The 111,803-nt window shown below is 71.7% G+C and carries 103 protein-coding genes, 9 pseudogenes and 1 riboswitch (2 of these 113 cut by a window edge); of the genes and pseudogenes, 56 read left to right on the top strand and 56 right to left on the bottom strand.

What is annotated here, in order from left to right; genetic code table 11:
- The 6 genes in view from ACIBNA_RS07550 to ACIBNA_RS07525 are tightly spaced (at most 36 nt apart) and all read left to right on the top strand, a layout consistent with a single transcriptional unit that may run on beyond the window.
- Nucleotides 1-199: the 3' portion of an ABC transporter permease gene (locus ACIBNA_RS07550; protein ID WP_399164300.1), read on the top strand. 830 nt of this gene lie to the left of the window's left edge; the window shows 199 of its 1,029 coding nt (coding positions 831-1,029); its start codon lies beyond the left edge, outside the window; the stop codon is at nucleotides 197-199.
- Between the two features lie 36 nt (nucleotides 200-235).
- Complete coding sequence (locus tag ACIBNA_RS07545) at nucleotides 236-1,579, top strand: L-fuconate dehydratase (protein ID WP_399164299.1); 1,344 nt, start codon at nucleotides 236-238, stop codon at nucleotides 1,577-1,579.
- Nucleotides 1,576-2,331, top strand: a complete 756-nt coding sequence (locus ACIBNA_RS07540; RefSeq protein ID WP_399164298.1) for an SDR family NAD(P)-dependent oxidoreductase — start codon at nucleotides 1,576-1,578, stop codon at nucleotides 2,329-2,331. The genes ACIBNA_RS07545 and ACIBNA_RS07540 overlap by 4 nt, the downstream gene beginning before the upstream one ends.
- On the top strand, nucleotides 2,328-3,338 hold the full coding sequence (locus ACIBNA_RS07535; RefSeq protein ID WP_399164297.1) for an aldo/keto reductase: 1,011 nt from the start codon (nucleotides 2,328-2,330) through the stop codon (nucleotides 3,336-3,338). The genes ACIBNA_RS07540 and ACIBNA_RS07535 overlap by 4 nt, the downstream gene beginning before the upstream one ends.
- Nucleotides 3,335-3,652: an L-rhamnose mutarotase gene (locus tag ACIBNA_RS07530; RefSeq protein WP_274821309.1), complete on the top strand. Its 318-nt coding sequence runs from the start codon at nucleotides 3,335-3,337 to the stop codon at nucleotides 3,650-3,652. The genes ACIBNA_RS07535 and ACIBNA_RS07530 overlap by 4 nt, the downstream gene beginning before the upstream one ends.
- Nucleotides 3,649-4,476, top strand: a complete 828-nt coding sequence (locus ACIBNA_RS07525; protein WP_399164296.1) for an amidohydrolase family protein — start codon at nucleotides 3,649-3,651, stop codon at nucleotides 4,474-4,476. Before ACIBNA_RS07530 ends, ACIBNA_RS07525 begins: the two co-directional genes overlap by 4 nt.
- On the opposite strand, the gene ACIBNA_RS07520 is transcribed toward ACIBNA_RS07525, so the two are convergent.
- Nucleotides 4,464-5,885 (bottom strand): lipase maturation factor family protein, encoded by a 1,422-nt coding sequence (locus tag ACIBNA_RS07520; protein ID WP_399164295.1) that lies wholly within the window; start codon nucleotides 5,883-5,885, stop codon nucleotides 4,464-4,466. The two genes, ACIBNA_RS07525 and ACIBNA_RS07520, sit on opposite strands and share 13 nt — an antisense overlap.
- 141 nt (nucleotides 5,886-6,026) lie before the next feature.
- On the opposite strand from ACIBNA_RS07520, the gene ACIBNA_RS07515 reads away from it, so the two are divergent.
- The 3 genes from ACIBNA_RS07515 to ACIBNA_RS07505 all read left to right on the top strand — a co-directional run bounded on the left by ACIBNA_RS07515 (nucleotide 6,027) and on the right by ACIBNA_RS07505 (nucleotide 10,226).
- The gene (locus ACIBNA_RS07515; protein ID WP_399164294.1) at nucleotides 6,027-7,175 is read left to right on the top strand and encodes a DUF6777 domain-containing protein; all 1,149 of its coding nucleotides are present in this window, start codon (nucleotides 6,027-6,029) and stop codon (nucleotides 7,173-7,175) included.
- A gap of 77 nt (nucleotides 7,176-7,252) precedes the next feature.
- The gene (locus ACIBNA_RS07510) at nucleotides 7,253-9,340 is read left to right on the top strand and encodes a SpoIIE family protein phosphatase (RefSeq protein ID WP_399164293.1); all 2,088 of its coding nucleotides are present in this window, start codon (nucleotides 7,253-7,255) and stop codon (nucleotides 9,338-9,340) included.
- A gap of 22 nt (nucleotides 9,341-9,362) precedes the next feature.
- Nucleotides 9,363-10,226 carry an Fpg/Nei family DNA glycosylase gene (locus ACIBNA_RS07505; RefSeq protein WP_399164292.1) on the top strand — a complete coding sequence of 288 codons (864 nt, stop codon included), beginning with the start codon at nucleotides 9,363-9,365 and terminating at the stop codon, nucleotides 10,224-10,226.
- Between the two features lie 58 nt (nucleotides 10,227-10,284).
- On the opposite strand, the pseudogene ACIBNA_RS07500 reads toward ACIBNA_RS07505, so the two are convergent.
- From ACIBNA_RS07500 to ACIBNA_RS07485, 4 genes and pseudogenes are all read right to left on the bottom strand, one after another.
- A pseudogene (locus ACIBNA_RS07500) lies at nucleotides 10,285-11,069 on the bottom strand (winged helix-turn-helix transcriptional regulator); the annotation flags it as partial.
- Between the two features lie 222 nt (nucleotides 11,070-11,291).
- Nucleotides 11,292-11,945, bottom strand: coding sequence for a zf-HC2 domain-containing protein (locus ACIBNA_RS07495; protein WP_399164291.1), 654 nt, complete (start codon nucleotides 11,943-11,945; stop codon nucleotides 11,292-11,294).
- 151 nt (nucleotides 11,946-12,096) lie between these two features.
- Entirely contained in the window at nucleotides 12,097-12,606 is a 510-nt protein-coding gene (locus ACIBNA_RS07490) for a hypothetical protein (protein WP_399164290.1), read from the bottom strand.
- Nucleotides 12,607-12,757: 151 nt separating this feature from the next.
- The gene (locus tag ACIBNA_RS07485) at nucleotides 12,758-13,303 is read right to left on the bottom strand and encodes a sigma-70 family RNA polymerase sigma factor (RefSeq protein WP_399164289.1); all 546 of its coding nucleotides are present in this window, start codon (nucleotides 13,301-13,303) and stop codon (nucleotides 12,758-12,760) included.
- Nucleotides 13,304-13,514: 211 nt separating this feature from the next.
- On the opposite strand from ACIBNA_RS07485, the gene ACIBNA_RS07480 reads away from it, so the two are divergent.
- Nucleotides 13,515-14,669 carry a CapA family protein gene (locus ACIBNA_RS07480; protein WP_399164288.1) on the top strand — a complete coding sequence of 385 codons (1,155 nt, stop codon included), beginning with the start codon at nucleotides 13,515-13,517 and terminating at the stop codon, nucleotides 14,667-14,669.
- Nucleotides 14,670-14,680: 11 nt separating this feature from the next.
- On the opposite strand, the pseudogene ACIBNA_RS07475 reads toward ACIBNA_RS07480, so the two are convergent.
- Together ACIBNA_RS07475 and ACIBNA_RS07470 are read right to left on the bottom strand one after the other, a co-directional pair.
- Nucleotides 14,681-14,823: pseudogene (locus ACIBNA_RS07475) on the bottom strand (amino acid permease); the annotation flags it as partial.
- Nucleotides 14,824-14,863: 40 nt separating this feature from the next.
- On the bottom strand, nucleotides 14,864-15,271 hold the full coding sequence (locus ACIBNA_RS07470) for a universal stress protein (protein WP_399164287.1): 408 nt from the start codon (nucleotides 15,269-15,271) through the stop codon (nucleotides 14,864-14,866).
- 453 nt (nucleotides 15,272-15,724) lie between these two features.
- On the opposite strand from ACIBNA_RS07470, the gene ACIBNA_RS07465 reads away from it, so the two are divergent.
- A complete protein-coding gene (locus ACIBNA_RS07465; RefSeq protein WP_399164286.1) occupies nucleotides 15,725-16,558 on the top strand; it encodes a polysaccharide deacetylase family protein in 834 nt (277 codons plus the stop codon).
- A gap of 39 nt (nucleotides 16,559-16,597) precedes the next feature.
- On the opposite strand, the gene ACIBNA_RS07460 is transcribed toward ACIBNA_RS07465, so the two are convergent.
- Nucleotides 16,598-17,266, bottom strand: a complete 669-nt coding sequence (locus tag ACIBNA_RS07460) for a class F sortase (RefSeq protein ID WP_399164285.1) — start codon at nucleotides 17,264-17,266, stop codon at nucleotides 16,598-16,600.
- A gap of 371 nt (nucleotides 17,267-17,637) precedes the next feature.
- Between ACIBNA_RS07460 and ACIBNA_RS07455 the strand changes: the two genes are divergently transcribed.
- Complete coding sequence (locus tag ACIBNA_RS07455; RefSeq protein ID WP_399164284.1) at nucleotides 17,638-18,126, top strand: hypothetical protein; 489 nt, start codon at nucleotides 17,638-17,640, stop codon at nucleotides 18,124-18,126.
- A gap of 109 nt (nucleotides 18,127-18,235) precedes the next feature.
- On the opposite strand, the gene ACIBNA_RS07450 is transcribed toward ACIBNA_RS07455, so the two are convergent.
- Complete coding sequence (locus ACIBNA_RS07450; protein ID WP_399164283.1) at nucleotides 18,236-18,763, bottom strand: hypothetical protein; 528 nt, start codon at nucleotides 18,761-18,763, stop codon at nucleotides 18,236-18,238.
- 224 nt (nucleotides 18,764-18,987) lie between these two features.
- The gene (locus ACIBNA_RS07445; RefSeq protein ID WP_399164350.1) at nucleotides 18,988-19,752 is read right to left on the bottom strand and encodes a DUF4239 domain-containing protein; all 765 of its coding nucleotides are present in this window, start codon (nucleotides 19,750-19,752) and stop codon (nucleotides 18,988-18,990) included.
- Nucleotides 19,753-20,226: 474 nt separating this feature from the next.
- On the opposite strand from ACIBNA_RS07445, the gene ACIBNA_RS07440 reads away from it, so the two are divergent.
- From ACIBNA_RS07440 to ACIBNA_RS07425, 4 genes are all read left to right on the top strand, one after another.
- Nucleotides 20,227-20,412: a hypothetical protein gene (locus tag ACIBNA_RS07440; RefSeq protein WP_399164282.1), complete on the top strand. Its 186-nt coding sequence runs from the start codon at nucleotides 20,227-20,229 to the stop codon at nucleotides 20,410-20,412.
- A 291-nt stretch (nucleotides 20,413-20,703) separates the two neighbouring features.
- A complete protein-coding gene (locus ACIBNA_RS07435) occupies nucleotides 20,704-21,696 on the top strand; it encodes an SCO0930 family lipoprotein (RefSeq protein WP_399164281.1) in 993 nt (330 codons plus the stop codon).
- Between the two features lie 268 nt (nucleotides 21,697-21,964).
- Complete coding sequence (locus tag ACIBNA_RS07430) at nucleotides 21,965-22,777, top strand: SAM-dependent methyltransferase (protein WP_399164280.1); 813 nt, start codon at nucleotides 21,965-21,967, stop codon at nucleotides 22,775-22,777.
- The gene (locus tag ACIBNA_RS07425; protein ID WP_399164279.1) at nucleotides 22,774-24,918 is read left to right on the top strand and encodes a putative bifunctional diguanylate cyclase/phosphodiesterase; all 2,145 of its coding nucleotides are present in this window, start codon (nucleotides 22,774-22,776) and stop codon (nucleotides 24,916-24,918) included. Before ACIBNA_RS07430 ends, ACIBNA_RS07425 begins: the two co-directional genes overlap by 4 nt.
- Nucleotides 24,919-24,949: 31 nt before the next feature.
- On the opposite strand, the gene ACIBNA_RS07420 is transcribed toward ACIBNA_RS07425, so the two are convergent.
- Nucleotides 24,950-25,564 (bottom strand): TetR/AcrR family transcriptional regulator, encoded by a 615-nt coding sequence (locus ACIBNA_RS07420; protein ID WP_399164278.1) that lies wholly within the window; start codon nucleotides 25,562-25,564, stop codon nucleotides 24,950-24,952.
- Between the two features lie 99 nt (nucleotides 25,565-25,663).
- Here ACIBNA_RS07420 and ACIBNA_RS07415 point away from each other — a divergent pair, with 99 nt between their 5' ends.
- Nucleotides 25,664-26,269 (top strand): peroxiredoxin-like family protein, encoded by a 606-nt coding sequence (locus ACIBNA_RS07415; protein WP_399164277.1) that lies wholly within the window; start codon nucleotides 25,664-25,666, stop codon nucleotides 26,267-26,269.
- 50 nt (nucleotides 26,270-26,319) lie between these two features.
- Here ACIBNA_RS07415 and ACIBNA_RS07410 read toward each other — a convergent pair whose 3' ends face one another.
- The gene (locus ACIBNA_RS07410; protein WP_359203079.1) at nucleotides 26,320-27,204 is read right to left on the bottom strand and encodes a LysR substrate-binding domain-containing protein; all 885 of its coding nucleotides are present in this window, start codon (nucleotides 27,202-27,204) and stop codon (nucleotides 26,320-26,322) included.
- Between the two features lie 119 nt (nucleotides 27,205-27,323).
- Here ACIBNA_RS07410 and ACIBNA_RS07405 point away from each other — a divergent pair, with 119 nt between their 5' ends.
- The 5 genes from ACIBNA_RS07405 (at nucleotide 27,324) to ACIBNA_RS07385 (ending at nucleotide 32,442) form a co-directional block, all read left to right on the top strand.
- Nucleotides 27,324-27,992: a succinate dehydrogenase gene (locus ACIBNA_RS07405; protein WP_399164276.1), complete on the top strand. Its 669-nt coding sequence runs from the start codon at nucleotides 27,324-27,326 to the stop codon at nucleotides 27,990-27,992.
- A gap of 1 nt (nucleotide 27,993) precedes the next feature.
- Nucleotides 27,994-29,940 (top strand): fumarate reductase/succinate dehydrogenase flavoprotein subunit, encoded by a 1,947-nt coding sequence (locus ACIBNA_RS07400; RefSeq protein WP_399164275.1) that lies wholly within the window; start codon nucleotides 27,994-27,996, stop codon nucleotides 29,938-29,940.
- Nucleotides 29,937-30,686 (top strand): succinate dehydrogenase/fumarate reductase iron-sulfur subunit, encoded by a 750-nt coding sequence (locus ACIBNA_RS07395; protein WP_399164274.1) that lies wholly within the window; start codon nucleotides 29,937-29,939, stop codon nucleotides 30,684-30,686. Before ACIBNA_RS07400 ends, ACIBNA_RS07395 begins: the two co-directional genes overlap by 4 nt.
- A 176-nt stretch (nucleotides 30,687-30,862) precedes the next feature.
- A complete protein-coding gene (locus ACIBNA_RS07390) occupies nucleotides 30,863-31,630 on the top strand; it encodes a GNAT family N-acetyltransferase (RefSeq protein ID WP_399164273.1) in 768 nt (255 codons plus the stop codon).
- Nucleotides 31,630-32,442: a lysophospholipid acyltransferase family protein gene (locus ACIBNA_RS07385; RefSeq protein ID WP_399164272.1), complete on the top strand. Its 813-nt coding sequence runs from the start codon at nucleotides 31,630-31,632 to the stop codon at nucleotides 32,440-32,442. The genes ACIBNA_RS07390 and ACIBNA_RS07385 overlap by 1 nt, the downstream gene beginning before the upstream one ends.
- A 15-nt stretch (nucleotides 32,443-32,457) precedes the next feature.
- Here ACIBNA_RS07385 and ACIBNA_RS07380 read toward each other — a convergent pair whose 3' ends face one another.
- From ACIBNA_RS07380 to ACIBNA_RS07340, 9 genes are all read right to left on the bottom strand, one after another.
- A complete protein-coding gene (locus ACIBNA_RS07380) occupies nucleotides 32,458-34,806 on the bottom strand; it encodes an ATP-binding cassette domain-containing protein (protein ID WP_399164271.1) in 2,349 nt (782 codons plus the stop codon).
- Between the two features lie 11 nt (nucleotides 34,807-34,817).
- On the bottom strand, nucleotides 34,818-35,816 hold the full coding sequence (locus ACIBNA_RS07375) for an LLM class flavin-dependent oxidoreductase (RefSeq protein WP_399164270.1): 999 nt from the start codon (nucleotides 35,814-35,816) through the stop codon (nucleotides 34,818-34,820).
- 56 nt (nucleotides 35,817-35,872) lie between these two features.
- On the bottom strand, nucleotides 35,873-37,258 hold the full coding sequence (locus tag ACIBNA_RS07370) for an FAD-binding oxidoreductase (protein WP_399164269.1): 1,386 nt from the start codon (nucleotides 37,256-37,258) through the stop codon (nucleotides 35,873-35,875).
- Nucleotides 37,259-37,379: 121 nt separating this feature from the next.
- Nucleotides 37,380-39,041 carry a LuxR C-terminal-related transcriptional regulator gene (locus ACIBNA_RS07365; RefSeq protein WP_399164268.1) on the bottom strand — a complete coding sequence of 554 codons (1,662 nt, stop codon included), beginning with the start codon at nucleotides 39,039-39,041 and terminating at the stop codon, nucleotides 37,380-37,382.
- A 78-nt stretch (nucleotides 39,042-39,119) separates the two neighbouring features.
- A complete protein-coding gene (locus ACIBNA_RS07360; RefSeq protein WP_399164267.1) occupies nucleotides 39,120-40,298 on the bottom strand; it encodes a GTP-binding protein in 1,179 nt (392 codons plus the stop codon).
- Between the two features lie 4 nt (nucleotides 40,299-40,302).
- Entirely contained in the window at nucleotides 40,303-40,473 is a 171-nt protein-coding gene (gene rpmF / locus ACIBNA_RS07355) for a 50S ribosomal protein L32 (protein ID WP_095750490.1), read from the bottom strand.
- 106 nt (nucleotides 40,474-40,579) lie between these two features.
- Nucleotides 40,580-42,175, bottom strand: coding sequence for a cation acetate symporter (locus ACIBNA_RS07350; RefSeq protein ID WP_399164266.1), 1,596 nt, complete (start codon nucleotides 42,173-42,175; stop codon nucleotides 40,580-40,582).
- Nucleotides 42,169-42,615 (bottom strand): DUF485 domain-containing protein, encoded by a 447-nt coding sequence (locus ACIBNA_RS07345; protein ID WP_399164265.1) that lies wholly within the window; start codon nucleotides 42,613-42,615, stop codon nucleotides 42,169-42,171. The genes ACIBNA_RS07350 and ACIBNA_RS07345 overlap by 7 nt, the downstream gene beginning before the upstream one ends.
- 429 nt (nucleotides 42,616-43,044) lie before the next feature.
- A complete protein-coding gene (locus tag ACIBNA_RS07340; protein ID WP_399164264.1) occupies nucleotides 43,045-44,253 on the bottom strand; it encodes a right-handed parallel beta-helix repeat-containing protein in 1,209 nt (402 codons plus the stop codon).
- A gap of 817 nt (nucleotides 44,254-45,070) precedes the next feature.
- Here ACIBNA_RS07340 and ACIBNA_RS07335 point away from each other — a divergent pair.
- The gene (locus ACIBNA_RS07335) at nucleotides 45,071-45,565 is read left to right on the top strand and encodes a hypothetical protein (protein WP_193508448.1); all 495 of its coding nucleotides are present in this window, start codon (nucleotides 45,071-45,073) and stop codon (nucleotides 45,563-45,565) included.
- A gap of 104 nt (nucleotides 45,566-45,669) precedes the next feature.
- A complete protein-coding gene (locus ACIBNA_RS07330) occupies nucleotides 45,670-45,915 on the top strand; it encodes a hypothetical protein (RefSeq protein ID WP_399164263.1) in 246 nt (81 codons plus the stop codon).
- A gap of 25 nt (nucleotides 45,916-45,940) precedes the next feature.
- On the opposite strand, the gene ACIBNA_RS07325 is transcribed toward ACIBNA_RS07330, so the two are convergent.
- The 5 genes from ACIBNA_RS07325 to egtA form a co-directional block, all read right to left on the bottom strand.
- Nucleotides 45,941-46,156: a dodecin gene (locus ACIBNA_RS07325; RefSeq protein WP_399164262.1), complete on the bottom strand. Its 216-nt coding sequence runs from the start codon at nucleotides 46,154-46,156 to the stop codon at nucleotides 45,941-45,943.
- 115 nt (nucleotides 46,157-46,271) lie between these two features.
- On the bottom strand, nucleotides 46,272-47,234 hold the full coding sequence (gene egtD, locus ACIBNA_RS07320) for an L-histidine N(alpha)-methyltransferase (protein WP_399164261.1): 963 nt from the start codon (nucleotides 47,232-47,234) through the stop codon (nucleotides 46,272-46,274).
- Nucleotides 47,231-48,022, bottom strand: a complete 792-nt coding sequence (gene egtC, locus ACIBNA_RS07315; RefSeq protein ID WP_399164260.1) for an ergothioneine biosynthesis protein EgtC — start codon at nucleotides 48,020-48,022, stop codon at nucleotides 47,231-47,233. The genes egtD and egtC overlap by 4 nt, the downstream gene beginning before the upstream one ends.
- Nucleotides 48,022-49,359: an ergothioneine biosynthesis protein EgtB gene (gene egtB / locus ACIBNA_RS07310; RefSeq protein WP_399164259.1), complete on the bottom strand. Its 1,338-nt coding sequence runs from the start codon at nucleotides 49,357-49,359 to the stop codon at nucleotides 48,022-48,024. The genes egtC and egtB overlap by 1 nt, the downstream gene beginning before the upstream one ends.
- Complete coding sequence (egtA, locus tag ACIBNA_RS07305) at nucleotides 49,356-50,657, bottom strand: ergothioneine biosynthesis glutamate--cysteine ligase EgtA (protein WP_399164258.1); 1,302 nt, start codon at nucleotides 50,655-50,657, stop codon at nucleotides 49,356-49,358. The genes egtB and egtA overlap by 4 nt, the downstream gene beginning before the upstream one ends.
- Before the next feature lie 291 nt (nucleotides 50,658-50,948).
- On the opposite strand from egtA, the gene ACIBNA_RS07300 reads away from it, so the two are divergent.
- Nucleotides 50,949-51,785, top strand: coding sequence for a TIGR02452 family protein (locus ACIBNA_RS07300; RefSeq protein ID WP_399164257.1), 837 nt, complete (start codon nucleotides 50,949-50,951; stop codon nucleotides 51,783-51,785).
- Here the strand turns inward: ACIBNA_RS07300 and ACIBNA_RS07295 are convergent.
- Both ACIBNA_RS07295 and ACIBNA_RS07290 read right to left on the bottom strand, forming a co-directional pair.
- Nucleotides 51,748-52,194, bottom strand: coding sequence for a type II toxin-antitoxin system PemK/MazF family toxin (locus tag ACIBNA_RS07295; RefSeq protein WP_399164256.1), 447 nt, complete (start codon nucleotides 52,192-52,194; stop codon nucleotides 51,748-51,750). The genes ACIBNA_RS07300 and ACIBNA_RS07295 overlap by 38 nt on opposite strands.
- 71 nt (nucleotides 52,195-52,265) lie before the next feature.
- A complete protein-coding gene (locus tag ACIBNA_RS07290) occupies nucleotides 52,266-53,690 on the bottom strand; it encodes an amidase (protein ID WP_399164255.1) in 1,425 nt (474 codons plus the stop codon).
- Nucleotides 53,691-53,978: 288 nt separating this feature from the next.
- Here ACIBNA_RS07290 and ACIBNA_RS07285 point away from each other — a divergent pair, with 288 nt between their 5' ends.
- On the top strand, nucleotides 53,979-55,319 hold the full coding sequence (locus ACIBNA_RS07285) for a glycoside hydrolase family 43 protein (protein ID WP_399164349.1): 1,341 nt from the start codon (nucleotides 53,979-53,981) through the stop codon (nucleotides 55,317-55,319).
- Between the two features lie 405 nt (nucleotides 55,320-55,724).
- On the opposite strand, the gene ACIBNA_RS07280 is transcribed toward ACIBNA_RS07285, so the two are convergent.
- Nucleotides 55,725-55,961: a LysR substrate-binding domain-containing protein gene (locus ACIBNA_RS07280; RefSeq protein ID WP_399164348.1), complete on the bottom strand. Its 237-nt coding sequence runs from the start codon at nucleotides 55,959-55,961 to the stop codon at nucleotides 55,725-55,727.
- Between the two features lie 216 nt (nucleotides 55,962-56,177).
- Between ACIBNA_RS07280 and ACIBNA_RS07275 the strand changes: the two genes are divergently transcribed.
- The 5 genes and pseudogenes from ACIBNA_RS07275 to ACIBNA_RS07255 form a co-directional block, all read left to right on the top strand.
- Nucleotides 56,178-57,038: an alpha/beta fold hydrolase gene (locus ACIBNA_RS07275; RefSeq protein WP_399164347.1), complete on the top strand. Its 861-nt coding sequence runs from the start codon at nucleotides 56,178-56,180 to the stop codon at nucleotides 57,036-57,038.
- A 180-nt stretch (nucleotides 57,039-57,218) separates the two neighbouring features.
- Nucleotides 57,219-58,674, top strand: a pseudogene (locus tag ACIBNA_RS07270) (NF041680 family putative transposase).
- A 473-nt stretch (nucleotides 58,675-59,147) separates the two neighbouring features.
- Nucleotides 59,148-59,693, top strand: coding sequence for a hypothetical protein (locus tag ACIBNA_RS07265; protein ID WP_399164254.1), 546 nt, complete (start codon nucleotides 59,148-59,150; stop codon nucleotides 59,691-59,693).
- A gap of 107 nt (nucleotides 59,694-59,800) precedes the next feature.
- Nucleotides 59,801-60,016, top strand: coding sequence for a hypothetical protein (locus ACIBNA_RS07260; RefSeq protein ID WP_399164253.1), 216 nt, complete (start codon nucleotides 59,801-59,803; stop codon nucleotides 60,014-60,016).
- Between the two features lie 500 nt (nucleotides 60,017-60,516).
- Nucleotides 60,517-60,738: pseudogene (locus ACIBNA_RS07255) on the top strand (hypothetical protein); the annotation flags it as partial.
- Between the two features lie 56 nt (nucleotides 60,739-60,794).
- Here ACIBNA_RS07255 and ACIBNA_RS07250 read toward each other — a convergent pair.
- A pseudogene (locus tag ACIBNA_RS07250) lies at nucleotides 60,795-62,141 on the bottom strand (cellulase family glycosylhydrolase); the annotation flags it as partial.
- Between ACIBNA_RS07250 and ACIBNA_RS07245 the strand changes: the two are divergent.
- Nucleotides 62,133-62,387 (top strand): annotated as a pseudogene (locus ACIBNA_RS07245) (FCD domain-containing protein); the annotation flags it as partial. The pseudogenes ACIBNA_RS07250 and ACIBNA_RS07245 overlap by 9 nt on opposite strands.
- A gap of 115 nt (nucleotides 62,388-62,502) precedes the next feature.
- On the opposite strand, the gene ACIBNA_RS07240 reads toward ACIBNA_RS07245, so the two are convergent.
- From ACIBNA_RS07240 to icmF, 3 genes are read right to left on the bottom strand one after another with little or no spacing between them, the layout of a single operon-like run.
- Nucleotides 62,503-62,904 (bottom strand): HAMP domain-containing protein, encoded by a 402-nt coding sequence (locus ACIBNA_RS07240; protein WP_399164252.1) that lies wholly within the window; start codon nucleotides 62,902-62,904, stop codon nucleotides 62,503-62,505.
- A complete protein-coding gene (locus ACIBNA_RS07235) occupies nucleotides 62,895-63,026 on the bottom strand; it encodes a hypothetical protein (protein ID WP_399164251.1) in 132 nt (43 codons plus the stop codon). Before ACIBNA_RS07235 ends, ACIBNA_RS07240 begins: the two co-directional genes overlap by 10 nt.
- 29 nt (nucleotides 63,027-63,055) lie before the next feature.
- Complete coding sequence (gene icmF, locus ACIBNA_RS07230) at nucleotides 63,056-66,283, bottom strand: fused isobutyryl-CoA mutase/GTPase IcmF (protein ID WP_399164250.1); 3,228 nt, start codon at nucleotides 66,281-66,283, stop codon at nucleotides 63,056-63,058.
- Between the two features lie 73 nt (nucleotides 66,284-66,356).
- On the opposite strand from icmF, the gene ACIBNA_RS07225 reads away from it, so the two are divergent.
- Complete coding sequence (locus ACIBNA_RS07225) at nucleotides 66,357-66,575, top strand: hypothetical protein (RefSeq protein ID WP_399164249.1); 219 nt, start codon at nucleotides 66,357-66,359, stop codon at nucleotides 66,573-66,575.
- Between the two features lie 20 nt (nucleotides 66,576-66,595).
- Here ACIBNA_RS07225 and ACIBNA_RS07220 read toward each other — a convergent pair whose 3' ends face one another.
- Nucleotides 66,596-67,507 carry an alpha/beta fold hydrolase gene (locus ACIBNA_RS07220; protein WP_399164248.1) on the bottom strand — a complete coding sequence of 304 codons (912 nt, stop codon included), beginning with the start codon at nucleotides 67,505-67,507 and terminating at the stop codon, nucleotides 66,596-66,598.
- Between the two features lie 115 nt (nucleotides 67,508-67,622).
- On the opposite strand from ACIBNA_RS07220, the gene ACIBNA_RS07215 reads away from it, so the two are divergent.
- The 3 genes and pseudogenes from ACIBNA_RS07215 (at nucleotide 67,623) to ACIBNA_RS07205 (ending at nucleotide 69,920) form a co-directional block, all read left to right on the top strand.
- On the top strand, nucleotides 67,623-68,240 hold the full coding sequence (locus ACIBNA_RS07215) for a TetR/AcrR family transcriptional regulator (protein ID WP_399164247.1): 618 nt from the start codon (nucleotides 67,623-67,625) through the stop codon (nucleotides 68,238-68,240).
- A gap of 277 nt (nucleotides 68,241-68,517) precedes the next feature.
- Entirely contained in the window at nucleotides 68,518-69,054 is a 537-nt protein-coding gene (locus ACIBNA_RS07210; RefSeq protein WP_399164246.1) for a hypothetical protein, read from the top strand.
- Nucleotides 69,055-69,333: 279 nt separating this feature from the next.
- A pseudogene (locus tag ACIBNA_RS07205) lies at nucleotides 69,334-69,920 on the top strand (DinB family protein).
- Between the two features lie 52 nt (nucleotides 69,921-69,972).
- Here the strand turns inward: ACIBNA_RS07205 and ACIBNA_RS07200 are convergent.
- Nucleotides 69,973-70,470, bottom strand: coding sequence for a DUF6193 family natural product biosynthesis protein (locus tag ACIBNA_RS07200; protein ID WP_399164245.1), 498 nt, complete (start codon nucleotides 70,468-70,470; stop codon nucleotides 69,973-69,975).
- A 259-nt stretch (nucleotides 70,471-70,729) separates the two neighbouring features.
- Nucleotides 70,730-71,344, bottom strand: a complete 615-nt coding sequence (locus tag ACIBNA_RS07195) for a LysE/ArgO family amino acid transporter (protein WP_399164244.1) — start codon at nucleotides 71,342-71,344, stop codon at nucleotides 70,730-70,732.
- 360 nt (nucleotides 71,345-71,704) lie between these two features.
- Here ACIBNA_RS07195 and ACIBNA_RS07190 point away from each other — a divergent pair, with 360 nt between their 5' ends.
- On the top strand, nucleotides 71,705-72,283 hold the full coding sequence (locus ACIBNA_RS07190; protein ID WP_399164243.1) for a DM13 domain-containing protein: 579 nt from the start codon (nucleotides 71,705-71,707) through the stop codon (nucleotides 72,281-72,283).
- Nucleotides 72,284-72,303: 20 nt separating this feature from the next.
- Nucleotides 72,304-72,489, top strand: coding sequence for a phosphopantetheine-binding protein (locus tag ACIBNA_RS07185; protein ID WP_399164242.1), 186 nt, complete (start codon nucleotides 72,304-72,306; stop codon nucleotides 72,487-72,489).
- Between the two features lie 40 nt (nucleotides 72,490-72,529).
- Here ACIBNA_RS07185 and ACIBNA_RS07180 read toward each other — a convergent pair whose 3' ends face one another.
- On the bottom strand, nucleotides 72,530-74,344 hold the full coding sequence (locus tag ACIBNA_RS07180; RefSeq protein WP_399164241.1) for an ABC transporter ATP-binding protein: 1,815 nt from the start codon (nucleotides 74,342-74,344) through the stop codon (nucleotides 72,530-72,532).
- A gap of 387 nt (nucleotides 74,345-74,731) precedes the next feature.
- Here ACIBNA_RS07180 and ACIBNA_RS07175 point away from each other — a divergent pair, with 387 nt between their 5' ends.
- Complete coding sequence (locus tag ACIBNA_RS07175; protein WP_399164240.1) at nucleotides 74,732-75,400, top strand: hypothetical protein; 669 nt, start codon at nucleotides 74,732-74,734, stop codon at nucleotides 75,398-75,400.
- Between the two features lie 97 nt (nucleotides 75,401-75,497).
- Here ACIBNA_RS07175 and ACIBNA_RS07170 read toward each other — a convergent pair whose 3' ends face one another.
- A complete protein-coding gene (locus ACIBNA_RS07170) occupies nucleotides 75,498-76,154 on the bottom strand; it encodes a maleylpyruvate isomerase N-terminal domain-containing protein (protein ID WP_399164239.1) in 657 nt (218 codons plus the stop codon).
- Nucleotides 76,155-76,340: 186 nt separating this feature from the next.
- Between ACIBNA_RS07170 and ACIBNA_RS07165 the strand changes: the two genes are divergently transcribed.
- A complete protein-coding gene (locus ACIBNA_RS07165; protein WP_399164346.1) occupies nucleotides 76,341-77,468 on the top strand; it encodes an amidinotransferase in 1,128 nt (375 codons plus the stop codon).
- A 52-nt stretch (nucleotides 77,469-77,520) separates the two neighbouring features.
- On the opposite strand, the gene ACIBNA_RS07160 is transcribed toward ACIBNA_RS07165, so the two are convergent.
- On the bottom strand, nucleotides 77,521-78,078 hold the full coding sequence (locus tag ACIBNA_RS07160) for a TetR/AcrR family transcriptional regulator (RefSeq protein WP_399164238.1): 558 nt from the start codon (nucleotides 78,076-78,078) through the stop codon (nucleotides 77,521-77,523).
- Between the two features lie 88 nt (nucleotides 78,079-78,166).
- Here ACIBNA_RS07160 and ACIBNA_RS07155 point away from each other — a divergent pair, with 88 nt between their 5' ends.
- Nucleotides 78,167-79,324 carry an FAD-dependent monooxygenase gene (locus tag ACIBNA_RS07155; protein WP_399164237.1) on the top strand — a complete coding sequence of 386 codons (1,158 nt, stop codon included), beginning with the start codon at nucleotides 78,167-78,169 and terminating at the stop codon, nucleotides 79,322-79,324.
- A gap of 78 nt (nucleotides 79,325-79,402) precedes the next feature.
- Here the strand turns inward: ACIBNA_RS07155 and ACIBNA_RS07150 are convergent, their stop codons facing one another.
- The 10 genes from ACIBNA_RS07150 to ACIBNA_RS07105 form a co-directional block, all read right to left on the bottom strand.
- On the bottom strand, nucleotides 79,403-80,257 hold the full coding sequence (locus ACIBNA_RS07150) for an energy-coupling factor ABC transporter ATP-binding protein (protein ID WP_399164236.1): 855 nt from the start codon (nucleotides 80,255-80,257) through the stop codon (nucleotides 79,403-79,405).
- Entirely contained in the window at nucleotides 80,254-81,003 is a 750-nt protein-coding gene (gene cbiQ, locus ACIBNA_RS07145; protein ID WP_399164235.1) for a cobalt ECF transporter T component CbiQ, read from the bottom strand. The genes ACIBNA_RS07150 and cbiQ overlap by 4 nt, the downstream gene beginning before the upstream one ends.
- Before the next feature lie 5 nt (nucleotides 81,004-81,008).
- Nucleotides 81,009-81,377: an energy-coupling factor ABC transporter substrate-binding protein gene (locus ACIBNA_RS07140; protein ID WP_399164234.1), complete on the bottom strand. Its 369-nt coding sequence runs from the start codon at nucleotides 81,375-81,377 to the stop codon at nucleotides 81,009-81,011.
- On the bottom strand, nucleotides 81,374-82,075 hold the full coding sequence (locus tag ACIBNA_RS07135) for an energy-coupling factor ABC transporter permease (protein WP_399164233.1): 702 nt from the start codon (nucleotides 82,073-82,075) through the stop codon (nucleotides 81,374-81,376). The genes ACIBNA_RS07140 and ACIBNA_RS07135 overlap by 4 nt, the downstream gene beginning before the upstream one ends.
- A 29-nt stretch (nucleotides 82,076-82,104) precedes the next feature.
- Nucleotides 82,105-82,290: riboswitch (cobalamin riboswitch) on the bottom strand.
- A 90-nt stretch (nucleotides 82,291-82,380) separates the two neighbouring features.
- Nucleotides 82,381-83,763: a protein kinase gene (locus tag ACIBNA_RS07130; protein ID WP_399164232.1), complete on the bottom strand. Its 1,383-nt coding sequence runs from the start codon at nucleotides 83,761-83,763 to the stop codon at nucleotides 82,381-82,383.
- Nucleotides 83,764-83,981: 218 nt separating this feature from the next.
- Entirely contained in the window at nucleotides 83,982-85,310 is a 1,329-nt protein-coding gene (locus ACIBNA_RS07125; RefSeq protein ID WP_399164231.1) for an MFS transporter, read from the bottom strand.
- Complete coding sequence (locus ACIBNA_RS07120) at nucleotides 85,307-87,193, bottom strand: ABC transporter permease subunit (RefSeq protein WP_399164230.1); 1,887 nt, start codon at nucleotides 87,191-87,193, stop codon at nucleotides 85,307-85,309. Before ACIBNA_RS07120 ends, ACIBNA_RS07125 begins: the two co-directional genes overlap by 4 nt.
- A 29-nt stretch (nucleotides 87,194-87,222) precedes the next feature.
- Nucleotides 87,223-87,759 carry a GNAT family N-acetyltransferase gene (locus tag ACIBNA_RS07115; protein WP_399164229.1) on the bottom strand — a complete coding sequence of 179 codons (537 nt, stop codon included), beginning with the start codon at nucleotides 87,757-87,759 and terminating at the stop codon, nucleotides 87,223-87,225.
- A gap of 51 nt (nucleotides 87,760-87,810) precedes the next feature.
- Nucleotides 87,811-88,230 (bottom strand): nuclear transport factor 2 family protein, encoded by a 420-nt coding sequence (locus ACIBNA_RS07110; protein ID WP_399164228.1) that lies wholly within the window; start codon nucleotides 88,228-88,230, stop codon nucleotides 87,811-87,813.
- A 675-nt stretch (nucleotides 88,231-88,905) separates the two neighbouring features.
- A complete protein-coding gene (locus ACIBNA_RS07105) occupies nucleotides 88,906-89,703 on the bottom strand; it encodes a VOC family protein (RefSeq protein ID WP_399164227.1) in 798 nt (265 codons plus the stop codon).
- Nucleotides 89,704-89,894: 191 nt separating this feature from the next.
- On the opposite strand from ACIBNA_RS07105, the gene ACIBNA_RS07100 reads away from it, so the two are divergent.
- Entirely contained in the window at nucleotides 89,895-90,743 is an 849-nt protein-coding gene (locus ACIBNA_RS07100; protein ID WP_399164345.1) for a class I SAM-dependent methyltransferase, read from the top strand.
- Between the two features lie 22 nt (nucleotides 90,744-90,765).
- Here ACIBNA_RS07100 and ACIBNA_RS07095 read toward each other — a convergent pair whose 3' ends face one another.
- A complete protein-coding gene (locus ACIBNA_RS07095; protein WP_399164226.1) occupies nucleotides 90,766-91,563 on the bottom strand; it encodes an SDR family NAD(P)-dependent oxidoreductase in 798 nt (265 codons plus the stop codon).
- Between the two features lie 98 nt (nucleotides 91,564-91,661).
- On the opposite strand from ACIBNA_RS07095, the gene ACIBNA_RS07090 reads away from it, so the two are divergent.
- The 3 genes from ACIBNA_RS07090 (at nucleotide 91,662) to ACIBNA_RS07080 (ending at nucleotide 93,819) form a co-directional block, all read left to right on the top strand.
- Entirely contained in the window at nucleotides 91,662-92,138 is a 477-nt protein-coding gene (locus tag ACIBNA_RS07090; protein ID WP_399164344.1) for a DUF4396 domain-containing protein, read from the top strand.
- 120 nt (nucleotides 92,139-92,258) lie between these two features.
- Nucleotides 92,259-92,960 carry a hypothetical protein gene (locus tag ACIBNA_RS07085; RefSeq protein WP_399164225.1) on the top strand — a complete coding sequence of 234 codons (702 nt, stop codon included), beginning with the start codon at nucleotides 92,259-92,261 and terminating at the stop codon, nucleotides 92,958-92,960.
- A gap of 226 nt (nucleotides 92,961-93,186) precedes the next feature.
- Nucleotides 93,187-93,819, top strand: coding sequence for a sigma-70 family RNA polymerase sigma factor (locus ACIBNA_RS07080; protein WP_399164224.1), 633 nt, complete (start codon nucleotides 93,187-93,189; stop codon nucleotides 93,817-93,819).
- A gap of 60 nt (nucleotides 93,820-93,879) precedes the next feature.
- Here the strand turns inward: ACIBNA_RS07080 and ACIBNA_RS07075 are convergent.
- From ACIBNA_RS07075 to ACIBNA_RS07065, 3 genes and pseudogenes are all read right to left on the bottom strand, one after another.
- Nucleotides 93,880-94,653 (bottom strand): annotated as a pseudogene (locus tag ACIBNA_RS07075) (type III PLP-dependent enzyme); the annotation flags it as partial.
- Nucleotides 94,653-95,588 (bottom strand): annotated as a pseudogene (locus tag ACIBNA_RS07070) (IucA/IucC family protein); the annotation flags it as partial. The pseudogenes ACIBNA_RS07075 and ACIBNA_RS07070, both read right to left, overlap by 1 nt.
- On the bottom strand, nucleotides 95,585-96,757 hold the full coding sequence (locus tag ACIBNA_RS07065) for an acetyl-CoA carboxylase biotin carboxylase subunit family protein (RefSeq protein ID WP_399164223.1): 1,173 nt from the start codon (nucleotides 96,755-96,757) through the stop codon (nucleotides 95,585-95,587). The pseudogene ACIBNA_RS07070 and the gene ACIBNA_RS07065, both read right to left, overlap by 4 nt.
- Nucleotides 96,758-96,945: 188 nt before the next feature.
- Here ACIBNA_RS07065 and ACIBNA_RS07060 point away from each other — a divergent pair, with 188 nt between their 5' ends.
- Complete coding sequence (locus tag ACIBNA_RS07060) at nucleotides 96,946-97,785, top strand: (2Fe-2S)-binding protein (RefSeq protein WP_399164222.1); 840 nt, start codon at nucleotides 96,946-96,948, stop codon at nucleotides 97,783-97,785.
- 7 nt (nucleotides 97,786-97,792) lie between these two features.
- Here the strand turns inward: ACIBNA_RS07060 and ACIBNA_RS07055 are convergent, their stop codons facing one another.
- Nucleotides 97,793-98,602 carry an alpha/beta fold hydrolase gene (locus ACIBNA_RS07055; protein ID WP_399164221.1) on the bottom strand — a complete coding sequence of 270 codons (810 nt, stop codon included), beginning with the start codon at nucleotides 98,600-98,602 and terminating at the stop codon, nucleotides 97,793-97,795.
- Between the two features lie 229 nt (nucleotides 98,603-98,831).
- Between ACIBNA_RS07055 and ACIBNA_RS07050 the strand changes: the two genes are divergently transcribed.
- On the top strand, nucleotides 98,832-99,626 hold the full coding sequence (locus ACIBNA_RS07050) for an alpha/beta fold hydrolase (protein WP_399164220.1): 795 nt from the start codon (nucleotides 98,832-98,834) through the stop codon (nucleotides 99,624-99,626).
- Here ACIBNA_RS07050 and ACIBNA_RS07045 read toward each other — a convergent pair.
- Both ACIBNA_RS07045 and ACIBNA_RS07040 read right to left on the bottom strand, forming a co-directional pair.
- The gene (locus ACIBNA_RS07045; protein WP_399164219.1) at nucleotides 99,613-100,899 is read right to left on the bottom strand and encodes a cytochrome P450; all 1,287 of its coding nucleotides are present in this window, start codon (nucleotides 100,897-100,899) and stop codon (nucleotides 99,613-99,615) included. The genes ACIBNA_RS07050 and ACIBNA_RS07045 overlap by 14 nt on opposite strands.
- Nucleotides 100,900-100,928: 29 nt before the next feature.
- Nucleotides 100,929-102,278: a glutamine synthetase family protein gene (locus tag ACIBNA_RS07040; RefSeq protein WP_399164218.1), complete on the bottom strand. Its 1,350-nt coding sequence runs from the start codon at nucleotides 102,276-102,278 to the stop codon at nucleotides 100,929-100,931.
- 339 nt (nucleotides 102,279-102,617) lie between these two features.
- On the opposite strand from ACIBNA_RS07040, the gene ACIBNA_RS07035 reads away from it, so the two are divergent.
- From ACIBNA_RS07035 to ACIBNA_RS06995, 9 genes are all read left to right on the top strand, one after another.
- Nucleotides 102,618-102,806, top strand: a complete 189-nt coding sequence (locus ACIBNA_RS07035) for a ferredoxin (protein WP_059420853.1) — start codon at nucleotides 102,618-102,620, stop codon at nucleotides 102,804-102,806.
- A gap of 1 nt (nucleotide 102,807) precedes the next feature.
- Complete coding sequence (locus ACIBNA_RS07030; protein ID WP_399164217.1) at nucleotides 102,808-104,004, top strand: NAD(P)/FAD-dependent oxidoreductase; 1,197 nt, start codon at nucleotides 102,808-102,810, stop codon at nucleotides 104,002-104,004.
- A gap of 11 nt (nucleotides 104,005-104,015) precedes the next feature.
- A complete protein-coding gene (locus ACIBNA_RS07025; protein ID WP_399164216.1) occupies nucleotides 104,016-104,828 on the top strand; it encodes an acetoacetate decarboxylase family protein in 813 nt (270 codons plus the stop codon).
- A gap of 99 nt (nucleotides 104,829-104,927) precedes the next feature.
- The gene (locus ACIBNA_RS07020) at nucleotides 104,928-106,391 is read left to right on the top strand and encodes an aldehyde dehydrogenase (protein ID WP_399164215.1); all 1,464 of its coding nucleotides are present in this window, start codon (nucleotides 104,928-104,930) and stop codon (nucleotides 106,389-106,391) included.
- Entirely contained in the window at nucleotides 106,384-107,304 is a 921-nt protein-coding gene (locus tag ACIBNA_RS07015) for a 3,4-dihydroxyphenylacetate 2,3-dioxygenase (RefSeq protein ID WP_399164214.1), read from the top strand. Before ACIBNA_RS07020 ends, ACIBNA_RS07015 begins: the two co-directional genes overlap by 8 nt.
- Nucleotides 107,297-108,142 carry a fumarylacetoacetate hydrolase family protein gene (locus ACIBNA_RS07010; RefSeq protein WP_399164213.1) on the top strand — a complete coding sequence of 282 codons (846 nt, stop codon included), beginning with the start codon at nucleotides 107,297-107,299 and terminating at the stop codon, nucleotides 108,140-108,142. The genes ACIBNA_RS07015 and ACIBNA_RS07010 overlap by 8 nt, the downstream gene beginning before the upstream one ends.
- 55 nt (nucleotides 108,143-108,197) lie before the next feature.
- Entirely contained in the window at nucleotides 108,198-108,800 is a 603-nt protein-coding gene (locus ACIBNA_RS07005) for a TetR/AcrR family transcriptional regulator (RefSeq protein ID WP_274821504.1), read from the top strand.
- 126 nt (nucleotides 108,801-108,926) lie between these two features.
- A complete protein-coding gene (locus ACIBNA_RS07000; protein WP_399164212.1) occupies nucleotides 108,927-110,387 on the top strand; it encodes an APC family permease in 1,461 nt (486 codons plus the stop codon).
- 63 nt (nucleotides 110,388-110,450) lie between these two features.
- A protein-coding gene (locus ACIBNA_RS06995) for an aldehyde dehydrogenase (protein ID WP_399164211.1) crosses the window boundary here: on the top strand, nucleotides 110,451-111,803 show its 5' portion. 138 nt of this gene lie beyond the right edge of the window; 1,353 of the gene's 1,491 nt are visible here — the first part of the coding sequence; its start codon is at nucleotides 110,451-110,453; its stop codon lies beyond the right edge, outside the window.

The raw sequence follows: 111,803 nt of genomic DNA, 5'->3' as shown, positions 1-111,803 counted from the left end.
GGTGATCGGCGGCATCGCCCTCGACGGCGGCAAGGGCACCATGTTCGGCGCCCTGACCGGCGTACTCCTTCTGGGCGTCGTGCAGAACCTGCTCACCCTCGCCCAGGTGCCGTCGTTCTGGATCCAGGCCATCTACGGCGGGATCATCCTGGTCGCCCTCATGATCGCCCGGGTCACCACGGGCCGCGCCCAGGACTGACCCGCCCGCCTCCGCCACCGACCCGAAAGGCCCTCTGTGTCCCCGACGCCCGCCCGCATCATCGCGGTCGACACCCACGACGTCCGCTTCCCCACCTCGCGCGAGCTCGACGGCTCCGACGCGATGAACCCGGACCCCGACTACTCGGCGGCCTACGTCGTCCTGCGCACGGACGCGGCCGACGGGCACGAGGGGCACGGATTCGCCTTCACCATCGGGCGGGGCAACGAGGTGCAGGTCGCCGCGATCGACGCGCTGCGCGGACACCTGATCGACCGCTCCGTCGACGACCTGTGCGCCGACCCGTCCACGCTGAACCGCGAACTGATCGGCGACAGCCAACTGCGCTGGCTTGGGCCCGAGAAGGGCGTGATTCACATGGCGATCGGCGCGGTCGTCAACGCCGTGTGGGACCTCGCCGCCAAGCGCGCCGGCCTGCCGCTGTGGCGGCTGCTCGCCGAGGCCGAACCCGAATGGCTGGTCCGCCAGGTCGACTTCCGCTACCTCACCGACGCCCTCGCACCCGAGGAGGCCCTGACCCTCCTGCGCCGGGGCAGACAGGGCGCCGAGGAGCGCACGGCCCGGCTGCTGGAACGCGGCTACCCCGCCTACACCACCTCACCCGGCTGGCTCGGCTACGACGACGACAAGCTCACCCGGCTCGCGGACCGGGCCGTCGCCGACGGCTTCCGGCAGATCAAGATCAAGGTCGGCGCCGACCTCGACGACGACATCCGCCGCTGCCGCGTGGCCCGTTCCGTCATCGGCCCGGACATCCGCATGGCCGTCGACGCCAACCAGCGCTGGGACGTCGACGAGGCCATCCGCTGGACCAAGGCCCTCGCCGAGTTCGACCCGTACTGGATCGAGGAACCCACCAGCCCCGACGACATCCTCGGCCACGCCGCGATCCGCCGGGCCGTCGCCCCCGTGAAGGTCGCCACCGGCGAGCACGTGCACAACCGGATCGTCTTCAAACAGCTCCTCCAGGCCGGAGCGCTCGACGTCGTCCAGATCGACGCGGCCCGCGTCGGCGGCGTCCCCGAGAACCTCGCGATCCTGCTGCTCTCGGCCAAGTTCGGCGTCCCGGTCTGCCCGCACGCGGGCGGCGTCGGCCTGTGCGAACTGGTCCAGCACCTGTCGATGTTCGACTACGTGGCCCTGACCGGAACCACCGAGGACCGCGTCATCGAATACGTCGATCATCTGCACGACCACTTCCTCGACCCGGTGGTCATCCGCGAAGGTCATTACACGGCACCCACCACGCCGGGCTTCTCGGCCGCCATGCGGCCCGAGTCGCTGGCGCGGTACACCTACCCCGGCGGCGAGTTCTGGGCCGCCGACCTCGACGAGACGCAGAAGGGTCAGGCTGTATGAGGGACTTCGAGGGTCTGAGAGCCCTGGTGACGGGCGGCGCCTCCGGCATCGGCCGGGCCACCGCGGAACTGCTGGCCGAGCGCGGCGCCCAGGTCGCCGTCCTGGACCTGGACCCGGCATCGGTCGACAAGCCGCTGCTCGCCTACCGTGCGGACGTCACCGACGACGCGTCCGTGCGCGAGGCCGTGGCGGCGGCGGTCGCCGACCTCGGCGGGCTGGACGTCCTGGTCAACAACGCGGGCATCGGCGCCCAGGGCACCGTGGAGGACAACTCCGACGACGACTGGCACCGCGTCTACGACGTCAACGTCGTCGGCATGGTCCGCACCGCCCGCGCCTGCCTGCCCCACCTGCGCGCCTCCGCGCACGCGGCGATCGTCAACACCTGCTCCATCGCGGCCACCGCGGGCCTGCCGCAGCGCGCCCTGTACAGCGCCACCAAGGGCGCCGTGTACTCGCTGACCCTCGCCATGGCCGCCGACCACGTCCGCGAGGGCATCCGCGTCAACTGCGTCAACCCCGGCACGGTCGACACACCGTGGGTCGGCCGCCTCCTCGACGCCGCCCCGGACCCGGCCGCCGAACGCGCCGCCCTGGAGGCCCGCCAGCCCACCGGCCGCCTGGTCGGTGCCGGCGAGGTCGCGGGCGCCATCGCCTACCTGGCGAGCCCCCTGTCCGGCGCCACCACGGGCACCTCGCTCGCCGTCGACGGCGGCATGCAGGGCCTGCGGCTGCGCCCGGTGGCCCGGTGAACCGGCTCGGCGGCAGCGGCGTCGAGGTCAGCGCCCTGTCCTTCGGCGCGGCCGCGATCGGCAACCTGTACACCGAGGTCGGCGAGGAGCAGGCCCACGAGGCCGTCGAGGCCGCCTGGCAGCGGGGCATCCGCTACTTCGACACCGCCCCGCACTACGGCCTCGGCCTGTCCGAACGCCGCCTCGGCGCCGCCCTGCGCGGTCACCCCCGCGACCGGTACACCGTCTCCACCAAGGTGGGCCGCCGCCTGGAACCCTCGGACGGCAGCGGCGACGACCTGGCGGGCGGCTTCGCCGTGCCCGCCACCCACCGCCGCGTCTGGGACTTCAGCGCCGACGGCATCCGCCGCACCCTGGAGGCCAGCCTCGAACGGCTCGGCCTCGACCGGGTCGACATCGTCTACCTCCACGACCCGGACGAGCACGCCGAATGGGCCTTCCGCGAGGGCTACCCGGCGCTGGAAAAGCTCCGCTCGGAGGGTGTGGTCGGGGCGATCGGCGCCGGGATGAACCAGGCGGAGATGCTCACCCGCTTCGTCCGAGACACCGACGTCGACGTGGTGCTGTGCGCCGGCCGCTACACCCTGCTCGACCAGAGCGCCCTCACCGGCCTGCTGCCCGCCGCCCACGAACGCGGCACGTCCGTCGTCATCGGCGGCGCCTTCAACTCCGGCCTGCTGGCCAACCCGCAGCCCGGCGCGAAGTACAACTACACCGTCGCACCCTCCGACCTGGTCCAGCGGGCGCTGCGTCTGAAGTCCGTCGCCCACCGCCACGGCACCACGCTGCGGGCCGCCGCCCTGGCCTTCTGCGCCGCCCACCCGGCCGTCGCGAGCGTCCTCGTCGGAGCCCGCTCGGCACACGAAGTCCGCGACTGCGCCCACCAGTTCGCAGCCCGCGTGCCCGCCGCGTTCTGGCAGGAGCTGCGCGCCAAGAACCTGCTGCCCGCCGACGCCCCCGTCCCCGCCGAGGAGCCGTCCGAGGCGGCGGCCAAGGAGCCGTCATGAGAGTCGCCCTGCACACCAAGGTCCGCGCCGACCGCATCGCCGACTACGAGGCCGCCCACCGCGAGGTGCCCGGGGAACTCACCGACGCCATCCGCGCCGCCGGCGCCACCTCCTGGACGATCTGGCGCAGCGGCACCGACCTGTTCCACGTCCTGGAGTGCGAGGACTACGCCCGTCTCCTCGCCGAACTGGAGAAACTGCCGGTCAACGTCGCCTGGCAGGCCCGCATGGCCGAACTGCTGGACGTGGTGCACGACTACTCCGGCGAGGGCGCGGCCGCCGGCCTGCCCGTCGTCTGGGAGCTGCCGTCATGACCGTGGTCGACGCGCACCACCACGTCTGGGACCTGGCCGTCCGGGACCAGGACTGGATCGCGGAAGGCAGCCCGATCCGACGCGATTTCACGGTGGAGGATCTCGCATCGGAGGCCCGCGCGGCGGGCGTCGACCGCACCGTCCTCGTCCAGACCGTCACCGTGGCCAAGGAGACCCCGGAGTTCCTGGCCCTGGCCGCCGGGCACGAGCTGATCGCCGGGGTCGTCGGCTGGACCGACCTCACCCGCCCCGGCGTGGCCGACGAGCTGGCCCGGCTGCGTGAACTGCCCGGCGGACGGTACCTCAAGGGCATCCGGCACCAGGTTCAGGGCGAGCCGGACCCCGAGTGGCTGCTGCGTCCGGACGTACGCCGAGGCCTGACCGCCGTGGCCGACGCGGGGCTGGTGTACGACCTGGTCGTGCTGCCCCACCAGCTCCCGGCCTGCACCAATACGGCCGCAGATCTGCCGCAACTCACCTTCGTCCTGGACCACTTGGGCAAGCCGCCCATCGCCTCCGGCGCCCTCGAACCCTGGGTGTCCGACCTGCGCGCCCTCGCCGCCCTGCCCAACACCGTCTGCAAGCTCTCCGGCATGGTCACCGAGGCCGACCTCGCGTCCTGGACGATCGACGACCTGCGCCCGTACGCCGACACGGTGCTGGACGCGTTCGGCCCGGACCGCCTGATGTTCGGCTCGGACTGGCCGGTGTGCACCCTCGCGGCGACCTACGGCGACGTGCTCGACACCGCACGCCGGCTGACCGGCCCATCCGGCCACGCCCGGATCTTCGGGGCCACCGCCACCCGCGTCTACGACCTCTGAACGGTCTCCGCCAGCCGCGTCGGCGGCAGGTACTCCCGTACGTACGTCCGCTCCCAGCACGCGCCCGTCTCCCGCAGCTCCCGCCACGTCGTGTAGCGGTAGCGGAACAGGCGGGCGCGCACGTACCGCGGAGGCTCCTCCGGCGGGAACGGTGAGCGGCGCAGCAGCTTCAGCGTCTCGCGGTCGTTCTCCAGCAGCCGCTCCACCAGCGCGCCGAACCACGACCCGGCGTACGCGGGGGAGAGGGCCGCGAACCACATCAGCCAGTCGAGCCGCAGATGGTACGGCGCGAACTGGCGCGGCCAGTGCCGGGGATCACCGGGCTTGCCCTTGAACTCGTACTCCCGCCAGTGCGAGTCCTCACGCGGTACGTCGTCGGACGTGCCCTCGACGACCACCTCGTAGCGGACCCGGCTGACGCTGCCGAACGCGCCGTAGGTGTTGACCAGATGGAGCGGGTCGAAGGAGCGGTTCATGATCTGCCGGCGGGAGATCATGTTGCGGACCGGGTGGTAGCTGAGCCCCACCAGCAGCGCGGCGACCGCGAGGACCACGACCTCGTACCAGAGCGGTGCGCCCGGCACCGACGGCGGATCGGTCGGGAACTCCACCGCCGACAGGGCGAGCACGATCGCGATCCAGTTCAGCCAGGCGAAGTTGCCCGACAGCACCAGCCACAGCTGGGTGACGATCATCAGGGCGGCGGCGGCCGTCGCGACCGGCTGCGGGGTGAACAGCAGGAACGGCACCACGAGTTGCGTGAAGTGGTTCGCGGCCACCTCGACCCGGTGCAGGGGGCGGGGCAGATGGTGGAAGAACCAGCTCAGCGGGCCCGGCATCGGCTGCGTCTCGTGATGGTGGTCCAGGCACGTCAGCTTCCTCCAGCACTCGTCGCCGCGCATCTTGATCAGCCCCGCGCCGAACTCCACGCGGAACAGGATCCAGCGCAGCAGGAACAGCACGACGACGGGCGGTGCCACCTCGTCGTTGCCGAGGAACACGGCGAGGAAGCCCACCTCCAGCAGCAGCGACTCCCAGCCGAACGAGTACCAGGTCTGCCCGACGTTGACGATCGACAGGTACAGCACCCACGGCACCAGCCACAGCAGCATGCCGCCCCACAGGGGCAGAGCCGAGTCGAGCCCGGCCAGCAGCGCCGCCGACACAGCGCAGCCCGCCCACGCGCAGAGGGCGAAGAAGCGGTCCGAGTAGTGCAGCTGGAACAGGCTCGGCGCCCGCTTGAAAGGCACCTGCTCGACGAACTTCGGCACCGGCAGCATGCCGCGCTGCCCGATCAGCGCGCGGAACTGCAACGCCGCCGTCAGGAACGCGACGAGGTACAGGGCAGCCAGCGCCCGCTGGAAGACCAGCCGGCTCAGCCAGTAGTCGGATGCGGTGAACCAGTCCACGGCCGTGCGCTCCTCCCAGTGCGTCGCCGGACCCCGGAGTCACGCTCCGTGTGCCACCGCTCCGGTTGCGTGACCCGAGTGAGTGAAGCAAACAATAGTGATCAATTACCTCGTGTGTGACGAAATGGGCTGGAGGGCGAGGTGCGAAGACCGACCGGGACCTTCGTCACGGCCTGCGCGCTCTTCGCGGCGCTCCTCCTCTGCGGCTGCGGCTGCGGCGCGAACAGCGGCGGCGACGGCGACGCCGCGGGCGCCGGCGGGGCACTCTTCCTCCAATCGGCCGCGGCCCAGGGGCCGCACCCCTTCACGGCCTCCACGGCCACCACGACGGCTACCCCGTCCCCCCTCCCCCGAACGCCGGAGACGGCCGGCCCGGGCGATGCCGTCCGGGTCTCCGCCTCTCCCAGCGGCCTGCGCTCGCTCTCCGGCGGAACACCCGGCCTGTACGGCGGCATCGAGCGGACCGGCAGCTGCGACGTCGCCCGGCAGATCGGCCACCTGACCCGCGATCGGGCCAGGACGCGGGCCTTCGCCCAGGTTGCGGGCGTCTCCCCGGCGTCCGTCCCGGACCACCTGCGCGGACTGACCCCGGTCGTGCTGCGCGCCGACACCCGCGTCACCAACCACGGCTTCCGGTCCGGCCGGGCCGCCGGCCGCCAGGCCGTCCTCCAGGCGGGCACCGCCGTCCTGGTCGACGACCGGGGCATGCCGCGCGTCCGGTGCGCCTGCGGCAACCCGCTCCGCCCGCCCGTGGCGATGCGCGGCACGCCCCACGCCAAGGGCAACCCTTGGCCCGGCTACCGGCCCGGCCGGGTCGTCGTCGTGACCCCGGCCCCGCGGGCGATCACCGACTTCACGATCGTCGACGTCACCACCCGCACCTGGATCGAACGGCGCGCCGGTCACGACGTACGCCGCGACCGGGCCCTGCCGCCACCGGTCTGGGTGACGACGCCCCCGGCCTCGGCGCCGGAGCCGTCGGAGCCACCGCCCCCAGGCCCGCGCGAGCCCGACGTCTCCCCGAACCTGGACTTGGACAGCACGTCCCCGTGGGACCTGAGCCCCCCGAGTGACCCGAGCCCCCCGGCCACCGTCACGGACCCGCCGCCGGCCGACGACACCGGCCCGCTGCCAGGCGAGCCGTCCCCCGAAGACCCCGGCGGCCTCGACGAGGTCGGCCCCGACACCGTGCCGGACAGTCCCGATCCGCCCGACGGAGCCGGGCTGATTCCCGACGATCCGGCCGAAGACCGCATCCTCGGCAGCCCCACGGACGTCTTCGGTAACTGAGGGCCGGTACGGCGGAGCGGCCCGTAAACTCAGCACATCCGGTCGAAGAATCGGACGAATCCTGGCAAGGTGGGCCCATGGCTGATCGGGGAGCGAGCGCCCTGTCACTCCCGGACGACTGGCCCGCCCATCCGGACGCGATCCTCGCGCTCAACCGGATGGGCACCTTCGACTGGGATCTGGACACCGGCCTCATGCAGATGGACGCCCAGGCCCACGAGGTCTTCGACGTGCGCCCCGACGAGTACGACGACCACCCCGAGACCCTCTCCCAGCGCGTCCCGCCCGGCGAGGCCCGGCGCCTGGACACCGCGGTCACCCAGGCCCTCAAGGACGGCAGCGAGAACTACGGCTCCTACTTCCGCATCCGCCGCCGCGACGGTTCCCTGCGCTGGACCCACACCCAGGGCTACATCCGGCGCGACGACACCGGACGGCCCCGCCGCATCATCGGCATCGTCCGGGACGCCACCCAGGAACTCGCCGAGAGCGAGGCCCGCAGCGACCAGGCCGCCCAGGACGAGGCCCGCCGGCAGCAGACCAGCGTCGTCGAACTCACCACGGCCGCCCTCGCCCACGCCCGCACCGTCCAGGACGTCATCGACGTCCTCAAGGACACCCACGGCCTCACCCACCTGGGCGCCACCAGCCTCGTCATGGGCCTGGTCGAGGCCGGCCGCATCCGCCTGGTCGCCGAAGGACCCTCGGACAGCTTCGTGCCCGGCACCCGCATCACCCGGATCGACGAGCCCTACCCCATGAGCGAGGCCGTACGGACCCTCGCCCCCTGCTTCATCGAGTCGCCGGAAGATTTCGCCGAGCGCTACCCGATCCTCTGGCCGCACATCACCGACCTGAACATCACCTCCGCCGCCTATCTGCCGCTCATCGTCCAGGCACGGCCGATCGGCGCGATGGGCCTGCTCTACAGCGACCGGCGCGGCTTCACGCCCGAGGAGCGCAACATCCTCGTCGCCCTCGGCAGCAGCATCGCGCAGAGCCTCCAGCGGGCCATGTTCTACGAGCAGGAGATGGACCTCGCGCAGGGCCTCCAGCAGGCCATGCTGCCCCGGACCATCCCGAGCGTGCCCGGGGCCGACATCGCCGTCCGCTACCGCGCCGCCACCGTCGGCGGCTCCTTCGGCCGTGACATCGGCGGGGACTGGTACGACCTGATCCCGCTGCCCGGCGGCCGGGTCGGCGCCGTCATCGGCGACGTCCAGGGCCACGACACGCACGCGGCCGCCGTCATGGGCCAGTTGCGCATCGTGCTGCGCGCCTACGCCGCCGAGGGGCACACCCCGGCCACCGTGATGGCCCGGGCCTCCGTCTTCCTGCACGAACTCGACACCGACCGCTCCGCGACCTGCCTCTACGCGGAGGCCGACCTGTCCACCGGCGTGCTCCAGATGGTCCGGGCCGGCCACATCGATCCGCTCGTGCGGCAGACCGACGGCTCCTGCCGCCGCGTCACCGTCCCGGGCGGCCTGCCGCTCGGCCTGTCCGCCGAGTTCGGCCGCCTCGACTACCCCGTGGGCACCGTGGAGCTGGACCCGGGCGAGACCCTGCTGCTGTGCACCGACGGCCTGGTGGAGCAGCCCGGCGCCGACCTCGACGACGGTATGCGCACCCTCACCGCGCTCGTCGACACCGGCCCCGACGACGTACGCGACCTCGCCGACCGGCTCATCGACGTGGCCGCCGAACGCGGCGGCGACGACGACGTGGCGCTGCTCCTGCTGCGCCGGCGCGGCCCGGACGGCCCGCGGTCCGGCCGCCGGCTCCAGTGGCTTGTCGCCCCCGGCGATCCGGCGGCCCTGGCCGAGGCCCGGCACATGATCCGTACAGCGGTCGGCGCCTGGGGAGCCCGGGACCGCGCCGACGAGATCGAACTGGTCGCCGACGAGCTGATCACCAACGCCCTGATACACACAGAGGGCTCCGCGATCGTCACCCTGCGGGCCCTCACCGGCTCCGAGCGCCGGCTGCGCGTCGAGGTCGAGGACTCCTCCAGCGCCCTGCCGCGCCGCCGCGAGGCGGGCGAGTCGGGCGTCTCCGGGCGGGGCCTGCTGCTGGTCGAGCTGCTCACCGACGTGTGGGGCGTGGAGGCACGCGGCGGCGGCAAGGCCGTGTGGTGCGAGTTCGTGGTGCCCGACCCGGAGTGACCCCACGTGGCACTCTGGACCTATGCCGGAACTCCCCGAGGTCGAGGCGCTCAAGGACTTCCTCACCGAGCACCTCGTCGGCCACGAGATCGTACGGGTGCTGCCCGTCGCGATCAGCGTCCTGAAGACGTACCACCCGCCCCTGTCCGCGCTGGAGGGCCACGAGGTCGCCGGCGTGCGCCGGTACGGCAAGTTCCTCGACATCGGGACCGAGGGCGGCCCGCACTTCGTGACGCACCTGGCCCGCGCCGGCTGGCTGCACTGGAAGGACCGCCTGCCCGACGGCCCGCCCCGCCCCGGCAAGGGCCCCCTCGCGCTGCGCGTGGCCCTCGAGACCGGCGCCGGCTTCGACCTGACCGAGGCCGGCACCCAGAAGCGGCTCGCGGTGTACGTCGTGGCCGACCCGCAGGAGGTCCCGGGCGTCGCCCGGCTGGGCCCGGACCCCCTGGCCGACGACTTCGACGAGCGGCGCTTCACGGAACTGCTGGCCGGTGAACGGCGGCAGCTCAAGGGCGCGTTGCGCGACCAGGGCCTGATCGCGGGCGTCGGCAACGCCTACAGCGACGAGATCCTGCACGCGGCGAGGATGTCGCCCTTCAAACTGGCCGCGTCCCTGAGCGAGGAGGAGACCGGGCGGCTGTACGCGGCCCTGCGCGACACGCTCACCGAGGCGGTCGAGCGCTCCCGGGGCGTGGCGGCGGGCCGGCTGAAGGCCGAGAAGAAGAGCGGCCTGCGCGTGCACGGCCGCACCGGCGAGCCCTGCCCGGTGTGCGGCGACACCGTCCGCGAGGTGTCCTTCAGCGACTCCTCTCTGCAGTACTGCCCGACCTGCCAGACGGGCGGCAAACCGCTGGCGGACCGCAGGATGTCCCGGCTGCTGAAGTGAGCTGCCGCGGAAGACGGCGTTCTGGATCCATCGCGCCGGCCGGCGCCGTCGGACCCGGCTACAGAAGCGCCGGCGCGTGGAATTCGCCGCGACCGGAGGTCCCGTCCCGGTCCAGCCAGTAGCGGCGCGGTTCGGCCGGCATGACGTCGACGCCGACGGCGAGGATGCCGGGGATCCCGGACAGTTCGTCGTCGACGAAGAGCGCCGAGGCGGAGCGGTCGGTGACCAGGCCGGTGGCGAGGACGGACATGTCGCTGGCCACGTGGACGGCGAGCCGGGTCTGGGGGAGCTGGTCGATACGGTGCATGACGTCGGGGGTTTCGCCGGGGGCAACGCGCAGACGGAGCATGAAGGGGGTCTGGAAGCCGAGCCATTCCGACACGATCTCCAGGCGCGGTTTGACCCACCCCTCGTCGAGGACGCGGCGGACGACGCGGTGTGCGGTGGAGGTGGCCAGACCGGCGGCTCGGGCGATGCTCGCGGCGGATGCGCGGCCGTCCTGGATCAGCCGGGCGACGACCGTGCGTTCGGCCTCGGTGAGGAACCGGGGGTCCCAGGTGATGCCACGGCGCAGGGTGCTGAGGGCCGGCAGGGCGTTGACGCGGCGGACGCCGGGGATGGAGAACATCCGGTCGATCGCCTCACTCGTCGCGGCCTCGGAGGGGCGTGGACCACGACGTAGAGGGGGTAGCCGCCGGAGATCTGTGCCAGGAGCTGGAGGTGGGGCGGGTCACGGAGCCGGTGGAGGACGGCCAGCGGGGTTTCGCCGGTAATGTCCGGGAAAACGTGGACCGGCATCGTCGTGGAGTGCATGCCCCGGTCGGCCTGCCCGATCACGAGGAGCCCCAGGGCCCTTGTGCAGCGGGCCGCCGCGGTGGTCGGGTCCAGCGCCGCGGTCTGCGGAATCGGCGAGGAACTCCTCCAGGCGACCGTCGCCGGTCTCTGCCGTCGCCACCTCGTCTCTCCTCGCCGGGACCGCGGGCACCCGGGACCTCCCGGGTGCGTTCGTCCAGCAGTCTCACACCGGGGCGCGGGGAGTGCCCGGCGGCAGGGGCGCACGGATGGTCAGCGCGGCTGGAGTCTGACCAGGACCTCACCGGCCGCCGAGCGGATCTCGTAGCGGGCGATCTCCGCCGGATGCATGGACGAGCTGGCCATCATCGTGTTGGGCTGGGCGTCGTGGCCGGGCCCGTGCCAGCTGGTCGCGGTCTCCTCCGTGCCGTCGTGGCCGATGATCACCAGGTGGCAGGCGCGGGGGCCCGCAGCGTCCTTCACCTTCAGCTCGACCTGGCTGCCCGAGGCCTCGTCCTCCGTCGTGACCTGCGCCCACACCCCCGTCCGCGCATCGGTCGCCGCAACCGTCAGGGGCCCCTCGTCGCTGCCCTGCGCCATCATCGCGACCCCGGGCACCGACACGGCGAACACCACCGACGCCGCCAGGGCGAACAGCATGCGTCTGCGTCCGGCCCGGCGCCGCGTCGCCACCTCGGCCAGCAGCCGGTCCAGCATGCGCGGCCCGGGCTGCGCCATCGGGTGCACGACCCGTGGCGTCGCCCGCCGGTACAGCATCAACTGCCGTGTCGTCGGGCCAAATTCCGTCACCTCTGCGGCGCACCGAGGGCACTCCATGAGGTGGTCCTCGAAGCGGAAGGCTTCCGCCTCGTCCAGCACGCCGAGCGCGTAGGCGCCGACGTCGCGATGCCTTTCCAGGGACCTCATGCCGAATCCTCGTGCCGTTGGGTGTGGGTGGGGTTACTCCTTGCTCCCACCGGTACGGACCAGGCAGCGGAATCACTCAAGCCGGTGACACAATCGCAACCAAAGGATTCGGAGCGCTCCGGCCCGCGGATTGGTCCGGGGCCGCAGAAATCTAAAAAAGATGAATGGCGAGGTGTCCCAGCGGCAGTCCGAGCTGCCAGGCGGGCGTCCAGACCTTCGGCCCCTCGTCCTCCCCGACCACCGGAGCGCCGCCCGGCACCGCGTTCAGGTCGGGCGCGAGCAGCTCCGTCTCCTGGAGCCAGCGCCAGGCCTCCGCCGCCAGGTCCAGGTCCGGCGCGGGCCGGCCCGACCCGGCGGCCCCGGCGGCGAGCTCCGCCAGCCGCTCGCGCACCCACTCCTGCCACGGCTGGTCGTACGCCGTCAGTGACAGCCACGTCTCCAGCTGCGTGACGACCCGGATGCCGGACAGCTCCCCCTCGGTGTCGGAGAGGAAGATGGTCAGCGCCAGGGCGTCCCGCCCCGCGCGGAACTCGAAGGACGTCGGCGGCATCAGATCGCCGGTCCGCAGCAGTTCGTCGGCGATGTACTCGGCGTACAACCATGCCATGGGGACGGTCAGTTCGCCGCCGCCGTCCGTGCTCTCGTGACCTCTGTGCAGCATCCCTTCCTGCCTTCCTCCGGTACGTGCGCGTCGCCCGACACCGGGCCCCGGGGCGTTGACGGCCCCATCCGGAACACGGATGGGAACAGCCGATTACTCAACCGGGGTCCTCAGCAAGGCGCTTTACGGAGGTTTGACTCAGCCATGGGTTTCAGCGCAGGTCGGTGGCGTATCCCGGAAGCACCCGGCGCAGGGCGCGCAGCGCGTAGTACGCGCGGGATTTCACGGTACCGGGCGGGATGCCGAGGGTCTCCGCGGCTTCCGCCACACTCGCCCCCTGGAAGTACACGAGCACCAGGACTTCACGGTGTTCCGGAGTGAGTGTCTTCACAGCCTGGCGGACGTCGAGCATCGCCGCGGCCCGCTCGGCGTGGTCGGAGATGACCCGCGCGTTCTCCAGCACCGCGTCGCCGACCTCGGCCGGCCGGGCCTGCCGGGCTCGCCGGGCGTCGATCGCGAGCCGTCGCCCGACGGTCATCAGCCAGGGCCGTACGGACTCGAAGTCGTCGGCGCGCAGCGCCTCGGGGTGTTGCCAGGCACGCACCAGCGTCTCCTGGACCAGGTCCTCCGCGCGCTGCCGGTCACCGTCGCAGAGCCGGAGCAGGAGCGCGAAAAGGGGCCGGCCGTGCTCCCGCTGCAGTGCGGCGAGCTCGTGCTCGGCGGTCGTTCCGTTGGTGAGAGTGGATCCGGCCGTCATGGCCGTATGCCACCGCAGGGCCAAGCCAGGGGACAGGGCACGTATCCGCCTGTGCGACGGACGGTCGATCGCGTCGACGAACGGTTCGACGAACGGTCACGGCCGCCCGCCGGACGGGCTAATGAGCGTGTCGGAGCCGCGTTGGGCGCTGTGAGCCTTCTTTCCTGTTTGTGCGTAAATACGACCACAACGCCCACAGTGGGGTGAATGCATGATCGCGCGCAGTCGACAGGTGGCCCTGGCCCTGACCGTCGCCCTCGCCGCGGGTGCCGCCTGCCAGGCCCGCAGCCACGAACCGGCCGGCCCCGGACGCCCGGCACCGTCCGTGGCCGGAACCCGCGGCTTCACACTGGTCGCCTCGGGCGACGTCCTCCCGCACAGCTCGATCAACGACCGGGCCCGCTTCGACGCCGGCGGCACCGGCTATGACTTCCGGCCGATGCTCGCGGGGATCCGCTCCGTCGTCTCCCGCGCCGACGTGGCCCTGTGCCACATGGAGACCGTCTACGGCGCGGACGGCGACTACACCGGCTACCCCACCTTCAAGTCCCCGCCCGAGGTGGCCCGGGCCCTCGCCGCCACCGGCTACGACGGCTGCTCCACCGCCTCCAACCACACCCTGGACGACGGCGCCGCCGGCATCCGCCGCACCCTCGACGCCCTCGACCGCGCGGGCGTACGGCACGCCGGCTCGGCACGCGCCGAGGAGGAGGCCCGCACGGTGACGGTCCTCCAGGCGGGCCCGGCGAAGATCGCCCACCTCGCCTACACCTACGGCACCAACGGCATCCCTCTCCCGGACGGACAGCCCTGGGCCGTGAACCTCATCGACGAGGCCAGGATCCTCGCGGACGCCCGGGCCGCGCGCCGGGCCGGCGCCGACGTGGTCGTGGTCTCCACGCACTGGGGCACCGAGTGGCAGGACGCCCCCGACGAGCAGCAGCTGACCCTGGCCCGGAGCCTCACCGCCGCCCGCAGTCAGGGGCGCCCCGACATCGACCTCATCCTCGGCACCCACGCGCACGTCCCGCAGGCCTACGAGAAGGTCAACGGCACCTGGGTGATCTACGGCATGGGCGACCAGATCTCCGGCGAGATGACCAACCACCAGGGCGCCCGGGACCCGCGCGGCAACCAGTCCACCCTCGGCCGCTTCACCTTCGCCCCGCCCGCACGGCCGGGCGGCCGCTGGGAGGTGACGAAGGCCGAATTCGTCCCGCAGTTGTTCGACGTCGACGCCGGCCGGGCCGTCAACCTCAACCGGGCGATCGCCCAGGGCGCCGGCGTCCAGGCCGTCCGCGACCGCATCCGCGACGTCGTGCTCAGCCGGGGCGCGGCCGAGGACGGCCTGGTGATGGAGGAGTAGGCCTTTACGACGGAGCCGGCCTTCGGGATGAGCCCGGCGAACTCGGCGTAGGACAGGGCCGCCGCGGCACTCGCGACGCCCGCGACGAGGAGACGAGCACGGCCGGACCCGCCGTACCGTTGGCCACGGTTCCCGCGAGCGTGAAGATGCCCGCGTGCCCTTGCCGACTTCCGTCTCCTCGTTCTGCTAAAGGCCTACGGCACCACCGTCACCGGCCACCGCCCCGCCTTCACCAGCCGTACCGCCACCGATCCGACGATCCGGTGGCCCGCCTGTTCGGACGCGCCCACGACCACCGCGTCCGCCCTGAGTTCGTCCGCCGCCTTCACCAGGCCGTTGTACGGGTCGCCGCGGAACGTGTGGAACTCCCAGCGGACCTCGAATATCCCCTTGAGCCGCTCGGCCGCGTCCCGGATCTGCGCCACCAGGTCCTCGGCGATCTCGTCGGTCGTCTCGGCCACCGGCGCCCCGAGCGCCGCGCCCGCCGCCGGCATCGGCTGCACGTACACCACGGCGAGCAGTGCGTGCTGGCGCCGGGCCAGGCCGACGGCGTAGGCCGCGGCGCGCAGGGACGAGAACTGATGGGAGTGCTGTTCCTTCACGCTGCGAGGCCATCTTCCTGTTCGGCCCGTTCGGCGCGCTCGCCCCTGATGAACGCCGCCGGCACCCTGTTCCGCTCGCGGCGCTTGGAAGCCGCCCCGCACGACGATGAGGAGGCCCGCATCGAGGGCTTGGTCTCAACCGTCGATGCGCAAATCCTGGGGAAGCGGGCACTCGAAGGGCGGACAGCGGCCCGCCGCCACGGAAGGGCCGCCGTCACTGGCGGCGCTCGGCCTCGCCGGAGGGGACGGGACCGAGCCCGCCGACCCCCTCGCCGGCCTGTCATCGAGGTCAGGCAGGGCCAACAGGGGTGCCCGGACCTCCAGGTAGCGTGCCCTGCCGTTGCCTGTGATGCGCCGCCACCGACCCTTCTGCTTGGGCCGTTCGGGTGTAAACGTGCCGCCGCACCGGTGTTGCTCAGGTGCGTCGGCCTTCCGCCGGGCGACTGATGAGTCATGAAGAAGGATCAGTTGCTCACCAGGCGCCGGCTGTTGATCGCGGGCACCGGCGCCGTGGGAGCGGCCGCCACGGCCGGTGTGCTAACGGCGGTCACCGGAGACGGCCCCGCCGGGACCGTCCCGGTCGCGGGGCCCCAGGCCCGCCGCCCGCCCGGCTCCTCCGCGTACCGCCTCCAGCCCCTGACCGGATACGGCCCGCCGCAGGCCGCGCCCCGCCGGACCCTGGTACGCCGTGAACCGCTGCTGCGCGTCTCCGGCCGCGGCCGCACCATGGTGCTGACCTTCGACGACGGCCCCGACCCCCGCTACACCCCGGACATCCTCGACATCCTGGCCGAGTACGACGTGCGCGCCATGTTCTTCGTGTGCGGGGAGAAGGCCGTCGACAACAAGGAGTTGCTGGCCCGGATGGCCGACGAGGGCCATGTCGTCGGGAACCACACCTGGTCCCACCCGCTGCTCACTCGCCTCACCCGCCGGCAGATCCGCTCCCAGATGGAACGCACCAGCGACGTCATCGAGGAGGCCTGCGGCGAGCGCCCCGAGTGGTTCCGCGCCCCCTACGGCGCCTGGAACCGCGCCGCCTTCCAACTGGGCGCCGAACTCGGCATGGAACCCCTCGCCTGGACGCTCGACACCCTCGACTGGGCGACTCCCGGCACCCGGACCATCGTCAACCGGGTCGAGAACGGCGCCGCCCCCGGTGTCGTGGTGCTCGCACACGACGCCGGGGGCGACCGCTCGCAGAGCGTGCGGGCCCTGCGGCGCTATCTGCCCGAACTGCTGGACTCCGGCTACTACGTCACCGTGCCCCGGCGGCACTACGCGTGAGGCATGCCGTCGGGCCTTCGCCCGCCCGGCCGGGAGCGCTCAGCGCACCTCGACCAGGCGGGCGAAGGCGACGACGTTGCCCTCGTAGCCGTTCTGCTGGGAGAAACCGCCGCCGCAGGTGATGACCCGCAGTTCCGCCGAGCCCTTGGAGGCGTAGACCCGGTCGCCGGGGAAGTTGTCCTTCTCGAACACCTCGACGCCGTAGATCTCGAACACGCCGGTCTTTCCGTCCTGCCGGGCGACCTCGACGCGGTTTCCCTTCTTCAGGGCCCCGAGCCCGTAGAACACGGCGGGTCCCTGCTGGTTGTCGACATGGCCGACGACGACCGCGGTGCCCTTTTCGCCGGGGGTGACGGCACCGGTGAACCAGCCGGCCAGGTTCGGGTCCTCCGGAGGCGGCGCGCCGACCCAGCCGTCCGCGTCCAGGCCCACGGGAATCATCGGCGCGTCGACCTGGATCGCCGGGATCCTCACCCGGTCCGGGAGGGCGTAGGGGAGGGGCTTGACGACCCCGGCGAAGGTGTCGCCGGGCACGTGGCTGTCCGCCGCGGCCGCGGTCGCCGGCTGCGGCGGGCCTTCGTCGAATTCCCCCGAACCATTCCGGATGAGCGCGAGGCCGGTCAGCAGAACCAGCGCTATCACGCCCCACGGGGCGCGCTTCTTGCGTCGCGCCTCCTCTTCCGCCTCGGCCAGCTCGGACGCAGACATGGGCCATCCCCTCTCGAAGCGGCCGTCGCCGTGTCGTTCGCGCATATCAGAACGCTAAGTGCCGCGCGCGAAAGCGGCGACGGGGCAGGAGCGAACGGGTGGACACGGGGCTGTCCGGGGTGGCCAGGGCTGCCAGAGGTGGCCCGGGGGCATGAGGTGCGCCATCCGAGTTGCCGCCGCGAGGAAATTTCTGACCGTTCGTGACCTGCGGCGATATCCGATTGCGCGGTTTTCCCGCGGTGCCTGCTCTCACCAGGACGGACCATTCCCGAAGTGCGGGTCCGGGCTGGGCAACTGACTGTCTTTCTGGGAGGCGCTTTCTCGCCGATCGACCGGGGACGGGTCCCGGGGCGTCTTCCGCGGAGGTTCACATGCGTAACACTCGTGCCCTGGCGGTCGCCGGCGCCGCGGTCGCCGCCCTCGGTTTCTCCGCCCCCGCGGCCGTCGCGTGGGACACACCCAGCAACATCGTCGCCCTGCCCAGCACGATCGCCCGCGGCGGCCAGCTGACCATCACGGTCGACGGCTGCCCCAAGGGCGGCACGGCGACCTCCAACGCGTTCACGATGCCGGCGAGGCTCTCGCCCGTCTCCAGCCACAAGGAGACGGCGAGGGGCACCGCCACCATCAGGAACAACGCCAGCCCGGGGCCGTACGACATCACGGTCACCTGCGACGGCAAGAGTCTGACCAAGCCCCAGGCCTTCACCGTCATCGGCGGTGTCCGCGGCGGTATCGGCGGCAGCAGCACCATCGGTGCGACCCCGACCGACATGGCCATCGGCGGTGGGCTCGTGGCCGCCGCGGTCGTCGGCGGCGGGGTCTTCTGGATGCGCCGCCGCGCCGAGCGGCGCGTCTGACGCCTCGTTTCCCGCTCCTTCGACGAGCCGCCTCGCACGTGAACGGTCTTCGCCCCGGATCCCTCGACGGATCCGGGGCGAAGACTTCTCGTGCGACGCGCCGGGCCGGTCAGCCGGCGTCCTCGTCGGTGCGGCGGCGTGCGAAGTGGTACGCCGTGCCCAGCGCGCCGGCGATGAGCGCGGCGCCGAGGCCGATCTCCTCGAGGTCGAAACCGGCGAGGGTGCCGCCCTCTCCGGCGTGCACACCCTTCGACGGGTGGCGGTGGTGGTGTGCGGGGTGATGTGCAGGACGGCCGCCCGCGATGGTCAGGCGCGCGGTGCCGCTCGACTCGTCACAGACGAACTCCACGTCGTACACGGCGCCGCGCTTGGCGTCCCAGTCGACCCTGGCCGTCGCCGACGACTTCTCCGGCGGGATGACGACCACGTCGAAGACCGGTGAGAAGACCGCGGCCTCCCCCTTGCACGCTTCGTTGCGCTCCACCCGCAGCGTGACCTGGCCGCCCGCCGCGACGGTGGAGGGCTCGACGCTGAAGCCGAAGTCGGTCCGGATGGCCGCGCCGGCCGGTACACAGGAGGTGAGGGCGCCGGCGCCCAGCAGTACGGCCGAGGCCGAAGCGACGCATATCGCGCGCATGGTGAATCCTCCGGGTCCCCGAGGAGCAGCCGCGGACCTGTTCCGCTCACGTCACAAATGCACCTCGATGCCCGAAACGCTAAGAACGCACGTCCGGCGGCGCGATCGCAGTAGCGCGAATGGGGCACACGTGTGGGCCACCAGAGGGAACCCCGTTGACGCGAACGGGGGACGGCGACGGTGTGTCGCTCGCCCCCCGGCCCGGTTCCGTGGTGCGGGTGCCGTCAGTCCCCAGCACCCGGGAAGAGGTTCAGGAACGGGTCCGCCGACGCGGTCACGCCCCTGCTGTAGGGCGAGTCGAAGTCCCAGATCAGGAACAGCAGGAAGGCGATCAGCGCCGAGAACAGCCCGGCGAGGACCAGTTCACGCGTCGTTCTGCGGATCTGGAGGGCGAAGATCATCCCGATGGTGACGACGGCTCCGGTGATCAGCCCGAACCACACCACGCCCGGCATGGTCTCCCCGGTCGACTCCGCCCGGGCGATCCGGGCCTGGCTGGCCGCGGTCACCTGGTCGATGAGCGGCTGGTAGGCCTGGGCCTCGAAGTCCGTCTTCGGCTGGTAGTCGGTGACGTCCTGGCGGACGCGTGCGAAGAGCTCGCCGCCGCGCTCGGTGACCTGGCCCTTGTCGGCCATGGTGTCCCACTCGGTGGTGACGACGTGGCTCACATACGCATGGATGTCGTCCCGGATGCGGTCGCGTACGTCGTCCGGGTAGACCCGGACCCGCTCCGAGATCTCGTGCAGCGCGGTGGCCTCCGCCTGGACGTGGTCCTGGGCGGCGCTGCGCGCCTCCCACACACCGGCGATCGCCAGACCCAGGACGATCGCGTACACCACGCCGATCCACATCGTCATGTACTCGATGACGTCCGGTGTCTCGCTGGGGTCCTCGTCGTCGGACGCCGTGCGGTGGCGTACGAGGGTGATGACGACCACCACGGCACAGGCGGCCAGCATCGCGAGGATGAGAACAAGCCATTCCGGCAAGAGATGCCTCCAGAGCTTCAGGGATTCCAGAGCTTCAGGGATCAGCGCGCGCGCAGCGCGGCGACGGCGACCACCGCGGGCACCGTGACGAGCAGGACGAAGGTGAGCGGCGACATGGCGTTGCTCGCCGGTCGTGGCCGCGGCGCGGCGCGGTAGCGCGGGTAGCGCACGGGAGTCGCGGACGGACGCGGGGTGGGCTTCGCCGACGGCTTCGGTGCCGGGGCTGGGGGCGGGGGAGGCACGGGCCTGGGGGCCGGCCGGGGCGGCGCTGCCGGACGGGGCGCGGGCGGCGGCGGTGGAGGTGGCGGCTCCGGTCTGGCCGTGGGGGTCGGTTTCGGGGGCGGGGGTGAGGGCGAGGGCGGCGGTGGTGTCGGGTCCGGCGTCGGAGTCGGAGTCGGCGTCGGAGTCGGCGTCGGCGTCGGAGTCGGCGTCGGCGGCGGGGGCGTCGGGGTCGGTGTGGGCGTGGGGGTCGGTGTGGGTGTCGGGCACGGCGGCTTGGTCGTCCAGGTCCTGCTTCCGGCGAACGCCACCGCCTCCGTGCCGTCCGGCCCCGTCGAGGCGTACGCACAGGAGTCGGCCACCGCCACTCCGGCCGGAGCGCCGACGAGCGCCCACGTCAGCGTCGCCACCGCCAAGGCCCTTGCGGCGAGGGCGGATTGAGTCGATACGGGTCCATGCACGACGGAGATCATGAACCTTGTCCCGCCGGGATGTGCCGGAGCGCAAGGGGATTGCCCCGAAAGAGGGATAATGGGGTGCCGCCGGTTTGCTGGACGGTCGCCCACAGACTTTCGACGCGTACCCGTGTGCGGTGACGAGGGCTGCCCGTCACAGGTTCCGGAAAGAAATTTGGCCGGTGGTTGAACACCATCACGCCTCCCATGCGTACTCATGGCCGTGCGGCGGCGCAGCAGGGCGCTGCAACACCCTTGCGATTATGGGGAGTTGACGATGAAGACCTCCTGGCGGAGCGCCTCACTCGTGGCGAGCGCCGCGGCGGTCCTGGCGCTGACGACGGCGTGCGGTCAGGACAGCCCACCGGCGGCCAGCCAGAACGTGGGTGCCACGGCGGCGCCCGGGGACTACGGAAGCATCGGCTCGGGCGCCGGGAACGGAGTGGCCGGCAACGCGAGCGGCCAGCCGGCCGCGCCGAGCCCTTCCAGCCCGTCCAACCCCGCGGGCAAGTTGTCCGTCGCCACCGCCGAAGAGGTCGGCAAGGTGGTGACCGACAGTCTGGGACTCACCCTGTACCGGTTCGATCAGGACACCGACCAGCCGCCCAAGTCGAACTGCGACGGCGACTGCGCCAAGACCTGGCCGCCGGTGCCCGCGGACGACGCCGAGGCCGGCGAGGGCATCGACAAGTCGCTGCTCGGCTCGGTCACCCGGGCCGACGGCACCGAGCAGCTGACCGTCGCCGGCTGGCCGGCCTACCGCTACGCCAAGGACGTCAACGCCGGTGACGTCAAGGGCCAGGGCGTGGGCGGCAAGTGGTACGCGCTGGCCCCCGACGGCAAGAAGGCCCAGGGCGGCGGGGCCGGCGGCGAGGGCACCGAGGCGCTGCCCGGGCTGTCCACCCGCAACGACCCCAAGCTGGGCGAGATCGTCATCGACAAGAACGGCATGACGGTCTACCGGTTCATGAAGGACTCGCAGTGGCCGATGAAGACCGCGTGCACGGGGGACTGCCTGGAGAAGTGGCCGGTCGTCGCACCGGTCGACGAGAAGGACACCAAGGGGATCGACCTTCAGGGGTCCACGCCCAACCGGGGCTACGTCGTCTTCGACCGCCCTGACGGCATCAAGCAGCAGACCATCGACTGCATCCCGATCTACACCTTCGCGGGCGACAAGAAGGCCGGAGACACCAACGGCCAGGGCGTCGGCGGCACCTGGTACGCCATCCGCCCCGACGGAAAGCCGGTCGGCGCCTCGGAGAAGTAGAGAAACCTCCCCAGGGTTGATCATCTCGTCGACCCGACGGAGCCTACCCGGTCCGCCCCTTTCGTGACTCACGGAGGGGCGGACCGTTTTGGCGTGCTCGGACACTGTTCGTCATGTGTTCGAATGGCATGCGCGCGGGTATCAATTCGGCACGTGCCGCAGGCAGTGACCGGGAACGGATGGTCAATTTCCGTTTCGGGTCGCCCCATTGGCGGGCGATCAGTAGCCTCTGCTCGAACACCGGATCGCCTACGCCTTGGAGAGATAGATGGAGCGTCCCGCCTGGGCCCCACGGAGCATCGACATCTCGGTGCCCAGCGTCTCCCGGATGTACGACTACTACCTGGGCGGATCGCACAACTTCGAGGTCGACCGGGAAGCGGCCCGCAGGGCTATGGAGTTCATGCCGGGACTCCCCAAGATCATGCAGGCGAACCGGGCGTTCATGCGCCGCGCCGTGCGCTATGCCGCCGACCAGGGCATCAGCCAGTTCCTGGACATCGGCTCCGGCATACCCACCTTCGGCAACGTGCACGAGGTGGCCCAGGCCGCCCGCCCCGGCGCGCGCGTGGTCTACGTCGACCACGACCCGGTGGCCGTGGCGCACAGCCAGGTGGTTCTCGAGGGCAACGACGACGCGGACATCGTGGCCGCGGACCTCCGCAAGCCCCGGGAGATCCTGCGCAGCCCCGAGGTGGAGCGGCTGATCGACCTGAATCAGCCAGTGGCGTTGCTCCTCGTTGCCATACTGCACTTCGTGGAGGACGAGGACGACCCGTACGGGGCGGTGGCCGAGCTGGGCGAGGCGCTCGCGCCCGGCAGCCTGCTCGTGCTCACCCATGCCTCGTACGAGGGCATCCCGCTGCCGCCGGAGCGGGCCGGGGGCGCGGTGAACGTGTACCAGGACATCCGCAACCCGCTGATCATGCGCTCGCGCGAGGAGATCGCGCGGTTCTTCAAGGGGTACGACATGGTGGAACCCGGACTGGTGGCGATGCCGCGCTGGCGGCCCGACACCGCACCGGAGGACGAGGATCCGTATGCGTTCTCCGGTTTCGCGGGCGTGGGGCGTACGGCGTGATCGCGCAACCGGACGGGCCGGAGGACAGACTCCGCCGGTTCGCGACGATCTGGAGCCGGGCCGTCTTCCCGGTGACCTCGACGTCGTCGACCCGGCCCGAGTTCGAGGAACAACTGCTGCCGCTGGCCCGGCGGTTGAGCGAGGCACTGCTGGCCCGGGCCTTCGACGCCGACGAGGGCAGGGCGGTGGGCGCCGCCCTCGTGTTCGCGCACTGCACCGACCCGGAGGCGCTCAGCCGCACGCTGGACTGCGTGGACGCCTACCTGGTCCTGTACTGCGGCGGCGACGGGGACCAGGAGGGCCTGCGGGCGCGTTCCGCACGCCTCCAGCACGCGATGGCCGCCGGCTTCGCGCAGGCGCTGCGCGAACGGACCCTGGCCGAACAGGAGGCCATCGCCCAGGCCGCCCTCCAGGCACAGGGCGTGGTGGCACAGGCCCTGCACGCGACCGAGGCCCGCTTCCGCGCCGTCTTCGAGGGCGCGGCCATAGGCATCGGCATGGCCGACCTCGAGGGCAACATCCTCCAGGTCAACGGCGCGCTGCTGCGCATGTTCGGGCTCTCCGAGCAGACGATGCGCAGCCGCAACGTCAGGGAATGGACCCACCCCGACGACGCGCCGCAGACCTGGCGGCTCTACGACGAACTCGTGCGCGGCGAGCGTGAGCACTACCACCTGGAGAAGGCGTTCTACCGCCCTGACGGAACGGTCCTGTGGACCAACCTGACGGTCTCCCTGCTGCGGGACGCCGACGGCAGTCCGCAGTACCAGCTCGCGCTCATGGAGGACACCACCGAGCGGCGGCTGCTCAATCTGAGGCTGCGTTACGAAGCCACGCACGACGCGCTGACCGGACTGCCGAACCGCACCTTCTTCTTCGAGCGCCTGGAGAAGGCACTGGGCGCCGGGGAAGGCCAGCGGTTCGGCCTGTGCTACCTGGACCTGGACGGCTTCAAGACCGTCAACGACAGCCTCGGCCACGCGGCCGGCGACCGGCTGCTGGTGGAGGTCGCCGACCGGCTCCAGTCCTGCGCCACCGCTCCCGGCGAGATGGTCGCCCGCCTCGGCGGCGACGAGTTCGTGGCCCTGACCACGGGCCCCGAGACCCAGCGCGAGGTCGACGAGCTCGCCACGCGCATCATGAACGCCCTGCTCGCGCCGATCAGCGTCGACGGCCGGGAGCTGACCGTGCGCGGCAGCATCGGCATCGTCGAGGGCCCGGCCGGGGAGCGCAGCCCGGCGGAGGTGCTGCGCAGCGCCGACATCACCATGTACCGGGCCAAGTCGGCGGGCGGCAACCGCTTCGAGCTCGCCGACCCGGAGGCCGACGCGCGCGCCATCACCCGGCACGGGCTGACCACTGCGCTGCCGACGGCCCTGGAGCGGGGCGAGTTCTTCATCGAGTACCAGCCGCTGGTCCATCTCGGCGACGGCAGTGTGCGCGGTGCGGAGGCCCTGGTGCGCTGGCTGCACCCGCAGCACGGGGTGCTCGGCCCGGACCGGTTCATCCCGCTCGCCGAGCACACGGGGCTGATCGTGCCGCTGGGCCGGTGGGTCCTGGAGCAGTCGGTACGTCAGGCCCGCGAGTGGCGCGAACTGCACGGTGGCGTGGAGGCCGTGGGCCCGCTGCGGATCAACGTCAACCTCTCGCCCTGCCAGCTGAGCCACCCCGGCCTCGTCCAGGACACCGTCGACATCCTCGAACGCACGGGCATCGAACCGGACGCCCTCTGCCTGGAGGTCACGGAGTCGGCGCTGATCGGCGCGGACGACGACCTGCTGAAGCCGCTGCGCCGCTTGGCGGAGATGGGCGTCGACATCGCCCTCGACGACTTCGGCACGGGCTATTCCAACCTCGCCAACCTGCGCCGCCTGCCGGTCAGCATCCTCAAGCTGGACCGCTCCTTCACCCAGAGCATGCAGCAGTTCCCGGCCGACCCCGTCGACCTCAAGATCGTCGAGGGGATCGTCTCACTCGCCCACAGCCTGGACCTCGCGGTCACCGTGGAGGGGGTCGAGACAGGGGCCCAGGCCGAACAACTCCGACTGCTGGGCTGCGACACCGCCCAGGGCTGGTACTACGCCCGCCCGGGCCCGCCGGAGAGGCTGCACGAACTGGCACTGGCGGACGCGACGGGCTGACGCTCCCGGATGGCCGCTGCGCGGAGCCGGGTCAGGTGCCCAGCCCGCGCAGCAGCAGCGCGAGACCGCCCAGGAACTCCCGGTCCGCACTGACTTTCCGGGCGTGGCGGGCGGTCTCGGTCATATGGGGAAAGGCGTCGGGCGGCAGCTCGGTGATGGCGACCGTGCCCTCGCCGGACAGGGGCCCGAGGTGCTCCAGCTGGATGGCGCCGATGACGTACCCGAGCAGGCCCCGCAGCGCGATCACCCGCCGGTCGCCGTCGAATCCCGCCTCCGTGAGCACGCCGAGCACGGATTCCGACCAGCGCAGCCCGGCAAGTGACCGGTGCCGGTGGGCGACGGTCAGGGGCACGATCTCCGGATGGGCGGCGACGGCGTCGCGCAGCCGCCGCGCCAGCACCTCGATGCGGTCGTGCCAGGGTGCCTCGGGGCCGGGCGGCACGGTGTCCACGGTGCCGAGCACGAGGTCGACGACGAGCCTTTCCAATTCCTCCCGGTCGTCCACGTACCGGTAGAGCGCCATCGTGCTCATACCGAGTTCCTTCGCGACCGAGCGCATGGACAGCCCGGCGAGCCCGTCGCGGTCGATCACGGCGAGGGCGGCCGAGGCCAGCTGGGCGTGGCTGAGAGAGCGGGGGCGGGGCATGACGACGTTCAGCGTACGCCATACGCCTACCTTGTTAGGTGTACGGCATACGCTTATGCTCGATAGGAGTACGCCGTACACCTAACAAGGAGCACGCTCATGCTCATGCGCATGCCCGCGCGGCCGATACGGTCGGGCTCCACCGTCGCCGACCGCTATCTGGTCACCGTCTCCGGCGACCCCGTCGCCGTCCCCGATCCCGAGCGCCTGGTCCACCTTCAGTTCCGGCGGTTCGCCGGGTGCCCGGTGTGTCATCTGCACCTGCGGTCGGTGGTCCGCAGGCACGCGGAGATCGAGGCCGCCGGCATCCGTGAGGTCGTGGTCTTCCACTCGCCCGCCGAGGAGTTGCGCCGGCACACCGCCGACCTGCCCTTCGCGGTCGTCGCCGACCCCGACAAGCGGCTGTACATCGAGTTCGGCGTCGAGTCGGCTCCCCGTGCGCTGCTCAGCCCGCGCGCCTGGGGGCCGGTCCTCCGGGCGGTGCTGCGCGGCGGGTGGGAGGTCCTCCGCGGCCGGGAGCGGCTCCCCGCGACCAGCCAGCCCGGCGGCCGGCTCGGTCTGCCCGCCGACTTCCTGATCGGACCCGGCGGCCGTGTCCTCGCCGCCAAGTACGGTGAGCACGTCTACGACCAGTGGCCGGTCGACGAACTCCTGCACCTGGCGTCCTCCCACCGGCCGACCGCCGGCCACCCCCCGGCCCAGTAGCCCAGCCGCACGCCAGGCGGCCCCGCAGGCGCCGGCCTGCCACGGGCACCTCACCGCTCCAGCAGCATCCGCTGCAACTCCCGCGCCGCCCGGGGCGGAGCCACATCGCTGCGGTGGGCCAGTGCGATGGTCCGGTGCAGACCGGGGCGGGCCAGGGGAGTCACCCGCAGCCCGCGGCCGGACCGCGCCGCCACCATCCGTGGCACAACAGCAACCCCCAGCCCGGCCCGCACGAACCCCAGCACCGCGTCCATCTCCCCGCCCTCCACCGCGAAATCCGGCTCGAACCCCTCCGCGCGGCATGCCGCCACAGTCAGTTCACGCAGGTCGTAGCCGTGCCGGAACATCACCAGGCGCTCGCCCTCCAGGTCGGCGATGCGTACGGTGCGCCGGCCCCGGCCGGGTCGCGGCGCGTCCGGGGAGGAGACCACGACCAGGTCCTCACGCAGCAGTTCCACCGTGGTCAGCGCCGGGGACGGCGTCGGCAGGGGCAGCACCACCAGGGCGAGATCCAGCGCGCCGCGTGCCAGCTCCCGCACCAGGTCGTGCGAACCACCCTCCTCGATCAGCAACTGGATGCCGGGGTAGCGGTCGTGGAAGGCGCGCAGCACGTCCGGCAGCAGGCCCGTGCACAGGCTGGGCGTGGCGCCGAGCCGCACCCGCCCCCGCCGCAGCTGCACCAGCTCCAGCACCTCGTGCCGGGCCGTGTCCGCGTCGGCCAGGATGCGCCGGGCCAGCGGGAGCAGGGCCTCACCGGCGTCCGTGAGCGAGATGTTGCCCCGGGCCCGCAGGAACAGATCCGCGCCCAGCTCCCGCTCCAGCGCCTTGATCTGCTGCGACAGCGACGGCTGCGCGACATGGACCAGATCGGCGGCCCGGGTGAAGTGCCGGGTCTCGGCGACGGCCACGAAGTACTGGAGCTGCTGGAACTGCATACTCGTACGATAGCTCCAGCCTATGGAATCAAGCTGGACCATGTCTTGGACCGATCGGCTGCGCGTCCGTAGCGTGCTGTTCCATGGCTCTGGCAACGCGGACGGACCGACGGCCGTCCATGGCACGCACCGTGTGGGACTCCACCCTCGGCAAGAAGACCGTGATGGCGGTCAGCGGGCTGATCATGCTGCTGTACCTGGTCGTCCACATGATCGGGAACCTGAAGATCTTCTTCGGGGCCGGCGAGTTCGACCACTACGCCCACTGGCTGCGCACCGTCGGCGAGCCGTTCATGCACTACGAGTGGACGCTGTGGCTGGTCCGGATCGTGCTCGTGGTCGCCGTCGTCGCCCACGCCGTGTCCGCGTACCAGCTCAGCCGCCGCGACATCAAGGCCCGGCCCAGCAAGTACGTGCACAAGAGGCCGCGCGCGAGCTACGCGACGCGGACCATGCGGTGGGGCGGGATCATCCTCGGGCTGTTCATCGTCTGGCACATCCTGGACCTCACGACCGGCACCGTGCACCACGGCTTCCGGCCCGGCCACCCGTACCAGAACGTCGTGGACACCTTCTCCACGTGGTACGGCAACGTCATCTACATCGTCGCGATGCTCGCGCTCGGCCTGCACGTGAGGCACGGCTTCTGGAGCGCCGCCCAGACCCTCGGCGCCGGCAGCCGCACCCGCGACCGAGCCCTGAAGACCGTCGCCGATGTTCTCGCGCTGCTGCTCACGGCCGGGTTCATCGCCGTACCCGTGGGCGTCATGACCGGAGTGGTGAGCTGACATGACCTACACCGACTACGCGACCGGCGAACCGGTCGTCGACACCAAGGCGCCGAAGGGCCCCGTCAACGAGCGCTGGGACACGCGCCGCTTCGAGGCCAAGCTGGTCAACCCCGCCAACCGGCGCAAGCACACCGTCATCGTCGTCGGCACCGGCCTCGCCGGCGGCTCCGCCGGGGCCACCCTCGCCGAACAGGGCTACCACGTCGTCCAGTTCTGCTACCAGGACTCCCCGCGCCGCGCCCACTCCATCGCCGCGCAGGGCGGCATCAACGCCGCGAAGAACTACCGCAACGACGGCGACTCCATCCACCGGCTGTTCTACGACACCGTCAAGGGCGGCGACTTCCGGGCCCGCGAGTCCAACGTCCACCGGCTCGCGCAGATCTCCGTCGAGATCATCGACCAGTGCGTGGCGCAGGGCGTGCCGTTCGCCCGCGAGTACGGCGGCTTGCTGGACACCCGTTCCTTCGGCGGCGTCCAGGTGTCGCGGACCTTCTACGCCCGTGGCCAGACGGGACAGCAACTGCTGCTCGGCGCCTACCAGGCCCTCAGCCGGCAGATCGCCGCCGGGAACATCGAGATGCACCCGCGCACCGAGATGCTCGACCTGATCGTCGTCGACGGGCGGGCGCGCGGGATCGTGGCCCGTGATCTCGTCACCGGCAGGATCGACACGTACTTCGCGGACGCCGTCGTACTCGCCAGCGGCGGCTACGGCAACGTCTTCTACCTGTCGACGAACGCCATGAACTCCAACGCGACCGCCATCTGGCGGGCGCACCGGCGCGGCGCCTACTTCGCCAACCCCTGCTTCACCCAGATCCACCCCACCTGCATCCCGCGCACCGGCGACCACCAGTCCAAGCTGACGCTGATGAGCGAGTCGCTGCGCAACGACGGCCGCATCTGGGTGCCCAAGGCCAAGGGCGACGACCGCCCGCCGAACGAGATCCCCGAGGACGAGCGCGACTACTACCTGGAGCGCATCTACCCGTCCTTCGGCAACCTGGTGCCGCGTGACATCGCCTCCCGCGCCGCGAAGAACGTCTGCGACGAGGGCAGGGGCGTCGGTCCCGGCGGCCAGGGCGTCTACCTCGACTTCGCCGACGCCATCGAGCGCATGGGCCGGGGAGCCGTCGAGGCCAAGTACGGCAACCTCTTCGACATGTACCAGCGGATCACCGACGAGGATCCGTACCGGGTACCCATGCGGATCTACCCCGCCGTGCACTACACGATGGGCGGCCTGTGGGTCGACTACGACCTCCAGACCACCATCCCCGGCCTGTTCGCGATCGGCGAGGCCAACTTCTCCGACCACGGGGCCAACCGGCTCGGCGCCTCCGCGCTGATGCAGGGACTGGCCGACGGCTACTTCGTGCTCCCCGCGACCATCAACGACTACCTCGCCCGCAACCCGCACAAGGACCAGGTCGACACCGGCCACCCGGTCGTCCAGGAAGTGCTGGCCGAGACCGAGGACCGGCTCAACCTGCTGCTGTCCGTCGACGGCGACCGCACACCCGACTCCTTCCACCGCGAGGTCGGCGAGCTGATGTGGGAGTTCTGCGGCATGGCCCGCACCGACTCCGGGCTGCGCAAGGCGCTGGAGCGCATCCCGCAGATCCGTGAGGAGTTCTGGCGGCGCGTCAAGGTGCCCGGCACCGGCGAGGAGTTCAACCAGTCGCTGGAGAAGGCCAACCGCGTCGTCGACTACCTGGAGCTGGCCGAGCTGATGTGTCTCGACGCGCTGCACCGCGGCGAGTCCTGCGGCGGCCACTTCCGCGAGGAGTCCCAGACGCCCGACGGCGAGGCCGCCCGGAAGGACGAGGAGTTCGCGTACGCGGCCGCCTGGGAGTTCAACGGCACCGGCGAGGCTCCGGCCCTGCACAAGGAAGACCTGGTCTTCGAGTACGTCCACCCCACCCAGCGGAGCTACGCATGAAGCTCACCCTGCGCGTCTGGCGGCAGCAGAACGCCGATGCCGACGGCACGATGTCCACGTACGAGGTGGACGGCATCTCGCCCGACATGTCGTTCCTGGAGATGCTCGACACGCTCAACGAGGAGCTCATCCTGCGGGGTGAGGATCCGGTGGCCTTCGACCACGACTGCCGTGAGGGCATCTGCGGCGCGTGTTCCCTCGTGATCAACGGGGAGGCGCACGGGCCCGAGCGCACGACCACCTGTCAGTTGCACATGCGGTCGTTCAAGGACGGCGACACGATCGACGTCGAACCGTGGAGGGCGTCAGCGTTCCCGGTGATCAAGGATCTGGTCGTCGACCGTTCGGCGTTCGACCGGATCATCCAGGCCGGCGGCTACATCACCGCGCCGACCGGTGCGGCTCCCGAAGCGCATGCCACGCCGGTGCCGAAGCCGGACGCCGACTTCGCCTTCGAACACGCCGAGTGCATCGGGTGCGGTGCGTGTGTCGCCGCGTGCCCGAACGGTGCGGCGATGCTCTTCACGTCCGCCAAGATCAACCATCTGAACGTGCTGCCCCAGGGGGCGCCCGAGCGCGAGACACGGGTGCTGGACATGGTGGCGCAGATGGACGAGGAGGGCTTCGGCGGGTGCACCCTCACGGGAGAGTGCGCCACGGCCTGCCCCAAGGGCATTCCGCTCATGTCCATCACCGGCATGAACAAGGAGTGGCTGCGGGCCACGCGGAAGGTGAGCAAGCGGTAGGCCGGGTGCGGGCGCGTGGGGGCTGTTCCGCGCCCCTTGGAGGGCGTTGCACTTCTGGCATTCAGCATTCTGGCATCCGCGCTCCCGACGCTCGTCACGCGAAGGTCAGGCGGCATGGGCACAACAGTGGGCGGCGGCACCGCTCGCCGCCTCCGGCCCGTGACCAGGAGAGAGCCATGACCGGCGTACTGACCGTCGACCGCCCCGCGCAGCCCACGGCCCCCACCCGCTACATCGTCGCCCTCGCCCGGGACGAGGAGGACGTGCGTGCCGCGCAGCGGCTGCGGCACGACGTCTTCGCCGGGGAGATGGGCGCCCTGCTGACCGGCTCGCAGCCGGGACTGGACGTCGACCCGTTCGACGCGTACTGCGACCACCTGCTCGTCCGCGAGGAGACGACCGGCCAGGTCGTCGGCACCTACCGACTGCTGCCGCCGGAGCGCGCGGCGGTCGCCGGGCGGCTGTACTCCGAGAACGAGTTCGACCTGAGCTCCCTCGCCGGGATCCGGCCGGAACTCGTCGAGGTCGGCCGCTCCTGCGTGCACCCCGACCACCGCGACGGCGCGGTCATCAGCCTCATCTGGGCCGGTATCGCCCGCTACATGGTCGACCGGGGCCACGAGTGGCTCGCCGGCTGCTGCTCCGTCCCGCTCGCCGACGGCGGCGCCCTGGCCTCGGCCACCTGGGACCGGGTGAGCGCCAAGCACCTGTCGCCGCAGGAGTACCGCGTCCGGCCCCTGCTGCCGTGGGTCCCGGGCCCCGCGCCCGCCGCCCGCGTCGAACTGCCCGCCCTGCTGCGCGGCTACCTGCGCCTCGGCGCCTGGGTGTGCGGCGAACCGGCCCACGACCCGGATTTCGGCGTCGCCGACCTGTACGTGCTGCTGCCGATGAGCGGGGTCAACTCCCGCTACCTGCGGCACTTCCTGTCCCTCGTCCCCGCCTGATGAGTGCCTGGCTGCCCACCGCGCCCTGCACGCCGCAGGCCTGTGTCGAGGCGTCGGCGGGGGTGACGGCGCGGGTCGTGCCGCGTGCCGTGCTGCGGCTCACCGCGGTCGTCCTGCTGCTGCTCGCGGGGATCGTGCTGTCGCCGCTCGGCGCTCGGATACCGGCGTCCCTGATCCGGCGGTGGTGCCGGTGGATCGTGCGGGCCGCAGGGGTCCGGGTCCGCATCACCGGCGCCGCCGTCCCCACCGGCGGACTGCTGCTGGTCGCCAACCACATCTCCTGGCTGGACATACCGCTGCTCGCCGCCGTACGCCCCGCCCGGATGCTGGCCAAGACCGAGGTGCGGCGGTGGCCCGTCGCCGGGCCGGTGGCCGCCCGCGGCGCCCTGTTCATCGACCGGGACCGGCTGCGGGCCCTCCCGGACACCGTCGCCCGTATCGCCCGGGCCCTGCGCGAGGGCGCCGCCGTCGCGGCCTTCCCCGAGGGCAGCACCTGGTGCGGCCGGGCCCAGGGCACCTTCCGCCGGGCCGTCTTCCAGGCCGCCCTGGACGCCGGGGTTCCGGTCCAGCCGGTCCGGGTCCGCTACCGGCTCACCGGCGGAACCACCTCCACCGCCCCGGCGTTCGTCGGCGACGACAACCTGCTCGCCTCCCTGTGGCGGGTCGCGACGACCCGCAACCTGGTCGCCGAGGTCGAGGTCCGCGCCCCCATCCCCCCGGGCACGCACCCCGACCGCCGCTCCCTGGCCCGCTCCGCACAACAACAGGAGACGGCGGCGCCGGCGTGGACGCACACGGTGCTGGTGGCGTAGAGACCCTGGAGGACTTCAGCGAGAGCCGGACAGTGTGCGTGCCAGATACGGCGCCGTCCGGCTCGCCGCCGAGCGTGCCACCTTCGTCGGCGGCCCGGCTGCCACGATCCGGCCGCCCGCGTCGCCGCCGCCCGGGCCGAGGTCGATGACCCAGTCCGCGCCCGCGACGACGGACATGTCGTGCTCGACGACGATCACGGTGTGCCCGGCGTCGACGAGGCCGTGCAACTGCCGCATCAGGACGTCCACGTCGGCCGGGTGGAGGCCGGTCGTGGGCTCGTCCAGGAGGTAGAGCGTGTGGCCGCGCCGGCCGCGCTGGAGCTCGCTGGCCAGTTTGATGCGCTGGGCCTCGCCGCCGGAGAGCTCGGTCGCGGGCTGGCCGAGGCGGAGGTACCCCAGGCCCACGTCGAGCAGGGTGCCGAGGCTGCGGGCGACGGCCGGGGTGTCGGAGAAGAACTCCGCCGCGCTCTCCACCGTCAGGTCCAGCACCTGCGCGATGTTCCGCCCCCGGTACGTCACCTCCAGCGTCTCCGGGCCGTACCGGGCCCCGCCGCAGTCCGGGCAGGGCGCGTACGTGCTCGGCAGGAACAGCAGCTCCACACTCACGAACCCCTCGCCCTGGCAGGTCTCGCAGCGTCCGCCCACCACGTTGAAGGAGAACCGGCCGACGCCGAAGCCCCGTTCGCGTGCCCCGCCGGTGGCCGCGAACACCTTGCGCACGACGTCGAAGAGGCCGGTGTACGTCGCGAGGTTCGAGCGCGGAGTGCGACCGATCGGCTTCTGGTCGACCGAGACCAGCCGGCCCACCCCGGCCGTCTCCTCCGTGATCTCCCCGATGAGCGTGGACTTGCCGGAGCCGGACACCCCCGTGACCGCCGTGAACACGCCGAGCGGGAACTCGGCGGTCACACCGCGCAGGTTGTGCCGGGTGACCGGGCCGGTCTTCAGCCACCCGCTCGGTTCGCGGACCTCGCGCGCCGGGGCGCGGGAGTGGTCGAACAGGTAGCGGGCCGTCGCCGACTCCCCGACGGCCGCCAGCTCGGCGACCGGGCCGCTGTGCAGCACCCGCCCGCCGTGCTCGCCCGCATGCGGACCCACGTCCACCAGCCAGTCGGCACCGCGTACGACATCGAGGTGGTGCTCCACCACGAACACCGAGTTCCCGGCCGCCTTCAGCCGCTCCAGCACGACGAGCAGCGCCTCGGTGTCCGCCGGGTGCAGCCCGGCCGACGGCTCGTCGAGGACGTAGACGACACCGAACAGGCCGGAGCGCAGCTGGGTGGCGAGGCGCAGGCGTTGCAGCTCGCCCGCGGAGAGGGTGGGGGTGGACCGGTCGAGGCTGAGGTAGCCGAGGCCGAGTTCGACGATCGGCGCGATGCGGGAGGTGAGATCGTCGGTGAGGACCCGGGCGGTCTGAGACGTCGCGTCGAGCGCGGCGGCCAGCTCCACCAGCGGCAGCGCGGCCAGCTCGGCGATGGTCCGGCCGCCGAACGTCACCGCCAGTGCCTCGGGCCGCAGCCGGCTGCCCCCGCACGCCGGGCAGGGGGCGCTGCTGAGGAACCGCTCGGCCTTCGCCCGCAGGGCCGGGCTCTTGGAGTCCGAGAACGTCTTCATCACATACCGCCGGGCGCTCATGTACGTGCCCTGGTACGGCCGCTGGATCCGGTCCGCGTCCCGCACCGGGTGCACGGTGACCACCGGCTGCTCGTCCGTGAACAGAATCCACTGGCGCTCGCCGGCGGGCAGCTCCCGCCACGGCCGGTCCACGTCGTGGCCGAGGGCGTCGAGGACGTCCCGCAGGTTCTTGCCCTGCCAGGCCCCCGGCCACGCGGCGATCGCACCCTCGCGGATCGACAGAGACGGGTCGGGGACCAGCAGCTCCTCGCTCGTACGGTGGACCCGGCCGAGCCCGTGGCACTCCGGGCAGGCCCCGGCCGCCGTGTTGGGCGAGAAGGCGTCGGAGTCGAGGCGCTCGGCACCGGGCGGGTAGGTGCCGGCCCGGGAGAACAGCATGCGCAGCGAGTTGGCGAGGTTGGTGACGGTGCCGACCGAGGAGCGCGAGGTGGGCGCCGCCCGGCGCTGCTGGAGCGAGACGGCCGGCGGCAGACCGGTGATCTCCCCGACCTTCGGCGCGCCCACCTGGTGGATCAGCCGGCGCGCGTACGGCGCGACCGACTCGAAGTAGCGCCGCTGTGCCTCCGCGTAGATCGTGCCGAACGCCAGCGACGACTTGCCCGAGCCGGACACTCCGGTGAAGACGGTCAGCACGTCCCGGGGAATGTCGACGTCGATGCCCTTCAGGTTGTGCTCGCGGGCGCCGCGGACACGGACGTACGGGTCGTGGGGGCCGTGAGGGTCGTGCATGGGCAACGACTCTAACCGGAGGTGATCGCGGCCAGCCGCCGGTAGGAGTCCAGCAGCGCCTCGCGGTCGTACGTGCTGGTGGTGACCAGGACCTCCTGTGCCCCCGTCTCTTTGAGCACCGTCTCCAGCTCGTGCGCGACCTGCTCCTCGGTGCCGGCGATGTGGCCGGTGAGGCCGGAGTCGTACAAGCCGCGTTCCTTGGCCGTCATCGTCCGGGACTCGATCCGCTCGGCCGGCTCCAGCGGCGGGAAGGTGCCGTGCGTGCGGGAGTACGCCATTGCCCAGGCCTCCGGGACGAGCAGCCGCCGGGCCTCCTCGGGGGTGGCGGCCACCGCGACCGTGCCCGAGACGACCACGTACGGCTCACTCGCCCAGGGCGAGGGGCGGAAGTGCTCGCGGTAGTGGTCGATGCCGCGCCGCATCTTCTCCCGGTTCCTGAAGTCGCCGATGACCATGGGCAGGCCCGCGCGGGCCGCGATGCCGGCGCCCTCGCCCATGGCCAGGACGAACGGCGGCACGGCCAGCCCTTCGGCTGGACGCGCGTGCACTCCGGTCGGGGAGGTGCCCCGGAACCAGCCGAGCAGCTCCCGCAGCTGGGCCTCGAAGTCCTCGGCGTCCTCCTTGTCACGGCCCAGGGCCTTGCGCACCCCGTCCGTGAAGCCGACGGACCGCCCCAGACCCATGTCGATCCGCCCGGGGAACAGCGACTCCAGCACCCCGAACTGCTCGGCCACGACCAGCGGCCGGTGGTTGGGCAGCATCACCCCGCCGCTGCCGACCCGGATCGTGCGGGTCGCGGCGGCGACGGCGGCGGCCAGCACGGTCGGCGCGGATCCGGCGACCCCGGGGACCCCGTGATGCTCCGAGACCCACAGCCGGTGGTACCCGAGCCCCTCCAGCTCCCCGGCCAGCCGCACGGTGTCGCGCAGCGCCTCGGGATGCGTGTGCCCCTCGCGGGTGCGGGACCGGTCGAGGACGGAGAACCTGGTCGTCGCGATCACGGAGCTCATACAGGGTTCAACACCGGCGGGCCCCCAGGATTCCTCATCTCGTGCGCACCTCGTCCTCACGGAGCGATGTTGTGGTTGAGGCGGAACAGGTTGCCCGGGTCGTGGCGCCGCTTCAGCTCCGTCAGACGGGCGTGGTTCGCGCGGTAGTTGACCTGCACCCGGTGCTGGTCGTCGCTGTCCTGGAAGTTGACGTAAGCGCCCTGAAGGGAGTGCGGTTCGAGCGCCCTGTGGAAGGCGCGCACCCAGTCCCTCTGCTCCTCGCAGTCCTCACGGGTCGTGAGGGTCGCGCTGAGCGCGATCGAGAAGTCGGCGTCCCTGTAGGAGAAGGCGGTGGCCTGCGGCCCGACCCGGTGACAGGCACCGTCGAGGGGGAAGCCGATCGTCACGCTCTGCAGGGAAGGTGTCGTGGCGCCGTGCTCGACGAACGCGTCGACGGCGCCGTCCGGCAGGCCCTTGAGGAAGGCGCCCTTCCAGTAGTGGAAGAGCCCCGGGGGGACCAGGGCGTCGAACAGGGTGTTGATCAGCGGATAGGGCATGCGCGCCACGTGCCGGCCCAGTACCGGCCCCAGCCCGGCGACACGGGCGCGGACCTGGTCGTCCTCGGTCTCCGGCCCGGTCCAGCAGGTGATCACGCCACACAGGGGCCGGCCGTGCCAGCGTTCGGGCAGGAACGGCACCGGCGGTCCGAGCCCGACGACGAGCAGCGCGCCGAGCCGCTCGTCGCCCTCGGCGACGAGTTCCCGGTACCGGCGTATCACCTCGCCGTCGAGCGGGTAGAACGTCGGCCCGCCGAGGACGTCCGCCACGGGGTGCAGACGGTAGGCGAACGAGGTGACCACGCCGAAGTTCCCGCCGCCCCCGCGCACGGCCCACAGCAGGTCGGCGTCGTGCTCCTCGGTGCAGGTCAGGAAGGACCCGTCGGCCGTCACCAGGTCCACCGCGACCAGGTTGTCGCAGGCCAGACCGCACCGCCGGGCCAGATAGCCCATACCGCCGCCCGTCGTCAGGCCGCCCACTCCCGTGGTGGAGACCATCCCGCCGGTGGTGGCCAGGCCGAAGGCGTGCGTGGCGTGGTCGACGTCCGCCCAGGTGGCGCCGCCCCCGACCCAGGCCGTGCGCGTCCCGGGGTCGACGCGGACGCCGCGCATCCGCCCGAGGTCGAGGACGACACCGTCGTCGCAGGTGCCATAGCCGGGGACGCTGTGGCCGCCCCCGCGCACCGCGAGCGGCAGCCTCTGGTCGCGGGCGAAGTCCACCGTGGCGATGACGTCACCGGCGTCGACGGCTCTGACGACGATCGCCGGGTGTTTGTCGTGCAGGGCGTTGTAGACCCCGCGGGCCTCGTCGTAGTCCGGGTCGCCGGGCCGGACGATGTCACCGCGCGCCGCGCCGCGCAGTCGCTCCAGCAGCCGCTCGTCCAGGGCTGGTGTGGAGATGGTCATGACCGCCACCCGCCTTCCGTTCGCCGCTTCGGGTACAGCACCTGTCTACGCCTGGCGGCCGGGGCGGCTCATCGCCGGAACCGCCCATCTCCGGCGGACCCGGAATGGGCCGAAAAGCCCATCAGGCGGCCAGTCCGTGCCGGTACGCGTACGCCGTCGCCGCCGCCCGCGAGGACACGCCGAGCTTGGCGAAGATGTTGTTGAGGTGCCGCGCGACGGTGTGCTCGCTGATCACCAGTTCGGCGGCGATGGCCCGGTTCGTCCGGCCCGCCGCGACCAGCCGCAGCACCTGGATCTCGCGCTCGGTGAGCCCGCCCGCCTCCCGTCGGCGCGCGCTGGCCAGCAGAGCGGCGGCCCGGCGGGAGTCCGGTACGGCACCCAGCCGCTGGAAGGTCTGCCGCGCGGCCCGCAGCTCCATCCGGGCCCCCTCCTCGTCTCCGGCGGTGCGGTCCACGGCGGCCAGGGCCATCCGCACCTGGGCCGCCTCGTAGGGGACGTCGAGCCCGAGCCAGAGCGCGAGGGCGCGGTGCAGCAGGGGCAGCGCACGGTCCGGGTCACGCTCCGCGAACGCCACCGCGCCGCCCGCCGCAGCGGCGCTCGCGTCCAGCGGCGTTGTCACCGAGCCCCGCCGCCGCTGCCACTCCCGGGCCAGCTCGTCGAGTTCCCCGGCCGCCGCGCGGGCCTCCTCCAGCCGGCCGAGCGCGAGGGCAATCTCCACCTGGGCCGCCAGCAGCCTGCACCGCCCGAGGCTGCCGGCCCAGGGCGTCCCCTCGTGACCCGCGAGGGCCGGTCGCAGCATCGCCGCCGCGGCCTGCGCCCTGCCCTGGGTCAGCCGCAGCAGGGCGAGGCCGGGCTGCGGATCACGGCCGAGCTCGTGCGCCCGCGCGTACGCCTCCTCGGCCGCCGCGAGCTCACCGCGGTGCCGCTGGATCTCCCCGGTCACGTAGAAGGCCTCGGCGGCGATCCGCCGCTCGTACGGCAGCAGCTCCTCGCAGGTCCGTAGGGCCTCGGCCACCGCCTCCGGCCAGCTGCCGCGCAGTGCCAGTACCTCCACGCGGTGCACCCGGCACAGCCCGCGATAGTTGTTCTCCGCCGGCATGGCCGCGCACCACCGCATGGCCGCGTCGGTCCACTCGGCGGCGCGTTCGAGGTCGGCACAGGCCATGCACTGCTGGAGCCCCAGGCAGTAGACCCACCCGGTGAAGAAGCTGCTGAGCTCGCCCGCCGCGGCCGAGCACATCGCCTCGTCGAGGAGGTCGAGCCCCTCGGCGATTCGGCCCTGGGCCACCAGAACCCCGGCCTGCGCCTGCACTCCCATCGCGGTCAGGTCCGGGCTGCGGCAGCGCCGGGCGAGGTCCGTCATCCGCCGGGCGGCGGCCATCGCCTCGCCGAACGCGCCGCGCTGCCGCGCATCCTCCGCGTCCATCCAGGCGAGGTAGCACTGCTCGACGCACTCCGGCTCGCCGCCGAGGTGCCGGCGGGCCCGGCGCAGCCAGCCGGCGGCCACGGCCGTGTGCCCGGCCAGTTGATGCTCGTAGAAGAGCATCCAGGCGCAGTACCCGGCCCGCCGGGCGTCGCCCTGTGCCGTGTACCCGGAGTAGGCCCGCATCCGTGCGGTGATCGACTCCTCGACCCGGCTCGTCCACCAGGCGGCATCGGCGAGCGCGGCACAGTCGTCCGGGGCGAGACGGCCGGCGTCCAGGCCGCGCAGGAGGGGGTACGCCTCGGCCCATGCCTCCCGGGCCACGGCGTCTCGTGCCTGCCGCAGCGCGGACTCCGTCACGTGCGGCTCCCTTCGCGCTCTTGCCGAGCGTGACCGCCTCTCACCAGCATAGGCAGGCCGGGGCGCCGTGACCCGGGGTCAGTGAAGGGAGACCGGCGGCTGTGCGGCGTGCTCGTGTTCGCAGGTGTCCTCGAAGCCGTACGTGTCCCAGGCGGGGAACGGGTCGGCCGCCGGGACGCTCTCGCCGGGCCGCATCAGGCAGCCGGCCAGCGCGGTGTGCAGGGCGTCATGGTCGAGCTGGGTCCCGATGAACACCAGCTCCTGTGCGCAGGGCGCCTCATGGTCACGCGCGGCGGAGGGCTCGAACCGGGCGACGGACCCGGCCTGCGACCACAGCCCGGTGACGTGCGGGCGGCTCGCCAGGGTGAAGAAGCCCTTCGACCGCAGGATCCGCCCGTACGTCCCCGCGTCGAGTCCATCCGTCACGAAGGTCCACAACCGGCCCGGGTGGAAGGGGAGTTCGGAGCGGAAGACGGTGGAGGAGATGCCGTACTCCTCGGTCTCCGGAACGTGGTCGCCGTTGAGTTCTCGCACCCAGCCCGGCGCCTGCTGTGCGCGCTCCAGGTCGAACAGCCGGGTGCCGAGCACCTGGCGGAGGTCCACCCGGCCGTGGGTCGCCGTGACCAGCCGGGCGACCGGGTTCAGCCGGGTCAGGGCCGCCCGCAGCCGGGCCGCCGCCTCCTCGTCGACCAGGTCGAGCTTGTTGAGCACCAGGACGTCGGCGAACTCGACCTGGTCGATCAGCAGATCGCTGACCGTGCGCTCGTCGTCCTCGTACGGGGCGAGACCCCGCTCGGCGAGGTCGTCGCCGCTCTCCAGTTCGGCGAGGAAGTTGGCCGCGTCCACGACCGTGACCATGGTGTCCAGCAGGGCCACGTCGTCGAGGGCGGCGCCGTCGTCACGGGCGAAGGCGAAGGTCGCCGCGACGGGCATCGGCTCGGAGATCCCGGACGACTCGATGAGGAGATGGTCGAACCGGCCCTCGCGGGCCAGCCGGTCCACCTCGTCCAGCAGGTCGTCGCGGAGCGTGCAGCAGATGCAGCCGTTGGTCATCTCGACCAGGCGTTCCTCGGTCCGCGACAGGGCGGCCTCGCCGCCGCGCACCAGGGCCGCGTCGATGTTGACCTCGCTCATGTCGTTGACGATGACGGCGACGCGCAGTCCCTCGCGGTTGGCCAGGACATGGTTGAGCAGGGTGGTTTTGCCCGCCCCGAGGAATCCGGAGAGCACGGTGACGGGCAGCCGTGCGTGCGGCATCGTCTCAGCCCTCGGGGCGCAGCAGGCCGCGCTCGTAGGCCTTGACCAGGTTCTGCGGTACGAGGTGACGGACGCCGTCGATCGTGACCGGGACCAGCGTCGGCGTGGCGGCCTTCCACTGGGCGCGGCGGTGACGGGTGTTGCTGCGGGACATCTTCCGCTTCGGGACAGCCATGGGACTCCTCCTCGGTGGACAGGCACCGAGGACGCTACATGAAAATGGATCCCATTAACAATTCGCGTCCCCGGTGCCAGGGACACCGATGTCCCGGACTTGTGCGTCAGTCGTCGGCGCCCACGAGCATCCGCACCTCGAACTCCTCGTGTGCGCTGCTCTCCTCGGCCGGACCCTTGTCCAGCACCGTGCCGAGCCAGCCCAGCAGGAAGCCCACGGGGATGGAGACGATGCCGGGGTTCTGCAGCGGGAACCAGGCGAAGTCGGCCTCGGGGTAGAACGAGGCCGGGGCGGAGGAGACGACGGGGGAGAACACGGCGAGCAGGACGGAGCACAGCAGCCCGCCGTAGAGGCTGAGCAGCGCTCCCTTCGCCGTGAAGCGCCGCCAGAAGAGTGTGTAGATGATCGTCGGCAGGATCGCGGACGCCGCGATGGCGAAGGCGAGGAACGCGAGCGTCGCGGTGTTCGCCCCCCACGCGACCAGGGCCAGCAGGATGCCGAGGATGCCGATGACCGCCCCGGACAGCCGTGCGACGGTCAGCTCCTCCGTCTCGCTCGCCCGGCCCTTGCGGATCACCTCGCTGTACAGGTCGTGCGCGAGCGACGAGGCCGCGGCCAGGGTGAGACCCACCGCCACGGCGAGCAGGGTCAGATACGCCAGGCACGTCAGCAGCGCGGTGAAGACGCTGCCGCCCAGTTCGTGCGCGAGCAGCAGGACGGAGGCGTTGCCCGTGCGGTCCGTGCTCTCGATGGCGTCCCGGCCGAGGAGCGCGGTGGCGCCCAGGCCGAGGATGCCGGCCCCGAAGCAGACCGCGCCGACCAGGCCGATGGCCCACAGGACGGAGGAGCGCAGAACGCTGCTGCTGCGCGGGGCGAGCAGCCGCATCAGCACGTGCGGAAGGGCGGCGAGGCCGAGGACGATGGCCAGTTCGAGGCTGAGGAAGTCCAGCTTGCTGCTGATGGTGCCGCCGTAGCGAAGCCCGGGTTCGAGGAAGGTCAGACCGGTTCCGCTGCGGTCGGCCGCCCTTTCGAGCAGCGCGTTGGGGTTCCAGTCGAAGCGGTGCAGCACCCAGCCCGCGGTGAACAGCACGCCCGCGATCAGCATCACGGCCTTGATGACCTGGATGACCGTCGCTCCGGGCATGCCCCCCAGGGAGGCGTACAGGATCACGAACGTGCCGATCACGGCCACGCACAGGGTGCGGGTGGTGGCGCTCGGCGCGCCGGTGAACTGCGTCAACAAGGCCACGCCGCCGACGAGTTGGGCCACCAGATAGAGGGTCGTGATGGCCAGGATGCAGACGGCCAGCGCCACCCGCACCGGCCGCTGCTGCCGGGGCAGGCGCAGCGCCACCGTGTCGCCCAGGGTGAACCTGCCCGTGCGTTGCAGGGGTTCGGCGATGAGCAGCAGCACCATCATCCAGGCGACGGTGGTGCCGCCGAGGTACATCAGTCCGTCGTACCCGGTCAGGGCGACCAGTCCGGTGCTGCCCAGCAGGGTGGCGGCGGACAGGTAGTCGCCGCACATGGCGAGACCGTTGCGCAACGGCGACATGGCGCGGTTGCCGAGGTAGAACTCGCTGATCTCGTCGCGCTGAGGCGCCGTGAGCAGTGCCGTGAACAGGGTGATCACGACCACGGTCAGGAACAGGACGAACGTCAGCTGGAGGCTGCTGTCGTCGATGGCGGCGATCGTCACCACGTGCGGAATCCCCTCGTGCCGTGCTGGAGGGGCTGCCCGGTCCCTTGGGGCGGCGCCGCCGAGCGGGCGCGGCGGTTCTCGTTCTCGTACTGCCGCGACCTCAGGCCGCGGGCGAGCGGATCGACCCGGTTGCGCATGTGCCGGACATAGCACCACGCGGTCACACCCATGATGACGAACTGCCCGAGACCGAGGGTGAGTCCGATCGTGAGGTGGCCGAACAGCGGCTGGTTCATCACCGCGGGCACAAAACTCGACAACAGCACATACAGCAGGAATCCGCCGACGGACAGGATCGTCGCCCGGGTGCCGAACCGGCGCTGCGCGCGACGCAGGGAGTGGAATTCGGGATGGTCGGATATACGAGACGGCGGAGCGTGTTCGATGTGCGGAAGCGGGAATGTGGGAGTGTCATCCCGTCGCGGTGGAAATTCGGGCACAGGCGCACCTTCTTCGCTGCTTCGTGCCCCGCACTCGACCCCTTCGAGTCAGTGGTCTCGTCCGGCTTCCGAGCAGGGTGGAGGGATACCGGACGCACTGTGGGGGTGCGGGCTCTGTGGGGGTCTCGTGAAACTGAAAAACTCGGTATTCGGATTCACGTGGACGGCCTCGGGGTTCTTGTGGAGATCCCCGACCAGCCCCGGCCACGGGTGGTGGCGAGGCTGAATGCGGAGTATGTCAGTGCGACGCTTGAGCCATCAACTGTGAGGATCAATTGACAGCTGTCGTGGCTCGTGCACGCCGCCGTCCAAGGGAGGGCGATACGGCGGCGGCATGCGGAAAGGGCTGCCTCGCGAAAGGTATGGACCATTTCTCCGGCCGGGCTGTCCCAGCGCGCACCGCCCCGTCGGACAGCCCGGCCGACCTGGTCAGAAGCGGGCGCCGACGGCGGTGCCGGACCGGGGAACGAGGAACGCCGGCGCCTTCGGCAGCGAACCGTCCGCCGCCCGGGGGCCGGTGAGCGGGGCCGGGTCGTTGCTCTGCACCGAGGCCGCGTTCCAAGTTCCACCGATGTTCCAGGAGTTGCCGCTGGCGACGGTCCCGGACCCGACGGCCGCCGGGCGCTGGTCCGCGACGGCGAGGTTGCCGGTGAGCCTGGCGGTTCCGCCCGAGACGTCGGCGTCGAAGCCCGTACCGGCGTTGCCGTACGTGGAGTTGCGGCTCAGGGCGAGGGAGCCCGGGTTGCCGTTGTCGGTGAAGCCGTGCTTGGCGTTCTTGAACGAGACGCTGTTGCGGACGGTGTGGGACACCGCCGGGGCCGGGCTGCCCCCGCCGAGCTTGAAGCCGTTCCCGTCGCCCGCGAAGTCGGGGAAGTTCCAGCGGTTGAAGCCGTTGCCGTACGCCACGGTGTTCTCGATCGTGACCGGGGAGGCGAACTCCCAGGCGTCGAAGCCGTCGTCGACGTTGTTCCACAGCCGGGCGCCGCGCACCACGTTGCCCGGACCGCTGCCCTCCTTGATGGCCAGGCCGTCGGCGCTCTCGCCGTTCTTGCGGGGGTCGCGGTTGCCGTAACTGTCCAGGTTCAGGATCTGGTTGTCGCTGGAGGCGCCTTGGAGCTGGAAGCCGGACTCGTAGTTGTCGTGTGTGCTCAGGCGCGCGAAGACGTTGCCGTCGCAGCCGTCGCAGTACACGCCGTACGGGCCGTTGACGATCTCCAGACCCGAGATCCGCCAGTGCGACGCCTCCATGTGGATCGCCCCGCGCTCGGCACGCGGGATGCTGCCGCCGACCGGGGTGTGGCTGGCGGGCAGCTTCTCCCCGTCGACGACCACACGCTCGCCCGGGTGCGGCGAGAGGGTGATGGGCTGGGACGCGGTCCCCGAAGTGGTGATGGTGATGTTGTCCGTGAGGGCGTACGTTCCGCCGCGCACGCTGATGGTGTCTCCGGGCCGCGCCAGGTCCACGGCCCGCTGGATGGTCCTCAGTGGCCGGGCGAGCGTGCCGGGGCCGGAGTCGTCCCCGTTCGGCGCCACGACCAGGGTCGCACCCGCGGCGGCCGCCGGCCCCGCCGGCCCGGCCAGCGCCATGGCCAGCGCGGCCCCCGTCATCGCCACCGACCAGATCCCTGCGTTGCGCATACGGCCTCCTGCCTGTGCCTGTGCCTGTGCCTGTGTCTGTGCCTGTGCCTGTGCCTGTGTGGGTGTTGCAGAGCAGTGGCCGCCCGGGGGGTGAAGGTTGCCGGGGTACGGGATGAGGGGGGGCGGGCGCGCAGGCCGCAGCAAGGCTGCCGGGCGTCGTCGGCGGGGGTGGGGTGACGGGCCGGCCTGGGCACGGCCCCGCGTTCCTGCGGACCGGAGCTGGACAGGGGACTCGCCGCCGGGTGGCGGGCTGGCCGTGGGCGCGGCCCGGTTCTCGGGGCTGGGCCTGGGCCGGGGCGGGGCTGCGGACGCTCCGGGCGCGGCCTCGTGTTCCTGCGGGCCGGGAGCCGGGCAAGTGGGGTCGCCGGTCGGGTGGCGGGCCGGGCATGGGCGCGGCCTCGTTTCCGCGGGGCGGGGTGAGGGGCCGGCTTCGGACATGGCCTCGTGTTGGTGCGGATCGAGAGCTGGGCAGTGGGGTCGCCGGTCGAGTGGCGGGCCCGGCGTGGGCCCAGCCCCCCGCTCCTGCGGACGGGGCCGGGTGTGGGATGGGGCGATGGTTCGGTTCCGGGTGAGGCCCCGCGTTGCCGGGGACCGGGGGCCTGGCGGGGGACTGGCTGGTCGGGTGGCGGGCCGGGCATGGGCGCGGCCTCGTTTCCGCGGGGCGGGGTGAGGGGCCGGCTTCGGACCTGGCCCCGCGTTCCCGAGGACAGGGACCCGCGCAGCGGACTCGCCCCCGCGGCGCGCCCCCGGCGCTCATGCGGCCGGGCCTGCCCGGGGCCGGCGACGCGAACCGCCGGACGGCCCTAGGGTGGGCCGCGTGAATGACGACCGCAGCAAGGCCCCGCTGGCCGTGTTCGATCTGGACAACACCCTCGCCGACACCGCGCACCGGCAGCGGTTCCTGGAGCGCAGGCCGCGGGACTGGGACGGCTTCTTCTCGGCGGCGCCGCAGGACCCGCCGCTCCCGGAGGGCATCGCGCTGGTCAAGGAGAGCGCGCGGGAGTGCGAGATCGTCTACCTCACCGGGCGGCCCGAGCGCTGCCGGCGCGACACGCTCGACTGGCTCGCCGCGCAGGAACTGCCCGAGGGACGGGTGTACATGCGGCGCGACGCCGATCGCCGGCCCGCCCGGTTCACCAAGCTGGAGATCCTGCGGCGGCTCGCCCGCACGCGCGAGGTCCGTGTCCTCGTGGACGACGACGAACTGGTCTGCGAGGACGCCCGGCGCGCGGGTTTCACCGTCGTACGGGCCGACTGGGCCGCCCGGTCCGCCGAGCTGAAGGTGGCCCAGGAGCGGGAAGGGCGGACCTGAGAGCACGAGTTGGCGGAGTGTTTACCTCCGCCGGGTATCTCCCTGCCAGGAACCAGGACGTACCGGCGCACTCGTGCCCGGACGGCGGACATACGGGGGATGCCATGAAGGGAAGCCGTAAGGGCGCGCTCGCGGCGGCGGCGCTCGTCGGCGCGTTGCTGCTCACCGGCTGCGCGGAGCCCGACCGGAGCGAGATCGTCACCTGGACCGACGAACACGGCCGGGCCTGCACCGGCGTGGCGATCGTGGACTCCGAGGACGGCGACCGGGAGGTGAGCAGCATCGACTGCGACTACCCGCCGGAGGGCAAGCGGCCGGGCCGTTCCACCTCGGCACCCCTGCCGGACTGAGCAGGGCCGTTCGCAGGACGGCGGACTACTCGGCCTCCTCCAGCCGGAAGCCCACCTTCAGCCCCACCTGCCAGTGCGCGATCCGCCCGTCCTCGAGCTGGCCGCGCACCTGCGTCACCTCGAACCAGTCCAGGTTGCGCAGGGTCGCCGACGCCCGGCCGATGCCGTTGCGGATGGCCTGGTCGACGCCGTCGGGGGAGGTGCCGACGATCTCCGTGACCCGGTAGGTGTGGTTCGTCATTGCGCTGCTCCTCTTCAGTGACGGGCGTGTCACATGTCACTCCACCGTGCCCCACGCGGCGGCGAAGCGCGAGACGTCGCCTCCCGCCCCGCCGCCGTTCAGGGGCTCGGGGGTCTCAGCGCGCCACGCTCAGCGACAGCGCGAACCGGCCCGCCTCGTCCGTCCACCAGTGGGTCAGGTCCAGCCCCGCCGCGAACAGTTCGGCGCGCACACCCTCCTGCCGGAACTTCGCCGACACCTCGGTGCGCAGCTCCTCGCCCGCCGCGAAGTCGACGGCGAGGCCGAGCGCCGGGACCTTCACGGTCTGCGCCGTACGGGAGCGCAGCCGCATCTCGATCCACTCGTGCTCGGCGTCCCACAGGGCCACGTGGTCGAACGCGGCGGGCTCGAAGTCGGCGCCGAGCTCGCGGTTGATCACGGTGAGCACGTTCTTGTTGAACGCGGCCGTCACCCCGGCCGCGTCGTCGTACGCCCGGACCAGCACCTCCTCGTCCTTGACCAGGTCCGTGCCCAGCAGCAGGGCGTCGCCCGGGGCGAGCAGGGCACGCACGGACGCCAGGAACGCGGCGCGCTCGGCGGGCAGCAGGTTGCCGATCGTGCCGCCGAGGAACGCCACCAGCCGGGGCCCCGGCGTGCCGGGCAGCGTCAGCTCCGCGGTGAAGTCGGCGATCAGCGCGTGCACGTCGAGCCCCGGCCGCTCGGCGGCGAGCGCCTGACCGGCCTGGGTGAGGGCGCTCTCGCTGACGTCGACGGGGACGTACGTGTGCAGGTCCGTCAGGGCGTCGAGCAGATGCCGCGTCTTCTCGGAGGAGCCGGAGCCGAGTTCGACCAGGGTGCGGGCCCGGGTCGCGGCGGCGATGTCTCCGGAGCGCGCGAGGAGGATCTCCCGTTCGGCGCGCGTCGGGTAGTACTCGGGCAGTTCGGTGATCTTCTCGAACAGGTCGCTGCCGTGCGCGTCGTAGAACCACTTCGGCGGCAGCGTCTTGGGGCGGCCGGTCAGACCCCGGTGGACGTCGGCGCGCAGCGCGGCGTCCGTGGCGTCCTCGGGCAGCGTGCGGGTGAGGCGGAACGGGCTCACGTACGGGGCTCCTCGGGGTGTGCGGGCACGAAGGCGTCGGTCGGCTCCTTCAGCGGCGTGAGCAGCACGTCCGTGCGGCTCGCCGCGAGCAGGGTGCGGTCGGGCACCTCCTGCCAGTGCGGATCGTCGTCGTAGGGCTCGGAGGCCACGACGGTGCCGCCGCCGGGCCGGGTGAGATACCAGAGGGTGTCGCCCCAGGCGGTCGCGGTGATGGTGTCGCCGTCGGTGAGCAGGAGGTTGAGCCGGGAACCGGGGGCCGCGGCGGCGACCTCCAGGACCGTGTCGGCCAGCGCCTGGCCCTGCTCGTCGCCGCTCCTCAGACGGGCCAGGACCAGGGCCCACACGAGCGCCGAGTCGTTGCGGGCCTCCAGCGACAGCAGGTCCTCCGGCGGCAGGTTGCGGGACACCGGCGCGAGCGAGCCGGGCCAGCCCTTGACCGCCCCGTTGTGGCTGAACAGCCAGGTCCCCGCGGCGAACGGCGCCGCCGCGGCCTCCGCGTCCGCGCCCGACAGCGTCGCGTCCCGCACCGCGGCGAGCAGTGCGGTGGACCGTACGACCCGGGCGAGATCGGCGAAAGACAGGTCCGCCCAGATCGGCCCGGCCCGGCGGTAGCGGGCCGGCACCGGGTCGCCCTCGGCGTACCAGCCGACGCCGAATCCGTCGGCGTTGACCGTCCCGTACCGCTGCCGCCGGGGCGCCCAGGACTGCCGGTACAGCCCGTGCGGGGGCTCGACGAGGAGTCGGCCGAGCGGCTCGGCCGGTCCCACGTACGCCACATGACGGCACATCAGACGTCCTCCGAGCGGGCCGTGCGGAACCCGGAGAAGATCTGCCGCCGGATCGGGTAGTCCCAGTTGCGGAACGTGCCCCGGCAGGCCACCGCGTCCACGGCGAACGAACCGCCGCGCAGCACCTTGTGGTCGGACCCGAAGAAGACCTCCGAGTACTCCTTGTACGGGAACGCCCTGAACCCCGGGTACGGCAGGAAGTCGCTCGCCGTCCACTCCCACACGTCGCCGATCAACTGCCGTACGCCGAGCGGCGACTCGCCGGCCGGGTAGCTCCCGGCGGGCGCCGGACGCAGATGTCGCTGGCCGAGGTTGGCGTGCTCCGGACCCGGGTCGGCGTCGCCCCACGGGTAGCGCATGGAACGGTCGCCGGCGGGGTCGTACCGGGCCGCCTTCTCCCATTCGGCCTCCGTGGGCAGCCGGCGTCCCGCCCAGCGGGCGTAGGCATCGGCCTCGTACCAGCACACGTGCAGCACGGGCTCGTCCGGCGGGACCACCTCGGTGACGCCGAAGCGCCGCCGCAGAAACTGCCTGCCGTCCCGCCGCCAGAACAGCGGGGCCGAGATGGAGTTCCGGCGGATGTGGGCCCAGCCGTCCGCCGTCCACCAGCGCGGGTCGTCGTAGCCGCCGTCCTCGATGAACGCCTGGTACGCGCCGTTCGTCACCGGGGTGGTGTCGATCCGGAAGGGCGCCACCTCGCGCCGGTGGGCGGGCCGTTCGTTGTCCAGGGCCCACGGCTCGTCGGAGGTGCCCATCGTGAACGGGCCGCCCGGGACGAGGACTTCGGACGGACCGGTGAACAGCGGCGCCGGCTCCGGGTCGGGCGCGGTCAGGGCCTGCGGGCCGCGGCGGAGCTGATGGGTGATCAGCATGGTCTCGTCGTGCTGCTGTTCGTGCTGGGCGATCATCCCGAAGGCGAACCCGGCCTCCGTCAGCCGCGTCCCGTGGAACGCGGCCTGCTCCAGCACGTCCAGCGCGCGGCCACGTACGTCGGCCGCGTACGTGCGTGCCTCGGCGGGCGACAGCAGGGGCAGCTTCGGCCGCTCGGCCCGCGGGTGCTCGAAGGCGTCGTACAGGCCGTCTATCTCGGGCCGTATCGCCTCGTGCCCGGCGACGGCCCGCAGCAGCCACTGCTCCTCCTGGTTGCCGATGTGCGCCAGGTCCCACACCAGCGGCGACATCAGCGGCGAGTGCTGCGCGGTCAGGTCGGGGTCCTCGACGCAGCTCGTCAGCAGGGTGGTGCGCTCGCGCGCGACGACCAGCGAGGCGACCGCGCGCTCGCGGAGAACCTCGGGGTCGGCGGTATGGGTGTCGACAGCGGGGCTGGTGTCGGTCATGGGCGCAGGTCCTTCCCGTGGGCGCGACCGTCCGTGCCGCGCTGTCGGTCGAGCAGGTCGTCGGCGGGGCAGCGGCCGCGGACGACGTAGTGGTCCAGGTAGGCCGTGACGGCGTCCGTCACCTCGGGCGCGGCGCCGAGCCGGGGCAGGGCGTCCAGCGCGGCCGTGAAGCACGTGACGGCCACCTCGCGCAGTTCGGCGTCGGCCAGCCCGCTGCGGGCCGCGTCGATCCACAGCGGGTTGTGCGGCGCGGGCAGCCCCAGCGTCCGCTCGGCCAGCGGCTTCACGGCCCGGTAGGCGGTCTCGGTGGCCTCCGGGTCGTCGAACAGCGCCGCCGTCACGGCAAGCGGCACGATCCAGCCGTCGTCACCGGGCTGCGCGTCGATCATGCGCAGTTCGAGATGGCCGCGCGGCCTGACCGGCGGGAACAGCGTCGTGACGTGGTAGTCGAGGTCCTCCCGCGTGGGCGGCCTGGGCAGGCCCGTGCGGGTCCACTCCCGGAAGGTGAGCCCCTCCGGGACGTCCCAGGGCCCGCCGTCGCGCCGTACGCACATCACGGGGGAGTCCAGCACGTGCCGGGCCCAGGCGCCGCGCGGGTCGGCGTCCAGCGGTGGTCCGCCCGCCCGGCCGGCGCCGATCCGGGTCCACATCAGCTGCCGGGTGGACAGCCAGCCGGTCGGCCGGTGACCGGCGAGCGGGGAGTTGGCGAACGCGCCCACCAGGACCGGGCCCAGATGATGGGCCAGCCACCAGCGCCGCACATGGCCGAGAGGCCCCGGCTCCTCGTGGCCGGCGTCGACGCACACCTGCACGGAGGCCGAGGTGCACATCATGGCGCGGCCGGAGGGGCCGGTGCGGTCGAGGCAGGCCTCCATGGCGTCATAGCGCGGTTCGCGCAGGAACCGGCGGGGTTCGTGCCAGGGATCGTGGCCGAGGCCGACCAGCGTGAGGCCTGACTCGCGCAGCACCGCGCGGATGGCGTCGAGGTCGGCGGAGACGGTGGCGATGACTTCCGTCAGCGAGGCGGCGGGGGGCGAGCTCAGCTCCAGCTGGCCGCCGGGCTCCACGGTGAGCGCCGACCTCAGGGACAGGGACCGCAGTGCGGCGTAGGCCGCGTCGAGTCGTTCGGGTGTGACGGGGAGCTGCGGTGCGCGCAGCTCGTGGACGAGCCATTCCACCTCGACACCGAGGCGGCGCGGCGGGCCGGTCTTGAAGCAGATGCCGCGGACGAGTGCCTCGACCTCGGCTTCGGACAATGAGGTGCGTGGCCGGGTACAGCCACCTACCGATTCGGACATGTCGGGATCCTCCTGAGATTCCACCATGCCACCGGTCCGGACTCCTCGGCGGCCCGGGCCGGGTTCACTCGTCCCACCCAAGTCCCTCGTGTCGCTCGGCACAAGGGGGCGAACCGGGGCGTTCCGGGGCGGTCATCCGGACCGGCCGCGTGTTTCCCGGCGCTTTCCCCGGTGTTCTCCGGTGGCGAAAACTCCGTTGCCCCGCACGGTCGGCATCACGCACGATGCGTGCGTGAGTACGACAACACAGGCCGGGCGGCACGCGCTCACGGCGCACACGGGGGTGGCGCCGTGAGTGCGCGCCTGCGCGGTATCGCCCAGCAGACCGAGCAGATCGTGGCGGCGGGGACCTACCGGGCGCCGGACGGGCGTGAGGTGTCGATCGCGGCGGAGCTCCGGGTGGCGCGCGAGGGCACGCGCATGTACGGTCCGCAACCGGTGCCGGTGCCCTCCACCCGGGTGACGCAGACGCTGGTCGAGGTCACGGGCGAGAGCAGCCTGGAGGCCGCCCGCCGGCTCGGCGCGAACGTGGCCGTACTGAACTTCGCCTCGGCTCGCAATCCCGGCGGTGGCTACCTCAACGGCGCACAGGCCCAGGAAGAGGCCCTGTGCCGGGCCTCGGCGCTGTACACCTGCCTGCTCCAGGCCCGCGCGTTCTACGACCACCACCGCGCCCACCGCGACCCGTTCTACACGGACCGTGTCATCCACTCACCCGCCGTGCCCGTCTTCCGCGACGACCGGGGCCGCCTGCTGGACGAGCCGTACACGGCCGGCTTCCTGACCTCTGCGGCGCCCAACGCGGGCGTGGTGCTCCGCACGGCACCCGAACGAGCCCCGGAACTGCCGCGGGCCCTCGCCGCCCGCGCCGAACGGGTCCTGGAGACGGCCACCGCCCACGGCTACCGGCGTCTGGTGCTGGGCGCCTGGGGATGCGGCGTCTTCCGCAACGACCCGGCGCAGGTCGCGGGGGCGTTCCGGGTGCTGCTCGAACCCGGCGGTCGCTTCGCGGCGGCCTTCGCACACGTGGTGTTCGCAGTGCTGGACCGGACGCCGGACGCCAGGGTACGGGGCGGCTTCGAGAAGGCCTTCAGCTCCAGCCGTAGCGCTCCCGCAGCCGGTGCCTGACGAGGTTGAACCGCATACGGTCCAGGGCGCAGGCCTCCCGGCGCATCCCGTCCTCGTGCAGACGCAGGACCCGGTCCACGTCGACCCACGACTCGCGGCCCGACCGGTCCCACGGACCGCTCCCGATCGGCACCCACTCGCGATGGCCGTCGTGCCGCTTGCTGGACAACTGCACGGCGAGGAACGTCCCCACCGGCTCGCGGGCGACCACGAGCACCGGGCGGTCCTTGCCGCGCCCGTCGTTCTCCTCGTAGGGCACCCAGGTCCAGACGATCTCGCCGGGGTCGGGGTCGCCGTCGTGCGCGGGCGAGTACTCGGTGCGCACCCGGCCCACCTCGCGCGGATCGGCCTGGACGGTGGCGGAGGGGCCGGAGCGGCCCGGGACGTTCTCATCGGTATACGCGGTCACGGGGGAACCCTAGGGGGTGTCCGCACGAGCCCGGCCGTCGAGGCGTCCCCTACGGGGCCGCGTACGGCCGGTCAGGCGGCAGCGGAACGCTCGGTGACCGGCGGCGCCGGCCACTTCTCGTGCCAGCGCAGCTCCGCCTCCAACTGCGCGGCCACCTGCACCAGAAGAGGTTCGCTGTTCGCCGGGCCGAGCAACTGGGCCCCGACGGGCAGGCCGTCCGCCGTGAAACCGGCGGGCACGTTGACGCCCGGCCAGCCCAGTACGTTCCACGGCCAGGCGTACGGGCAGGCGGCGATCATCGCCCGGTCGGTGGCGAAACCGCTGAGTTCCAGCAGGGCGCCGATCCGGGGCGGGGGAGCGGCGGTGGTGGGCGCGAGAACGATGTCGTACGAGGTGAAGAACCCCCCGATACGGCCGTGCAGGACCGCCTCCGCCCGCCGGGCGGCCCGCAGCGGTGCCCCGCCGAGCAGCCGGCCCAGCCGGGCCGCGTCCCGGGTACGCCGGTCCAGCAGCGCCGGGAAGGGCGCCTCGGCCACCCGCTCGGCGATCCCGGCCGTCGCGCGCGGCACGAAGGTCAGCCCGATCTGCCCGTACGGCGGGTCCGCCTCCTCGACCGTGTGCCCCAACGCCGCGAGCCGGTCGGCGAGTTCGACGACCCGGGTCCGCACCTCCGGCCGGAGCCGGGCGGGCACGGCCGTGAACGGCGGCGTGAGGGCGAGCGCGATGCGTAGCCGCCCGGGGTCGCGGCCGACGGCCGCCGAGGCGTCGACGGCCGGGGGCCGGTGCGGGTCCTGCGCGTGGTTGCCGCTCGCCGCGTCCAGCAGCAGGGCCGCGTCGGCGACCGTACGGGCCAGCGTGCCGTTGACGGTGATCCCCTGGAAGGACTCGCCGCGCGGCCAGGTGGAGACGCGGCCGCGCTGCGGCTTGATGCCGACCAGATGGGTCCACGCGGCCGGGATGCGCACCGAGCCGGCGCCGTCCGAGCCGAGCGCGGCGGGCACCAGACCGGCGGCGACCGCGGCGGCCGAGCCGCCCGAGGAACCACCGGGCGTATGGGCCGTACTCCACGGATTGCGGGTCGCGCCGAAGGCCGGCCCCTCGGTGAAGGGCCACTGCCCGAACTCGCAGGTGTTGGTCTTGCCGATGATCACGGCCCCGGCCGCGCGCAGCCGCCGTACCGCCTCGCCGTCCTCGGCGACCGGCGGGAACTGACCGCAGCAGCCGAAGGCGGTCGGCTCGCCGGCCACGTCCATGTCGTCCTTCACCGCCACGGGCACCCCCAGCAGCGGCTTGCGCCCGCCCGCGGCCAGCTCCCGGTCGGCGGCCTCGGCCTCGGCGAGCGCCGCCTCGGCCCGGACGATCCGGAAGGCGTTGATGCTGCCCTGCGTGGCCTCGATCCGCGCCAGCGCCCCCTCGACCAGCGCCCGGGATGTCACGTCCCCGGCGGCCAGCGCACGGGCGGTCTCCGCCAGGCCTGCGGCACGGTCGAGCGTCATACGGACACCTCCGGAAGCAACTCGTCTACCGAACGGTAACGTCCGATGGCCGGCGGTGGAACGCCGACGACAAGAGTGGAAATTCTTCCACCGGCCACATCTTTCTCACTGGGCTCATCGGCTCCTGTTCAAACCATTGACGCCTCCCTGCCCCGCCCTTACTTTCTGAGCCCCCACTTCTGATCGATTTTCCGAACCTTGTTCGGTATATCGACCCTTGCGTCTCAGGGAGAGCCGCCCGTGACCTCACACCCCGTCGCCCCGTCCCGCCGTACGCTGCTGCGCGCCATGGCAGCGCTGCCCGCCTCGGCGGCCCTGCTGGGCGAGGCGCCCGGACTGCTCGGCAGCGCCCTGGCCGCCGCACCGCCGAACGGCTCCGCCACCCGGTACACGATCGTGCCGTTCCTCAACAGCAACGACGGCACGGTCAACGTCTACCAGTCGGACGACGCCACCGACTTCCGGCTGCTGCGCTCCTCCGCGTACACACCGCCGGCGGGCCGCATCCGCGACGCGAGCGTCATCAGACACACCGACGGCAACTACTACGCCACCTACACCACGCGCACTTGGCAGGACGTCAGCAGGACCATCGGCTTCGCCCGCAGCTCCGACCGCGTCAACTGGACGTTCCTGTACGACTACACGGTCCCCGTCGCGAACCTCTCCCGCGCCTGGGCGCCCGAGTGGTTCGTCGACAGCGACGGCAGCGTCAGCATCATCGTGTCCTGCTCCACCACGAACAACCAGTGGATCTTCACGCCGTACCTGCTCCGGGCCACGAACTCCGCCCTGACGGCGTGGAGTTCACCGGTGGCGCTCGCGGGCATCGGCGCCAACCACATCGACACGTTCATCGTGAAGATCGGCTCGACGTACCACGCCTTCCCGAAGAACGAGACGACGAAGTACATCGAGTACGCCACCGCCTCGAACCTCACCGGCCCCTACACGATCCGCAGGACGGGCGACTGGGCGGGCTGGGGCAGCTACCGCGAGGGCCCGGCGCTGGTGCAGCTCGACAACGGCGGCTGGCGCATCTTCTTCGACGGCTACGGCGACGGCACGTACTACTACAGCGACAGCTACGACACCTTCGCCACCTGGACGGCACCGGCCGCGCTGCCCGGGATCTCCGGCACGGCACGGCACTTCACGGTCGTCAAGGAAACGGTCTCCGGCGGCCCGAGCCTGCCCCGGAACACCACCCGCTCCTTCCGGTCGGCCAACTACTCGACCCGCTACTGGCAGCAGCAGTCCTCGCTGCTCAACCTGCCCGTGGTCAGCGGCTCCAGCACCACCGCCGAGAAGCAGGCCGCCACCTTCACGGTCGTCGCCGGCCTGGCCGACGGCAGCGGCTACTCCTTCCGCGACGCGGCCGGCAACTACCTGCGCCACTGGGACTTCCGCGCCCGCTTCGACCCGAACGACGGCACGAGCACGTTCGCCAAGGACGCCACGTTCATCCTCCGGACCGGCACGGCATCGGGCTCCGTCCGCTTCGAGTCGTACAACTACCCCGGGTACTACCTGCGCCACTACGCCTACCAACTCCGCGTGGAACGCCCGAACGGAACGGACCTGTTCCGGCAGGACAGTTCGTTCGTGCCGGTGACTGCCTGGGCTTGACCCGCACCCCTGCTGACCTTTCCGGCTAGGCCTATGGGAAACAGAAGCCTCTTCCTCATCGGCCTATGCGGGCTGTTGCTCGGTTGAAGGCCGATGCCAGCGGCGGAGAGTCTCTAAAGTGCGGGACCGCCGCCACAGGCGTGGACGGTGCCATCTCCTATGACACCGTCCAGGCCGGGTTGCCGGAGCGGGATGTGGACGCTCGTGACGCGGCGTGTGACTCGGCGATCAACACATGGCGTATGTCGTCGCCGCTCCCGGGGCAGTGTCAGTGCCCGGCGCTACGGTTAGTTGCCCGAAGGGGAGACCGTCCCACGCGACGTGGCCCACACCCATAGCCCACGCTTGATGGCCGGTTTCGGCACCGGGGTCAGCGTGCCGGCGACCTCGCCGACCAGGAGTGGATCATCCGCGCCGACAACCACCGTGCGCAGGACGCGGGCCATCGCCTGGGCGGGTGGGGGCCGGGACGTCGGAGGCGAACGGCAGGAGGCGTACGTCGCTGCGTCGGCTGGTGAGGGCCAGGCGGGGTGCGAGCGCGATGCCGAGACCGGCGGAGACCGGGGCCTGCGCCTCCTGATAGTCGTGCGAGGAGTAGGCGATGCGCGGCTCGAAACCCGCCTGGCGGCAGCTTCGACGCAGGACGTCGGCGACGGGGCTCCGGGCTGGTCGGCGGGGGCTCGGACGTGGCCGTCCTCGCCGACGGAGAGATAGCGGCCGTCGGGGGCGCGCAGGGACAGCACGCCCTCGCCCCAGTCGATGAGGGGGAGCTCGGTGTCGGTCGCGTCGGTGGTGAGCTTGCTCTTTAACCTTTGGCGGAGCCTCAGTGACACCGGTAGGTTCTCCGCGGTGACCTTGATGGAGACGCAGGGCCTCACGTCGATGACCGACGAGGCGCAGTTACGTTGGATGGCGCTGGGGGACACGACTCGGCAGCCGGCCGTGATCCTGCTCCATGGCGGTCCGGGGTTGCCGGACTACCTGGGCGATGTCGCCCCCATGATCGCGGACCTCGCGCCCGTGTACCGGTACGACCAGCGTGGCACAGGCCAATCCCCGTGGCGGGGCCGCCATTCCTTCGCCCGGCATGTCGACGATCTCGCCGAGCTGCTCGACGCATGGGACGTGCCCAAGGCCGTGCTGATCGGGCACTCCTACGGCACTGACCTGGCGAGCCGGTTCTGTCTGACGCATCCTGACCGGGTTGCCGCGATGCTTCTGATGTGCGGGCCATTCGTCGGTGATTGGCGTACCGGAGACCGAGCGGAGCGAGGCCGCCGCATGTCCGCAGCGCAGCATGAGCAGCTCCGCGCCTTGGAGGAGTTGCCACACCGCACGGAGGAGCAGGAAGTCGAGCTGCTCACACTGGCCTGGTTCACCGACCACGCCGATCCCGAACGGGGGTGGCACTGGGCCGCGCAGGGTGCCCGGCGGCGTCGCCCCGTCAACTGGGCTATGAACAGCGAGCTCGGCAAGGCAGGGCGCGCGGACCCGCTCGATGAGCATCTTGCCGAGCTCCGCGCATGCTTGCCCGCGCGGGCGGAGCTCCTCGGTGGGGCCGACGACCCCCGTCCTGTGTCGGCGCTTGAAGCACTCGCGCTCAGGCTCGATCTTCCGCTGACCCGGGTCGAAGACGCTGGGCACGAGCCCTGGTTGGAGCAGCCCAACACCGTGCGTGCGCACCTTCGACGCTTCGTGCAAGGCACGGTGGGCTCATAGGGCTTCGACCGGATTGCCGGCTAGCTTCATCCCCGGCTGTCGGCACCGCGGCAGGGCCGGTGTCGAAATGGTCCTCGAACTAGGCCGCTCACCTGGGTGTTCGCCGGACGCTGAGGCGGCCTTCATCTGATCATGTGCTCCGACCAAGGACACACATGACCACGACGAAGGCCGTTGAAGGTGAGTTTGCTGCCTGATCATGTTCCGGGGGACGCGTTCGCGAAAGCGTCACGCTTCCGGGAGGACTTATTCGACTGCCTGACCGCGCGCGGGGACGAACTGTTCGACCTCGCCGACGCGTTGCTGTGCGCGGACGGACCGGTGACGGCGCCGGTCGACCTGACGCTGGTGGCTGAGCACCAGCGCGGACACGGCGCGATGTACGACGCGCTCAACAGCGGAAACGTGGACGCGCCCCGGCTGCGGCAGGTGCTGGCCGGCCTGCCCATGCCGCAGGCCGCCGACGGCCGCCTGGTCCTCGCGGTCGACGTGAGCAACTGGCTCCGCCCGGACGCGCCGACCAGCGCGGATCGTCTGTTCTGTCACGTCTACGGCCGCAGCGGACGGTCCTCGGACCAGTTCGTGCCCGGCTGGCCGTACTCGTTCGTCGCGGCCCTGGAATCGGGCCGGACGTCGTGGTGCCAGCTCCCTGGACGCCGTGCGTCTCGGGCCGGACGACGACGTCGCCGAGGTCACCGCCGCCCAGGTCCGCCGACTGGTCGTGGATCTGATCGAGATGGGCCGCTGGCACGCGGGTGACCGCGACATCCTGATCGTCTTCGACGCCGGCTACGACCCCCCGCGCATGGCCCACCTCCTCGACGGCCTTCCGGTCGAGGTCCTGGGACGGATGCGCTCCGACCGCGTCATGCGACGGCCGACGCCCTCACTCAAGGAGTACGCCCTGTCCTATCCCCAGGGCGGGCAACCGCCGAAGCACGGCAAGGAGTTCCGCTTCGCCAAGCCGGAGACCTGGGGCGAGCCGGATGCGGCGACGGTCCAGGTCACCGACCGGTACGGAACTGCCCGCGCGATGGCCTGGGACCGCATCCACCCGAGGCTGACCACTCGTTCCGCCTGGATCGACCACACCGGTGAACTCCCCATCACTGAGGGCACGTTGATCCGCCTCCAGGTCGACCGCCTGCCCAGTGGTGGAGACCCGCTGCCCCTCTGGCTGTGGTCGTCGGCCACCGGGCTGAGCGGCGAGGACATCGACGTCCGCTGGCAGGCGTTCCTGCGCAGGTTCGACATCGAGCACACCTTCCGGCTGATGAAACAGACCCTCGGCTGGACCCGGCCGAAACTCCGCACCCCCGAGGCCGGAGACCGCTGGACGTGGCTGATCATCGCCGCCCACACCCAGCTCCGGCTCACCCGTGAAGCCGCGGCAGAACTCCGCCGCCCCTGGGAGAAGCCGGCCGAGCCCGCACGGCTCACCCCGGCCCGAGTCCGCCGAGGGTTTCGGAACCTCCGCCCGCACCTGCACTGTCCGGCCAGTGCACCGAAACCCTCAATACCTGGACCAGGAAGGCCACTTGGTTCGAAGAACCGCCGCCCCACGACCCACTATGACGTCGGGAAAACGACCAGGCGCCCTGAGAGCATCATCGAGCGCAACAGCCTCAGAGGTTAAAAGACAAGGTGAGGAGCTGTGTCATATCCCTTGATCGGTTACGTAGCGTCATATGCGCTGCCGCACCGGCCGTCCCGCTACTCGGCGTGGCGTCGGTGCAGGGAACGCGCACGACGCGCACGACGGCCGGCGGCATATCGACGGCGATGACGTCGCCCCTCACGCACGCCCAGGACGAGCGGAGGTATTGCGGCAGGGGACGGCGAACTGGACGGGGGCGCCCGTGCAGTAGCCACCCGACGAGACCTTGCCGATCAGTCCGGATTCCGCGCCCCGTACGCTCGTCCGTCAACAGGCCGACGTAGACGGAGAGAGAGCGCATGGCAACGGACAGGGACATACGCGGGCTCGCGGCAGGAGCCGACCGAGCGGCCCAGCCGGCCGGGAACGCTCCTCCCCGAAGCCGACGCCGTACGGGCCCGATTCACTGGTTTCTGTTCAGCAGCGCATGCGTCGCGGCCTCGGTGGCTTTGATGTGGTTCGCGCCGGTGGTGCCCCTGCCGAGCTTCCTGCGCGGCCCGGCCTTCGTCACCGCCGCGCTGGCGATACCCCTGGCGCTCGTCCTGGTGCCCGGCGTCTTGCTCCGCCACGTCACTCACAAGAAGGCACCGAAACTGGCCATCGGGGCGCTCACCGTTGCCCTCATCGCCGCAGTCGTGCTGGCGGTCATCACCCGAGAGGCCGGCGAAGAGCGGGGGCTGGAGAAGAGGGGCCGGTGGACCGAGGCCGTCGTGGTCGACGTCGACAACGGCAAGACCGACGAGTGCACGCTCCGCACCCGCGACGGCCGGGAGATCTCACCTCAGATGACGGACGGCTGCGACCCGGAAAGGGTTGAGCCAGGCGACAAACTGCGCGTGCTGTACGACCCCAAGGGCGCAGCTGGTCCGTTGGAGGACGAGGACACGGAAGTGGACCTGGACTCCGGCGCGTACAAAGGCATAATCGGCGGCCTGGCAGCGCTGATCGTCGTGACAGGCACGTGGGGCTGTGTACGGGTGAGTCGGGGGGAAAAGTAGACCGAGCCCGGCCGCCCTGGAAGCCTGCGCCACCTGGACCAACGGCCTGTGCCGCCCCGAGGCCCGCGAACTCCTCAAGGCCACCGACCCCCACCGGGGTCACGCGGTTGACCCGCGCCCAGCTCCCAGCCGCCCTCAAACACGCCGGCCGCAAACGCGGCATCGAGACAGAAGCCGACCGCGTCCGCGACATCTTCCGCGCCGACTGGGCCCACCAACCGCCACTCGTCGAGGACGCCCTCGGCAAGCAGATGCTCGCCCTCCTCACCCAGTTGGGAGCTGCCTACATCGCCGCCGACCAGCTCGCCGAGGCGGTGGAATAGGCCTTCCCCCAACACCCGGACGTCAAGATCCTGTTGAGCTTCCCCGGGCTCGGCATCCAGCTGGCCTGCCGCTACCTCTGGGCCTTCGCCGCCCTCCGCCACTCACCGGGAGCCGGCGCCCACTTCCGGCACCGCCCCCCTGGCCTTCCTGCCCCCGTCCAAATCCGCGGAACCAGTTGCCGCATAGCTCACGGCTGTGCGGGTCGCCCTCACTCAGGGATGACCAGTCCGCACTCACGCAGCTGCGGCAGGCAGATCTCCAGACAGGCTTCCACCGAGGCGGCATCAGTACGCACGAGCAGGTCCTCATGGAAGGGGACACCACTCGCAACGAAGGTCCACGGCCTCACTCCGTCACGTGAATAGGCGGCTCACGCTACCTGGGCCACCGACTTGAGGTGTTGCAGGGCAGAAGCACGCCGGGTCGGAACTGGACGAGATCCTCCGAGCCGTCCGGCCCAGTTCGGCGGGACCACACCGCTGACGTCACAGTTTCACGTTGGAACGTCTACAAGGGCACCAACGGGTCGAACCAGGTGTTCCCTTTCCTGCGGACGCCCGACTCCAACTCCGGCACCGTGGACGCCAAGCCGATCCTCAAATGGATCGCGTACACCAAGGGCTGGATGCCAGGCAACGAGACCATCGGCGACGTCCAGTTCGGCTATGAGATCACCTCGTCGTCCGGCGGACTCAACTTCAACACCCACAACCTGACCTGAGACGCCGGTGCCCTGGTTGCCCGGGAGGTGGGCAACCAGGGCGTGGGCCGGGTCGGTCAGGATTGCTTGACAGCCGTACCGGTGACTGAGTCTGCGGACTTCGTGACCTTGTACCTCACTTTGGCGCCGCTGTGGAAGTGGAAGGTCAGCGACGCCGGTTCGCCGTCACGCAATGCCTTCAGGAACGCGGGGGTAAGGATGATCGTGCCGTTCGGGTAGTCCGGCGAGAAGGCCATGTTGAACTCCTGGTACGGAGTCCAGCTGGTCTGGCCGGCGTTGCTGCCGTCGGCGTACGTGGCCTCCATGGTCGCCAGCAGGTCACCCTGGTACTTCGTGGGGATGGTGAACGAATCGCGTGTGCCCGTGGCGTTCGACAACACCGGAGTGTCGTAGGTGACCACGTCGATCTTCCAGGGCAGGCCGCGGGAGAACCGGGCCTGGAGCGTCGCGTTGACCCCGTACTCCCGCTCGCCGGTCAGCCGGGTCAGCGTCCGCGCCGTGAGGGTGAGCCGATCGTCGAAGACGGTGTAGTCCCGGCCCTCGGCAAGCTTGGTATCGCCGTGCCACAGACCCCGGAACCTGGTGCCGTTCCGGTTCAGTGTGAGCGACTGGGCCGTGATCCGGCTGGACTTCGCCACGAAGACCTTGTCGAAGGAGGCCGTTCCCGAGCGGGTGGTCCAGCTCGACTTGATCCAGGCGAAGAGGGCCGGGTCGCGCCACTTCAGGGTCTCCCGGTTCAGATAGGCGAAGGGGTCCCACAGGGCGGTGGTGACGCCGGCCTGACGCGCCGCGTGACCGACGTGCTCGAAGTACTTCAGCGCCTCACCCCGCTCGACGCGGTCCGGATGATGGTGATCGGGCCAGCTCAGCAGACCGTACTCGCCGAGGTAGACGGGGATGCCCTTGCTGACGAAGGTGTGCTTCATGCGGGCGAAGGCGTCGTTCAGGTCGTTCCGGGCGGCCTCGTCGTAGCGGGTGCCGCCCGCGATGTTCACGCTGAACGGGTACCAGCTGTAGTAGTGCACGGTGGCGACCAGGTTGCTGTCGCGCAGCGCCTTGATCGTGGTGTACAGGTCGTCCATGAGGCCCTGGGAGGGGGTGCCGCCCTGTGTGGTCAGGACGAGCAGGCGGTCCTTGTTCCCGCCCCCCGAAGCGCGGACGATTCTGTGGAACGAGGTGTTCAGCTCGTTCATGAGCTGGGTCTTCTGCGCGGCCGTGGCGTCGCCGAAGCCCGGTTCGTTGACGCTCTCGAAGAGCAGGGTGCGCGGCTCGTTCCGGAACGTCGCGGAGATCTGGGTCCACAGGGCCTTGTAGCGGGCGAGCACGTTGTCGTGGTCCGTGGAGACCTTCTCGATCCACTGCCATGAGTCGTGGTGGACGTTGAGCACGACGTAGAGGTTTTCCTCGCCGTCCTGGAAGGGATCTCCGGCCGTACCCTGCGCGCCCGCATCTGGCGCGGTCTGGTCGACGACAAGGCCGCGGGCCGCACCCTCGCCGAGCACGAGGCGATCTTCAACGCGCTGTGCACCCGTGACGCCGCCCTCAGCCAGGCCGCCGCGCTGCTCCACGTGAGCAACACCGAGCAGTGGCTGAGGGAACACCTGCGCTCCGGCGAACCCCTCTCCTTCGGAACGACAGCGCGGAACTGACGGGCGGACGCCGCCCGCCACGGTTCCCCGCAACGCCTCCCACCCGGCGGCGGGCTCCGGCCTCCGCCGCCGCCCACACCGAACGCTCGACGCGCTCGGGATGACGGCGGTCACGTCAGCGCACCAGGCGTACCTCGGTGTCCACCGCCGCCGCATGAGAGTCCAGCCGGGCCACCTCCAGGACGTCTTCGACCAGCCCACGCAGCTTGTGCACGCTGCCCGCCACCAGGTCGGACGCCCGGCCGGGCGTCAGCAGGCCGACCGCTGTCGCCATGCCCGCGACCGGCGTGCGCAGTTCGTGCGCGATGTCGGCGGTCACCCGGCGCTCCGCTTCCAGGCGGGCACCGAGCGCGTCCGCCATGGCGTTGACGGAGGCGGCGAGCCGGGCGATCTCGTCATGGCCGTGGGGGCGGGCCCGGGCGTCGAGGTCGCCGTCGGTGATGCGTTCCGCCGTCCGCGCGGCGGCCGTGGCCCGCCGTCCCATCCGCACGCCCAGCAACAGCCTGGTCAGGGGCACCAGGACGTTGACGGCCGCGCCCGTGGCGAGCAGCGTCCGGTCGAACGCAGGGCGCGCAGGACATCCGTCTTGATGTCGCGGTTCTCGGCGACCGCCTCGACGACGAACTGGCGGTCGGCCATGTCGCTGCGGGGTGGTTTCCGGGGCTGGGTCAGACGTTGCGGCGGTATTGGCCGCCCACTTCGAAGAAGGCCTCGGTGATCTGCTGGAGGGAGCAGACCCGGGTGGCGTCCATGAGGACGGCGAAGACGTTGTCGCCGTTCGTCGCCGCCTTCTTGAGAGCGGCCAGGGCGTCGTGGGCCTGGTCGCGGTGGCCGGTGTGGAAGTCCCGCACGCGCTCCAGCTGGGACTGCTTCTCCTCCTCGGTGGCCCGGGCGAGTTCCAGCCCCTGAGGCCGGCTGTCCCCGCCGGGGCGGAGGAAGGTGTTGACGCCGATGATGGGCAGTGTGCCGTCGTGCTTGCGCTGCTCGTACAGCATCGACTCGTCCTGGATGCGGCCCCGCTGGTAGCCGGTCTCCATCGCGCCCAGCACGCCACCGCGCTCGCTGATCCTCTCGAACTCCTGGAGTACGGCCTCCTCCACCAGGTCCGTGAGTTCGTCGATGACGAACGATCCCTGGAGGGGGTTCTCGTTCATCGCCAGGCCCCACTCGCGGTTGATGACGAGCTGGATCGCCAGCGCCCGCCGGACCGACTCCTCGGACGGGGTGGTGACGGCCTCGTCGTAGGCGTTGGTGTGCAGGGAGTTGGCGTTGTCGTAGATGGCCGTGAGGGCCTGGAGGGTGGTGCGGATGTCGTTGAAGTCCATCTCCTGGGCGTGCAGGGAGCGTCCGGAGGTCTGGACGTGGTACTTCAGCTTCTGACTGCGTTCGCCCGCCCCGTACTTCTCCTTCATCGCGACGGCCCAGATGCGGCGGGCGACCCGGCCGAGGACGGAGTACTCGGGGTCCATGCCGTTGGAGAAGAAGAACGACAGGTTCGGGGCGAAGTCGTCTATGCGCATGCCCCGGGCGAGGTAGGCCTCGACGTAGGTGAAGCCGTTGGCGAGGGTGAAGGCGAGCTGGCTGATGGGGTTCGCGCCGGCTTCGGCGATGTGGTAGCCGGAGATGGACACGGAGTAGAAGTTGCGGACCTTGTGGGCGATGAACCACTCCTGGATGTCGGCCATCATCCGCAGGGAGAACTCGGTGGAGAACAGGCAGGTGTTCTGGCCCTGGTCCTCCTTGAGGATGTCGGCCTGCACGGTGCCGCGCACGTTCGCGAGCGCGTGGGCCCGCAGCTCGGCCGCCTCCTCGGGGGACGGGTCACGGCCCTCGGCGGCCCGGAACCGGTCCGTCTGCTGGTCGATCGCGGTGTTGAGGAAGAACGCCAGGATCGTCGGCGCGGGTCCGTTGATGGTCATGGAGACCGAGGTCGTGGGCGCGATCAGGTCGAAGCCGTCGTAGAGGGCCTTCATGTCCGCAAGCGTGGCCACCGACACCCCGGACGTGCCGACCTTGCCGTAGATGTCGGGGCGTTCGTCCGGGTCCCGGCCGTAGAGCGTGACCGAGTCGAAGGCGGTGGACAGGCGGGTGGCCGGCTGGCCCTCGGAGAGCAGCTTGAAGCGCCGGTTCGTACGGAACGGATCGCCCTCACCGGCGAACATCCGCGCCGGGTCCTCGCCTTCGCGCTTGAAGGGGAACACCCCGGCTGTGAAGGGGAAGTAGCCGGGCAGGTTCTCCCCGCGCCAGAACCGCACCAGCTCCCCGTGGTCGGTGAAGCGGGGCAGGGCGACGCGCGGGACCTTGCTGCCGGACAGGGACTCCCGGGTCAGCTTGGTGTGGATCTTCTTGTCCCGGACCGTCACCACCTGCTCGTCTCCGGAGTAGGAGGCGATGACGGCGGGCCAGTTGCCGATCTGCTCCGTGACCTGGTGCGGGAGCTGCTTGCGGGCGTCGTCGAGGAGCGAGCGCACGTTCGCCGCGTCGGAGCCGGCCTCGGCGAGCTCGTCCCTGACCGCCTCCAGGTACTGCACCCGCCGGGCCGCCTCGGCCAGTTGCGCGGTTTCGGCGTGGTAGGCGCGGATCGTGTCGGTGATCTCGGCGAGGTATCGCACCCGGGCTGCCGGGACCACCTGGCGGATGCCGGAGGAGTGGCGTACCCCGACCGGTGCCAGCGCGCCCTCGGACAGCGGCAGTCCCTTCTCGGCCAGGCCCGTCTTCAGGTGCTGGTAGAGGGCGGTGACACCGTCGTCGTTGAACGTCGCCGCCGACGTGCCGTACACCGGCATGTCCTCGGGCCGCATGCCGAACGCCTCGCGGTTGCGGACCAGTTGGCGGCCCACGTCGCGCAGCGCGTCCTGCGCGCCGCGCCGCTCGAACTTGTTGATCGCCACGACGTCGGCGAAGTCGAGCATGTCGATCTTCTCCAGCTGCGAGGCGGCACCGAACTCCGGTGTCATCACATACAGCGAGGTGTCGACGAACGGCACGATCGCCGCGTCTCCCTGGCCGATGCCCGGCGTCTCCACGATCACCAGGTCGAATCCGGCGGCCTTGACCACGTCGATCACGTCGGACAGGTGCTCGGGCAGCTCGCGGCTGCCACGGGTGGCCAGGCTGCGGAAGAAGACCCGGTTCCCGTCCAGGGAGTTCATGCGGATGCGGTCACCGAGCAGTGCCCCGCCGCCGCGGCGGCGGGTCGGGTCGACCGCGATGACAGCGATCCGCAGTTTGTCCTGCTGGTCGATGCGGAAGCGGCGCACCAGCTCGTCCGTCAGTGACGACTTGCCCGAGCCGCCCGTGCCGGTGATGCCGAGCACCGGCATGCCCCGTGCCGCGGCGGCGGCCCGCAGCCGCTCAAGGAGATCCGGGGGCAGCTTGCCCAGTTCCGCGCCGGTGATGGCGCGGGCGATCGCGAACCGGTCGCCTGCCAGCACGGCGGCCGCGTCGGCCGGCTTGCCGTCCCAGAGGTCGAAGTCGCAGTCCTTCACGACCGAGTTGACCATCCCGGCCAGGCCCATCCGCTGCCCGTCCTCGGGGGAGAAGATGGTCACCCCGCTGTCGCGCAGCCGGGTGATCTCCTCGGGCACGATGACGCCGCCTCCGCCGCCCACCACACGGAGGTGGTCGGCTCCCCGCGCGCGCAGCGACTCGACCAGGTACTCGAAGTACTCCACGTGCCCGCCCTGGTACGAGGAGACGGCGACACCGTGGGCGTCCTCCTCCAGGGCGGCGTCCACGACCTCCCGCACCGACCGGTTGTGTCCGAGGTGGATGACCTCGGCGCCTTGGGACTGGAGGATCCGCCGCATGATGTTGATCGACGCGTCATGCCCGTCGAACAGAGCCGAAGCCGTGACCAGGCGGACAGGATGCACGGGTCGGTGCAGAGCGCTCATGGGGGCCTTCCCGGACAGGGCGGGGGTGCTGCTGACGAAAGAGATACTAGGACGCCCTAGTAAATTGCTGGGGGTGATCGCCGTCACAAGTCGAGGTCACCTGTCGCTGGTGGCCCTGGCGATGGGCGGGGGAGCCCTCGCGCTGTCCCACATCAACGACGCCGGGTACTGGATGTTCACCAAGCTCGCCGGTCTCGACGTCGCTGCGGGGCTGCGCACGTGGACTGTGCTGACGACGGTCATGGGATGCGCGGGCTTCGCCCTCACCGCGGTCCTGTGGCCGCTGGTCTGACCGGCACTCGGACGTGGTTGTCAGTCGGCGGAGGCCATGAAGTTCAGCATCCTGCGGTTGATCTCCGCCGCGTGGTCGATCTGCGGCCCGTGGCCCGTGTTGGAGATGATCTCGGCTCGGGCCCCGGGCACCAGGCGCGGCACACGCTCCGCCTGCCGCTTCGGGTGCACGAGGAGGCTTCGCTTGCCGAGCACCAGATAGAGCGGGGTCCGGATGGTGGACAGCTCCTCCTCGGACAGGGGAAGCGGCACCGGGCGGCGTATGCGGTAGGCGCGAAAGGCCGTTCTGATCAGCGTGCGCAGTTCCGGCATGACGAGGACCGGCTGTTCCAGCCAGGCCGCCAGCCGTGGGCGGAGCGCCTTGGGCGCGAAGGTCGCGAAGAAGCCGGCGAAGATCCAGACGAAGAAGCGCAACCCCACCTTCTCCAGGCCGCCGGGGTCGAGCAGGGTGACCGAGGCGAGGCGACCGGGCCTGCGGTGCGCCTGGTTCAGGGCGAGCCATCCGCCGTAGGAGGTGCCGACGAGGTGGACGCGGTCGAGGCCGAGTCCGGCGAGTGTCTCGTCCAGCCACTGGGCGGCGTGTTCGGGGCGGTGGATCGGCTCGCGCTGCACGCTGCGGCCGGGATCGCCCGGGGTGTCGATCGCGTAGACCGGGCGATCCGCGCTGAGGGCCGGGGTGTTCGGGTACCACATGGCGGAGCAGGAGCCGGCCCCGTGCACCAGGACGACCGGGGTGCGGGATCGGGCGGCCTCGTCGGCGGGGCCATAGCGGTAGACGTGCGTGGTGGCGAAGGACGTCTCCACGTCCTCCTCCGCGAGCGCGGATGCTCCGAGGGCGTAGACCGCATCGCAGGCCGTGAAGTAGCGCTCCCTCCAGGTATCGCTCACGTAGCGGCCGACATCGGACTGGGTGCGGGCAGCGGTCTCGGGCATGGCCACCTCCGGCGTCTCGGTTTTGTGATACGACCGTACCACGATGTTGGTACGGTCGTATCATCAAAGGGTCACCACGGAGCCAGAGCAGGAACGACGAGCGGAGAACCGGCCGATGCCCAAGCGCGTGGATCACGCAGAACGGCGCACCGAGATCGCCGAGGCGCTCGTCCGCGTCGCCGGCCGGCGCGGACTGCATGCCGTGGGGATGCGCGATGTGGCAGCGGAGGCGGGCGTATCGCTGCGGCTGGTGCAGTACTACTTCCAGACCAAGGAGAAGTTGCTGCTCTTCGGGCTCGAACATCTGGCGGAGAGGTTCGGGGAGCGGGTCTCCGCCCGTGTCCGGGCCGCCGGGGACAGCCCCGGCCCGCGCGCGATGGTCGAGGCGCTGCTGATGGCGGCGCTGCCGACAGACGACGAGAGCCGCACCTTCCACCACCTCTACACGTCCTACGCCGTTCTGTCCGTCAACGACCGGGCGCTGGCAGCCCAGCCCTTCATCAAGAACCCTGACGCCGCCGAAGACGCCCTGACCGAACTCCTCCGGCAGGCGAAAGAGGCAGATCTGCTCGAGCCCGGTGTGGACGCACGGTTGGAGGCGGCCGGCCTGCTCGCCATGTCCGCGGGACTCGGCACCGGCATCCTCGTCGGCCAGCGCGGTCCGGAGTCGGCGGCCACGGTCCTGGACCACTATCTGAACCGCATCTTCCGCACCGGTGGTGCGGCTGGTTGACGGGCGGTCGCAGCAACGCGTGGGAGTGGCGGGGCAGTTCGGTTCCCGCCCATTGCGTGACCGCCGAACTCCGGCCCGGCGTCGCCCTCATGGACGTCCGCATGCCCCCGCGCTCGTGGCACCGCCTGCGAGACCCCGGTGGCGAACGCGCATGGCAGGCCACGCCAAGAACGCATCCATGGCCTGCCCTTCATCCGGGTTCGTCAGACTCTCCCGTCAGCGGCGGGTTACTGTACGGACACGCCGCGCTGCCCTCGGTCGGCTCAGGAGGAACACTGTGTCATCGCCCTGCGACCCCCAGCACGCGCCCGCCGGCGATGTGGGCGCGGCGCTCATGATGATCGACTCTCGGCTCAAGTCCATCTACGACGGCAGGTCCCAGACCGACGCCGAACAACAAGCGCTGACCGACCAGTTCGCCGCGTCCTTGGGGCCCCGCGGGGTCGATGACCTGCTGGACGGCGCGTGCACGCTCATCTACATGTTCATGCAGTGGCTGCGGATGGCCTACGAGGACCACGGCAAGGACGTCATCGAGTACGTGGTGCCCAACCTCGTGGCCACGATGCGCATGATGCCCAAGAGCGTCCGTCCCGAAGCCATCCCCACCATGGCTGGACTGCTCGTCGCTGCAGGCACCGGACTGAGCCCCAGCCTGTGGCGCAAGCAGTACGGAGAGTGGACCGTGGACGAGATGAATCCCCTGGAAGCCACCGCCTTCCTGCTCGCGGAGCACATAAACCGACTCACCGACGACCGCGACTTCGCCACCCGCATGATCACCGAAGCCCTGGCCAGGATGGACGAAGCCTGACGTGCGGCCTTTGGGTACCCAGCTCTGAAACGCTCCGTGATCTACAGCCGGGATGCCGTTGCACCGGACTCGACGAACTCGTCCAGGGCTGGGTCATCTCCGAAACCGTCGGCCACGAGAAGCCTGAACCGGAGATCTTCCAGGCGGCAGCCGCCACGGTCAACGCACTCCTACCAGCCGACCCATGTCACTCACGACGTCGCCTCCGCGATCAACCACGTCATCAGGGGCACCGGGAATAGCAGTGGACAGTGATCACGCGAACGGGACACTGGTTCGATGACTGAATCAGACACGAAGGCGGATCTCCGTCTCTACTTGCAGGATGCCCGTGACGTGCTGCTGTGGAAGCTGGATGGCTTGTCGGAGTACGACATCCGGCGCCCCATGACTCCGACAGGCACCAACCTTTGGGACTGGTCAAGCATCTGACCGGCGCCGAAGCGGCGTATTTCGGCGAGACCTTCGGCCGGCCGGTTGAGGGGCCGCCGCTCTGGATCGCGGGGGCTGCCGAACCGAACACCGACCTGTGGGCGACCGCCGCGAAGACGCGGGAGCGGATCGTCGACGATTACCGCCGGGTGTGCGCTCACTCGGACGAGACGATCGAGTTGCTTCCCCTCGACGCTGTCGGCCGGGTGCCGTGGGGGCCGTGCCCTGAGCTGCCACTCCGCCGAATTCTCATCCACATGATCGCCGAGACTCAGCGGCATGCCGGGCATGCCGACATTGTCCGCGAACTCGTCGACGGGGCCACGGGACAGCGGCCCGGGAGCGACAACGTGGCGCCCGGCGACTCGGCCTGGTGGGAGGACTACCGAAGCCGACTGGAGCAGGCGGCCAAGGAGGCAGACTCCGGGTCGTAGATCAAGTGCCCTCCTCCGGCTGCATGGCTCCGGCCAAACGACAGGCACTCGGTCATCCGCCGAGCTCGGTCGGGCCGAGGCCGGTCGGTAGTCGGCGCGCGGCCAGCGCCACGGCCTCGTGCGCTGTGGTGAACAGGCCGAGGTCCGGAGTGATGAAGCCCCTGCCCACTCCGTATGTGCCGTCGCTGCCCGCGGTCAGGCACGGCCCGACGGCGGTCAGGCGCGGCCGGGTGGTGGTCGAGAAGCGCAGGGCCCAGTGGCTCGTGAACGGGTACAGGGCGCGCAGCGCCGGCTCGGCGTACGCTGCCTCGATCAGGGCCTGGTACGTCTCCTGCCAGGCGTACTCCAGTTCGCCCGCCTCCTGGCGCATGCCCTGCCACTCGGATTCCGTCAGGCGCGCGGGATCGTGGTCGGGCACCTCGAACCGGCCGGTCAGGTGCACGAAAGGCGCCGCCCGACGGATGTCCTGCAGGGCCGCTCCGTCGTGCCACGCCCGGGCGGCCCTGGCGACCTCCGCAAGGTCGTCCGTCGTGCCGTCGATGAGAGGCATGCCCTGGCACTGCTCCGCTCCCCGGATCGACCACCGGCGTTCGTGCAGCCATGCGCTGATCTGCAGCGGCTCGCGGTGCGGCAGGGGGCTCGCAACCGTCGCGTGGACCAGCGGAGCGGAACCTGGAGACGTGACGGGGACAGTGCAGCAGCAGCCTTCCGCTTCGGCACGGAGCGCTGTGGCGAGGCTGCCGCAGGCTGCGACGTCGGGGTACAGAGCGGCGGGATCAGGAGGGGTGGGCACGGCTCCTGATTGTGCCCTACCCCTGTGAGCGGAGGAGTTCGCCCACGAAGAGGGCGGCGAAAACGAGCATGAGAGTGCCGGAACCCCGGTCGATCCACACCCGGCGCTGAGGCGTCAGCCAGCGTCTCAGCGTCGAAGCGCCGACAGCGAGGAGGGTGAACCAGAGCCAGGAGGCACTGACCGTCCCCGCCGCGAAGATCGGACGGTGATCCGGAGCCTGGGCCGCGATGGCCACACCGAGGATGCCGACGACGTCCAGGACCGCGTGGGGGTTGAAGACGGTGACCGAGGCGCATTGCGCAACCACACGGCGCCAACGCATCTCGGGCGGTGTGGACTGGTCGAAGTCCTCTGGACGCGACCGGAAGGACTTGACCGCCAGGTACGTCAGGAACACCACGCCGGCGGCCAGGAGGAACGACTTGATGCCGGGTATGCGGTTGAGCACCGCGGATGTCCCGGCACCGCCGAGAGATATGAGGACGGTGTCGCAGATCCCAGCGGCCACGACTGCCACGAACACCCGCGGTACGCCGAAGGTGAAGCCCTGGTTGATGAGGAAGATGTTCTGCGGCCCGATGGGCGTGATCATGGCGAGACCGAGCAACATTCCCGCGAAGTAGGAATCCACGGATCAGTGCGTCGACGTCCGGAGCATTGTCGTTTCCGTTTCCTGCGCTGGGTCGAAGGCGTGAGCGTGACAAACGCGGCATGGGGAGCCACACGGTCCGCGAGCTCCGATTCCGATGGCGCGTCAGCATCTGAAGGTCAAGTCCAGCCCGGAGCTTGCCCTGTATGCAATCGGTGGCCTCAAGGATGGCGTGTTCCATGTGTGGTGTGGCTGAACTGGACCGCCGAGGCGAGGAGCACACTGTCGGCCGTGCTCCCGGCTTCCGACGTAAGGATTCCGTCATCAGCTGCGGGGTGTGGGACGACCGCCCGGTGGCGTTGAATCGGGAGGGCTGGAGGAACTCTCAGGAGGCGAGCGGGGATGGGGCGCGTGCGCAAGGTAATGACCGGGCCGTTGGTCATCGCGGTGCTGGTGGTGGCGGTCGGCGGAGCCGGCTTCGGACTGTACTGGTTCCAGCCGTGGAAGCTGTGGCAGGACGAGACCGTTCAAGAGGCCCTGCCCGGGGTCGCAGTCGCGGAGACCTCCGCTCCTCCCGCCGCGGCGCCCTCCGAGTCGCCCTCCGAGTCGCCTTCCCCGGCCACCGGTCCGCAGACACTGGCGAGTGGTGAGCTGATCAGCCACGAGCACGCGACCTCGGGCACGGTGAAGCTCGTACGGCTGGCCGACGGCTCCCATGTCGTCCGGCTGGAGAACCTGAACACCAGCAACGGACCGGACCTGCGCGTCTGGCTGACCGACGCGCCGGTGAAGCAGGGCAAGGCGGGGTGGCACGTCTTCGACGACGGCAAGTACGTCAGCCTCGGCAAGCTCAAGGGCAACAAGGGTAGCCAGAACTACGCCCTCCCCGGTGACGCGGATCCATCGAGCTTCAGCAGCGTGAGCATCTGGTGCGACCGCTTCGACGTGTCGTTCGGCGCGGCGGAGCTGGCCCGGGTCTGACAGGGATGCCGGCGCGGCCCGTGACCGACTTCGGCCTCGACTCGCTGCTGAGCACCGAGTTCATGGTGCGCGCCGGCGAGCACTTCGACGTCCGCCTGGCGGCCACCGAGCTGATGGGCGGCGACCGCACCTTGACCCACTTCGCGCAACTCGTGCACAGCGGGCTGGGCCTCGCCCGGTACCGGTCCGGCGACGGCGCGGTCTGAGGCCGTCTCCTCATGGGGCGAGGAGACGGCCGCTCCGCGTTCAGCGCACCTCGGCCCGCCCCGCGGTGTCGTCGAGGAAACCGCCCGACTGGTGCTGCCACAGCTTCGCGTAGGCGCCGTCGAACGCGAGCAACTCCTGGTGCGTGCCCTGCTCGACGATCCGTCCGCGGTCGAGGACGACGAGCTGGTCCATGCCGGCGACCGTGCTCAGCCGGTGCGCCACCACCAGTGCGGTCCGCCCGTCCATGAGCCGCCACAGCGCCTCCTGCACGAGGAGTTCGCTCTCCGAGTCCAGGGCGCTGGTCGCCTCGTCGAGCAGCAGGATCGGCGCGTCGCGCAGGATCGCCCGGGCGAGAGCGACGCGCTGGCGCTGACCGCCGGACAGTTTGATGCCACGCTCACCCACCATGGTGTCGAAGCCGTCCGGCAGCGCGTCGGCGAACTCCGTGACATGGGCCGCCTCGGCCGCCCGGCGGATCTCGGCCTCGGTGGCGTCCGGCCGGGCGAACGCGATGTTGTCCCGCAGGGTGCGGTGGAACATCGCCGGGTCCTGCGGCACGTAGGCGATCTGGCTGCGCAGGTCGGCCTGGCGCAGCCGGCTGATGTCCTGACCCCCGACGAGGATGCGGCCGCCGTCGATGTCCGTCATCCGTAACAGCAGCCGGGTGAGGGAGGTCTTGCCGCCGCCGGACCGGCCGACCAGGCCGATCCGCGCCCCGCCCGGCACGTACAGGTCCATACCCTCGAACAGCGGCTTGCCGCCCCGGTGCGCGAAGGTCACCTTCTCGAAGCGGATGTCGGCGGCCCGGGGCCTCAGCGGCTCCGGGGACGGCGGGTCGAGCACGGTAGGAGGTGTCAGGAGCAGCTCGGTGAACTGCGCGGCCTCCGTCATCGAGCTCTCCAGCCGGCGGTAGATCTGGTTGAACTCGAACATGATCCGTGTCGCGTTGCCGTAGTAGGTGAAGGCGACCACGATCGCCTCCACGCCGTGCCCGCCCCCGGCGAGCGTGACCGCGAGCAGCAGGCCCACCGCGTTGGTCAGCACGAACAGCGGCGCGACCAGCGTGTCGATGCGGAGGTTGCCGTAGTCCCACGACCGCAGCGTGAGCCGGCGCGAGGTGGCGACCCGGGAGCGGTGCTCGGCGGCCTCACGCTCCTCCGCGGCGAACGCCCGCACCGTGTCCATGTTCATCAGACTGTCGGCGACGTGGCCCGACACCCGGGCGACCGCCTCCTCACGCTGGTCGACCAGCGCCTGGCGGCGCCGGACGAGCGGCACCACCAGCACCGCGGTCAGCGCGATCATCACCAGCAGTCCGACCACGAGCAGGGGTTCGTAGCGCCACAGCACCACCGCCCCGAAGACCAGCGGCACGAAGCTGCCCACGATCTGGAACGCCAGCGTGTCCACGAACTGCTCGAAACGCGAGGCGAAGCTCAGGACGCGCTTGGTCAGCGAACCGGCGAAGTTGTCGTGGAAGAACGCGGCGTCCTTGGCGAACAGCTCGTCCATCCCGATCACGTACAGGTGCTCGATGCCGAGGGCCTCGAGGCGGTTGAGGCAGTGCAGGGCGACGCGCCACAGTGCCTCCGCGAGCAGCAGGACCCCGGCGAAGCCGAGGACGTACGGCAGTGTCGAGTCGACCGTGACGTCCCGGTCGTCGGCGATGTCGCCGACGAGCTTGGCGACGATCAGCGGCGCGATGTAGTTGATTCCGATGTTGCCCAGCGCCATGAGCAGCATCGCGGGTGCCGTCAGCCGGCGGAGCCGGGACAACTCCCGTCCGTAGTAACGAAGTGCGAGAAGTACCGAGCGCTTGCCCGGCTGAACCCTGCGCGATTCAGGCGTTTCCATCCCACCCCTGTGTCGTTCTGTGGCCACCCGTCGCCCGCCGCCCGCCACGCGCTGGTGCGGGCAGGGGCCATCGCGGCAACGGATGTGTGGAGATTCGGGTCGAGTCCGGAAGTGTCCCGCGATGGCGACCGCGGCGTCCAAGCGTTTTCCGGCCGGGCGGTGGTGCGCAGGGAGCGCCAAGAGGCACGGTCGGCGGACTCGGGGAGGTACGGGGCGGTGGTGCGGGGGCGGCCGGGCGGTGCCGGACGTGAGTGCGCAGGGGTGTCGCCAGGACCACCCCCGCATCGGGCGTCCAGGCCCAGGGACGGGTCGTGCCGGGGGCGGCAGCATGTGTGTCGTCGGCAAGGGGCCGACGACGAACCCACCACCGGACTTCGGGGGACCCCCGTGAACGAGACCTTCGCCAGGCGCCTGACGGGCCTCGCCGGCATCGCCGCCGCGGCCGCCCTGATCGTCGAGGTACCGCTGTACTTCGTCTACTCCGGTCCGCCGCCGGACTCGAACGTCCTCACCAGGCTGCTGCTCGCGATCTTCTCGCTGGCGTTCCTGGTCGTGTTCGTGACGGCCTTCCGTGAGCTGGTCAAGCGGGTGAACCCGGCCTATGAATGGGTGGGTTCGATGGCCTTCGCCACCGGCCTGGTCTACGCGACGGTCACCCTGGTCTCCAGCGGGCTGGAAGCCGGCGCGGTCATCGCCGCCGACCGTTCGATCGATCCGACCATCACGGTCAGCGGCACCTACATCCTCTACGGGTCGATCGGCCGTGTGCTGCTGACGCTGTTCCTGGTCGCGGTGGGCTTCGGCATCTCCCGTACGAACCTGCTGCCGCGCTGGACCAGCCGCTCCGCCTACGTCCTGGCCGGTGTCAATGTGGCCTTCGTGCCGTCCCTGTTCTTCGGCAACGACCCGGCGAACTTCTACGCGGCGAACGGCTGGGGCACCACCGCTTCGATGGGCGCGATCCTCAGCTACTGGCTCCTCGCCCTGGGCATCTCCACGTACCGCAGCGCCACCCGCCGTACGTCGTCGGCCGGTTCACCGGCCCTGCGGCACTGACACCACGGCCGGCCAAGTCCTCCACATCACCGCGATCCCGTCAGGTCCAGGAGCCTCAGACGCTCCTGGACCCGGTGTGCGAGGGCTGGTTGCCCGCTCAGCCCAGGCAGAGCGGGAACTCCGAGGCCAGCTCACCGAGTTCGGCCTGCTCCGCGTCGTTCGGCGCCCGCCGCCCCGTGCCCACCAGCAGCGCGTCCTGGTCGGAGAACGACGGGGGGAACGCGCTCCCGGCGATCCGCTCCAGCATCTCGCGGGACCGGGCGAGCCCCTCCGCGGGCGGCGGCGCGGCATCCGGGAGGTGGGCGATCAGGTCGAGATGGTGCAGTGTCCACTCCATGACGTACGCGGAGAGGTAGTCGCCCACGGTGAGAACCTCGTCGCGGGTGCCGACCCTGAGGGACGGGTCGGCGAGCTCCGCGGCACGGCCGGCGGCGGAGCCGACATCGTCCAGGCGGAACTTGAGCAGGTGCGCATCCTCGTACGCGGCGGCCAGCCGGACGGTCAGCGCGTCGAGCGGGTCGTCCCCGGTCGGCGGCGTGTCGGAGATGTCCCAGTAGGTCAGCGCGTCCCGGGTCGGTTCCCCGTCGGCGGGGGTGGCGAGGGTGATCAGGACGTCCTGCGCGTCGACGACCAGATGGCACACCAGGTCCCGCACCAGCCAGCCGGTACAGCCGGACGGCCGGGTGAAGTCCTCGTCGGACAGGTCGGCGACCGCGGCACGCAACGCCGTCCAGGAGCGTGCGAAGAGATCCACATCGGCAACGTAGTGCCGTGCCGCGAGGGCGGACAAGCGTTTCACGGACGGCCGGCTCACCCGTACGGCCGATGCGAAGTGAGCGCGACTGTTGACGTGGACAGCGTCGGCGCGCCACGTTGAGTAACCTGGTAACTGCGGTGCATCACCGAATCCTGCGATCCAAAGGTGGTGGGCATGGCCATCATGGGGAGGCCCAGGACATCGGCCGTGACCGGCGAGGCCGTGGAGCGCCTCGTCTCGCCGGTCGACTCACACACCGAGTGGGATCCGCTGGAGGAGATCATCGTCGGGCGTCTCGAGGGCGCGACGATCCCTTCGGACCACCCGGTGGTGAGCTGCAACGTGCCGCCCTGGGCCGGACGGTTGCAGGGCCTCGCCGCCGGCTTGCGGTATCCGCGCATGCTCGTCGAGCAGGCCCAGCAGGAGATCGACGGGTTCGTCGCCCTGCTGGAGTCCCTCGGGGTCACGGTCAGGCGGCCGGACGCGGTCGACCACCGGCGCCGCTTCGGCACCCCGGACTGGTCCTCGCGGGGTTTCTGCAACACCTGTCCGCGGGACAGCATGCTCGTGATCGGCGACGAGATCATCGAAACCCCGATGGCCTGGCCGTGCCGGTACTTCGAGACCCACTCCTACCGCCCGCTCCTCAAGGACTACTTCCGGCGCGGCGCGCGCTGGACGTCGGCACCCAAGCCGCAGCTCACGGACGACCTGTTCGATCCGGACTTCAGGGTCCCGAAGGGCGGTGAGCCGATGCGGTACATCCTCACCGAGTTCGAGCCCGTCTTCGACGCGGCGGACTTCGTCCGGGCCGGACGGGACCTGTTCGTCACGCGCAGCAACGTCACCAACCGGATGGGCATCGAGTGGCTGCGCCGCCATCTCGGGCCGGAGTACCGCATCCACGAGATCGAGAGCCGCTGCCACACACCCATGCACATCGACACGACGTTCGTGCTGCTCGCGCCCGGAAAGGTGCTGGTCAACCCCGAGTACATCGACGTCGACCGGCTGCCCGGCATCCTGAACTCCTGGGACGTCCTGGTCGCCCCCGAGCCCGACCCGATCGACGAGGCGCTGCTCAAGGTCACGTCGATGTGCGGCAAGTGGCTCAGCATGAACGTCCTCATGGTCGACGAACGGCGGGTGATCGCGGAGCGGCACCACACGGGCATGCTGCGTGCCCTGGAGAAGTGGGGCTTCGAGCCCATCCCGTGCGACCTGCTGCACTACGCGCCGTTCGGCGGCTCGTTCCACTGCGCGACGCTCGACGTCCGGCGCCGCGGCTCGCTCCAGTCCTACTTCGACTGACCGACGTCACCCCGCCGGCTCCCGCTGCGGGCGGTGCCGGCAGGTGTGCGGGCTATCGGAGCGCCGCCGCCACCAGTGTGCGGATCTCCCGCTCCGACACGGAGCCGCCTCCCACCAGGCGGTCGAAGACCAATCCGTCCACACAGGTCAGCAGCGTGACGGTGCGGTCCTCGGCGTCCGCGACGCCCTGCGCGGCCAGGAAGTCGCGTACGGCTTGCCGTGCTGCGTTCCGGCGCGGCACGAGGATCTCCCGCAGCTCGGGGTGGTGCACGCTCTCGATGGCGCACGCGTAGCGCGCGAGGGAGCGTCGCCGTCCGTCCCCCGTGAGCCGCTCCTCGACCAAGGCGGCGATCCCGGCCACCAGTTCCTCGGCATTCCGCGGCACCGGCGTCCGATCCCCGATCTCCTGGAGTTCTGCCTGGTCGAGGGCGACCAGGCGCCGGACCAGTGCGGTGAGCAGGGCCTGGCGGGTGCGGAAGTAGGCGGACGTGGTTCCGGCCGGCAGGTTCGCGGCCCGGTCCACCGCGCGATGGGTCAGTCCCCGGATGCCGGTCTCGGCGAGCACGCCGATGGCCGCGTCGGCGAGGACGGTACGTCGGTCTGTGGCCATCTCCCTTTTCTACACCTGTAGAGGGGCTAGGTACTCTCCTTCTACATCTGTAGAAGGACAGCGGCGGGACGGACGAGGGAGGGCCGGCATGGGTGGCAGCGCGGTGGTGGTGGGCGGAGGCATCGGCGGGCTGGCCGCCGCGATCGGTCTGCGCCTGATCGGCTGGGAGGTCACGGTGGTCGAACGCGCCCCCGTCCCGGCCGACGCGGGTGCGGGCATCTCCCTGCACGCCAACGGCATCCGTGCCCTGGACGTCCTCGGCGTCGGCGAGGCGGTGCGCGCGGCTGCGCGTCCCCAGTACACCGGGGGCACCCGTGTCCCCGGTGGCGGCCGGCTGGCCCGGATGGACGGGACCGCTCTCGAGCGCGAGCTGGGCACGCCGATCGTCGGTGTCCCGCGGGCCGTCCTGCACCACCTGCTGCGCGCGGCGCTGCCGTCCGAATGCCTGCTGGTCGGGACCGAGGCGACGTCCGTCGACCACACCGACGCCGGCCGGGTGCGGATACCGCTCGGGGACACCGTCCTGGAGGCGGATCTGGTCGTGGCCGCAGACGGAGTGGGCAGCCGGCTGCGCGGCCTGCTGTTCCCTCGGCACCCCGGCCCGGCCTACAGCGGATCGACCGTGTTGCGCGCCATCACCGAGCACCCGGTCGAGCTGGACACCGACTTCGAGCTGACCTGGGGCAGGGGCGCCGAGTTCGGACACATCGCGTTCGCCGACGGCCGGGCCGAGTGGCACGCGGTGCTCAACTCGCCGCCCGGCGTGCGGCATACGGACGCGCTCGCCGAGCTGCGCCGACGGTTCGGCACCTGGCACGATCCGATCCCCGCGCTGCTGGACGCGACCCGGCCCGACGCCGTCCTGCACCACGACATCCACGAACTGGCGACGCCCCTGCCCGCCTTCACCGCGGGCCGGATCGCGCTGCTCGGTGACGCGGCCCACGCCATGACCCCGAACCTCGGCCAGGGCGCATGCCAGGCGCTGGAGGACGCGGCCGTGCTGACCGCCGCACTCGCCACCGAGCCCACCGTCGCCTCGGCGCTGGCCCGTTACGACGCCGAGCGCCGCCCGCGCAGCCAGTCCGTCGCACGCGCCGCCCGAAAGGCCGGCCGGATGGGTCAGCAACTGACGCACCCCCTGGCCGTCGCCGTGCGGAACACCGCTCTCCGGCTGGCCCCCTCCCGCGTGACCGTCCGCACCATCCTGCGGCATGCCGACTGGACACCGCCGGGCCTGGGCTGACGGCACCGCACCCGCGCCACGGCCGAGGCGGCCCCCTGGACGAGCCCGCAACCGAATGGCGACGAAGAGGGGCGACCCTCAGCCTCCGGCCGCCCCCAGCCGTCCGGCCACGAGGGCGGCGAGTTCGGCAGGCGTACGCGGCCCCGGCTCCTCGCCCGTCAACAACCCCTGCGCGCGAAGGAGTTCCGCCGCGGCAGCACCCCAGGGCAGTCGCAGGCCCGCCTCCCGGAGGAGATCGGTGCGTGCCAGTGCCTCGGGGGCGGGCCCGGTGCGGACTCCGGACGGGGTGAGGAGGGCCGCGTCGTCCGCCCAGCGCAGGGCGAGGTCGACGTCATGGGTGGCCATCACCACCGTGGTGCCGGCCTCGCGCAGTCCGTCGAGCGTGGTGAGGAGCCGTTCCTGGCCGTCGGGGTCGAGCCCGGCCGTCGGCTCGTCGAGCACGAGGACACGGGGCCGCATGGCGACCGCGCCCGCGATGGCGGTGCGTTTGCGCTGCCCGTAGGAGAGCAGATGGGTGGGCCGGTCGGCCAGGGCGGTGATATCCAGGGCGGCGAGGGCCTCCGCCACCCGCGCCCGCACCTGCGTGTCGTCCAGACCGAGGTTCAGCGGCCCGAACGACACGTCCTGCTCGACGGACGCCGCGAAGAGCTGGTCGTCCGGGTCCTGCACCACCAGCTGGACGGTCGTCCGCAGCCGGGTCAGGCCCTTGCGGTCGTACGTCACCGCCTGCCCGTCGACCGTCAACCGGCCCGCGTCCGGCTTCAGTCCGCCGCTGAGCAGCCGCATCAGCGTGGTCTTGCCGCTGCCGTTGCGGCCGAGCAGCGCGAGCGCGCGACCCTCGCGGATCTCGAAGTCGAGGCCGCTGAGCACGGCCGGGCCGTCCTCGTAGGCGAAGGACGCGCCCCGCAGGGCGACGAGGGCGGGCTCGCTCATGTCAGCGGCCTTTCCAGTACGAAGGTGAGGACGGCCAGTGCCGCGAGGAGCACGCAACTGGCGGCCGTGAAGCGGACGGAGACGCGGGCCTCGGGCACCAGGACGCGCAGGGTGCCGTCGTAGCCGCGCCCGGCGAGACCGGCCTGGAGGCGGACCGCCCGGTCGAAGGCCCGGACGAACGCGGTGGCCGCGAGACCGCCCAGCGAACGCCAGGCGGCGGCCCGCGTGGTGTGCCCGAGCCGGGCGGCCTGCGCGTCACGGACCCGGCGCACGGAGTCCAGCAGCAGGAAGCTCATGCGGTACGTCACGAGCGCGACGTCGACGACCGCCGCGGGCACCCCGGCCCGGACCAGACGCGGCAGCAGGTCGGACATGGGCGTGGTGAACGCGAACAGCAGCACTCCCAGGGAGGCCGCCGAGGTGCGCAGCAGCAACTCCCCGGCCCGGACCGGCCCGTCGCCGGCCAGGGACACGAAACCCTCCGGCCCGCCGACCTGCACGAGCAGCGTCAACGCGCCCGTCACGCAGAAGCCCAGCGGCACCCGGTAGGCCCGCCACAGCCGGCGCCAGGGCACGCCCGCCGGACCCAGCAGCACCGCCAGGGCGGCCAGCAGCACCAGGGCCGCGCCCGGCCAGGGCGGCAGCGAGATCGCCAGCAGGGTCAGCCCCAGCCCGAGCACGGCCTTGTCCACGGGATGGCGGCGGCGCCAGCGGCTGCTGTGCGCCGCCGCGTCGATCGGCAGCACGCGGCTCAAGCCCTTTCGGCCGTGGACTCCTCGGCGGCGCCGGCCGCCGGGCTCTCGGAGTCCCGCTCCCGCGCCCGCCGCTCACCCTGCCGCCGGCCCCGGTGCAGGCCGAAGTAGTAGGCGAGGACACCGGCGCCGAGGGCCGCCTGGAGGGAGAACAGCGCCGACTCGATCTCACCGGAGGGCGGTTCGTACAGGGGCGAGAACCAGGGCTCGTAGTCCGGCTCGATCTCGGTGATCGCCGTCTCCGCCTCGCCGTCGGCGCCCGTGAACGGCTCCTCCTTGTGGTCGCCGAGGCCGAGCGCGAGCGGCAGCACGGCGAGCGCGGCCACGACGAGCAGCAGCAGGACGTTGATCTTCGTGTTCCTGCTCATCGGGCCACCGCCTCGGTCTCGCTCGGGGACTGCTTCTTGGCGACGAGCACACCCAGCCGGGTCAGTTCGCCCTTGCTGGACTGCACCAGCAGCCGCATCACGAGCACCGTCAGCAGTCCCTCGCTCACCGCGAGCGGGATCTGGGTGACGGCGAAGATGGAGCCGAACTTGGCGAGCGCGCCCAGGAACCCGCTGCCCGGGTCGGGGAACGCGAGCGCCAGCTGCACGCTGGTGACGCAGTAGGTGGACAGGTCGGCGACGAACGCGGCGAAGAACACGGCGACCATCAGCGGCACGTCGTACCGCCGCAGCAGCCGGTACACCGCGTATCCAGCCCAGGGCCCGACGATCGCCATGGAGAAGACGTTGGCGCCGAGCGTGGTCAGACCGCCGTGCGCGAGCAGCAGTGCCTGGAAGAGCAGGGTGATGGTGCCCAGCACCGCCATGACGGGCGGCCGGAACAGGATGGCTCCCAGGCCCGTACCGGTGGGGTGGGAGCAACTGCCGGTGACGGACGGCAGTTTCAGGGCGGACAGGACGAACGTGAAGGCGCCGGAGGCGCCGAGGAGCAGGGTGCTCTCGGGGTGCTCGCGCACCTCACGGGTGAGCGACCGGACCCCGTGGACGACGAACGGCGCAGACGCGACACCCCAGGCGACCGCGTGCGCCGGAGGCAGGAAACCCTCGGCAATGTGCATGGCTCAGCAGACCCTCTCCAGCACCTCGTGGATGGTTGACGCGCCTTGGCCGGTCTCCTGGCTCACGGGTCCCACCGCCCGTACTCCGCCTTCCCGGGTTCGTGAGAACCCAGTGGCTGCCCGCTAGGGCCGGAGCCGGACTTCCCGATCACAGTGGCGAGGGCCGCACCGGCATCACACCGGATTTCCCGTTCACCAAGGCGTGGTGACAGTAATGCCGGGATAAGGGCCATGACAAGCCAGCCGAGGGGGCGCGCAAGGGGGCGCGTGAAGGGGCGACCGCTCGCACACCGGCGCGGGAAGGCTCAGTCGTCACCCTCGTCGTCATCGTCCTCCCCGTTCTCCCAGGACCGCGGAGACTGCTCCTGCTTGGGCTTGTCCGCCTTCTCCGGCGGGCTGCTGCTCGCCTCCGGTGTCGGGCTCGCGGGGCCGGGCGTCGGATCGGCGGGGGCCGGGGTATCGGGTGCCGTGGGGGAGGGGGTGACATCGGCCACTGTGCCGGCGGCCGGAGTCGTGGCGGTCGCCGGGGCGGAGGAGAGGGGGTCGGCGGAGTCGGCGGACGAGGTGGCCCCCGGGCTGCTCGCGGACGGGGACGCGTCGGGTTCCGTGCCCTCCGTCGCGGTGTTGTCGGGCGAGAACCACTGCATGCCGGCGAGCATCGCGGCGAGGAAGAGCGCCGTCGCGGCCACCGTCGCCGCCGTCCTGCGGTGGTTGCCGAGGCCGCCCCGGGGTGCGGAGCGACGTGAACGCCCGCCCCGGGCGGTGCGGGACCCCGTGGGCAGCGCGTATGTGGCCGTGCTGCCGGTGTCGGCCGCGTACGGCCCCGGCCTGGTGGACGGCACCGGGGACGCCGCCTCCGGCAGCGGCTCGGGCAGCCCCCGCCAGGCGCCGCCGGCGAACCACTCGGCGGCCTGCTGAGCAGTGGGCCGGTCCTCGGGCTGCTTGGCGAGCAGGGCGAGGAGGTAGCTCTCGAAGGCCGGCGGCAGACCGGTGACGCCGAGCTCGCGGGGCGGTACGGGGGCGTTGTCGAGATGCTGGTGCAGGAGCGCGACGGCGGTGTCGGCCTGGAACGGCGGGTGGCCGCTGAGGAGCTGGTAGAGCACGCACCCCAGGGAGTACATGTCGGAGGCCGGACCCGCGGGCCGGCCCAGGGCCCGTTCGGGCGCGAGGTAGAGGCCGGTGCCGACGATCTGCCCGGTGGCGGTCAGCGCGGCGCCCGGGTCGTCGAGGAAGCGCGCGATGCCGAAGTCGCCGATCTTCAGGGTGCCGCCCGCGTCCAGCAGGAGGTTGGCGGGTTTGACGTCCCGGTGCACGATGCCCTGCTGGTGCGCGGCAGCGAGTCCGGCGGCGGCCTGGGCGGCGAGCGCCGCCACCCGGTCGGCCGGGAGCGCGCCGGAGACGGACAGCACCCGGGCGAGGCTGTCGCCCTCGACCAGCTCCATCACCAGGTAGAGCCGGTTGTCGTACTCGCCGAAGTCCAGGACCCCGACCACGTTGGGATGGTTCAGACGCCCGGCCGTCTGGGCCTCCAGGCGGAACCGGGAGGCCGCCGTCGCGTCCGTGTCCTGAGGCAGCAGCAGCTTGACGGCCACCGCTCTGGCGAGCGTCTCGTCGTACGCACGCCAGACCTCTCCCATTCCGCCGCGCCCGATCTCAACGTCCAGCCGGTAGCGGCCCGCTAGCAGCACTCGTCCTCGTCCTATGCTCGTGGGAAGGTCCTCGCCGCAGGCCGTAACTCCCCGCGTCGGAGCGGGGGTTGGTGGGGGGGGGTGCCGCAGCCGACCCAGGATACTGGCGCCGGGTGACCGCCGTTCCCCGTTGCGGTGTCGTGGGAGGGGACGGTTCCGGAAAACGGGAGTGGAGGAGTCGCCCGCCGGGGTGACGGTGCGGCGCGCGTGGTTGCCGGTCAGGCCGCCGCGCCCGCCCCTCGTGCCCGCTCCTCCCGGCGTGGCAGCAGTGCCACCGCCAGGGCGGGTACGGCCGCGAGGACCAGCCAGGGCACGGCGGCCGGGAGGCCCGTGTCGAGCAGGGAGCCGGTGGCCGCGCTGCCGGCGAGGACGATCAGGCCCGAGACGGACGACAGCGCGCCCATGTAGAGGCCGATCCGGCCCTCCTCGGCGAGATCGGGCACCCAGGCGCGGGCGGCGGGCACGACCAGCATCTGCCCCACGGTGAGCAGCACGACGAAGCCCGCGGCCGGCAGCAGCCCGGCGGTACCCGTCCAGCCCGCGGGGCGCGCCGCGGCCACCACCGCGAATCCGGACGCGATCAGCAGCAGCCCGGCGGTCATGGAGCGGCGCAGGTCGAGCCGGTCGCCCGCCCAGCGGGTCACCGGCAGCTGGGCGAACACCACCAGCACTGAGGACAGGGCGAACAGCCAGGACAGCGGCGCCTGGGAGCCCGCCGCGCGCTGCACCTCGTCCGGCAGGGCCAGATACAGCTGGTTGTAGGCCAGCAGATACGTGCCGTACGCGCAGCACAGGGCCAGGAAGCGGCGGTTGCGCAGCAGCAGGCGCGCCCCGCCCCGCTCCCGGACGCGGACCCTGCCGGGGATGTGCTGCGGCATCAGCCACACGTGCCCGGCGAGGACGACCACGAACACCGCGGCACCCGCGAGACACGCGGTGCGGAAGTCGACGGCGAGCAGCAGCGCGCCGAGCAGCGGTCCGACGAAGGCCCCGGCCTGGCCCGCCACGCTGAACAGGGCAAGCAGACCGGTGCGTGAGCCGTGCCCTTCCTCCTCCCAGACCACCGCCTGGCGGGCCACCTCGGACTCCACGGCGGGGGAGAACAGCGCGGCGGCGAAGCCGATCACCAGTACCGCCCCGATCACGGCCCAGCTCGCCTCCGCGTACCCGAGCCACGCGAACCCGGCGATCCGCAGCACGCAGCCGGCCAGCACGACCGGGCGTACGCCGTAGCGGTCGACGAGCGAGCCGCCGACCACGAACAGGCCCTGCTGGCTGAAGGTGCGCAGGCCGAGGACGAAGCCCACCAGCCAGCCCGCCATGCCGATCGCGGTGCCGAGGTGCTCGGCGAGGAACGGCAGCACGGCGTAGAAGCCGATGTTGAAGGCGAGCTGGGTCAGGATCAGCAGCCGCAGCAGCGGGGACAGCTCCCGCCAGAGCCGCCAGGTGCTCTCGCGAGGGGCCTTGGACGTCCCGTCGTCGGAGGTCGCGCTCGTGGGCGCATGGACGGCCCGGCGGGCCAGGACACGGGATATGAGGCCGGTCATCGTTCTTCCGTCGTGGAGGTGGGCACAGGGGCCAGAAGGGAGTCGGGGAGGTTCGGCCGCCGCCGCGGGGCGGGCACGACCCGGTCGCCGGGCGGCTCCGCCGGGCTGTCGGCCCGCCCGCGCCGCCGGGGAAGTCGTACGCCGCCGGCGGCCGTCACCGCGAGCGCCCCCAGCAGCGCGAGTACGGCGGCCGGGAAGAGGACGGCCCACGGGGCACGCTCGGCGTACGGCTGGTTCTCGGCGAGCAGCAGGCCCCACTCGGGGGACGGCGGCTGCGCGCCCAGGCCGAGGAAGCCGAGGGCGGCGAGGTTCAGCGCGACGCCGGGCAGCCGGAGCAGGGCGTGCCGGGTCACCGGAGACAGCACGGCGGGCAGCAGTTCGTGACGGAGCAGGTACCAGCGCCCGGCGCCCAGCGCGCGGGTGGCGGCCAGGTGGGTGGTCGCGCGCTCCTGACGCAGCAGGGAGGACGTGTGGGCGGCCAGCGGGGACCACGCCACGACACCGACGGCGAGGGCGGGCGCCCAGGGGCCGCTGCCCGTGATGCCGGCGACGAGGAGCCCGGCCAGGACGGGCGGTAGGGCACTGACGGTGTCGACCAGCGGCCCGGACAGCCTCGGCAGCAGCCCCAGCAGCAGCCCGGCCACGAGGGCGGCGGCACTCACCGCGAGCGCCGTGCCGAGGGTGTTCAGCGCGCCGTGGGCGACCCGGGCGAGGACGTCCCGGCCCAGCGCGTCCGTCCCGAACGGGTGCGCCGGGGAGGGGGCTTGCAGCCGGGTGAGGGTGTCCAGGGCGAGCGCGTCACGCGACAGGCCGAGGCCGATGACCGCGGCGAGCAGCGCCCCGTACAGCAGGGACAGCGTGCGGGGCGGGGGCGGGGCGGGCCGGTGCAGGGAGTGCAGGGCGCCGTCGCGCAGCGCGGGCCCGACGAGCAGCCGGGCCGTGAGCCGGGCGAGGGCGCCGGCGGTGGCCGCGAGCAGGACGAGGGCGAGTGTGCCGGCCTGCAGGACGGGCAGGTCCTGGGCGAGGGCGGCCTGCAGGGTGAGCCGGCCCAGGCCCGGGATGTCGAAGATCTGCTCGACGGCGACCGATCCGCCGGTCAGACCGACCACGAACAGGCCGAGGTTGGGCAGCAGCCCGGGCACGCAGCGGCGCACCGCCTGCCGCGCCACGGACTTCGGCGGGACACCGCGGGCCGCGGCGGCCAGCGCCCAGGGTTCGGCGAACGCGCCGGGCAGCAGGTCGTCCAGCATCCGCCCGAGGACCGCGCCGGCGGGCAGGCCGAGGGCCAGCGAGGGCAGCACCATCCACTGCGGCCCGTACCAGCCCAGGGCGGGCAGCCAGCCCAGCTGCACGCCGATCACCGAGGCGAGCACCGAGGCGACGAGGAACTCGGGCAGCGCGGCCAGCACCGCGGTCGCCGTGCCGCCGGCACCGCGCGTGCCGAGCCGGCCCCGCGAGCCGAGCCGGAGCGTGCGGGCGCACACGGCCGTCGCCGTGACCGCGGCGACGGCGAGGGCGCCGGACATCAGCAGCAACGACACACCGAGCGCCTGCACGACGGAGGGCAGCACCTGGGCGCCCGACACCCACGACGTGCCCGCGTCCCCGTGCAGCAGCCCGCCCAGCCAGCGGCCGAGCAGGACCAACGGCCCGTCGTCCAGCCCGAGTTGGTCGCGGATGGCGCGCAGGGTCCCGGGGGTCGGGTCGCGGTCGGCGGAGCGGGCCTTGAGCACGGTCAGCGCCGGGTCGGTGCGCGACAGCCACGGCAGCAGGCCGATCGCGCCCACCAGGCCGGCCGTGAGCACGAGCCGCCACAGCAGTGTCGGGCCGCCGCCGCGCGCGAGAACGCGCAGGGCGGCCAGGTCCTTGATCAGGGGTGACATCGAGGTGTTCAGCGTCGTCCCCGTGCCGCTCAGGCGAAGGGGATCTCGAAGTGCACCGCGCCGCTGCCCCCGCCCGGCACTTCCTCCCGCTCGTCGCACACCACCTTGCCCAGCGCCCGCCACAGACCCATCGCACCGGGCGAGTTCGGATACGTGTGCAGATACACGGACCGGTAGCCACCGTCGGCCCGCGCGAAGTCCAGCAGACCCTCCACCAGGCGTCGGGCCAGCCCCCGCCGCCGGTGCTCGGGGCGCACGTACACCCGCCGGAGCTGTGCGGTCTCGCCCGAGGGGAACCGCTCGGCCAGCCAGCGCGGGTTCGGCGGATGCGCCGGGCCGCGCGCGTCCAGCGCCGCCGTGGCCGCCACCGGCCCGTCCCGCTCGTCCACGGCGACCAGGAGCGTGTGCCGCGGCGGTGCGACGTAGAAGGACGCGGGGTCGATGACGTCGGCGTGCCAGCGCGGCACGTATCCCGTCCCGAAGTCGCGGTACACCGCGTCGAGCATCACCACCCGAGCCCCGTCGAGGTCCTCCGCCGTGGCTTCCCTGATGATGTAGTCGCGCATTTGCGCATCATATGCAATTGGGTTTTCCGGCTCAGCCGGGGGCCGCCGGGTTCAGTCGGGGGCCGCCGGGGTGATGTGGCTCAGCACGCACAGCCAGCGACCGTCCCGCTTCACGTACACGTCGGTCGTCCACTCGTCGGCGTCGTACCGCTCGCCCCGGAAATGGGCCGTGTTCGTCACGCGCCCGGTGACCAGGGCCGTGTCGCCGTGGACGCGGACCCTGGGGCGGGTCCTGAGGTCCATCGCCGAGTGGGTGAGGTCCCCGGACTCGACGAGGGAGAGGAACCTCTCCTTCGGGTCGATCCCCGACTCGGATACGATCACCCACTCGTCCGCCATGAAGCGCGCGATCCGGGCGGGGTCGTTGGCGACGATCGCGGCGGCCCACTCCTTCGCCAGATCGACGAACTCGAGGACGTCCGCCGAGTCGTCGCCGGGTTCCTGAGCTGCTGCTTCCGGACTGCCGTTCATATCGCGACCGTAGCGCGTCAAGGCCGTGCAGCGTGGTGTTCAGCAGTCCGGGTGGCCTCGCGCGTTCCGGGCGCGGCACACGGAAAGGGATGCGGTCGTCCTTGCCCGTCCGTCGACCGCAGGTGATCGCCCGTGTCCCTCGCCGCCCCCGCGTCCGCAGGACACCGACGTCTCGGCCCTGCCTCCGCTGCGCCTGCGCATCCGGCGCGGCTCGCCATGCGCCTGCGCTTCGAGCGCCCGATCGGGCACCGGCCCGGCTGCGGCCGGAGCGAGGAGGGCACGGTGAAGGCCGAGCCGTCGACCGGTCAGGAGTGCCTGATGAGCATCGGGGATCGCACCTACCACCTGGAGGACGTCCACTGGCACACACCGTCCGAGCACACCGTCGGGGGGGTGGCGTTCCCCGTCGGCCCGCCGGTGCGAGGACCCCTGGGGCGTGCCCGACGTGGAGCTCGACGCGCTGCTGCCGGCCTGCACCGAGTCCTACCGCTACCTCGGCTCCACCACCACCTGCCCCTACACCACCGGGGTCCGCTGGACGGCGCCGACCCATCCCGTGCAGGCCTCCGCCGCCGCGCTGGAGCACTACCGGGAACCTTTCCCGCGAGGGGCCCGGCGCGCACGTCGAGCCCCGGGTGTCCGCACGCATGAACTGCCGGGCAGGGCCGGCCGGGCTCAGCTCTCGGCCGGGGTGAGCACCACGAAGTCCGCGTTCGCCGGGTCGACGCAGACCGCCAGCCGGCCGACGCCCTCCGCGTCCTCGGGCCCCATCTGCACGCTGCCGCCGTTCTCCGTGACCTTGGCCACCGCGGCGTCGCAGTCCTCCACGGCGAAGACCGGGTGCCAGTACGGCCGGCCGTTCGCCAGCGAGAGGTTCTCCTTGCCGAGCTCCATCAGGCCGCCGTGCATGCGCTCCTCGGGCAGTCCGGCGGGGGTGATGAGCGTGTACGTGCCCCCGCCGCCCGGCAGCGGCATGTCGCCGAACTGCCAGCCGAACAGGCCGCCGTAGAACTCCTTCGCGGCCGCCGCGTCGCTCGTGTACAGCTCGGTCCACGACAGCGAGCCCGGCTGGTCGACCAGGTCGACGCCCTTGTTCGTCCCCGGCTGCCAGACGGCGAACTGGCCGCCCAGCGGGTCGCTGTACTGCGCCATCCGGCCCCAGTCGTCGAGGTCCATCGGGTCCACCCGGACGGTGCCGCCGGCCTGCCGCACGGCCTGAGTCGCGGCGTCCGCGTCGGTGACGCTGAAGTAGAGCATCCAAGCCGAGCGCGCGCCCTCCTCCGTGAGCTTGCCGAGACCGGCGACGGTCTTGCCGTCCTTCCGGAACATGCCGCCTTCGAAGTCCTCGCTCTCGCCCATGGACTCGTAGTCCCACCCGAGGACGGCGCCGTAGAAGGCCGCGGCGGTCCGGACGTCCGGAGTGCCGAGGTCGAGCCAACAGGGGGAACCGGGGACGAAATCCGTGGTGATCATGGCGATGCTTCCCTTCCGCAGATTCGGTGTGCCCAGCCTGACACCGGGCACTGACAATCGCCCCCCGGCCGCTGCCCGGTCGGCGGATCAACGGTCCTGCGCCCCTGGCAAGGTTGTCGGGCCGTGGATCATCGAGGTAATCGCCCGGCCGGGTGATCGTGGAGCTGTGTGCGGTGGGGGTGGTGGGCGGCGTGGTGGTCGGCTGGGAGTGGGACGACACGTTGTTCTCGGGGGCCGCCGCCTACTACGAGCGGGGGCGGCCGCCGTACGCCCCCGGGCTCGCGGACGCGCTCGCCGAGGCGCTGCGGCCCGACGGGGAGGGGCGCCTCATCGACGTGGGCTGCGGACCCGGAACCATCGCCCTGAGCCTCGCGCACCTGTTCGGCGAGATCATCGGCGTGGACCCCGACCGCGGGATGATCGCCGAGGCCGGACGCCGGGCCGCCGACCGGGGAGTGGGGGAGAGGACCCGGTGGGTGCGGGCCCGCGCCGAGGCTCTGCCCGCGGGGCTCGGCACGTTCGCCGTCGCCACCTTCGCGCAGTCCTTCCACTGGATGGACCGCGACCTGGTCGCGGCGACCGTCAGGGACATGCTCCAGCCGGGCGGGGCCCTGGTGCACATCTCGGACCTGAAGACGGAACACCCCACCCTCGACGGCCTGCCGCACCCGGCGGTCCCCTACGCGGCGGTGGACGAGCTGGTCAAGCGGTACCTGGGCCCCGTGCGGCGAGCGGGCCGCGGAGTGCTGCCGCAGGGCACACCCGGGGGAGAGGCCGAGGTGTTCGCCAGGGCGGGATTCGCCGGCCCCCGGCGTCTCGTGGTGCCCGGCGGGCAGGCGCTGGAGCGGACCTTCGACGATGTCGTCGCCTGGGTGTTCTCGATGTCGTTCTCGGCGCCGCATCTGTTCGAAGGGCGCCGGGACGACTTCGAAGGGGACCTGCGCCGGCTGCTGCGGGAGGCCTCCCCGGCGGGGAGGTTCTCCGAACGCGGGCCGAGCACGGAGGTCTTCGTATGGCGGAAGGACTCCTCCGGGCACTGACCGGGAGGCGCCGGGGACGGCGTCAGTGCACCGACATACCGCCGTCGACGAAGACCGCCTGCCCGGTGATGTAGGCGGACGCAGGGCTCGCCAGGAAGACCGCCGCTCCCGCGAAGTCCTCGGCCAGTCCGTTCCGCCCGATCAGCGTGCGCTCGGCGAGGGCGGCCACCTTCTGCGGATCCGACGACAGCCGCGCGTTGAGCGGTGTCATGACGAAGCCCGGCACCAGGACGTTGCAGGTGACGCCGCGCGGCGACCACGCCTCGGCCTGGGACCGCGCCAGCGACTCCAGACCGCCCTTGGAGGCACCGTAGGCGCCGCTCTGGACGAACGCCCGGTGCGCCTGCTGCGAGCTGATGTGCAGGATCCGCCCGTAGCCGCGCTCCGCCATGCCCGGCCCGAAGCGCTGGCCCAGCAGGAACGGCGCGTCCAGGTTGACGGCCATCGTGATGTCCCAGACGTCCTCGGTGAGTTCGTCCATCGGCGGACGCACGTTGATCCCGGCGCTGTTGACGAGGATGTCGGGTTCCCCGAACGCCTCGACGGCCCGCTCGGCGGCCGTCCGCACACCCTCGCGCGTGCTCAGGTCCGCGCTGACCCAGGCGGCGCGGCAGCCCTCTGCCGTCAGCTCCTCGACCGTCGCGGTCAGTCCGGCCTCGCCGCGTGCCACGGCCACCACGCTCGCCCCGGCGCGCGCGAGAGCACCCGTGATGGCGCGGCCGATGCCGGAACTTCCGCCCGTGACCACCGCGACCCGGCCGTGCAGGGAGAACAGCTCGGAGAGATAGGTCTGTGTGGCCGCAGTGGCAGGTGTCGTCATGTCGAGCACTCTAGAACGGCAGGTTGAAGCATCGGTGGTCGTGGTGTCACTCATGCATATATACCCCTAGGGGGTATAAAATGGGTGTCATGGATTACATGAATCACTCCACTCATGACCACGAAGGGCGCCCCCACGGAACAGCGACCTGGGGAACCGCGGTGAAGGCGACGCTGCACTGTCTCACCGGGTGTGCGATCGGCGAGATCCTCGGCATGGTGATCGGCACCGCGCTGGAGTGGGGCAATCTGCCCACGATGGTCCTGGCGATCGGGCTCGCGTTCCTCTTCGGCTACGCGTTCACCCTGTTCGCGGTCCTGCGGGTCGGCCTGGGCCTGAGGTCGGCGATCCGGATCGCCCTGGCCGCGGACACGGTCTCGATCACGGTGATGGAACTCGTGGACAACGCGATCATCGCCCTGACCCCCGGCGCGATGGACGCCCATCTGGCGGACGGCCTGTTCTGGTCCGCGATCCTGGGCGGCTTCGCGGTCGCCTTCCTGATCACGACCCCGGTCAACAAGTGGATGATCGGCCGGGGCAAGGGGCACGCCGTCGTACACGCCCACCACTGACTGACCGTCATCCCGTCACGGACTGTGTTCTGGATCACATGGCGTGGATTGAGTGCCCGGCCCGGGCGACGTCCGTACCCATGGGTGAGGAAGCGGGGCCGGATGCGAGGATGAGGCGCCATGACAGCTGGGTGGTGTGCTCGCACGATACGGGCCGCGGTGTTCGCGGCCGTCTGTGTCGTGCTCGCCGCCCTGGGGCACGTCATGATGTCCGGCGACCATGTGCCCCTCCGGACGCTGCTGGCCGGCTGGGCCGTGACGGGCGTGGCGGGCTGGTGCCTGGCGGGCCGCGAGCGCGGACTCCGGCTGGTCGCCGCCGTCGCCGTGGCCGTCCAGACGGCCCTGCACTCGGCTTTCTCGCTCACACCGTCGGCGCCGGCGGACGGCGCGTCACATGGCGCAGCGGCCGGCGCGCACTCCCTGCACACGGACTCCATGGACATGGGGGCCGGCGGCACGGGATCCATGGGACACGACATGGGATCCACGGAGTCCATGTCCATGTCCGTGTCCGAGCACTTGGGGCACGCGGGACACACCCCCGGCGGTGACTCGTCCCTCGGCATGCTCGCCGCCCACCTGCTCGCCGCCCTGCTGTGCGGCCTGTGGCTGGGGCACGGGGAACGGGCCGTCTTCCGTCTCCTGCGTGCCGTGGGTGGCCGGCTGGCCGCGCCGCTGCGGCTCCTGCTCGCCGCCCTGCCCGCACCGCCGCCCCCGCCCGTGCGCGTACGGCGGTGGTCCTCGGACCGGGCGCCGCGCCTGCTCCTTCTCGTTCACGCGATCACCTCCAGAGGGCCACCCGTGAGGGCCGCTGCCGTCTGACGGCAGCCGGTAAGTCCCGGGGCGGCCCCTGCTTCGCCCCGGTGCCGGTCGTACGCCCGTACGTCCCTGTGACGCCGTGCCTGTGGACAGTCGCGCTCGCTCAGGTGTCGTACGGGTACGGCCCATCCCTCACTCACCGGACCGCGCGGCCCCGCGCGCACGCCCGGCGTCTCATGCGTCCGCGTGCTCGCCCTCCCGTGGTCCCGGAATCCGGGAAGGACATCAGGTGATCACTCCTGCCCTGCCCCTGTCGCACGAGAAAAGAGAGCCCCCGGCGTCGGCCGACGAGTCGATAACCGCCTGGGCGCTGGCCGCCCGCGGCGGTGACTCCGCCGCCGTCGACCACTTCGTGCGCGCCCTGCACCGCGACGTGATCCGCTACGTCGCCCATCTGTGCGCCGATCCGCAGGCCGTGGACGATCTGGCGCAGGACACGTTCCTGCGGGCGCTCGGCAGCCTGCACCGGTTCGAGGGCCGCTCCTCGGCGCGTGCCTGGCTGCTGGCGATCGCCCGGCGTGCGGTGGCCGACAGTCTCCGGTACACCGCCGTACGCCCCCGCCGGGCCGACCTGCCGGACTGGGAGCTGGCGGTCGAGCTCGCCCAGCCGCGCGGCCTGCCCGGCTTCGACGACGGCGTGGCGCTGCTGGAGCTGCTGGCCTCACTGCCGGACGAGCGGCGCGAGGCGTTCGTGCTCACGCAGCTGCTCGGGCTGCCGTACGCGGAGGCCGCCGAGCTGAGCGACTGCCCGGTCGGCACCGTCCGCTCCCGCGTGGCCCGCGCCCGGGCGACGCTCATGGCCCTGCTCGCCGAAGCGGAGCAGCCGGCGCCGTCCGCGTCACCCGCCCTGGCCGCGGCCTGACGCGTCCCGGCCCGCGGCGCCCGCCGGGTCCATCCGGCGGGCGGCCCGCGTGCGAGCGGTTCAAGGGGCCGGGGTGCCGCCGGACAGGAAGTGGAACCCGGGCCGGGGATGCATCAGGAAGTCGTGGTGCGAGATGTTCCACGCGTAGGCACCCGCCAGCGAGAACACCACCCGGTCCCCGGCCCTCAGCTCCGACAGCGGAACCCGGCGCGCCAGCACGTCCTTCGGCGTGCACAGCTGCCCCGCGAGGGTCACCCGACCGCTCCTTGCCGACGGCCGTGGCCAGGGGTGCGGCCAGGTGTCCACCGGCAGGACGGAGCAGGGCTGGTCGTGGCCCTTCGTCGCCGGGGTGCGCAGGTGGTGGGTGCCGCCCCGCAGGACGGCGAACTCCTCGCCGTGGCTGTGCTTCACGTCCAGCACCTCCGTGGCGTACCAGCCGCAGTACGCGGTGAGCGCCCGCCCGGGCTCGATCCGCAGCGTCAGCCCCGGGTGGGCCTCGGCGAGCCGGGCCAGGCCCTCGCCGTACGCGGCCCAGTCGAAGCGGCGCTCCGGGTCGGTGTAGTCGACGCTCATGCCGCCCCCGACGTTGACCTCCGCGATCGGCACGCCGAGTCCCGTGGCCCAGCCGACCACGCTCCCCGCGACCGCCAGCAGCTCGGCCGCTTCCAGCCCGCTCGCCAAGTGGGCGTGCACGCCGCGCAGTTCGAGCTGTGGGTACGTCCCGTCGGCGAGGGCCCGGAGCACCGGCTCGGCCCGGGCCGGGTCCATGCCGAAGGGCGTCGGCCGCCCGCCCATCGCCAGCGAGCTGCCCGCCAGTGAGCCGTCGGGCACCGGCCGTCGACGAGGGTGCCGGGCTTGACGGACCGCTTGTTGCGCAGCCCCAACGAAGAGATGACCAGGGGGAGTTTGAGGTGCAGCGCCGGATCCGCCGCCGTAGCCACCGTGCGCATCGACAGGGTCGGCACGACATCGAATCCGCCGTGGCCGCCGCGCTCGGCCAGTACTGCTTGCCCGCCGAGGCCGGTCGCCCGTAACGCCTCGTCGAGCGGAGGGCCGACGGTCAGCGGGTGCACCGGCAGGGCGAGGTGCGTGCGCTCCAGCCGGGCCAGACCGAGCCGCGCCGGCGTGGGCCACGACTGAGGGAGGGCCCCCGCCACATGGACCGCGTCCCTGGGGACGGCGAGCCAGCGCAGCGAGAACCCCGGATGGAACTCGGGCGCGTACGACCGCAGTTGCTCCTCCTCAAGTCCCGCCCGGCCGCGCCCGGTCGGGTACACCGGATGGTCCAGACGGGCGGCGAGCGCGTCGAAGGCCAGGCCTCCGTCGAGTCCTGTCCAGTACGCGGGGTCGGCCCCGTGACGGGAGGTCAGCTCCGCCGCGATGTCGTCGCCCGTGTCGGCGTGCAGCCGCAGTGTGGCCAGCGTCTGCCGGCACTCCTCGGCGAAGGCGTCGAAGCCGGCCCGGTCCTCTGGCTCGGCGAGCGCGCGCAACGCGCCCAGCACGTCGTCGTACGACGTCAGCTCGGCGCCGTCCGACGCGCGGCGCAGGAGCGGCAGCCGCGCGGCGTACGCGCACTGGAAGCCGTCCTCGGTGACGGGCAGCAACAGCGCGTCTGGCCCGGCGGCGCGCCGCAGCCAGGGCCCGTCCGGCCGGTGGACGAGAGTGCTCCGGGAGCGCAGTCCGACGACGTCCTCGCGCAGGAGAGCGCTCAGCACCCGGGTGAGCAGCTCGGCCGCGCAGGTGTCCGGCGGGGGCGGCAGTACGGTCACGCCTGGATCTCCCAGCGGCAGGTGGCCAGGAAACCGGCCGCCACACGGTCCACGGTCTCCTGGTCGGTACCGGTGGCCCGCAGGACGCCGAGGTAGTCCCGGTTGGTGCGGTACAGCTCGTGCCGCTCGCCCACGGCCCGCAGCGGACGGTACGTCAGACGAACACCGTCGACGGTCAGGTCGGTGGCGTCCGGGGCGTAGGTCAGGGTCCCGGCCCGGTCGGCACACGGGTACTCCACGACGGCGGCGCCGTCGCGGTGAACGTCCAGCCCGGCCGGAAGCGGTTCGCCCAGGTGGGTACGGAGGACGATCTCGAACAGCGGGATGCCGAGGAGCCGGGCGAGCAGCAGGTCGCACTGGTCGCCGATGGCCCGGTAGTTGACCTCGATGATCCGCGCCCGGCCCTCGTGCACCACGAACTCGGTGTGACAGGCGCCGAACCCGACGCCGAGCGCGTCGAGTTGCCCGAGGACCTGCGCCACGACCGGCTCGGGGTGGGCCGGGACGAAAGTGAGGCGTTCCTCGACGAAGTACGGCGGCGGCGACAGCTCGGTGCGGAAGCCGCCCAGGACATGGCGGACCCGGCCGTCGCCCAGGGTCTCCAGCGTGTACAGCTCCCCGGGGAGGTACTCCTCCACCACCAGGGTGGTGCCGGGACGGCGCTCCAGGATCTCCTTGGCGCGGGTCACCAGATCCTCGGGGCCGTCGACGAGGACGACGTCCTCGCTGGCCACGCCCTCACGGGGCTTGACGACACAGGGGTAGGGCGCGTCGAGCGGGGCCGGTTCGGTGAGTTCGGCCGACCAGACGGTGTCCACTCCGGCGGCGGCCAGCCGGCGGCGCATCTCCGCCTTGTCCTTGCAGCGCAGGGCGGCGCGCCAGTCCTTGCCCGGCAGGCCGAAGTAGTCGGCGGCCAGGGCGGCCTGGGTCTGGAGGTGGTCGCTGTTGGTGAAGACCGCGCCGGGACGGTGACGGTCCGACATCCGTGCCACGACGGCCCGGAAGTCCCGCACGTCACACTCCAGAACCTCGATGTCCGGGCAGGTTCTCCGATGGGCGCCGGGCTGATCGGTGAGAACGGTGACGTCCAGGCCCAGCCGGGCGGCGGCGGGCAGGAAACCCTCGGTGACGGAGTCGGTCGGGTTGAGGGCGAGAAGGTACAGGCGCATGGCGGTCTTCCAGGAGGGGGCGGGGTCGGCGGCGGCCGCTCGGTCAAGGCGCGGGCGGCGTGCAGCGGGACCCCTGTGACAGGGACGGCCCTTGATCGACGGACGTTCATGAGCACGCCGACGATCTTGTACCTTAGGTTAGCCTTGCCTATCCAACCACGGGTTGCAACTGCCCGTAGGAGTGATCGATGCGCACTGTCCTGGAGTCACCGCCGGCCCTCGCCTCCGTCCTCGCCGCCGCCTACCGGCGGTTGACCGGCGTGTGCGAGGCACTGGACGTCGAGGTCGCGGAACCCTGGACGGCTGCCGGTGAACGCACCTTCCCGGCCAGCGAACTGACGTCGAATCAGCAGACCCTCGACGCCTTCGTGGACGCCGAGGCGACCCGCATCCGCACGCGCTACGGCCACACCCCGCGCCCCCACGTGGCCGCCTCACGCGCCCTGCACGACTACGCCTGGTCGATCGCCCTGCTGATGAGCGGCGTGTGGTACCTGGAGCGCCGGGTGCCCCGCGTCCGTCCCCAGTCGGTGCGCCTGGACCTCGCGGCCGGTACGTACACGATCACGCCCGAGCCCCGCGTCGCCTGTCTGCCCGGCGACCCCGTCGCCGCGCTGCCCGGGGCGGTGACCGTCGCGGGCGAGGAGGCGTTGCGGGCCGAACTGCGCGCCGCGGTCGCCGACCACATGCGCCCGTTGCTCGCCGCCCTCGGCCCCGCCGTACGCCGCGGCCCGCGCGCCCTGTGGGGCATGGTCGGCGACGATCTCGTCTCCGGGATCTGGTACCTCGGCCGCACCCTCGGCCGCGAGGACGACGCCGTACGCGCCGCCACCGCCCTGCTCCCCGAACCCGTCAGCCCCTACCCCGCCGGAGCGGACTTCCGTCTCCTGACCGGCACCGACGGCCGCCACCACCCGACCCGCACCCGCACGGGCTGCTGCCTCTACTACGCCATCCGCCCCGACGAGGCATGCGCGACCTGCCCCCGCACCTGCGACGCCGAACGACTGCGCCGGCTGGAGTCCTGACAGGTCATCAGTCTCCTGCCTCCAGGCCACGCCAGAACGCGTCGACCCGGGCGTTGAACACGTCCGGCACCTCCTGGAAGGGCTGATGGGCCTCCCCGGCCAGTACCTCGAACTCGGCGTCCGGGATGCTGTCCGCGACCACGCGGCCGAGGCGCGGCGGCGTGGCGAGGTCGAGTTCGCCGGCGAGGACGAGGGCCGGCGCGGTGATCCGGCCGAGGCGGTGAAGCGTGTCGTGGTCGGCGAACGCCGCGAGCTGACGCTGGAAGTCCGCGACGGACTGCGGGTGTTCGAAGGCCAGTGTCTCCTCGACGAGCCGGTCGACCGTGCCGTCGGCGTGGGCGCGGGGTGTGTAGATCCACAGGAAGAACGCCTCGAGCATGGCCCGTTCGTCCGGGGCGCGTTCGACCATCCAGTGCCAGAAGCGCGTCATGGCACGGAAGTAGGCGTCCGGGCGAGCCGCCGTGCTCATGAGGACGAGGCTGCGGACCACGCCGGGATGGCGGAGCGCCAGCTCCTGCGCGATGAAGCTGCCTCCCGAGAAACCGGCGACATGGGCGGCCGGTACCCGGAGCGCCCGGAGCAGTGCCGCGGCGTCGTCGGCCATCCGCGGCACGGAGAGCGGCCCCTCGGGCAGTGGCGTACGCCCGGCGCCACGGTTGTCGAAGGCCGTGAGCCGGTACCGGTCCGCGAGCCCGTCGAGCTGCGGCTGCCATGCCTCGGCGGGATCCCCGAGGCCCGAGATGAGGAGGACGTCGGGTCCCTCGCCCCGTCGTTCGACCCAGAGCTCCACACCGTCGGCGTTGATCATTTGTCCCATGGCCGGCATCCCGGATCCATGACGATCTCCTCTGTGCGCCCGACCGTGCTGACACGACCAGCCTCCCGCCGACGGTCGGGCGACGCATGTCCGGCGGCGTCATACCGTTGGCAGCCGAGATCATGCTGGTGGGCCGCGTGCCCTGCCACCTGCGCTGGTACGACGACCACCTCGTCGCCGAGAAGTCGCCCAGAAGTCGCCGAGAAGTCTCCGAGAAAGGGAGAAGCCCGTGCCCGACCCCGGCCGCATCCGCCTCTTCAGCACGACGCTCGGGGCCGCCGGCGTACCCGCCGTGCTGCTGGTGCACGGCTGGGGCGGGGACGGCCGTGAGTGGTCCCCGCACGCCGAGGCCCTGGCCCGACACTTCCGGGTGATCGTGCCCGACCTGCGCGGGCACGGCCGCTCAAAGGTGCCGGACGAGGGCAACACACCCGTCGAGATGGCGGACGACCTGGCCGCGCTGCTCGACACCCTCGCCCCCGGTCCGGTGACGGCCGTCGGGCACTCGATGGGCGGCCAGGTCGTCAACCTGCTCGCCGTACGGCACCCGCACCTCGTCCGCTCCGTCGTCACCCTCGACCCCGCCCACGGCGCCGACGGCACCGAGGTGGCGGAGATCCCCGCCCGGCTCGCGGACTACCGGGCGAACGGCGCCCGAGCCGCGGCGGTCTTCGTCGCCGGCGCCTTCGGCCCCACTGCCCCGCTCGGGCTGCGCACGGCACACCTGCGCACCATGCTCGCCACCCCCGACCACGTCATCGCCCAGTCCTACGCCGGCATGTACACCGACCCGGGCGCGGTCGGCGTCCGCCCGCACAGCGAGGCGTACCTGCGCCGCCGCACCCAGCCCGCGCTCACGGTCTGGACCGCGGCGGAGGCGGCCGCCTGGGAACGGGGCACCCTGACCGTGCCCGGCTCCCGCGTCGACCACTGGCCCGACAGTGGGCATTACCTGCACGAGGAGTACGTCGAGCGGACGATCCGGCTGCTGCGCGACCGGTCGGGCCGCGTCAGGCCAACGTGACCTCGACCGGCAGCTTCTTGATGCCGTTGACGAAGTTGGAGCGCACCCGCGGCACCTCGCCCGCCAGGCGGATGCCCGCCAGGCGCGGGATCAGTTCCTCGAACATGATCCGGATCTCGGTGCGCGCGAGCAGGTTGCCCAGGCACAGATGGGGGCTGCCCTTGCCGAAGGTGACGTGGTCGTTGTCCGTGCGGGTGACGTCGAAGTCGTACGGGTTGCCGAAGACCTCCTCGTCGCGGTTGCCGGAGGCGAACCACATCACGACCTTGTCGCCCTCCCTGATCCGCTTGCCGCCCAGTTCGACGTCGCGCGTGGCGGTACGGCGGAAGTGGTAGACGGGGGAGGCCCAGCGCAGGAACTCCTCCACCGCGACCGGGATCAGGGAGGGGTCCTCCTGGAGGCGGGCCAGCTGTTCGGGGTGCTGCATGAGGGCCAGCATGGAGTGCGAGATGGTGTGACGGGTCGTCTCGTTGCCGGCGACGACCAGGAGCAGGAAGTAGTTGTCGAAGTCCTGCGGGGAGAGCGGGACTCCGTCGCGGGGTGTGGTGTTGACCAGGCGGGAGATCAGGTCGGTGCCGTCGCCGCCGCGTCGCTGCCGCGCCAGTTCCCGCCCGTACTCGAAGACCTCCAGCGAGGCGGGGGAGCGGAAGGGCAGGTCGCGGTACTGCTCGCTGTCCTCGCTGTGCAGCAGGACGTCCGCGTAGTCGGGGTCGGTGTGGCCGATGATGCGGTTGCCCCAGTCGATGAGCTTCTGGTTGTCCTGCGGGGGCACATCCAGCAGCCGGGCGAGGACGTTGATCGGGAAGTCCGCCGAGACGTCCGCCACGAAGTCGAAACGGCCCTTGGCGAGGGCGGCGTCGAGGGTCCGCGCGGTCAGGCCGCGCAGGAAGTCGGTGTAGCCGCTGATCACGTTCGCGCCGAACTGCCGCTGGATCAGGCTGCGCAGCGCCCGGTGCCGGACCCCGTCCAGTTCGAGGATGGAGGCGCGTTTCTTGATCTGGTCGTCGTCGACCTCTTCCAGGTTGACGAATTTCGTGGACGTGAAGGTCTCGGAGTCGCGGTCTACCCGGACGATGTCCCGGTGCCGGGTCACCGCCCAGAAGCCGGAGTTGGGCGCCTCCTCGGGCTGCCAGTGCACCGGGTCCTCGTGGCGCAGGGTGTGGAACATCCGCCAGGGTGAGACGCCGTCCGTGAAGCGGTCCAGGTCGGCGAGGTTCACGTCGGCCAGGGGCAGCGGCTCGCGCGCGGCGTCGGGCAGGGACTCGGTCGTCATCGGCAGGCTCCTCGGCGTCACGGGTGGCGTCACAGGTGGTAGGCGTACTCGGTGAACTCCCAGTCGGTGACGTGCCGGTGGAAGCGTTCGACCTCGTCGCGCTTGTAGGAGAGGAAGGACGTGGTGAAGCCCTTGCCGAGCAGGCCGGTCAGGGCGGTGTCCGCCTCCAGCGCGTCCAGCGCGGCGGACAGGGTCTGCGGCAGGACGGCGGACCGGGCGGTGTCGTAGCCGTAGCCCTCCAGCGGCGCGGGCGGCTCCTCGCCGGCCAGGACGCCCAGCAGGGCGGCGGCCGTCGTCCCGGCGATCGCCAGATAGGGGTTGGCGCTCGCGTCGCCCAGCCGCAGCTCGAGCCGGGCGCCGGAGCCGCGCTCGGGCGGTATGCGCACCATGGCGCTGCGGTTGTCCAGCCCCCAGTCGATCAGCCAGGGCGCCAGGGTGTCCGGGCCGAAGCGTTTGTACGAGTTGATCGTGGGGTTGAGCAGCGCGGCGAGGGCGGGCGCGTGGGCGAGGATGCCGGCGACGGCGTGCCGGGCGGTCGCGGACAGGCCGTACGGGCCCGACGGATCGTCGAAGGTGTTGCGGCCCTCGGCGTCGTCGCAGGACAGGTGGAGGTGGAAGCCGGAGCCGCCCGCGTCGTTGAAGGGCTTGGCCATGAAGGTGGCCAGGCGGCCCTCCTTGCGGGCCAGTTCCTTGATCGCGGCCTTGAAGCGGAAGGAGCGGTCGGCGGCGGACACGGCGTCGGAGTGCGCCAGGTTGATCTCGATCTGACCGCCGTCGAACTCGTGGTTGCCGCTGATCGCCCCGACCCTCAGGTCGCGCACGTGGCGCAGGGTGCGCAGCAGGTGGTTGTCCGGGTCGGCCCGCAGGCCGGCGGTGTAGACGACCCCGGGGTCGGGTGCGTAGCGGCGCCAGCCGCCCGAGGGGTCCGGGTCGCACAGGAAGTACTCCAGCTCGGGTCCGACCACCGGCCGCAGCCCGTGCTCGGCACACCGGGCGAGGACCGATCGCAGCAGGTCGCGGGGCGACTCGGGGGCCGGCGCGCCGGTCGCCGGGTCGACGACCTCCCCCAGACAGGCGGCCACCCCCGGCTCCCAGGGCAGCGGCACCAGCGTGTCGAGGTCCGGGCGGACACAGATGTCCGGCAGGCCCGCGTCCAGACCGCCGCTGACCGGGACCACGTCGCCCTGCGGGCTGGTGTGGTAGACGGCCCGGCAGAACGCGAGACCGTGCTCACAGGCCCGGGGCAGCTCCTCCAGCAGCACGTCACGCGCCCGGTCGGTGCCGATGAGGTCGGGATAGGTCACCCGGACCACGTCGATGCCGTCGGCGGCGAGCCGCTCCATGTGGCGGCGGACTTCTTCAAGGTCGTGAGCGCTCACCGTTGTCTCCTCGGGCGGACGTCGGGACACCTCCGGGACCAGGGGCCGGGGAGGCGGGTGGCGTAGGAACGAGCGGCCGGGCGCGGCATAGCCAGGGACCGCCCGGGTGCTTTGTTTGATGCCAAACGGTAGGGGTGGGCGGGAGGTGCCGCAAGGGGGCGGGGGCAAGAATTTATCCATCCGGATAGCTATTGACCAGACCCCTGCCCCTGCCTACCTTGTTTGAAGCCAAACGAGTTCGGGATGCGGTCCACCGCACCCCGTTGGCCGGGGCCCGGCCCCTTCCGGCCGGGCCCCTTTCATCCCGCTTCGACGCCCTCACATTCAGGAGGACCGGCCATGAAGGTCGTCGTCGACATGAACAAGTGCCAGGACCACGGCCAGTGCGTCTTCGCGGCCCCCGATGTCTTCCGGATGGACGACGACGGCCGCCTGGCCTACGTCCCCGACCCCGACGACGCCCTGCGCGACGAGGTCGAGGAGGCCGCGGACGTCTGCCCGCTCCAGGCCATCCGGATCGAGGACTGACATGAGCGGGCGCATCGTCGTCGCCGGCGCCTCCCTCGGCGGACTCCGCGCCGCCGAGCAACTGCGCGCCGCGGGCTGGACCGGCGGCATCACGGTGATCGGCGACGAGCCGCACCGGCCGTACAACCGGCCCCCGCTGTCCAAGGAGGTCCTCGCGGGCAAGGCGTCCTTCGCGTCGCTCGCCTTCACGCCGAAGGCGTCAGCTGCCGACGTGGAGTGGCGGCTGGGCACGAGAGTCACCGCTGCCCGGCTCGCCGAGCGGGCCGTCGAGCTCCACGACGGCTCGGTGCTCTCCTACGACGGGCTCGTCGTCGCCACCGGGATGCGGCCGAGGCGGCTGCGCTGCCCCGGGCCGGTCGAGGGCCGTCACACGGTCCGGACGATCGACGACGCCCAGGTCCTGCGGGACGAGCTGACCCGGCCCCGGGTACGGGTCGTCGTGGTCGGCGCCGGGTTCATCGGCTGCGAGGTCGCCGCGACGGCCGTCGGGCTCGGCGCGGCCGAGGTGACCGTCGTCGATCCGCTGCCGTCGCCGATGGTCGGGCCGCTCGGGGAGATGCTCGCGCGTGTGCTGCTCGCGCGGCACGAGGAGCGCGGGGTCTCCTTCGTGCTGGGGTCGGGTGTGACCGGGTTCGAAGGGGACGACCGTGTCACCGGTGTCGTGCTGAGCGACGGGTCCGTGCTTCCCGCTGATGTGGTGGTGGAGTCCGTGGGCTCGGTCGCCAACACCGAGTGGCTGGACGGCAACGGGCTGGATCTGAGCGACGGGGTCCTCACCGATCGGCACCTGCGGGTCGGAGGCCGGCCGGAGGTCGTCGCGGTCGGGGATGTCGCCCGCTTCCCGAACGCCCGCTACGACGGTGTGCCGCGGCGGGTCGAGCACTGGTCCGTGCCGGCCGACTCGGCCAAGCACGCCGCGAAGGTGCTGGTCGGTGGTGACGCCGGCCTGGCGCCCTTCGCGCCGCTGCCCACCTTCTGGAGCGACCAGCACGACTTCCGGTTGCAGTCCTTCGGTGCGCCGGTCCTGGGGCTCGGTGACGTCCGGGTCCTCGACGGTGACACCTCGGGGGACGTGCTGGTCGGTTATCACCGCGACGGACGACTGGTCGGTGTCGTGGCGCTCGGCGGGCCCTCCGCCGCCCGTGCCGCCGCTCGTTACCGCGCCGACCTGCTGAAGCAGCCCGCCCTCACCGCGTAAGGAGCCCTCGCGTGACCAGTCTTCGTGGTTACTTCCATCCCAAGACGGCGACCGGTGCGTCGTCGCTGATTCCCTCTCCGCCCTGGCGGTACTCCGGTGACCTGTTGACGGTCGAGTACCGGACGGATCCCGAGCGGGTGCGTGAACTGCTCCCCGAGCCGCTGGAGTTGGCCGACGAGGATCCCGGTGCGGTTGCTCTGATCTGGGCGGACTGGCAGTCCTGCTCGGGGTCGGGCAAGGAGCTGCTGGATCCGGTGCGGGCGCAGTACAAGGAGGCGTTCGCGGTCGTCCGGTGCCGGTACCGGGGCCGGACGTACTCGCGGTGCGTCTACATCTGGGTGGACAAGGACTTCGCGATCGCGCGGGGATTGCACCAGGGGTATCCGAAGAAGCTCGGCTCCATTCATCAGACGCGGCCGCATCCGTACGGGCCCGCTCCGCGGATCGAGGCGGGGGCTCGGTTCGGGGCGACGCTGGCGGCTGCGGATCGGCGTATCGCGCAGGCTGTGGTGACGCTGCGGGAGCCGTCCGAGAGCGGTGGCTTCGTCAATGCGCATCCCATGGCCCACCATCGCTGGCTGCCGTCGATCGAGAAGGGCAAGGGGCTGGCTCTCGATGAGCTGGTCGAGTCCGGAGCGGCGTCCTTCGAGGGGGGCCAACCATGGGTCGGTGAGGCCGAGTTGGAGCTTTTCGAGGCGCCGACCGAGGAGTTGGCCCGGCTGGAGATCAGGGAGCCGATCGCCGCGTATTACCGCCAGGTCGGCGTTGTGTGGGATGGCGGGCAGCTGCTGGAGGCCGGTACGTCCGGAGCGTCTGCCGAGTGAGGGTTCGTGGGCGGCTGCGGGCTTGTCGTGGCTGGTCGCGCAGTTCCCCGCGCCCCTTAGGGCGAATCCCTGTCCCCTGATACACAAGGAGCTGTCTTTATGCCTGACAACATCACCGTCGCCGGCGTTGCCGTCGACACCCGCCACTGGATCGGCGGCCGACGCGTCGCCTGCGCCGATACCTTCACCGACCACTCTCCGATCGACGGCAGCGTCCTCGGCGAGATCGCCCGGGGCGGCCCCGCAGAGGCCGAAGCCGCCGTCGCCGCCGCCCGGGACGCGTTCCCCGCCTGGGCCGCCACCTCGCGCACCGAGCGCGCCCGCCTCCTGCACGCCATCGCCGACGGCGTCGAGAAGCGGATCGAGGAGCTGGCGATCGTCGAGACCACCGACAACGGTGCGCTGCTGCGGTCGCATCGGCGGGGCGTCATGCCCCGCGTCGCCCACAACTTCCGGTTCTTCGCCGACTGGCTGCTCCGGCTCGACCACGAGGACTTCGAGACGCGGGGGCACACCAACCACGTCAGCTGGGACCCGGCCGGGCCCTGCGTGCTGATCACGCCGTGGAACGCGCCCCTGATGCTGGCCACCTGGAAGGTCGCCCCCGCCCTCGCCGCCGGCAACACCGTCGTCCTCAAGCCTGCCGAGTGGTCCCCGCTGACCGCGTCGCTGCTGGCCGACATCGCAGCCGAGGCCGGGCTGCCGGCCGGTGTTCTCAACGTCGTCCAGGGATACGGCTCCGAGATCGGTGACGCCCTCACCTCCCACTCCGACGTGCGCCGCATCAGCTTCACCGGGTCGGTGCCGACCGCGCGGCGGATCGCCGCCTCGGCCGCCGGTAACCTCACGCCCCTGAGCCTCGAACTCGGCGGCAAGTCACCCCTTCTGGTCTTCGCCGACGCCGATCTCGACCTGGCCGTCGACCTCGCCGTGGAGCAGTACGACAACGCCGGGCAGGTGTGCCTCGCGGGTACCCGGCTGCTCGTCGAGGAGCCGGTCGCCGAGGAGTTCACCCGCCGGTTCGTGGAGAAGGCGTCCGCCCTCACCCAAGGCGATCCCCGCGACGAGGCCACCGACATCGGTCCCAACATCCATCCCCGCCAGCTGGAGAAGATCGACGGTTTCGTCCAGCGGGCCGTCGCGGCCGGGGCGCGGGCGGTCATCGGGGGGCATCGCAAGGACGGGCAGTACTACGCGCCGACCCTGCTCACCGATGTCGCCCAGGACTCCGAGATCGTGCAGGAGGAGGTCTTCGGGCCGATTCTGACCCTCCAGACCTTCGCCGGCGAGGACGAGGCCGTCCGGCTCGCCAACGACACCCGTTTCGGGCTGGCCGCCACCGTCGCCACCGGCGACCGCGAGCGCGCCGAGCGGGTCAGCGCGCGGCTCGTCGCGGGCACGGTCTGGGTCAACTGCTTCTTCGTCCGCGACCTCCAGGCCCCGTTCGGCGGTTCCCGGCAGTCCGGCGTCGGCCGCGAGGGCGGCACTTGGAGCTTCGACTTCTACTGCGACCTGAAGAACACCGTCACCGCCCCGAAGGGATGGAACCAGGACCATGGGTGAGATCACCGGGGCCGGGCTGCTCGCCCACGTCCCCACCATCGTGCTGCCCGAGCAGGAGCGGCTGGAGCTGAACGAGGGAAAGGAGATCACCCTCGTCACCGGGCTCCGGGAGCTCCGCAGGGACGTCTTCGAGCGTGACGACTACGACACCGTGGTCGTGCTCGACTCCCACTGGGCGACCACCGTCGAGTTCGTCGTGACCGCGCAGGAGCGGCGCGCGGGGCTGTTCACCTCCGAGGAGCTGCCGCGCGGCATGTGCCGGATGCCGTACGACTTCCCGGGCGACCCCGAACTCGCCCACAACATGGCGAAGTTCGCGGACAAGCACGGTACCTGGATCACTCCGATCGACGACGCGTACCTGCCGGTCTACTACGCCACCATCAACCTCTGGAAGTACCTGGGCGAGGGCCTGCCCGACAAGCGGTGGGTCACCATCGGGGTCTGCCAGACCGGCGACATGGAGGACCACCTCCGCCTCGGCCGGGCGCTCGCCGACGGTATCGCCGCTACCCCGGGGCGACGGGTCCTGCTCATCGCCTCCGGCGCCCTCTCGCACACCTTCTGGCCGCTGCGCGAACTGCGCGACCACGAGGCCAGCGACCCCGTTCACATCCGTACGCCCGAGGCCCGCGAGGCCGACCTGGAGCGCATCGCCTGGTTCAAGGAGGGCCGTCACGACAAGGTCCTCGACACCATGGACGAGTTCTGGAAGGTCAAGCCCGAGGCGAAGTTCTTCCACTACCTGATGATGGCCGGTGCCCTCGGCGAGCAGGGCTGCGTCGCCCGGGCCCGGCAGTACGGCGAGTACGAGAACTCCGTCGGCACCGGCCAGGTCCACCTCTGGTTCGACCGCCCGGCCGACGGCTGGACCGCAGACCACACCCCCGCGCAGGAGTCCGCCCATGCCTGAGTACCGCCGTGTCCTCCTCGACGGCGCCGCCGTCCAGGTCACCGTCGACGGTGACGAACTCGTCGCCGGCGACGGCCGCCGCGTCAAGGCCGACGACGCCCGGCATCTGCCGCCGGTCGTCCCCTCCAAGGTCATCGCCGTCCACCTCAACCATCGCAGCCGGGTCGAGGAGTTCCGGATCGGGCTTCCCGATACGCCGACCTACTTCCACAAGCCGGTCTCCGCCCTCAACGCCCACCAGGGCGCGATCGTCCGTCCCGAGGGCTGCAAGTGGCTCAACTACGAGGGCGAGGTCGCCATCGTCATCGGGAAGACCGCCCGGAACATCTCGCCGGCCGAGGCGGGGGAGTACATCGCCGGCTACACCATCGCCAACGACTACGGACTGCACGACTTCCGCGACACCGACGCCGGCTCCATGCTCCGTGTCAAGGGCTCCGACACCCTCTGCCCGCTCGGCCCCGGGCTGGTCACCGACTGGGACTTCCACGGCAAGCGGCTGCGGACCTACGTCAACGGACAGGTGGTGCAGGACGGTTCGACCGACGAGATGACGTGGGACATGCACTACCTCGTCGCCGACATCGCCCGCACCATCACGCTGTACCCGGGAGACGTACTGCTGTCCGGCACGCCCGCCAACTCGCGTCCCGTCCAGCCGGGGGACGTCGTGGAGGTGGAGGTCGAGGGGCTCGGGCGGCTCACCAACCACATCGTGACCGGGCCGGCCGCCATCCGTACGGACGTGGGCGCACAGCCCACCGAGTCGGAGGAGGTGCTGTCGACCGCGCTCGGCGGCGACTGGGAGTTCCGTGGCATCCGGCCGCCGCGTCGCTGACGCGGGCTCCGGCCGCCGCGTCGCCGAGGGGGGCGCCCCGGGTAGGGTCACGGGCATGACCGAGCCCGCCGGGCGCCGCCCCCGCAAGCGCGTGAACTACGGCACGGGCCGCGAGGCCCTGCTGGAGGCCGCCGTGCGCGTGGTGGCCCGGGGCGGGCTGCGCAGGCTCACCTACCGGGCGGTCGCGGAGGAGGCCGGCGTCACCCACGGCTTGGTCGTGCACCACTTCGGCTCCCGTGACGCCCTGATCGAAGAGGCCCTCACCCACGCCATCCGGTCCTCCCTGAGCAGCAGCGCCCTGGAACCGGGCACGGGCAGGGCCGCCGACTTCTCGGTGGGTCTGACGGACATGGTGGAGTCCGGTCCCGACCTCCAGGCGTTCCAGTACGAACTGCTGCTGGAGTCCCGGCGCCGCCCCGAGCTCCTGGCCCACCTGCGGTCGCTGTACGACGAGTACTTCGACGCGACCCGGCGCGAGCTCACCCAGATGCTGCCCGGCCCGGTGGACGAGGGCCTGTCCCGGATGGTCTTCGCCACGCTGGAGGGACTCGTCCTGCACCAGCTGGTCTTCGGCGAGCGCGAGGTCATCGAGGACGCCCTCGACGAACTGCGCTCGGTGCTGCGGCTGCTCGCCGAGAAAAGGGACGGCGAGGCCTGACTCCGTCGGCCACGCAGCCCCGTAATTCGTACTCCCTCACCCCTTGCCAAACGGATAGTTCCGTCCCACGATGAGGCAACTCGTTTGGCCTGAAACGATCCTTCCTCCCCCTGGCAGGTGATCCGAGTGGACAGTCAGACGGTCTCCCGGCACACGGCGACACCGGACGCGCCCACCGCAGGCACGCTCAAGCCCAACGCCCTCGGCGTGCTGGGCATCCTCTTCTTCGTCCTGTCCGCCCAGGCCCCGCTGACCGGTATCGCCGGCGCGGCCCCCATCGCCGTGGCGCTCGGCAACGGGCCCGGCGTGCCCGCCGCCTATCTGGTAGCGGGCCTGGTGATCCTGCTGTTCTCGGTGGGCTTCGTCGCCATGGGCCGCCACGTCGTGGACGCGGGCGCCTTCTACACCTACATCGGCAAGGGCCTCGGCCGGACCACCGGCACCGGCAGCGCGGGCCTCGCGCTCTTCGCGTACTGCACCATCCAGGCCGCCATGTACGGGCTCTACGGATCCATCGTGAGCGGACTGGTCGCGAGCCACACCGGCCTCGACCTGCCGTGGTGGGTCTGGACACTGGCCACCATGGCCGTGGTGCAGGCGCTCGGTGCGACCGGCGTCGAGATGGGCGCCAAGGTGCTGGCCGTCCTCGTCCTGGCGGAGTTCAGCATCCTGTCGGTCTTCGCCCTGGTCACCCTCGTCAAGGGCGGCGGACCCGAGGGGCTCGGCCTCGCCGACAGCTTCTCCCCGGCCGCCGCCCTGGACGGCGCGCCGGGCGTGGCCGTGATGTTCGCCGTGGCGTCCATGTTCGGCTTCGAGGCCACCGCCATCTACGGCGAGGAGGCCCGCGAGCCCAGGAAGACCGTGCCGAGGGCCACGTACCTCGCGGTCGTCGTGGTCACCGGCTTCTTCGCCCTGACCTCCTGGATGCTCATCTCCTCCTACGGCGCCTCCCGGGCCACCGCGGCCGCGGGCAAGGCCCTGGAGGGCGGTGACGGAGCCGGGTTCGTCTTCGCGCCCATCGCGGCGCAGTTCGGCGGCTGGGTCGGCGACGTGCTGCCGGTCCTGCTCGCCACGTCCCTCTTCGCCGGCATCCTCACCTTCCACAACTCGGCCAACCGCTACCTGTTCTCCCTCGGCCGCGACCGGCTGCTGCCGCTGCGGTTGTGCCGGCTCAACCGCCGTCACGCCCCCTGGGCGGCCGGGTGCGTCCAGACGCTCCTGGCCGTGCTGCTGGTGGTGCCCTTCGCGCTGGCGGGCAAGGACCCGGTGCTGACGCTGTTCTCCTGGTTCAGCGGGGTCGCCGTCCTGGCGATGATGCTGCTGTACCTGCTGACCTCGGTGTCCGTCGTCGTCTTCTTCCGCCGCGAGCGCCTCGACGCCCATCCCTGGAACACGCTCATCGCTCCCGTCCTGGGCGCGCTCGGCATCACGGGGGCGATCTGGCTCATCCTGGCCAACTTCACCACGCTCATCGGCGGCGAACGCGCCACCGCCCTGTGGCTCACGCTGTCCGTCCCGGTGGTCATGGCGCTGGGCATTGTCGTCGCACGGGTGCGGGGGAGGGCCGTCGCAGCCGCCGACGGGTGACCGCGCGCGCCGCCGTCCGCGGACGGCCGTACCCATATCGTTTGAGATCAAAGGAGGTCCTCCATGCCGGCCGTCACCCACGACGAGTGGCTGCGGCGCGCCAAGGCGTTCCAGCTCTCCGGCGCCCACCACATCGCCGGCGCCGACGAGCCCGGGAGCGGGGCGACGTTCCCGGTCGTGTCACCGCGTGACGGCCGGGTCCTCACCGAGGTCCCGGACGCGGGCACCGCCGAAGTGGACGCGGCCGTCGCCGCCGCCCGGCGGGCCTTCGACACCGGCCCGTGGCCGCGCCTGGCACCGGCCGAGCGCGGCCGGGCCCTGCTGCGGCTCTCCGACCTGCTCGAAGAGCGGCGCGAGGAACTGGCGTTGACCGTGAGCCTGGAGATGGGCAAACCGATCACGGATGCCCACGGCATCGAACTGCGCGCCGTCATCAGCACCTTCCGCTGGTACGGGCAGCTCGCGGACAAGCTCACCGACTCCGCCCCGCACACCGCGCCGGACGCCCTCGCCCTGGTCACCCGGGAACCCGCCGGAGTGGTCGGGGCGGTCGTCCCCTGGAACTTCCCGCTGACCCTGGCCGGCTGGAAGATCGCCCCGGCACTGGCGGCCGGCTGCACGGTCGTACTGAAACCCTCGGAGAACTCCCCGCTCTCCGCCCTGCTCCTGGGCCGCCTCGCCACCGAGGCCGGAATCCCGCCCGGCGTGCTCAACGTCGTCACCGGCGACGGCCCCACCGCCGGCCGGGCCCTCGGCCTCCATCCCGACGTAGACGTCCTGGCGTTCACCGGCTCCACCGCCGTCGGCCGCCACTTCCTGCGCTACGCCGCCGACTCCAACCTCAAGCGCGTCTGGCTGGAACTCGGCGGCAAGTCGCCCAACATCGTCCTGCCCGACGCCCCCGACCTCGACCAGGCCGCCGCCACGGCCGCCTGGGGCATCTTCTTCAACCAGGGCGAGATGTGCACGGCGCCTTCGCGGCTGCTCGTGCACTCCTCGATCGCCGAGCGGGTCACCGAGGCCGTGGTCCGGCGGGCCCGCGAGCTGAAGGTGGGCGACCCGCTCGACCCGGAGACGGAGATGGGCGCGCTGGCCGGACGGGCCCACCTGGACCGCGTACGCGACCACGTCCGTCATGGCGTCGAGGAGGGCGCCCGGCTGCGCACCGGCGGCGAGCGCCTGTTCGCCGAGACGGGCGGGACGTATCTGGAACCGACCGTCTTCGACCGCGTGCACCCCGGCTCGCGACTGGCCCGGGAGGAGATCTTCGGCCCCGTCCTGTCCGTGCTCGCCTTCGACGACCTCGACGAGGCGGTCCGCCTCGCCAACGCCACCGAGTACGGCCTCGCCGCCGGCCTGTGGACCTCCGATCTGTCCACCGCCCACCGGGTCTCGCGCGCGCTCAAGGCCGGGACC

It is taken from the genome of Streptomyces sp. NPDC050164 (genome assembly GCF_044459945.1).
In the GTDB taxonomy this organism is placed as follows: Bacteria; Actinomycetota; Actinomycetes; order Streptomycetales; family Streptomycetaceae; genus Streptomyces; species Streptomyces coeruleorubidus_A.
This window is presented reverse-complemented; position numbering and strand designations above follow the sequence as displayed.

Coding starts and splice junctions, on each gene's coding strand:
- egtB (WP_399164259.1), bottom strand. CDS start 49,359: ATGACCGACACCAGCCCCGCTGTCGACACCCATACCGCCGACCCCGAG.
- ACIBNA_RS07290 (WP_399164255.1), bottom strand. CDS start 53,690: ATGACGCTCGACCGTGCCGCAGGCCTGGCGGAGACCGCCCGTGCGCTG.
- ACIBNA_RS07380 (WP_399164271.1), bottom strand. CDS start 34,806: ATGCACGACCCTCACGGCCCCCACGACCCGTACGTCCGTGTCCGCGGC.
- ACIBNA_RS07485 (WP_399164289.1), bottom strand. CDS start 13,303: ATGACGGCCGGATCCACTCTCACCAACGGAACGACCGCCGAGCACGAG.
- ACIBNA_RS07540 (WP_399164298.1), top strand. CDS start 1,576: ATGAGGGACTTCGAGGGTCTGAGAGCCCTGGTGACGGGCGGCGCCTCC.
- ACIBNA_RS07390 (WP_399164273.1), top strand. CDS start 30,863: ATGACCGGCGTACTGACCGTCGACCGCCCCGCGCAGCCCACGGCCCCC.
- ACIBNA_RS07155 (WP_399164237.1), top strand. CDS start 78,167: ATGGGTGGCAGCGCGGTGGTGGTGGGCGGAGGCATCGGCGGGCTGGCC.
- ACIBNA_RS07165 (WP_399164346.1), top strand. CDS start 76,341: ATGGGGAGGCCCAGGACATCGGCCGTGACCGGCGAGGCCGTGGAGCGC.
- ACIBNA_RS07005 (WP_274821504.1), top strand. CDS start 108,198: ATGACCGAGCCCGCCGGGCGCCGCCCCCGCAAGCGCGTGAACTACGGC.
- ACIBNA_RS07140 (WP_399164234.1), bottom strand. CDS start 81,377: ATGAGCAGGAACACGAAGATCAACGTCCTGCTGCTGCTCGTCGTGGCC.
- ACIBNA_RS07330 (WP_399164263.1), top strand. CDS start 45,670: ATGAAGGGAAGCCGTAAGGGCGCGCTCGCGGCGGCGGCGCTCGTCGGC.
- ACIBNA_RS07360 (WP_399164267.1), bottom strand. CDS start 40,298: ATGCCGCACGCACGGCTGCCCGTCACCGTGCTCTCCGGATTCCTCGGG.
- ACIBNA_RS07370 (WP_399164269.1), bottom strand. CDS start 37,258: ATGACCATCTCCACACCAGCCCTGGACGAGCGGCTGCTGGAGCGACTG.
- ACIBNA_RS07275 (WP_399164347.1), top strand. CDS start 56,178: ATGGAGACGCAGGGCCTCACGTCGATGACCGACGAGGCGCAGTTACGT.
- ACIBNA_RS07010 (WP_399164213.1), top strand. CDS start 107,297: ATGCCTGAGTACCGCCGTGTCCTCCTCGACGGCGCCGCCGTCCAGGTC.
- ACIBNA_RS07435 (WP_399164281.1), top strand. CDS start 20,704: ATGAAGACCTCCTGGCGGAGCGCCTCACTCGTGGCGAGCGCCGCGGCG.
- ACIBNA_RS07510 (WP_399164293.1), top strand. CDS start 7,253: ATGGCTGATCGGGGAGCGAGCGCCCTGTCACTCCCGGACGACTGGCCC.
- ACIBNA_RS07490 (WP_399164290.1), bottom strand. CDS start 12,606: ATGCTGCACAGAGGTCACGAGAGCACGGACGGCGGCGGCGAACTGACC.
- ACIBNA_RS07285 (WP_399164349.1), top strand. CDS start 53,979: ATGGCAGCGCTGCCCGCCTCGGCGGCCCTGCTGGGCGAGGCGCCCGGA.
- ACIBNA_RS07325 (WP_399164262.1), bottom strand. CDS start 46,156: ATGACGAACCACACCTACCGGGTCACGGAGATCGTCGGCACCTCCCCC.
- ACIBNA_RS07045 (WP_399164219.1), bottom strand. CDS start 100,899: ATGACGACCGAGTCCCTGCCCGACGCCGCGCGCGAGCCGCTGCCCCTG.
- rpmF (WP_095750490.1), bottom strand. CDS start 40,473: ATGGCTGTCCCGAAGCGGAAGATGTCCCGCAGCAACACCCGTCACCGC.
- ACIBNA_RS07150 (WP_399164236.1), bottom strand. CDS start 80,257: ATGAGCGAGCCCGCCCTCGTCGCCCTGCGGGGCGCGTCCTTCGCCTAC.
- icmF (WP_399164250.1), bottom strand. CDS start 66,283: ATGAGCGCTCTGCACCGACCCGTGCATCCTGTCCGCCTGGTCACGGCT.
- ACIBNA_RS07405 (WP_399164276.1), top strand. CDS start 27,324: ATGGCACGCACCGTGTGGGACTCCACCCTCGGCAAGAAGACCGTGATG.
- ACIBNA_RS07035 (WP_059420853.1), top strand. CDS start 102,618: ATGAAGGTCGTCGTCGACATGAACAAGTGCCAGGACCACGGCCAGTGC.
- egtC (WP_399164260.1), bottom strand. CDS start 48,022: ATGTGCCGTCATGTGGCGTACGTGGGACCGGCCGAGCCGCTCGGCCGA.
- ACIBNA_RS07450 (WP_399164283.1), bottom strand. CDS start 18,763: ATGCGCGCGATATGCGTCGCTTCGGCCTCGGCCGTACTGCTGGGCGCC.
- ACIBNA_RS07135 (WP_399164233.1), bottom strand. CDS start 82,075: ATGCACATTGCCGAGGGTTTCCTGCCTCCGGCGCACGCGGTCGCCTGG.
- ACIBNA_RS07430 (WP_399164280.1), top strand. CDS start 21,965: ATGGAGCGTCCCGCCTGGGCCCCACGGAGCATCGACATCTCGGTGCCC.
- ACIBNA_RS07065 (WP_399164223.1), bottom strand. CDS start 96,757: ATGCGCCTGTACCTTCTCGCCCTCAACCCGACCGACTCCGTCACCGAG.
- ACIBNA_RS07115 (WP_399164229.1), bottom strand. CDS start 87,759: ATGCGCGACTACATCATCAGGGAAGCCACGGCGGAGGACCTCGACGGG.
- ACIBNA_RS07200 (WP_399164245.1), bottom strand. CDS start 70,470: ATGCCTCTCATCGACGGCACGACGGACGACCTTGCGGAGGTCGCCAGG.
- ACIBNA_RS07410 (WP_359203079.1), bottom strand. CDS start 27,204: ATGCAGTTCCAGCAGCTCCAGTACTTCGTGGCCGTCGCCGAGACCCGG.
- ACIBNA_RS07395 (WP_399164274.1), top strand. CDS start 29,937: ATGAAGCTCACCCTGCGCGTCTGGCGGCAGCAGAACGCCGATGCCGAC.
- ACIBNA_RS07095 (WP_399164226.1), bottom strand. CDS start 91,563: ATGACGACACCTGCCACTGCGGCCACACAGACCTATCTCTCCGAGCTG.
- ACIBNA_RS07530 (WP_274821309.1), top strand. CDS start 3,335: ATGAGAGTCGCCCTGCACACCAAGGTCCGCGCCGACCGCATCGCCGAC.
- ACIBNA_RS07110 (WP_399164228.1), bottom strand. CDS start 88,230: ATGAACGGCAGTCCGGAAGCAGCAGCTCAGGAACCCGGCGACGACTCG.
- ACIBNA_RS07030 (WP_399164217.1), top strand. CDS start 102,808: ATGAGCGGGCGCATCGTCGTCGCCGGCGCCTCCCTCGGCGGACTCCGC.
- ACIBNA_RS07055 (WP_399164221.1), bottom strand. CDS start 98,602: ATGGGACAAATGATCAACGCCGACGGTGTGGAGCTCTGGGTCGAACGA.
- ACIBNA_RS07220 (WP_399164248.1), bottom strand. CDS start 67,507: ATGCCCGAGACCGCTGCCCGCACCCAGTCCGATGTCGGCCGCTACGTG.
- ACIBNA_RS07480 (WP_399164288.1), top strand. CDS start 13,515: ATGATCGCGCGCAGTCGACAGGTGGCCCTGGCCCTGACCGTCGCCCTC.
- ACIBNA_RS07340 (WP_399164264.1), bottom strand. CDS start 44,253: ATGCGCAACGCAGGGATCTGGTCGGTGGCGATGACGGGGGCCGCGCTG.
- ACIBNA_RS07235 (WP_399164251.1), bottom strand. CDS start 63,026: ATGGCCGACCGCCAGTTCGTCGTCGAGGCGGTCGCCGAGAACCGCGAC.
- ACIBNA_RS07385 (WP_399164272.1), top strand. CDS start 31,630: ATGAGTGCCTGGCTGCCCACCGCGCCCTGCACGCCGCAGGCCTGTGTC.
- ACIBNA_RS07160 (WP_399164238.1), bottom strand. CDS start 78,078: ATGGCCACAGACCGACGTACCGTCCTCGCCGACGCGGCCATCGGCGTG.
- ACIBNA_RS07460 (WP_399164285.1), bottom strand. CDS start 17,266: ATGTCTGCGTCCGAGCTGGCCGAGGCGGAAGAGGAGGCGCGACGCAAG.
- ACIBNA_RS07125 (WP_399164231.1), bottom strand. CDS start 85,310: ATGACCGGCCTCATATCCCGTGTCCTGGCCCGCCGGGCCGTCCATGCG.
- ACIBNA_RS07525 (WP_399164296.1), top strand. CDS start 3,649: ATGACCGTGGTCGACGCGCACCACCACGTCTGGGACCTGGCCGTCCGG.
- ACIBNA_RS07180 (WP_399164241.1), bottom strand. CDS start 74,344: ATGGAAACGCCTGAATCGCGCAGGGTTCAGCCGGGCAAGCGCTCGGTA.
- ACIBNA_RS07375 (WP_399164270.1), bottom strand. CDS start 35,816: ATGAGCTCCGTGATCGCGACGACCAGGTTCTCCGTCCTCGACCGGTCC.
- ACIBNA_RS07495 (WP_399164291.1), bottom strand. CDS start 11,945: ATGAGGTCCCTGGAAAGGCATCGCGACGTCGGCGCCTACGCGCTCGGC.
- ACIBNA_RS07060 (WP_399164222.1), top strand. CDS start 96,946: ATGCGCACTGTCCTGGAGTCACCGCCGGCCCTCGCCTCCGTCCTCGCC.
- ACIBNA_RS07090 (WP_399164344.1), top strand. CDS start 91,662: ATGAATCACTCCACTCATGACCACGAAGGGCGCCCCCACGGAACAGCG.
- ACIBNA_RS07015 (WP_399164214.1), top strand. CDS start 106,384: ATGGGTGAGATCACCGGGGCCGGGCTGCTCGCCCACGTCCCCACCATC.
- egtA (WP_399164258.1), bottom strand. CDS start 50,657: ATGTCCGAATCGGTAGGTGGCTGTACCCGGCCACGCACCTCATTGTCC.
- ACIBNA_RS07455 (WP_399164284.1), top strand. CDS start 17,638: ATGCGTAACACTCGTGCCCTGGCGGTCGCCGGCGCCGCGGTCGCCGCC.
- ACIBNA_RS07415 (WP_399164277.1), top strand. CDS start 25,664: ATGCTCATGCGCATGCCCGCGCGGCCGATACGGTCGGGCTCCACCGTC.
- ACIBNA_RS07120 (WP_399164230.1), bottom strand. CDS start 87,193: ATGTCACCCCTGATCAAGGACCTGGCCGCCCTGCGCGTTCTCGCGCGC.
- ACIBNA_RS07505 (WP_399164292.1), top strand. CDS start 9,363: ATGCCGGAACTCCCCGAGGTCGAGGCGCTCAAGGACTTCCTCACCGAG.
- ACIBNA_RS07265 (WP_399164254.1), top strand. CDS start 59,148: ATGTGGTTCGCGCCGGTGGTGCCCCTGCCGAGCTTCCTGCGCGGCCCG.
- ACIBNA_RS07085 (WP_399164225.1), top strand. CDS start 92,259: ATGACAGCTGGGTGGTGTGCTCGCACGATACGGGCCGCGGTGTTCGCG.
- ACIBNA_RS07020 (WP_399164215.1), top strand. CDS start 104,928: ATGCCTGACAACATCACCGTCGCCGGCGTTGCCGTCGACACCCGCCAC.
- ACIBNA_RS07105 (WP_399164227.1), bottom strand. CDS start 89,703: ATGATCACCACGGATTTCGTCCCCGGTTCCCCCTGTTGGCTCGACCTC.
- ACIBNA_RS07190 (WP_399164243.1), top strand. CDS start 71,705: ATGGGGCGCGTGCGCAAGGTAATGACCGGGCCGTTGGTCATCGCGGTG.
- ACIBNA_RS07420 (WP_399164278.1), bottom strand. CDS start 25,564: ATGCCCCGCCCCCGCTCTCTCAGCCACGCCCAGCTGGCCTCGGCCGCC.
- ACIBNA_RS07465 (WP_399164286.1), top strand. CDS start 15,725: ATGAAGAAGGATCAGTTGCTCACCAGGCGCCGGCTGTTGATCGCGGGC.
- ACIBNA_RS07400 (WP_399164275.1), top strand. CDS start 27,994: ATGACCTACACCGACTACGCGACCGGCGAACCGGTCGTCGACACCAAG.
- ACIBNA_RS07215 (WP_399164247.1), top strand. CDS start 67,623: ATGCCCAAGCGCGTGGATCACGCAGAACGGCGCACCGAGATCGCCGAG.